Here is a 113,143-nt window from a genome sequence, read left to right as displayed (position 1 = left end):
AGAAGTGAAATAAATTGTATCAACACCGTCTTTTGTTGCTGGTAAAGTACAAATTAAGTTACCTGCACCATGACCAGTCACACCCATCGTGTCATCCTCAAATACTTCTACACCTAAAGCAGTAAATTTCTCTGTTAACACTTTGCAAATCTCTGCTTCAAATTTTGTTTCAGAATCTACTTGTACTAACTCCATAAATTCATTTACTAAACGTTCTTGATTAATCATAAGACTGCGCCTCCTGCACTACCATTATGTATGTAACAACATTAATTATAACAGAATTTCGCAAAAGTTTCGAAATACAAGACAAAAAACAGATGGTTAACACATCTAGATACCCATCTGCCTTCTATTACTCGTTTAACAATACCCACCGCATATGATCTTCCCAGATGCCATTTACCATTAGCATTTTTCGAGATACACCTTCATATTGAAATCCTATCTTCGTCACTACTTGTATAGATGCTAAATTTCGTGGCATAACTGGTGCTTCTATACGATGTAAATGAAATTCTTCAAAGGTAACTTGAATTGCTTTTCTAAGCGCTTCTGTTGTGTAACCTTTATTCAATTCTTCCTTATCTAATTTATAGCCAAGTACACAAGATTGATAAATTCCGCGAACAATTAGATTAAATGAAATACATCCAATAATTTTTGTATCATCACCCTTTTTAAAAATCCAAAGCCTGATGATCTTACCTTCCGCGAACTCTTTTCTATCCTTTTGTAACTTTTTCTTTTGATAATCTAACGTGAAAAAACCCTCCGGTCTATACTCTTCCCACGCTTTTAAAAATTCACGATTTTTGTCGTAATATTGAAGAACTTTTTCCGCATACGACTCATCAATTTCTCTTAAATGTAAACGATCTGTTTCGTATATTTTCATCATCGTATCTCCATTCTTCATGCTTGCATAACAAAAAACTAGTACTCTATCTTTTAATATATTCTCTACACACACACACATTTCCTGTTCTACTTTACACACACTTCTCGAAATTTGTCATTTCTCTCCCCTTGTCCACAATTTCATTTCTCGTTACAATGAAATTGTACTGATTTGCAAGGAGGTTTAACTATGCATAAAAAAGCTCAAAAAATTATGGTTTATATAATGCTAATTTCTATGCTTGTAACAACATTACTTACTGGCGCAAGTATGTTGTGGTAAAAAGGACGATTCACTCGTCCTTTTTTTACTGCTTACACATACAAAATAGACCATCTCGAAATCGAGATAGTCTATTTTGTATTGAACATTTTATTTTATATATATTACAATTGCTACAATGCTAAAGGAAAAGGCCATTACAAGTGCTATTACAAAACTTGTATATTGTTTCTGCTGAAATGCCCCGATAACAAAAGTAAGATTGAGTAATGCCATAAATACAATCGCTACAACGTAAGAGCATATATTAAAAGTTGCCAATATGAATGTAATAACAAATAGAAAACCAACACAAAACTGCATGTAAGAAATTTTTGGATTTAAATACATATGAGCAACCCCTTTACTCAATTATCTTTATATATTCTCATTAACGCATGGTTATGTACACATGTCAAGACAACTTATAGAAAAGAAAAAAGCCAACCGTTTCGTTGACTTTTCCAAATACTATGGCCCCTTTTTCCTTCGCCAATTGCTGAAATGTTTTTTTCGATTTCACAATCGATACTTTCGTTCCAAGTGGAATACGATCAAACAAATATTCCACATCATGTTTCTTCATTCTTATGCATCCTTGTGAAATATATTTTCCGATTGAACTAGGCTGGTTTGTCCCGTGTATCCCATACTTACTTCCATCGGTTCCTCTTGCATTAAATCCCATCCACCTCGATCCAAGTGGATTTTTTGGAGAGCCCCCAGGAATATCCTTCGCAATATAATATGGATCCTTCGCCTTCAATACAATGTCAAAGGTTCCTTCTGGGGTTAATTCATTTGTTTTCCCTGTCGCTACTGGAAAAACCTTTTGGATCTTTCCATCATCAATGTAAGCTAGTTTATTCGTTGCTTTATTTACAATTATAAAAGGATCTCCAGCACGTGGGTTATCACCAAGAGGCCAGATTGGTGATAGAGAAAGACATAATAATAAAGAAAGAAGATACGGCATATATAATTCCTACCTTCTAAATAAGTTCTTTTATATTATCCTTTCCCTTAAAACGACTTTTAATGAGTAAATATTGCTCCATTTCATACACAAGTTGAACAAGTTTCGCACGTATCTCAAATTCTTCTCGCGAGACTGGTAAAGGCATTTCTCTAAATACTTCTCGCATTTCTTGAAGTTGTCTTAACGAAATGACCCCTGTACTTTCAGGACGAATAGAATTACCTATATTTTCAATTACGTCTGCAATCATATCAGCTTGTTCATACGTCCAAGATAGTGATGCAGCTAATGGTATCATTCGCTCCAAAATTTCAAATTGTTGCATACGCATATTAAAATAACGATAGTAATAGTCATCTTCTCGCATAAATGCATTCTCAAGTTTTTTAAATGATAAATCTTTTGCTTCTTTCAGCATCATTTCTGTTTCAATTAATTCGGCCCCACTCCAATTACTATCTCGATTTCGTAAATAAACGACCATTTCAAACAAAATCGTTCTGAAATGGTCTTCTATTTTCCCTTGATACTCTTTCAGTTTATTCTCACTGCTTGGCATGTACATGTTTACTAATAAAGCGACACTAATTCCAATCGTTAATATAGCAATTTCATTACCAACTATAGACCATGTAATTTGCTTTAATGAATACAGATGCATAACGATAACCGAACTCGTGACAATGCCTTCTTGAATTTTGCACATAACTGCAGTCGGAATAAAGGTAAGCAGTAATATGCTAATCGCAAGTGGTGTATAACCAATCGTTTCAAAAATACAAAACGCAAATACCATCGATAATACACAAGCTAAAAAACGGTGCAACGATACTTGAACGGATTTTCGTTTCGTATTTTGCACGCATAAAATGACTAAAATACCAGCTGAACTATAAAATTCTAATCCTAATAACTGAGCAATAAAAACTGCAGCACCCGTTCCAAGCGCTGTTTTCACTGTTCTATATCCAATTTTAAACATATCATTACTCCTATATGTATAAACGTATTTAAAAATAGTATAAAAAAAGGATGACGCAATGTCATCCTTTTTTACCTATTATTCACGTACCCTTCACATATTACAATATCTTTTGCAAAAATTCTTTTGCACGGTCACTTTTTGGTGCTGTAAAAAACTCTTCCGGATTACTATCTTCTACGAGCTTTCCACCATCTAAAAAGAGAACACGGTCTGCTACTTCTTTTGCAAATCCCATTTCATGTGTAACGATTGCCATCGTCATTCCTGTCGTCACTAATGATTTCATAACTTCTAACACTTCTTTCACCATTTCTGGATCTAGCGCAGAGGTCGGTTCATCAAATAACATAACTTCCGGTTCCATCGCTAACGCTCTTGCAATTGCTACACGTTGCTTTTGTCCACCTGAAAGACGATTGGGATATGCATCTTTCTTATCTAATAACCCCACTTTTTCTAAAAGTTTCTCAGCTTTTTTTTCAGCCTCTTGCTTCGTTACTCCTTTTACATTGATAGGAGCATACGTAATATTTTCTAATACAGTCATATGAGGGAATAAGTGAAAATGTTGAAATACCATTCCGACATTTTCACGAACGTGCATAATATTTGTTTTCGGATTCGTTACTTCTTCCGTTCCAATCCAAATGTGACCAGCTGTCGCTGCTTCTAGTACATTCATACAGCGTAAAAATGTTGACTTTCCAGATCCAGACGGTCCGATAATTGCAACAACTTCTCCTTTTTCAATCGTTGTTGTAATTCCTTTTAATACTTCATTTTTTCCAAATGATTTATGAAGGTTGTCAATTTTAATCACTTTTCTTCATTCTCCCTTCAATTGCCTTCCCGATTAATGTAAGAATAATTACTAATATATAATAAATAAGTCCAACAAATAGTAATGGCTCAAGATATTTAAATGTTTCACCGCCTACAATATAAGCACGGCGCATTAAATCAGTCGCTCCTATTACAGTTACTACAGCCGACTCTTTCGTAAGTGTCGCAAACTCATTCACAAGCGCTGGTAATATATTTTTTAAAGCTTGAGGAAAAATAATATTTCTCATCATTTTACTGTACGGAATACCTAAAGCCATTGCTGCTTCTGTTTGTCCTTTATCGACCGCTTGAATGCCGGCACGAATCACTTCTGACATATATGCACCTGAGTTTAAGCTAAATGCAAGTACAGCTGCTAAAAAGGCTGGTATCTCATATCCAATCATTTGCGGAACACCGAAATAAATAATCATTAATTGCAATACTAGCGGTGTGCCACGAAATATTGACGTATAAATATCTGCTGCAATATTTAATACTCGTATTCTAGCAATTTTGCAAAGTGCTAATAACGTTCCTAAAATAAATCCTACCACAGCTGATGCAGCTACAATTTTCAATGTAACTTCTAATCCCTTTAATATATATGGTATTGAAGGCGTAATTGCCGAAAAATCTAGATTCATCCTTTTCATTCCCCTCACAGAAAAGTGAAAGGCAGCTTATTTTCCGCTGCCAAACCATTTCTTCACTAATTTATCCATTTCTCCATTTTCTTGCATTTTCTTAATTACTTTATTAAACTCTTCTGTTTTATCACTGTTTTTAGAAAGAGCAATTGCTGCACCTACTTCTTCTGGTGCTTCTTGAATTTCAATTCCTTGTAGTTCTTTCATTTTTTCTAAATAATTTTTTGCAACTGTGTCTTCTATAATTGCAGCGTCAAAACGACCAGCTTTAATTTCTTGTACGATTTCTGGTATACGGTCACGTCCCTCAGCTTTGAAATCGACTTGTTTTTTAAATTCTTCTGCTTTTTCTTCTTGGATTGATCCTGTTTGTACCCCTACTTTTTTACCTTTTAAATCTTCTAATGATTTAATATTAGAGCCTTTTTTTGAAACAATCATATTTTTAGCAACAAAATAAATATCTGTGAAATCAGCATTATTTTTACGCTCTGCAGTTGGCGTCATACCTGCCATAACGAAATCAACTTTTCCTGAGCTAAGAGATGCTAATAATCCTCCAAAATCCATATCTTTCACTTTTACTTCATACCCAAGTTCTTTTCCGATATATTTTGCAATATCAACATCAAAACCGATAATTTCATCACTTTTTGATGCTTCTACGTATTCATACGGTTTATAGTCTGCTGAAGTCCCCATAACGAGTACTTTTTTATTCTCACTCTTCGCCTTTTCTTCCCCATTACTACAAGCACTGAACATACTTACAATTAAAATAAGTGCAAATGATATTGATAATAACTTCTTCATCTTTCTTCCCCCTAATAATGTATATTTAAAAGTTAAATAGAATATTTATTTGATGTTTGTATTGTATCAACACTTTCATTTTTATGCAACATTTAAAATAAAAATAAATACAAAAACAATATTAAAGCCATTATGCATGCATAAAAACATGCATAAAACAATAAAATCATTTATGTTTAATTATTTTAAACACTAAATAAAAAAGGCGGTACACCCACTTGATCGTGGACGTACCGCCTTTTCTCTTCCTTATAGTTCTTCGCAATTATCTTCGAAATAAGATTGTAGTTTTGCAATTACTTGCATTGGTTCATGACCTTCAATTTCATGACGTTCTACCATCGTTACAATTTTTCCATCTTTCAATAAAGCAAATGATGGAGATGAAGGTGGATATCCTTCAAAATATTCACGAGCTCTTGCTGTTGCTTCTTTATCTTGACCCGCAAATACCGTTACAAGGTGGTTAGGGCGTTTATCATAATGTACGGAATGTGCAGCAGCAGGACGAGCAATGCCACCTGCACAACCACATACAGAGTTTACCATTACAAGTGTTGTACCATTTCTTTTAAATGCTTCTTCGACTGCTTCTGGTGTCGTCAATTCTGTATATCCCGCAGAGACAATCTCTTCACGCGCTTGACGGACAACATCATTCATAAAAAAGTTAAAGTTAATCAATCTTTTCCCTCCTCTAATTCTACCTATTTGTATCTTACCAGTTAATGTTTAGAGAATACAAGTAAGTTTACTTGTATTTGAGCATAGAAAAGGTGTTAGAGCTCTTGCTCTAACACCTTTTCTTAATGCCCTCGATGTTTTTGCTTTGCCTTTTGTACTTTTATTAAACGTCTTCTTTGCTTTTCAGCTTCTCGTTTCTCTTTAGATTGCACTCGCTTTTCTTGTTTATGCAACTCGTAAGATAAACTAATTGCCTCTTGCGCTTTTGTATAACGTTTTTCATTTACTTCTTTGGCCGCTTGCCGTATGATACGCTTAATATTTTTCGGACGCTGTTTTTCTTTAATCTCCACACCAAATCTTGCAAAGTGCTGGAAATACGCTAACATTGGACCATTTACAAATATAAATACTTCTTCATCTGATGGTTCCGTCCCAAAAATATACCTTGCCCCGTACAATTTCCCTTTTTCTTTGCGCGTAATAATTCCCACAAAAAATTGACCATCATGATATACTGTCAACTCCATTGACAGCCCCTCCTTAAAAAAATTAGAAATACTGGACATCCCGGAGGGGAAGGTTACTGACATAAAATCATGCGTCTGGACTACCAACCAGAGCTGTGTTTTTGTATTTCTTCCACTACTATTATATCTTTTTTTCCATAATTTTCATATATTCCACAATCATTTTTTTATGCGATCCTACAATATAATCAGGTAGCTCTGTTACCGGGAAGAATTTAAGCTGAACCGCTTCTTCTTTATTCATAACAAAACTCCCTTCGTATTCATCGGTATAATAGGCTGTCGTTACGGATTGAAACTCATCACCGTTTGTTAATTTTGTAAAATAGTTCGCTCCAGAAAATACATTGATTAATCGGAGGTTCTTTACTTCTATTCCTGTCTCTTCATATACTTCACGGTAAGCTGTTTCTTCTGGTGATTCACCAAGCTCCATTAGCCCGCCAGGCAACCCCCATTTTCCGTAAGGCTCTGTTCTTTGCTGTAATAATACATATCCACTTTCATTTATAACGAGTACAACAGCACCAACTAAAATTAAAGGGCGATGACCAACTACTTTTCGTAATTCCTCTACATATCCCATGGAAACACCTCCCATTTTTTCGTTGTCCACACTATTGTATCATATGTATGAAACGACAAAATGCGTCTATTTTTCATTTTTTTAACAAAACATTTATTTTATGCGCTTCATCTACTGTAGCTAACATAATGGATTCGATTTCTGCACTCTTCTCTAGAAATTCTCTCGCCCACTCTTCTGTTTTTCCTACTAAAGCTAGAACATCTTGCTGAATCCTCCCATCCTTTACTAATACAAAAGAAACTGGAGATCTTCTTCCCGCCACTTTCAGATCAAGCCGCGAAACTGCTTCATATTCTGGATACTGAAATATAGAAACAACACCATTCGCTTCCCACAATGCTAATTTAATCGTTTGAATATCGCTCACATTTCGCATACGAAGTTCCGAAAATAAATATTCCACCGTAATTCTCGCTTTTTTCAAATTGCTAAAATCAATGGAACCATTGTGTATAAGAATAATAGGTGCTGGCTCTAAAAAGCGTCTCCATCTATCCCATTTCAACATTAAGACTGAGCTTATAATGTGAAGTACAACGAGTATGAACGTTGTAATCATCGAGCCGAGTAACCCCACTTTTTCATCAGATAATGCGTTAGAAATATTCCCACCAAGCAATAATACTAATACGACATCTAAAAACCGAAGTTGTGCGATGGACCTTTGTCCCATCGCTTTCGCAACTAATATTAAAAATATGTATGCTATGATAGCTCGAATAACCCATTCACTATTAGATAGATGCCGTGCCCCTTCAAAAATATGCATATGCATCACTTTGCACTCCTTACCCGTCTCAAACTGCTATTCTGTTTTAGTTTGCAACGTTTAAGAGCATATATGTAAAAAAGCTAGTTCGTTTTTACACGAACTAGCTTTTTTACTTAACTGAAAACATATATTTTTTATACGTTTTCCGTACGGACAATATGAGCCCCATCATAATCATATTCGAGAATAAGGAACTTCCCCCATACGATAAGAAAGGTAATGCAATCCCTTTTACAGGCATTAATCCGACGATCATACCAATATTTTGGAATATTTGAACTGTTAATATACCAATAGACCCAGCACATAATAATGTACCGAATAAATTATCAGCAGAATAACCGATAATAATTGTTCGATATAGCAGTAATAGGAACAAGAACACAACTAACGCGGCTACTATAAATCCACCTTCTTCGGCAATTGTAGCGAAAATAAAGTCAGTGTGTTTCTCCGGGATATAGACGTTCCCTTCACCGAATCCTTTCCCTTCCATACCTCCACTACCTACAGCTAAAATCGATTGCTGTGTTTGATAGCCTTCATTTGCATTCTCAAATGGATTTAGCCAACCTATAATACGTGATTGTTGGTGAGGTTTTAACAAAGTAACTAATTTATTAAAGAAGAAATCTGGATATTTTACAAATATAAATATTAATGTAGACAATATGGTCACCGGAATGACTGTACATAACGCAATTAATTTCTTTTGAATTCCTGACATAAATAAAATACATGCGATAGCTGCTGCATATAAGAACACCATACCTGTATCCGGTTGGCTATATACAACGGCCATAGGTGGAAGAGATACTAATATTATCTTTCCGACTAATTTTAAATCAGTCTGGAATGTCCGGGCCATATATTGAGCATTATGTTTCACTGCTAAACTGGCTATTATGAGAAGCAATGAAATTTTGAAAAACTCAGATGGCTGAATTTGTCCAGCTACTGGAAAAACAAACCATCTTTTTGCACCTAATTTTTCAGGTGTGAAACTGGAAACCGGTAGTATTTTCAAAAGAATAAGTGAACCAAACCCAGCGATATAAAGTGGCCAAGACAATTTTTGCCATTGATCTAAGTCGATGCTTGCAACAAGAAGTAACAATACAACCCCAATTATGTAGTTAACACCTTGTTTCAAAGCAAAGTTTGCATCTCCATACTGTCCGGTTTGCTGACTGCTATATATTGCGGCTATACTCGTAACACATAATGCAAACAAAATTAAAATTAGTTTTACATCTAAACTTTTTAGAAAATCGGTACTTCTTTTCATGACATCCTCCTGAAACATTGTTACGGCAAAATAAAAAAACCAGGAGTCAATACTCTTTATGTTTTGACGACTGATTACACATTATCTATAAAACACTTATATAGAATAACTCTCTTTTTCATACAATACAATATATTATACTACAGTTTCGTCAGTAAGATTTGCCAAAAAAATTATTCTTTTCTTATTTTATATCTATATACCATATATCAGCAATGTATTTTCGCAAATTCCTAATACATGATCATTCATTGTAAGATTACTGGGAAAGGTTTGTACATATAGTAGGATACAAATGAAGAAATGAAATAATAAAAAGCTCGCAAATGCGAGCTTTTTATTAATATACAGATGTATTGTTCTCTGACGTGTTTTCTAAAATTTCTTTTACACGTCCTAAGAATTTACCACAAATTAGGCCATCCAGTACACGATGATCAAGTGATAAACATAAGTTAACCATGTCACGAGCACCGAACATACCATTATCCATAATTACTGGGCGTTTTACAATTGATTCAACTTGTAAAATAGCAGCTTGTGGGTAATTAATAATACCCATAGATTGAACAGAACCGAATGATCCTGTGTTATTAATTGTAAATGTTCCGCCTTGCATTTCATCAGCTTTTAATGATTTCGTGCGTACTTTTCCTGCAAGTTCTGTAATTTCACGAGCGATACCTTTAATTGTTTTCTCGTCCGCGTGCTTAATTACTGGTACAAATAGTTCTTCCTCTGTTGCAACAGCGATAGAAAGATTAATGTCTTTCTTCTGAACGATTTTATCGCCAGCCCACATTGAGTTAATTTGAGGATATTCTTTTAACGCTTGTGCTACTGCTTTTACGAAGAAAGCAAAGAACGTTAAGTTAAAGCCTTCACGCTTTTTGAAATCGCCTTTAATTGAGTTACGGTATGACACAAGGTTTGTCACATCTACTTCAATCATCATCCAAGCATGAGGTGCCTCGTGTTTACTGCGTAACATATTTGCTGCAATTGCTTTACGCACACCTGTTACCGGAATCTCGATATCTCCAGGCATTGTCGGCACAGAAACTGGTTTTGCAGCTTCTACTTTTTGCGCTACCGGTGCTACTGCCGCTGATTTTGGTGCTTCTGGACGCTCTGCTACTGCAACAACTTCCTCTTTCTTCGCGCCTACTTGCGGAATATTTCCAGATTCCACTAGCTTTAAAATATCTTTACGAGTAATACGGCCATTTGCCCCCGTACCTTCTACTAAATCTAAATCAACGTTATGCTCGCCCGCAAGTTTTAAAACTGCTGGTGAAAAACGTGGTTTTCCATCAGTTGGTTGTTTTACTTTCGGTGCTTGTTCAGGCGTAGTTACTTCTGCCTTTGGTTCTTCTTTCGTTTTTTCCTCTACAGTTGTTGCTGCTACTTCATCTGCGCCTTCTACTTGAATGACACAAACAACTTCACCTACGGCTAACGTTTCACCTTCGCCAGCTATTAACTCTTTCACAATACCAGTGAAAGAAGATGGTACTTCGGCATTTACTTTGTCCGTCATTACTTCTGCAAGCGGATCATACTTGTTTACGTGATCGCCAACATTAACGAGCCATTTACTAATTGTACCCTCTGTAACGCTCTCCCCGAGCTGAGGCATTGTGATATTTTCTACAGCCATGTATAGTCCCCCCGATTAAAATTCCGCAAGTTCACGCATTGCTTTTTCAACTTTATCTGGATTTACCATAAAGAATTTTTCCATTGTTGGTGCATATGGCATTGCCGGAACGTCTGGTCCTGCAAGACGTGCGATTGGCGCATCTAAATCAAACAGACAATTTTCAGCAATAATTGCTGCCACTTCACTCATAATACTTCCTTCTTTATTGTCTTCTGTTACAAGAAGAACTTTACCTGTTTTAGAAGCTGCTTCAATAATCGCTTCTTTATCTAACGGATATACTGTTCTTAAATCAAGAATGTGTGCAGAGATTCCATCTTGTGCTAACTTCTCAGCTGCTTGAAGAGCAAAGTGAACACATAATCCGTAAGTGATAACAGTAATATCATCACCTTCGCGTTTCACATCTGCTTTTCCGATTGGTAATACATAGTCATCTTCTGGCACTTCACCTTTAATTAAGCGATATGCACGCTTATGTTCAAAGAATAATACTGGATCTTCATCACGAATTGCAGCTTTTAATAAGCCTTTTGCATCATATGGTGTAGAAGGGATAACAATTTTTAAACCTGGTTGGTTTGCAAACATCGCTTCTACAGATTGTGAATGATACAATGCACCGTGAACACCGCCACCAAATGGCGCACGCACTGTAATTGGACAAGTCCAATCATTATTAGAACGATAACGAATTTTTGCTGCCTCAGAAACAATTTGGTTTACTGCTGGCATGATGAAATCAGCAAACTGCATTTCAGCGATTGGACGCATACCATACATTGCCGCACCAATTGCTACCCCAGCAATTGCAGATTCTGCAAGCGGTGCATCAAGCGCACGATCTTCACCAAATTGATCATACAAACCGTGTGTCGCTTTAAAAACGCCACCTTTTTTACCAACATCTTCTCCTAATACGAATACTTTCTCATCGCGTTCCATTTCTTCGCGCATTGCTAATGTAATAGCTTCAATATAAGACATTACAGCCATGAAACGTTCCCCCCTATTCTGCGTATACGTGCTTCAATGCATCTTCAGGTGCTGCATACGGAGCATTTTCTGCATATTCTGTTGCTTCGTTTACGATATGCATAATTTCATCTAACATTTGTTTTTCAAATTCCTCAGTTAACACGCCAACTTCTTTTAAATAAGCTGCAAATGTTATTATTGAATCTTTTTTCTTCGCTTCTTCTACTTCTTCTTTATCACGGTAAACACGATCATCGTCGTCACTAGAATGTGCTGTTAAACGATATGATACTGCTTCAATTAAAGTCGGGCCTTCACCACGACGGCCACGGTCTGCTGCTTCTTTTACAGCTTTATATACTGCAAGCGGATCGTTTCCGTCTACTGTATATCCTGGCATACCGTAACCAATTGCACGATCTGATACGTTTTTACATGCTAATTGTTTTTCAACCGGAATAGAGATTGCATATTTATTATTTTCACACATGAAAATAACAGGTAGTTTGTGTACACCAGCAAAGTTTGCACCTTCATGGAAATCACCTTGGTTGGAAGAACCTTCTCCGAATGTAACAAACGTTACTAAATCTTTCTTCTCCATTTTTCCAGCTAATGCAATACCAACCGCATGAGGTACTTGTGTTGTTACTGGAGATGAACCTGTAACAATACGATTTTTCTTTTGACCGAAGTGACCAGGCATTTGACGACCACCAGAGTTTGGATCTCCAGCTTTCGCGAAAGCAGATAACATAAGCTCTTTAGCTGTCATACCAAACGCTAATACAACACCCATATCACGGTAGTATGGTAATGCATAATCTTTTTCACGATCAAGAGCGAACGATGCGCCAACTTGTGCAGCCTCTTGTCCTTGACAAGAAATTACGAATGGAATTTTACCTGCACGATTTAGTAACCACATACGTTCGTCGATTTTTCGCGCAAGTAACATCGTACGGTACATTTCTAATACTTGCTCATCACTTAAGCCAAGCTCTTCATGGCGCTTTTCTTTTACTTCTGCCATTTTTCATAACCTCCTAAATCCACATTTTTATGCGTGTAACGCTCTTCCATCTACAGCTAATGCAGCTTCACCAATTGCCTCAGATAATGATGGATGCGGATGAATTGTATGTGCTACTTCCCAAGGTGTTGCATCAAGTACTCTTGCAAGACCAGCTTCAGAAATCATATCTGTTACATGTGGTCCGATCATATGAACACCAAGAATGTCATTTGTTTCTTCATCAACTACAAGTTTTACAAAACCGTCTGATTCTCCGTATACAAGTGCCTTTCCGATTGCACGGAATGAGAATTTACCTACTTTTAACTTATAGCCTTTTTCTTTTGCTTCTCGTTCTGTTAAACCGACAGAAGCAACTTCCGGACTGCTATATACGCATTTCGATACCATAGAATAATCAATTGGTGTAACTTCTTTACCAGCAATATGTTCTACAGCAACAATTCCTTCATGCGAAGCAACGTGAGCAAGTTGTAGGCCACCGATTACATCTCCAATTGCGTAAATATGAGATTCCTTCGTTTGATAAAACTCATTTGTTTGAATGTATCCTTTTTCCACAACAATATCTGTGTTCTCTAAGCCCATATTTTGCGTATTGGCTTGTCTTCCTACAGATACAAGCATTTTTTCTGCTTTAAATGCTTTATTCTCACCGTTATGTTCAGCTTGAATTGTTACTCCATTATCTTTTACCAATGTTTCTGGTAATACTTTTGCACCAGTTACCACTTTAATACCTTTTTTCTTGAATAGACGCTGCATTTCTTTTGAAACGTCATTATCCTCTAGTGGTAATATGTTTTTCGCATACTCTAATACTGTAACTTCTACACCGAAGTCAGCAAGCATAGATGCCCACTCAATACCGATTACACCGCCACCAACGATAATGATCGAACTAGGAAGCGTTTCCATTTTTAGGGCATGGTCCGAAGACATTACATACTCTCCGTCTAACTCTAATCCTGGTAATGAATTTGGACGAGAACCTGTTGCAACAAGTACATTTTTTGGAATTAACATTTCATTCTCTTCTCCACTTGCAAGTTCAACTGAAATTGTACCTGGCATTGGAGAGAAAATAGATGGACCAAGAATACGGCCAATACCTTCAAACACATCAATTTTACCTTGTTTCATTAAATGCTGAACGCCTTTATGAAGCTGCGTTACAATCTTCTCTTTACGCTCTTGTACTTTAGCAAAGTTTAGTTCTACATTACTTGCAATAACTCCGAACTCTTCTCCTTTTTTAGCAGTTGCGTATACTTCCGCACTACGTAAAAGAGCTTTACTAGGAATACATCCTTTGTGTAAACAAGTACCACCAAGATTTTCTTTTTCAACAAGTGCAGTTTTTAACCCTAGTTGTGATGCACGAATAGCAGCAACATATCCGCCAGTACCGCCGCCAACGATGACTAAATCATATTCTCTTGCCATTATCTCAACCCCTAGCTACTGTTTGTTTTTCTCGTACAACATACTCTTTCGGCGCTTCTTCTTCACGTAATACACGAAGTGCTCCTTCTGCTAACGCTTGTAATTCATCTTCTCCTGGATGTACGATAACATCTGCAATCCAGTGAACACGTTCTTTTATTTCATCGACAAGAATTTTACTGTACGCAAGTCCACCAGTTAATACGATTGCATCGATTTTCCCGTGAAGTACAGCACTAGCTCCGCCAATCTCTTTTGCAACTTGATATGCCATTGCTTTATAAATAAGAGTTGCTTCAGGATCACCTTTTTCAACCATTTGTTCTACTTTAATTGCATCGTTTGTACCGATAAGACTTACAAGTCCACCTTGTCCGACAAGTTTTTTAACCATTTCGTCTCGGTAATACTCACCAGAGAAACACATTTCAACTAATTGTCCTACTGGTACCGTACCAGCACGCTCTGGACTAAATGGTCCTTCTCCGTTTAAGCCATTATTAACATCGATAACTTTTCCTTTTTTATGAGCACCAACTGTAATACCGCCGCCCATATGTGTAACTAATAAATTTAAATCCTCATATTTGTGATTTAATTCATCTGCTACTTTACGAGCAACCGCTTTTTGGTTTAATGCATGGAAAATACTTTTACGTTCCATACCAGCAATACCGCTAATACGAGCAATTGGCTCCATTTCATCTACAACGACAGGATCCACAATGAATGCAGGAATATTTAATCCAGAAGCGATTTCATAAGCTAGAATGCCTCCGAGATTTGAAGCGTGATGACCGCTAAATCCGTTTTTTAAATCTTCTAACATTGAATCGTTTACTGTGTACGTGCCACCTTCGATTGGACGAAGTAATCCACCACGCCCACAAACAGCGTTCAATTTTGAAATGTTAATACCATGAGAATGTAGCACTTCTAAAATTGTTTCTTTTCGAAATTCATATTGATCGATAATTCGCTTATATTTTCCAATCTGTTCTTCATCATGACGAATTGTTTCTTCTAAAACGGGTCTTTCATTATCAAAAACACCAATTTTTGTGGATGTACTACCCGGATTAATAACAAGAATTCGATTTAAGGACAATGTTGCTACCTCCACTAATAAATTTAAAAGGAAGTGGAAACCTCATAAGAGGTAACCACACCTTTCGTAAAAGTTGTATATGAATGATTAGCGACGGCTAATAATGTCGTGACCGTTGCGTAAGTATGTGCTACGAGTGTTTTTCAAGCTTGCAATGCGCTCTTCAGCTAGACGATCTGCTGCTACATAAGTTGCTATGCCATCGCGTTTTGAAATTTCGATTACTTTTGCAATTGTGTCATAAATAGACTCAACACGTTTTAATGCACGTTCTCTATTGTATCCATATAATTCGTCTGCTACGTTAATTACGCCACCTGCATTAATAACATAGTCTGGTGCGTATACAATACCCATTTCATGAATGATGTCGCCGTGACGATCTTCTTTTAATTGGTTATTTGCAGAACCTGCGATTACTTTTGCTTTAAGTTGTGGAATAGTTTCATCATTAACTGTTGCGCCTAATGCACATGGTGCGTAAATATCACATTCAACACCGTAAATTTCATTTGGCTCAACTGCTGTTGCACCGAATTCTTCTACTGCACGTTGTACAGCTTCTTTATTAATATCTGTAACGATTAATTTTGCTCCTTCAGCGTGTAAATGTTTGCATAGGTGATATGCTACGTTACCAACACCTTGAATAGAAATTACTCTTCCTTCTAGGTTATCTGTACCGAACGCTTCTTTTGCAGCTGCTTTCATACCACGGTAAACACCGTATGCTGTTACTGGAGATGGGTTACCAGAAGAACCGAATGATGGTGAAATCCCTGTTACAAAATCAGTTTCTTCATGGATAATATCCATATCATCTACTGTTGTACCAACATCTTCAGCTGTAATGTAACGTCCGTTTAGTCCTTGAATGTAGCGTCCTAATGCACGGAACATCGCTTCGCTTTTATCTTTACGTGGATCACCGATAATTACTGTTTTTGCACCACCTAAGTTTAAACCAGCTGCTGCATTTTTGTATGTCATCCCTTTTGCAAGACGCAATGCATCTTCAATCGCCGCTTCTTCAGAATCATATGTCCACATTCTTGTTCCACCAAGAGCTGGTCCAAGTGTTGTATCATGGATTGCAATGATTGCTTTTAAACCAGATTCTTTATCTTGACAAAATACCACTTGCTCATAATCATATTTTTCTAAGTATTCGAAGATTTCTAATGTCATTGTCGTTTCCCCCTAATTGTTTTACCCTATTTGGTTTATTTTGAAGCAGTCGCAACTGCCAATGCTAATGAATATACTTTTGTTTCTGCTGAATCAGCACGTGATGTTAAAACAATCGGTGCTTTAGCGCCAGCAATCATCGCTCCTACCTTTGCATTTGCAAAATAGACGAGTGATTTATATAGCACATTTCCAGCTTCAATCGTTGGGACGAGTAAAATGTCTGCCTTACCTGCTACATCACTTACTATGCCTTTATGTTCTGCTGCAATTTGTGATACTGCATTATCTAAAGCAAGTGGTCCATCAACGACACAATTTTTAATTTGTCCGCGGCGATTCATTTGAGTTAACATCGCTGCATCAATTGTCGCTTGCATCGCAGGATTAACAACCTCTACCGCTGCAATTGGTGCTACCTTTGGCAAATCAATTCCTATTGCCTGGGCAACTTCTACAGTATTTTGTATAATAGCAGCTTTTTGTGTTACATCAGGTGCAATGTTCATCGCTGCGTCTGTAACAAAAATAAGACGATCGTAATTTGGAACTTCAAACGCTGCAACGTGTGAAAGCACGCTGCCCTTACGAAGTCCCCACTCTTTATTTAATACAGCTTTCAAAATATTTGCTGTTGGGATGTTCCCCTTCATTAGTACATCTGCTTCGCCATTGCTTACAGCTTTAACAGAAAGTTCTGCAGCCTCAGCACTTGACGCTGCTGCAATCACTTCAATATGTTCTGAAGTTTGTAACCCATGCTCTTGTAGCATCCCTATTATTTTCTCTTGATTTCCATATAGACGAAATTGAGCTAGCTGTAACTTGATTGCTTTCGCTACAGCTTCAATTACTTCATGATCTTCAGCTACTGCTACAGCCACAGTTTTTTTAGGCTGTCCTGCTGCTTGATCAATTAAGTGTTCTAACTTCATATTTTGTAATCAACCCTTTCCGTCGTCCCTCGTCTATTCATTAAGCAAATACCGTGCCAACTTTTAAAATTGGTCTTACCAATAATGAAAACGCATTCAAAATGCAGTAAAATCAATACTTTGGAAAACAACTAAATATTCTGTCTCGTTTTGTCGCTTTTTGTATACCATGCAATAAATTGCATGGTGCGCAATTTATTGCATGCTATTTTTTGCACAGTCGTGCTTTTCTAGCTTGTAATATAAGTTTCGAACTGAAATTCCTAACGCTTTTGCAGTCTTCGTTTTGTTCCCATCAAATTTCTCTAAATATTCACGGATAATATTCCCCTCAAATTCTGTCACTAGGTGTTCAAGGGCCTTCTCTTCTAATTCAGGTAATAAATTATTTTGTTTCGTCTCTACTTGTTCTTCTTTATGTAAAGGCGGTAAATGATGTACATCAATATATATCTCGTTATAATTCATAAAGATAATAGCTCGTCCTAAAATATTTTCAAGTTCCCTAACATTCCCTGGCCATTCATATGATTGTAAATACGAAATGGCTGAATCGGTGAGTCCTTCTACATTACGACCATAATCTTGATTAATTTTTTGAATTAACCTTTCTGCAATCGCTGGTATGTCTCCTTTACGCTGACGAAGGGAAGGGATTTGAATCGGGATTTTATTTAAACGATAATATAAGTCCTCTCTGAACTTCCCTTCTAAAATAGCTTTTTCTAAATTCACATGCGTCGCAGCAATCACTCGAACATTAATAGGTATCGCTTTCGTTCCCCCTACTTTCACAATTTCTTTTTCTTGTAGTACACGAAGGAGCTTCGCTTGCGTATTTGCAGATAACTCTCCGATTTCATCTAAAAAAACACTTCCATTATTCGCTTCTTCAAAGAATCCTCGTTTCCCGCCTCTTTTCGCTCCAGAAAACGCGCCTTCCTCATAACCGAATAATTCACTTTCTAATAAGGTCTCAGAAATAGCAGCACAGTTTACTCGTACAAACTTATTGTATTTTCGATTACTACCGTTATGAATAGCGTGTGCAAATAACTCTTTCCCCGTACCTGATTCCCCTCTAAGCAATACTGTTGCCGGTGTATTCGCTCCAAGTTTTGCTTGTTCAATAGCTGCCGTCGTTTCATCTGAATCACCAACAATATCATCAAATGAATATTTTGCTTCTAACGTTCGAATGATTTGTCTTGCCCTATTCAATTCATTTGTTAACTTTTGAATTTCTGATACATCGCGAATTACCCCGACGCTCCCTTTCAATATTCCATCAACAATAACCGGTGCTACATTTACAATTACATCTCGCTTTTTTTGCCCAATCTTCATATGTATTCCTCGTACCGCTCGGCGCGTCCGAAGTACTTTCATATGCATACTTTCACCTTCTACAATATCAGTTGTAGCTGGCTTCCCTATAATATCCTCTTCGGTTAAACCCGTTAACTTCGTATAAGCAGGGTTTATAACTAACCCTCTTCCTTTCTCATCAACAACCGAAATCGCTTCCTCAGATGAGTTAATAATCGCCTCAAGTAGCGTTTGAATTTCTTTTAAATCTGTAACTTCTTCCGCTAAATCTACAACTTCTGTAATATCTTTAAAAATCGCAAATGCGCCTTGAACTTCTCCATCTTCTTTTAATATCGGGATACGCGTTGTAATGATCTTATTTTCATTCTCTAACGTCAGTTCATGATTCACTTCTATTTTTTTCGTGCGTATAATACGAAGCAACTTACTCGTTGGAATAACTTCTAAAATATATTTTCCTATCGCCTCTTCTTTCTTATATCCGATAATACGCTCTGCACTTTTATTAAACAGACGAACTTGTCCCTCTTGATCTATAACAATCATACCGTCATGCGTTGAATTTAAAATTAAATTTCCTTGTTGCGTCTGTTCTTCTAGCTTCCCAATTAAGCTTTCCTTCTCATGCGCTAGTTTCGTAACAATTTTTGCAATATCCCCTGGTATAAGAAGGGTGTCTTTATGCTTGCTTCCCAATAAAACTTTATGTAAATCATAATCACCTGTCATATCAAACATTACATCAATATGCATAGAAAGAAACGGAGTTACACTATCACTAATCGGAATCCCATATTCCTTTGCAATTTGTAGTCCCTTCGCCATTGGATTACTATCAATAATCCCTATAATTTGAAATATATTCGAATTTTGTAACAGACCTAGCAGTGTACTTCCACCTTCACCCGCTCCAACAATTAACACCTTTTGTTTCATACATTACACTTCCTCTCGAAGTATCTCTGCAAAATTTTTCACATCCTTATCTTACTCGTTCAGCAATCTCTTGACAAACCCCCTTTTCATATAACATCATTAAAATAAACAAAATAATCTGAAAAGGGGCGTTATGTATGCAGCGTTACCTCGCTCTATCATTAGCACTCATCCCGATTTCATTAGCCGTGCTTGGTATTAAACTAATGAGAGATACTGTATTTGGGATTTTATTCTCCCCAATCCCTATATTATGGTTACAATTTTTAATCGGCGCTCTTTGCTTTGCACTCGGGTTTTATATTTTCGGCGGCTTCGTCTTACACAGAGATCGTAAGAGAAATAAAGTGCAAGCCCGCTTCAGAAGATAGAACAAAGTTTTCACATACCGATAAAAAAATGAGACCATTATATTAGGTCTCATTTTTTATCGGTAATAAAGTTCTTGCTGTTTCAGGATAATCAGTAATAATCGCCGATATGTTCATATCAAAATATTTACGCATAAGCGTTTCTTCATTTATCGTGTAAGGACGAACCTCTACACCACTTTCCATCGTTAATTCAGCGATGGCATCTTGAAGATAACGATAATTCGGATGCACTGCAGTAGCACCCATCTTTTTTGCATATGCCCACGGGCTATGCAAACCTTCACGATACAAAATAGCTGTTTGAATATCAGGAGCCATCATATGGCACCGTTTCATACTATAGTGGTTAAACGAAGAAAATATAACACGATCCTCCAGACTAAACTTACGCACAAGTGTTATAACCTCTTCTTCTAAACCTCTGTATGGAATTTTATCATTTTTAAGTTCAATATTAAGTAGCAATTGCGTTTTTTCAAGCCATTCCAGTACCTCTTCTAAAAGAGGAATTTTACAAAAGCCTACTTTTTCACTAAATTTATAACTTGCATCTAACTTACATAAATCTTCGTATAAATAATTCCGAACAGCACCTTTTCCATTCGTCGTTCGATTCACAGTTTCATCATGAATAACGACAACTTTTCCATCTTTCGTTAATTGAACATCAAGTTCAATTCCGTCTGCCCCGAAAGCCTCTGCTGCTTCAAATGAAATTATTGTATTTTCCGGATACGTTCCCGCCGCACCACGATGCGCAAATATAAGAGTCATCCTCACTCCCCCAATCTTATGCTATACTATACGAAAAAGGAGGTACTTCTATGAGACCATTACAAATTTCTCCAGACACTGCAGTCCGCCTATCAAAAGCGTTAGGTGTTCCACTTGAACAACTTATGCATATGCCTCAGCATATTTTAATACAAAAGTTAGTTGAATTAGAAAAACAAAATAAAGACGAAGAATAATATAGTCCTGTTTTGCAGGGCTTTTTATTATCACCTATTATATCACGGATAACTTACCCACTAAAATTATGAATGCACAGAACAACAAAATAAAAAACCCCTATATAACAAAATAAAAGATCAACGAGTGTTTTAAACTCATTGATCTTTTATAAAAAAATTTATTTTGAATATACTAATCTCAGCTAGCCTTATGTTCAAGTCTCAGCTTATCCGCAACCATTGCGATGAACTCGGAATTCGTAGGTTTTGCTTTTGACATCGATACAGTATAACCAAATAAGGACGAAATAGAATCAATATTCCCACGGCTCCAAGCTACTTCAATTGCGTGACGGATTGCGCGCTCGACACGACTTGCTGTTGTATTATATTTCTTTGCGATATCTGGATATAATACTTTCGTAATAGATCCTAGTAATTCGATATCATTGTACACCATAGAGATTGCTTCTCGTAAGTACATATATCCTTTAATATGAGCGGGTACACCAATTTCATGAATGATACTTGTAATACTCGCATCTAAGTTTTTCGGTTTGCCATCGATCGTTGTTGCTGATCGGAAAGATGGTAATGGACGTCTAATGGTAGCATTTTCCTTACCACTAACTTGACGAATATGACTTGTTAAATTCTCCATATCAAATGGTTTTAATATGAAATATGATGCCCCTAAATCAACCGCTTTTTTCGTCACATCTTCTTGTCCGAATGCTGTCAACATAATAACGTTAGGTTGTCTTAGCCTTTCAATATGTCGCATTTTCTCTAGCACAGCTAGACCATCTAAATGTGGCATAATAATGTCTAAAACGAGTATATCAGGCTGCTTTTCTTTCAATAAGTTTAAACATTCTTGACCATTGTAAGCAATTCCAATCACTTCCATATCATCCTGAGCAGCAACATAGCTCTCTAGCATCGATACCAATTCTTTATTATCATCCACAAGACATACTTTAATTTTCTCCACAGTTTTTCCTCCCTTACCGAATCGATTCTTCCGACATGTGTAAGCTTCTAGGCTACATGAATTGTTCGACAATTGTGTGAAAATTCCCTTTAAAGTTTCTTACTTTCCGATAAAATCACAAAAAAATATGTTTATCGTTCATTTTTTTCCTTTCGCAACACATTCCATCATAGAATTACAGCGAAACGTTCAACCCTTTGCTTATATCTTACAACAAAAAACAGCTCTTGCGGAGCTTTTACAAAATTTCAACGAATTTTTCAAAAGAAAAGCGAGCTAATATGTATTAGCTCGCTTTTTTCTCTTGATCATAAATATTAATTCCAGCCTCATGTAACATCCATTCAATATGAACACCGTATCCTGACGTTGGATCATTTACAAATACATGTGTAACCGCACCAATTACTTTCCCATTTTGTACAATCGGACTTCCACTCATTCCTTGTACAATACCACCCGTTTTTGCTAGTAAACGTTTATCTGTCACTTTTATAACCATACCTTTTGTAGCCGGGAACTTTTGTGGTACTGTACTAACAACTTCAATATCAAACGCTTCCACCTTATCTCGATCAATAACTGTTAATATTTTCGCTGGCCCTTCTTTTACTTGATTGGATAATGCGATAGGCATTGCTTTATCCATTATGCCGTTTGTCATATTTGTATTTAATTTCCCAAAAATACCATACGGGCTATTTATTGTAATATTACCAATCACTTCACGATCCGGTGAAAATCTTGCTAATTTTTCTCCCGGGTTCCCGTGACTTCCTCTTTCAATAGACGTTACTGTCGAACGCATAATTTGTCCATCTTCTACTTGAATTGGCTTTTTTGTATCATTATCGGAAATTACATGACCAAGCGCTCCGTATTTCATAGAATCTGGATGTACAAACGTCATCGTTCCGATACCAGCTGCTGAATCACGAATATACAATCCAATTCGGTAAGAAGATTCACCATTATCTTTTTGTGGTGTTAGCTTAGCACGAATATATTTTCCATCCCTTAATAAAACAAGATTAAGCGGTTCACCTGTTTCTCCACTATTATGAATAAATGGTGCTACATCACTCATTCTTTCAATTGTTTTACCATTGATTTCAGTAATCATATCTCCAATCTGTACACCAGCTGTTTCACCAGGAGATACTTTACCCTTTTCAGTTTGAATTAAATGATGGCCTACAACAAGTACACCTTTTGTGTTCAATTTTACACCAATCGATTGTCCACCTGGAATAACTTTAAAATCTTTTAATACTTTCACATTTACTTTTTTCACTGGAAAACCAGCAAGTTGAAACACCATATCAGCTTCACCATTTTGGTGAGAATTTACCATAAGTTCTTGTTCATTTGAACTTACAGTAAATACATTACGATTTGTAGATGAAGCCTTAAAAACTGGTAATGATGCTATTTCTGATTGTTGTCCTTCAAAAACAACAAGTTGCTTCGGCGATGAAATAAACGTTCGAAGCGGTTTAAAACATCCAATAAAAACTAGAGAAACAAGGAGACAAAGACCTATTATTTTTCGAAATCTTTCTAATTTCAATTTGTTCACTCTCCTCGCTCCTACCCACATTCAGCCTCTTGGCTTCACTTTTTAATCTCTCCTTGCAGTGCTTTATTTATAACCGGAAGAATTAAGAAATCGTCATTTGAGAAAAAAAAGCTATCCATTACTGGATAGCCTCTGCTGTCTGTTTGAAATGATGTGCTTGCGTAAGTAACTCTTTCGCATGCTCTGTCGTTAAATCTGTAATTTCAACACCAGAAATCATTCGAGCAATTTCTGTTACTTTTTCATCCGTACTTAACACAGTAACCGATGTAATCGTCCGATCATTCGCCACTTGTTTTCTAATAAATAAATGCGAGTCCGCCATTGAAGCTACTTGAGGTAAGTGCGTAATACAAAGTACTTGCGAGTTTACTGATACACGATAAATTTTTTCCGCAATAGCCTGCGCAACCCGACCACTCACACCCGTATCCACTTCATCAAAAATAACAGATGCAACACCTTGATGCTTAGAAAAAATGCTTTTTAAAGCTAAAATAATACGAGATAACTCTCCGCCAGAAGCAACCTTTGAAAGTGGCTTTAACGGTTCACCCGGATTCGTTGAAATATAAAATTCCACATGATCGTAGCCATCCGCCGTAAGTTTTACCGGTGTTCCTTCCACGAGAGGTTCTTCTACATTTCCTACCCTCTTCATAATTCTCACTTCAAATTTCGTTTTTTCCATATATAGTTCTTTTAATTCTTGATGAATAGCGCTTGTAAGATGATCCGCAAGCTCATGACGCATAGTACTTAACAACGTTGCTTCTTTTACAATAACACCTTCTAATTTCGTTAACTGCTTTCTCGTCGTTTCAATATGTACGTCTTTATTTTCAATCGTAAAAATTTCTTGTTCAATTTTATCAGCATACGCTAAAATCTCTTCTACAGTATTTCCATACTTTCTCTTTAACATACGGATTTCATTCAAACGTGTTTCAATTTCATCTAGACGTTTCGGATCATATTCCATCATATCTAACTTTTCTCTAAGCTGATATGCAACTTCTTCTAATAAGTAATAACTATTTGCAATGGAATCATGATTTTCTTGATACGCTTCATCTAAGTGCGTAATACTCTCCATTTGTCCCATTGCATTTCTTACGTGATCTAATCCCTGTCCGTCTCCACTTAACGAACGATACGCATCTCCTAATGCTTTATAAATCTTTTCAAAATTGGAGATTTTTAATCGTTCCTCAGTCAATTCATATTCTTCATCCATTTTTAAATCCGCCTTATGAATTTCTTCATGTTGGAATTGAATTAAATCTAGACGGTGGGCCATTTGTTGTTCATTTTCACTTAAAGATTTCAGCTGTTTTTTTAACTTCTCATAGTCTTTATATACATTTTGATATATGGCCAATTGTTTAACAATGCGATTTCCATCAAAATGATCAAGCATAAACATATGACGCTCTTCATTCATTAAATCTTGTGTTTCATGCTGTCCATGAATATCAACTAGCGTTTTTCCAATCTCTTTTAATACGCTGAGTGTAACAAGTTTCCCATTTACACGACAGACACTTTTTCCGTTCGCAGCGATGTCACGCTTCAAAATAATCATGCCATCTTCTATTTCTATATCTAACTCTTCTGCCTTTGCGATACATGGATGCTTGTCATCTTCTACATAGAATAATCCTTCTATCTCAGCCTTTTCTGTTCCATATCGAACAAATTCTGCTGAACCACGGCCACCAACAAGCAAACTAATTGCATCAATAATAATGGATTTTCCAGCTCCTGTTTCACCACTTAAAACGGTTAAACCTTTTTGAAAAGAAATATTTAATGCCTCAATAATAGCAAAGTTTCTGATCGATAATTCCGATAACAATGCCCCATTCACCTCGTTATAAACTAATCCCCTATTAAGGGCTTTTCTCAGTATTCTTCATTCAAATAGTTATACTATATGTTTGTATGTATAAATTACTCTTCTAACCCGCTCCATTGTACCAAACATTCGTTTTACGGGTCAATCCACCTATTTTCTAACTTCATTCAAAAAAAATAATGTATTGTATTTGAAAATCCATATTTTTCGCCAATAAAAATATCTTGTTTACTTTCCACTTTACAGAGGAAAGTAAACAAGATTTTTCTGTTACAGCATATTTAAGAAACGATCAGAGACAACACCTGTATCTTCAGGTGTACGGCAAATAATTAAGCAAGTATCATCACCACAAATGGTTCCGACGATCTCATCCCACTCTAAATGATCAATAAGTGCCCCAAGTGAATGAGCGTTACCAGGCAATGTTTTTAACACCAGCATATGTCCTGCCGTGTCTAATTTTACAAATGAATCCACTAGATTTCGTTTTAATTTTTGCAACGGATTAAATCGTTGATCTGCTGGCAAGCTATATTTATAGCGACCATCATGTAATGGCACCTTCACTAAGTGCAGTTCTTTAATATCGCGCGATACTGTTGCTTGCGTTACATTAAACCCCACATTACGTAAAATATCAACTAGTTCATCTTGTGTTTCAATTTCTTTGTTCGCAATAATTTCCCTGATTTTAATATGGCGCTGACCTTTATTCATACATTTGCACCTCACACTATCTCTTACCATAGTTTAAACATTGGTATACTTCATTTATTTATGTTAACGTATAATCCGTTACTTGTATACAATTGTTTTTACAATAATTATACGATTACAACAAAAAGAGGAACAACATATGTTATTCCCCTTTCCCTTTTTGTTTTAGAACATTATGCGCTTCTGTAACAACTTGTTCAATAGAAACCGGAGAATGATTTTCGCCATTCTCACGCTCACCGTGCCACTTTAGATGAATTAAAAATTCAATATTTCCATCCCCGCCTGTAATTGGTGAGAATGTTAAACCTTCGACATTATAGCCTTCCTTAAGAGCAAAATCGACAATCATTTCCACGACAGCTTCATGTACTTTTCTATCACGAACAATGCCTTTTTTCCCGACTTGTTCTCGTCCAGCTTCAAACTGAGGTTTAATCAATGCAGCTACATCACCATTTGGCGTAAGCATTGTTTTTAAAACCGGCAATATAAGCCTTAATGATATAAATGAAACATCAATACTTGCAAACTGCGGTAAACCACGCTCTAAATCTGCCGGTGTCACGTAACGGAAGTTCGTTCGTTCCATCACAACAACACGCTCATCTTGACGCAATTTCCACGCAAGTTGATTATATCCTACATCTAATGCGTAGGATAACTTCGCACCATTTTGAAGCGCACAGTCTGTAAAACCACCAGTTGATGAACCAATATCTATCATAACTTTATCTTGTAAATCAAGTTGAAATGTTTCTAATGCCTTTTCAAGCTTATAACCACCACGGCTTACATACGGCATAACTTGCCCTTTCACCGTAATCTCCGTATCTTGCGAGATTTTCTCCCCTGGCTTATCGAGTCTCATTTCATTCGCATATACAAGACCTGCCATAACAGCACGTTTAGCCTTCTCACGCGTTTCTATAAGCCCTCGCTCTACTAATAGTACATCTACTCTTTCTTTTTTTATGCTCATTTGTTACGCCCTTTTTTGTTTTGATGGAATCATTGTATGAATACGGTCTACAACAGCATCTGTCGTTAAACCAATTTCTTCTAACAGTTTTGTTACACTACCATGCTCTATGAAGCGATCAGGAATACCCATTCGTTCAATTAAAGCACTATGGTATCCGTTCTCAGAAGCAAATTCAACTACTCCCGTTCCAAAGCCACCGATTAAACAAGCCTCTTCAATCGTTAAAATCGGTATATTTTTCCCTAAAAGCTCATGTAAATATGCCTCATCCATCGGTTTAATAAAGCGAGCATTCACTACTTTCACTGATAATCCAGTTTGTTCAAGACGCTCAGCTGCTTCCATTGCCATCGGGATTGTCGTACCAAACGTTAAAATTGCTGCTTGTGTGCCTTCTTTTAACGTTTCCCATGTACCAATTGGAATCGCCTTTAATTCTTCATCCATTTGAACGCCAAGTCCATTGCCGCGTGCATAACGTAAAGCAATCGGTCCATCTTCGTATTGCATCGCTGTATATACTAAATGTTGTCCTTCATTTTCATCTTTCGGCATCATAAGTACCATATTCGGCAAATGACGTAAAAACGAGATGTCAAATACACCTTGATGCGTTTCACCGTCTGCTCCAACTAATCCAGAACGATCTATTCCAATGAAAACATTTAAATTTTGGCGACAAATATCATGAACAACTTGGTCATATGCCCTTTGTAAAAACGTTGAATAAATTGCTAAGAATGGCTTCATTCCTTGCGTTGCCATACCAGCCGCCATTGTTGTAGCATGCTGCTCTGCAATACCTACATCAATCATACGATTCGGAAATTCTTTTTGGAATTTCTCAAGTTTCGATCCAACAGGCATTGCAGGCGTAATTGCAACGATACGTTCATCCGTTCTCGCTAGCTTAAGCACTGTTTCACTAACAACAGCACTCCATGCTGGTGCAACTTCCTTCGGTTTAACGAAGTCACCTGACTCAATTTTATACGGTCCTGTTCCATGCCAAGTTCCAATAACGTCACTCTCAGCTGGTTTATAACCTTTTCCTTTTTTCGTAATAACATGAACAAGTACTGGGCCTTTTGTTTTCTTTGCATATTGCAACGTTTCGAATAACTTTTCATAATCATGCCCATCGACCGGACCTAAATATGTAAAGCCTAATTCTTCAAAAAAGACGCCTGATACTAGTAAATATTTTAGACTATCTTTTATTTTCTCTGCTGTCGCAGCAACTTTCCCGCCGACTGCTGGGATTTTCTTCAATATATACTCTAGTTCATCTTTTACCCAATGGTACTTCCCTGCGGTACGTAAACGACCAAGTACATTATGAAGTGCACCGACGTTTGGTGCAATTGACATTTCATTGTCATTCAAAATAACAATCATGTCCGTTTTTTCATGTCCAATATGGTTCAATGCCTCTAAAGCCATTCCGCCTGTTAATGCACCATCGCCAATGATTGGTATAACGTATTCTTTCGTTTTCTTTAAATCACGTGCTAGGGCCATTCCCATTGCAGCAGATAACGACGTCGAACTATGGCCAGTTTCCCAAACATCATGCTCACTCTCGCAGCGTTTTGGAAAACCACATAGACCTTGATATTGCCTTAATGTGCCGAATTCTTTCGCACGCCCTGTTAAAATTTTATGTACATAGGATTGATGTCCTACGTCCCATAAAAATTTATCTTTCGGACTATCAAATAATTTATGCAGAGCAATTGTGAGTTCTACTACACCTAAATTAGGTGCAATATGCCCACCTGTTTGAGAGAGCTCTTCAATTAAAAACTTACGAATATCCTCACTCAACCCCTCTAGTTCACTTATAGACATATCTTTCAAAAAACTAGGGTTTTGAATTTGCGTTAGATCCACATGGATCACTCACTTTCATTTCATAATCTGTCAACATGTCAAATATTATAAGAAACATTTACACAACACAAGAAATTCTCTTTTCTATTCTTTTTATCTTGTCCTGCTTTCAGAAAACACTTCCATTTTTTCACTTATCATATTATACATCATATTTCTTTACGTGATGAAAAAAATAGCCGCTAACACGAAGTGATAACGGCAATGTAATCTACATATATTTTTGCCAATAACAAGAAAAGAAAAACCTTTTCCTACATTTATATCATAAAATGATGAATGACTCAACAAATGAAAACGCTGTTATATTAGTTATTACGTTTTGCGATTAAATCACAAATAGATAGTAAATATTCATCTTGTAATTGTAAGGAGCTAATAGAATCTTTTGCTTTTGCAATTTTCTCCTCTAAAATAGATTTTGCTCTATCTACAGTAAATAACGTCGTATATGTGCTCTTTTCGTTGGAAGCATCACTACCAATCGGTTTTCCAATCTCTTCTTCTGTTCCTTCTACATCCAAAATATCATCTCTAATTTGGAAAGCTAGACCGATATATTTCGCAAATGCAAGTAACTTCTCTTCTTGCTCTTCTGTAGCATCAGAAAGTATCGCTCCTGCAAGTACAGCAAACTCAAGCAGTTTACCTGTCTTATGCTTATGGATGTACTCTAATTCATTAATTGTAAGTCGTTTTCCTTCAGCTTCCATATCTGCCACTTGTCCAGCAACCATTCCTTCAGGTCCTGCTGCTTTCGCAAGCTCAAGTACAAGTCTTACTTTTTTTTCAGCAGAGATTTCTTTTGGCCCATATGCCATAATAACTTGAAAAGCATATGTCAACAAACCATCTCCTGCTAAAACTGCCATTGCTTCACCAAATACTTTATGATTGGTAGGCTTTCCTCGTCTTAGATCATCATCATCCATACAAGGTAAATCATCATGAATTAACGAATATGTATGAATCATTTCAAGGGCACAAGCTGCACCCACTCCAAGATTTCTTTCTTTCCCAAACGCTTGTAACGTTGCAAATAAAAGTAACGGGCGGAGACGTTTCCCACCCGCTTCCAAAGAATATGCCATCGCTTCACGAAGCACATTTGGACATTGTAATTCATTTGCATAGCTTACAAGATTTTCTTCTACGAAAGTTTTACTCTCTTTCAAAAAAGCATCAAAAGCTATATGTGTCACTATGCTTCATCTCCTAAAGCAGTAAACGGTTTAAGCTCTCCATCTTCTCCAAGGATAACTGCCATTTGTTCTTGTACATCTTTCAATTTCTCATCACAAAGCTTAGATAATTCCATGCCTTCTTTAAAATAAGAAATTGCTTCCTCTAAAGGTACATCACCTTGTTCAAGCTTAGAAACGAGATGCTCAAGCTGCGAAATTGCTTCTTCAAAGCTTAACTTATTTTCCACTATTCAATTCACGCTCCTCTATGCTTGATACGCTACAATCTAGTATTCCATCTTGTAATTGAACCGAAACAGCATCTCCAAGGCTAACATCTTTCACGCTTTTTAATACTTGTTTCTCTTCATCGTATACAAGCCCGTACCCTCTCATCATTACTTTAAGCGGGCTTAATACTTCAAGCTTTTGAGCCGCTCTCACAAATACGAACTCCTTCGTTTGAAGTAACGTTTGCATTTCACGTTGCAACTGCTTTTGCAACGTTTCAATTGCCGTTTTCGTTTGTATAATTTTTTGAGATGGGTGGTGCTTTTCTAAATAAAATGAAAGTTGCTTTAATTGATTTACTTTTTTATCTATATAACGCTCTTTCGCTAAAACAAGTTGTTCAAGAGCTCTGTCTAACTGCTCTTCTTTTTGCTCGTACACTTGCCTTGGATAACGGAACGCATAAGATTTTTGTAACACTTGCAGTTTTTCTTCTTTTTTATGTACTCTCTCTCTCATTGCTCTTTGCAATCTCAGAGTTCTTTGTAATACCTTTTCTTGTAACTCTATAATGTTAGGTACCGCCAGCTCAGCTGCTGCAGTCGGTGTTGGTGCACGTAAATCCGCGACAAAATCTGCGATTGTAAAATCCGTTTCATGACCTACAGCTGAAATAATCGGAATCTCACTTGTGAAAATTTCTCTTGCAACTACTTCCTCATTAAAGGCCCATAATTCTTCAATAGAGCCTCCACCACGTCCAACAATTAAAACATCAATATCTCCCATTTCATTCGCTGTACGAATTGCTTGTACAATCGAGGGAGCCGCTGACTCCCCTTGTACAAGTACAGGAAACACAATAACATTTCCAATTGGATAACGACGTTTAATTGTTGTTATAATATCGCGAATTGCTGCTCCTGTTGGCGACGTTATAACACCGATTGTTTTTGCATACGCAGGGATTGGACGCTTATAAACTTGAGAAAACAGCCCTTCTTCTTCTAATCGGACTTTTAATTGTTCATAAGCTAAATGAAGATTTCCAACTCCATCAGGCTGCATGTCTTGAATATAAATTTGATAAGAACCACTCGCCTCGTAAACAGAAATCTTTCCTTTTACAAGTACTTTCATTCCATTTTCCGGTCTGAATTTAATATTACGATTATGACCCGCAAACATAACCGCTGCAATTCTTGCATTTTCATCTTTCAATGTAAAATACATATGACCACGACTATGATATTTAAAGTTGGAAATTTCTCCTTTTAACCAAACAGACTGTAAATGCGGATCATACTCTATTTTTGTTTTAATATAGCGTGTTAATGCTGTAACGGTTAAATATTGTTTCTCCATTGCTCTCTCCTCATAGCCGATTCAAATTATTGACAAACAACACCTGCACGCTTTGCAGACTCCACAGTGTTGTGAAGAAGCATTGTAATAGTCATTGGGCCGACTCCTTTTGGCACAGGCGTAATGTAACCTGCAACGTCTAATACATTGTCAAAATCAACATCACCACAAAGTTTGCCTGTTTCTAAACGGTTAACACCAACATCAATTACAACCGCACCTTCTTTAATATAGTCAGCTGTTACCATTTTCGGTCGTCCAACGGCTACGATTAAAATATCAGCTAACTTCGATAATTCTTCTATATTTCGCGTCTTAGAATGACAATATGTGACAGTTGCGTTTTCATTTAAAAACAGTTGCCCCACTGGTTTACCAACAATATTACTTCTTCCAATTACAACAACATGTTTTCCAGAAATATCAAGATTCGTTTCTTTTACTAATTCTAAAATGCCATGCGGTGTACATGGAAGGAATGTGTCTTGTCCCGTCATCATACGTCCTACGCTGATTGGGTGAAATCCATCTACATCCTTTTCCGGTGAAATTCTTTCAATGATAGCTTTTTCTTCAATATGTTTTGGTAAAGGCAATTGTACCAATATGCCATTAATGCGGTCGTTTCCATTTAAGCGATCGATTTCAGCAAGCAAACGCTCCTCAGTAATCGTTTCAGGAAATTCAATTAGCTCTGAATAGATTCCTACTTGCTCACAGCCTTTTTCTTTTCCTTTTACATAAGAACGAGATGCTGGATCTTCTCCAATTAAAATAACTGCTAATCCTGGTACAATCCCTTGCTCTTTTAACTTCACAACTTCTTCTTTTAATTGTGCTCGTTTTTTCTCCGCAACTTCATTTCCTTTGATGATTACTGCTACCATTTTAAGTTTCCCCCTTAAAGAAATTACAGTGTATCTTTTATATTAGATAAAACGCCGTTAATAAAACGACGAGATTCCTCATCCCCAAATGTTTTTGCGATTTCAATTGCTTCGTTAATTGTTACATTGTGCGGAATTTCTTCCATGTATTTCATCTCACACACAGCTACACGTAAAATACTGCGATCAACAATACTAATACGCTCAAGCTTCCACTTTTTTAAATTTTGACGAATTGCTGCGTCAATCTCTTCTTTGTTGTCTACAAATCCTACAACAAGTGATTCTAGAAACTCATTTGTTTCTTCGCCTTCATCTAGCGTATTTTCCACCGCTACTTTCGGTTCTAATTCACCTGTAATATCCATTTGGTATAATGCTTGCATTGCTCTTTCTCTAGCCGTCCTACGTTTCATTGTAACTCTCCTTTATACTTCAAGTCTTTCCTTATGTTTTGTTATATTATTATAATTTATAAGCCGTCAATTCACTTACTCTTGCAGTTTTCATTGATTTTCCAACCTTATAATACAATGATAATAACACAATTTATCGTTTCACACACGGGGTACAAGGCTGAAAAATAATAAAAAGATTAACTTCAAGTTCCATATCTTATCACAATGTACGTTTTTTGGAAAAATGAAACATCTCGTTTCATTTTTCTTATTTTTTAAAATAGTATAATAATTTGAGGGTTTTAATTTGTGAAGAAATGAAACGATAAAAAAGATGCCTATTTTACTAGGCACCTTTTTTCACTCTTACACTGGTTCGATTTCTGTTTTTTGTGTTTCGAATGTTACGCCAACGATGTGAACGTTCACTTCTTTTGGCTCAAGTCCTGTCATTGTAAAGAGTGCTTGGCGAATATTGTCTTGAATTTTTTGTGCAACAACCGGAATTGCTACACCAAAATACATCACAACATAAAGGTCAACAATAATATCTTCGTTTGCTAATTCCACCTTTACACCTTTACCATGATTTTTCTTACCTAACTTCTCAACAACATCTGTAGCAAAATTACCACGCATTGCCGCTACACCTTCTACTTCAGCAGCTGCAATACCTGCAATTACTTCGATTACTTCTGGTGCAATTTCTACTTTTCCAAGAGTTGTATCTTGACCCATATCTAACATATGTTCAGCCATGAAAAAAACCTCCTTTAATGTATCACTGCGTCACAAGTTCATGCTCTTCCAAAAATTTCGTGTTAAACTCACCTTTTACAAAATCAGGATGATCTAGCAATTGCAAATGGAACGGGATTGTTGTATGTACGCCTTCAATGACAAACTCACTGAGCGCTCGCTTCATTTTTGCAATTGCCTCTTCACGTGTTTTTCCGTGAACAATTAATTTAGCAACCATCGAATCATAGAAAGGTGGTATTGAATATCCCGGATATACAGCTGAATCGACGCGAATACCAAATCCGCCTGGTGGTAAGTACATTTCTACTTTACCTGGAGATGGCATAAATTTTTTGGCAGGGTTTTCCGCATTAATTCGACATTCCATTGCCCAACCATTAAATTGTACTTCTTCTTGCTGTAACGATAACTTTTCTCCAGAAGCAACAAGAATTTGTTCTTTAATTAAATCCATCCCTGTTACCATTTCAGTAACTGGATGTTCAACTTGGATTCTCGTATTCATTTCCATGAAATAAAAGCTTTTCGTTTTATATTCATAAATAAACTCAACCGTACCAGCACCTGTATAATCAACCGCTACCGCCGCTTTAACTGCTGCGTCACCCATTTGCTTGCGAATATTCTCATCAAGTGCAGGTGATGGACTTTCTTCTACTAGTTTTTGCAGACGGCGCTGAATTGTACAATCACGCTCTCCTAAATGAATGGCATTTCCATGTGTATCTGCCATTATTTGAATCTCAACATGGCGGAAATCTTCAACGTACTTCTCTAAGTATACACCAGGGTTCCCAAAAGCGGTACTGGCTTCTTGCTGTGTAATTTGAATTCCTTTTACAAGCTCTTCTTCATGGCGCGCAACACGAATACCTTTTCCGCCGCCACCCGCAGTCGCTTTAATAATAACTGGATATCCAATTTGTTTAGCAAGCACAATCGCTTCTTCGGTATTTTTAATAATCCCTTGTGAACCTGGTACAATCGGAACCCCTGCTTCTTTCATTGTATCACGTGCAACGTCTTTTGTGCCCATCTTTGAAATAGCTTCCGGGCTTGGACCGATAAAAATCAAGTTACACTCACGGCATAATTCTGCAAAATCTGCATTCTCTGCTAAAAATCCGTATCCAGGATGAATTGCATCACAACCTGTCAATTTTGCAACGCTAATAATGTTCGTCAAATTTAAATAGCTTTCTTTCGAAATCGTTGGTCCAACACAATACGCTTCATCTGCAATTTGCACATGAAGTGACTCTTTGTCTGCTTCAGAATAAATTGCAACTGTTTCAATATCCATTTCTTTACAAGCGCGAATAATTCGTACAGCAATTTCTCCACGATTGGCTATTAATACTTTTTTTATCATCACAAAGACTCCCTTATTACGCTTTTACAAGAAATAGCGGTTGTCCATACTCAACAAGCTGTCCGTTATTAACAAGAATTTCAACAATTTCGCCCTCTACATCTGCGTCAATTTCATTAAATAATTTCATAGCTTCAACAATACATACGATAGAATCTTTCGATACTCTGTCCCCAACACTTACATATTGAGGTGTATCAGGCGAAGAAGAGGAATAAAATGTCCCTACCATCGGTGATGTGATTTTATGTAGGTTTTCATTTTGAACAGCTTTCTCTTCTTCTTTTTGCACTTCTACTTGCGCTGCCGCTACTGTTGTTTCTACTTCAACAGATGCTGCTGGTTGTACTACCTGTTTCGTTACCGGTGCTTGCACAGCAACAACTTCATTACCACGTTTTTTCATTTTGATTGTTGTACCGTCTTTTTTGTATTCAAATTCATCAATATTAGAGCTATCAATTAATTTAATTAATTCACGAACTTCTTGAATTTTAAACATGTAAAATCCACTCCCATACTCTTGTTTGTCCCGTTTTTACAGATTGGCATCAAATTGATTTACTGTAAAAATACGATGTATTCTATTAGAAAATTTATTCCTATGACATTTACTAATAGAAATATTTACTATTCCCATCTTACGCTAAATTTTTTAAACATTCCAATTTATATTTCTTTATTATAAATCGGAATTCCTGTAAAAATATTATTCCACCAAAAAATTATTACCTAGTAATAATACCAAGTTTCACACAAAATTGGCAAGACCACTTCCTAAAAAACATTCTTTACTTTTTCAAAACTGTACAGTATAAAAACGTAATTCCCTCAGCGTTCTTCATTTTATCTACGGTAAAAAACATATTTTTACCAAATATTATTTTTTTGTTTACGCGCCGTTCATTCTTCCTTCATAAAAGAATAGTATGTTCAAAGTGTAGAAAATTTATTGTAGTGAGGTGTGGACGTATGATATGGCTCATCCTGTTCTTTCCTGCCGTAGTGATTTGGGCATTGGTCCTCTTCATCCACGTCAAATCTGGAGAAAGTAATCACCATCATCATGAACCATTAATCTTTTACTCACAGCGTATTTCCCCGTTTCCAATTGAAAATACTAAAAACAACTGCAAAAAAGATGAAATAGAAAAAGGCTATCGAAAACGATAGCTTTTTTCTATTATTCTTTTATCTAATTTGAAGCAAAAACACCTATTATAATGAATATGCCACTTTATTTTACTGATGGATCAAATTTCACACCTACATCTTTTGAACCACCTTCACTTCTTACGAGCTGAATAATTTTATTCGCTTCTTTTTGTGAATGCTTTGCCGACTTGACTGTTACTTTAATGTCCGTTCCATCAGCTCTTACAAGAGCATCCTTATATCCACCTTGAGATTTAATCACTGTCTCAAGTAATTCTTGCTTCGCTTCCATTGTAGTGATTGCATCAAAGTTATCTTTCGCTTTACTCTTTTCAGTTACTGAAGATTTTGTTGAATTTATTACTTCTTGTAATCTTACTTTCTCTGCACTACGCTGATCTTCCATTTGCATACGTAACGCTGTGAAATTCTCATCGCTTGATTGAACTGTTACGTTAGCATCTTTTTTACTTGTTTCTTTTTTGTCATTCTCTTTTTTGTCTGTTTCTTTATTTGTAGTTTCCTTGCTTGTATTTTCTTTTGTTGTCTCTTTATTTGTAGTTTCTTTCGTTGTTTCTTTTGTAACTGCTTTATCAGCACCTTGCTTTTCTTGTCCCATCTTTTCACTCGTTGCCGGTGTTGCTGTATTCATTTTATCAGGAGTTGTTACATAATAAACAGATAGCACAACCACTAAACTTAACATCGTTAATAACCAAACCGTTTGTTTTTTTAACACTTTATTTCCTCCCTATCAATTTTTCGGTGATACTGAAACGCGATGAGGTGGTACATCTAATAATCGCGTCACAGCTTCTTTTACCATCGCTTTTATTTGTATATTATCCACTCCCTTTGCTACGACAAGGACACCTCGTACTTTTGGTTTCTCTGTTCGCAAAACAATTGGAGTTTCTTTATCACCTTCACGTATAATGACTGTCTTTTCATCAAGAGACTCGTCTTCTACTTCCCTTTTCCCGCCTGTTTTATCAGTTTCACCTGTCGTTTGTGAACGTTTTACTGTATTTTTCTCGAGTATTTTTTCTTCAGATGAATCTAAATTCACTTTAATAGTTACATCTTTTACTCCGGCTATCTCTTCTAAAGCAGCTTTCAATTCTTGCTCATACGCTTTTTCGTATTTTTCTAAATTTGACATATTATCATTGTTTTTTTGTCCGAAAGTTGGTACATCTTTTTCTTGGCTTTGACTTGTCTTTTCTTTAAACACAGGCACTTCTTCTTTTTTAGGTGATAAGAATTTACTAGAAAACATAAGCGCAATCCCAAGTATGAGTAGGACAAGCAAAAACTTAGGTGTTACCTTTTTTCCCTTCTCATTACTTTCTTTTTCATCCCCATTCAATAGGTTTCGAAAAAATGAGAACCTCGAATTTTTATCTTTATTGTCCATTTACGCTACCTGTCCTCCCTTCCATCTGAACTTGGATTTGTTTATCCTCTAGTTGCCACCTGCTTGAAAAGAAATCTTTCATTTCTACATTCGTTTCTTCTATTTTTTTTGGAGGTTCTTTCATATTAATTTCAATTGGCTTTACTGTTTCAATTGCATCATTTTTACTACGTTCTTTTTCTGTCAACGTCACAACCACAGATTGAATATCTTTCGCTGACTTTACTTCTTCTGCATGTTCCACTGCGACTATTTGTATTTCAGAGACTGTCATACCATACTTTTTCTCAAACTCTTTTCCTACTTCTTTCGTCATTTTGGCAGCCATCTCTTCTAAACTATATGCACGTGTTAGAGCTTGTATTTCTTTTTTCTTCGAATCTATCGAATTTTTTACAGATCCTTCTGCTACGTACTTTTCTTCATTGAAATTTGCGATAACTTCATTTACATCTGTTTGTAACAACTTAAATAGAGGCGTTAAAATTAATACGACTAACAATAGACTTACAACGAATTTAACGTATTTTTGCAAATTTGAACTTGGAAGAATAAGATGAAGCATTGTCGCTAAGAGTAAAAAAACGATAATATTTCTAATCCACTCTGTAACAAATTGCACACTCTTCACCTCCTACCGCATCATGAGAGTAATGTTCCCGGCAGCAATAATAATTGTGATACTTAAAAAGAACATAAATGATACGATAGCTAAGCAAGCAAATACGTAAATGATACTTCGTCCAATGATATCTAAACATTGAATAATTGCTCCTCCGCCTACTGGTTGCAATACTGCTGCTGCGAATTTATAAATAAACGCGATACAAAAAATTTGAATCGCTGGGAAAGCGACAATTAAGCATAAAATAACGAGCCCGATAATTCCGACTGTGTTTTTTAATAATCCAGATGCACTAATAACAGTATCCGCCGCCTCAGTAAACATCCTTCCTACTACAGGAATGAAGTTTCCTGTTACAAATTTAGCCGTTTTTACAGCTATACCATCAGCAACGGCTGACGCTGTTCCCTGTACAGATAATACGCCTAAAAAAACCGTCAAAAAGATACCAATAATCCCAACACTAACGTTTTGCAAAAGCTTGGACAATTTCGTAACTTTATATTGATCACTCATCGTGCTTACAATACTTAATATAGTTGCAAGTAATAAAAGTGGTAGAACGATATAGTTCATAAGAAGCCCACTCGTATTCATTAAGAAAATGATGATTGGATGAAAAAATGCTACAGAAACAACACCGCCGCCTGTTGCTATGAGTGCAAGTAAAATTGGTAATAACGCTAGTATGAAATCTACCATTGTTTGTATCGTCTCTCTTGCATATGTCATGACGACATAAAAACTATTTAAAGCGAAAATAATAAGTACCATGTATACGACTGCATCAGCGATTTTACTCACGCTACTCTTTGAAAAAGCAGATTGCAACGATTGCAACAATGCACTGAAAATCGTTAGCATAATGAGCGTTCCAAGTAACTTTCCATTTGCAACAAGCTCGTGAAATAAATATTTTAGTAAACCTATCATCCACTCTTTTATGGAGAACTCTTTTTCTCCCTTTACAAACTCCATAAAGCTTCCTTTTTGACTCTCTGGTAAATAGCCTCCATACTTTGTAACAAGCCCGTCCCAAAATTGCTTCACATCTTCAATTCCGAGCTTATCCAATTGTTGATCAACGACGTTTGTTTCTATAGGAGAAGCTTGTACAACAATCGGTAAAGAAAAGAAAAGGAAGCAAGCAAATAATAGCTTAGCTCCAAACTTCCTCAACATTCACTCCCCCTTATCCCGTAGGTAAAAAACCAAGAATTGTTTCAATTACAACCGTCAAAATAGGAATTGCCATGACGAGAATTAAGATTTTTCCAGCTAATTCAATTTTCGAAGCGATTGCACCTTGACCAGCATCCTTTGTAATTTGTGCACCAAACTCAGCAATATAAGCAATCCCTATAATTTTCAATAACGTTTCTACATATACGTTGCTAACCTTCGCTTCACTCGCCACTCTCTCAATCATTTGTAAAATAGAATGAATTTGATCGATTAAGAGAAGAAACATCATGCTACCAATGAACACAATAAATAACGATGTAATACTAGATTTATGCTGATTTAAAACAGCTGCTAAAAATGTAGCAACGAGGCCTAATCCGACAATTTGTATAATTTCGATTCGAACCGCCTCCTTTACTGGAAGAGAAAGACACTTTTAATCTTGTCGAATAGAGTATTAATTAAAAATGCTACATGAAACAAAATAACGACAAAACCGACAAGGATAACCCAATTCGCAATATCCTCTCGCTTTAATTCTTTTAGTACAGTATGAATGAAAGCTAAAACAATGCCGATTCCGGCGATTTGAAATATTAATCCAACATCAATGGACATCGCCTTTCTCCCCCCTATAGCAGTAAAATTACGATAAGTAGCCCTGCTAGTACCCCTAAACTCTTTATCATTTTTTCATATTGTATTTGTAATGCTTTCGCTTCTCCTTCTTCTCTCTCCAAATGTGTAATACATAAGCGAATATGTTTTTGCTGTGATTCACGATCATGTTGTCCAAGTGTTTCACCAAATTGTTGCAGTATTTCATACTCGGTTTGTTTAAACGCCGTTAACGTCCAGTTCTCCTTCAAACTATCAATCCAAGCTTCTCTAACTGTTTGCTCCCCGCCCTCTAGCCGTTTCGAAAAGCTTTGAAATATCCAATTTAATGGCTTCGGCATTTGTTTGACTAAACGCTCTGCAGCCTCAGATAACGGCGTGTGTCCATACATAATTTCAGCTTCTAATGATTGCAATGCTGCCTTCAATAACCTAAGTTGCCGCGGTCTCTCACTGTACCTTTTAGCGTATGAAAATCCGAAAAAGGTGCTAACAGCAACTATTAATACCGCACCAAATATTTTCACCATACGCCTTGAGCCTTTCTATGAGGTAATACTGATTTTCCATATTTATCTTTCACTTGCATAACCGTTCCTGGCCCTCTCGCTTTTGACAATTCCACAAACCGATCAAATACACCAATTTCCAGCACCGCCTGTAACGATGGACGTTTCACAACATCATCATAAGAAAATCCGTGTGCACTTATAAAAAGCTGAACGCCGGCATGCACCGCCTCCATAATTGCTTCACTATCTTCTTTACGTCCAATTTCATCTACGATTAATATGTCTGGGCTCATAGAACGGATCATCATCATCATTCCTTCAGCTTTTGGACAAGCGTCTAATACATCTACTCGCGTGCCAAAGTCATATTGCGGGATTCCTTTCACACAGCCCGCAATTTCTGATCGTTCATCAACAATTCCCACTTTACATGAAGGGATTTTCGAAGCACTTACACCTTGACTCATACAGCGTGCTACATCTCTTAAAAGTGTTGTTTTCCCCGTTTGCGGTGGGCCTATTACCATCGTGTTTAACCATCGTGATTCATAAAGATATGGCAGAAGCGGCTCAGCAATCCCTATTTTTTGACGGGCAATCCGAATATTAAAAGAAGAGACATCCCGAATCATTTTCACTGCACTTTTTTCTGTAATGACTTTTCCAGCTATGCCAATTCTATGTCCTCCTCGTAGTGTCACATATCCACGTTTCAATTCCTCTTCCATCGTATAGATTGAGAATTGACTTAATTTATTCAATAAATGGATTGCATCTTCCGCTGTAGCGATATAGTCATAGAAAAACACTTCTCCATGTGCGATACACTCTAGTGGCCTTCCAATTCGAACACGAATTTCCTCTAGAACATCGTATTGTTTGCAGCCTTCAACTAACTGTCTCATCGTTTTCGGTAAAACTTCTAATACTTCTTTCATAAGCTTCTCCCCACTATAATCGACTTACTATTTCAACAACGCGATAAAAATGCAGCCAATTCCAAGCGCTAGAAAAAAGAGTTTCAAGAAAGAAATCTCACTTGCTACACTCGCTATGCCAATTGTCATTGTTAAAATTAATACGGTCGGTCCAACAAACGCCAACATACCATTTATAAACAATGCTTTCTTCGCATCATTCACGTAAAGCATAAGCAAAGCGGCGAATATTTCCGCGCTACCTGAAAACAACCGAAGTAACCCCATAACAAGCACGGATGTTTCCATTGCCGCTAGCCACTGTTTCATTCTCCCACCTTCTCCCATAACAGTTACTACTTCCTTATTCTGAAAAAGAATATATTTGTACAACCATATGCAGAGGTTGTCTATTTCAGAAGTAAAAACATAATTTTTCTCTATCGACTTTATTGAAATCTGAATATTCTCATTAATTTATGGTATATTTAATAGAAAAGGAGCATAGATGATGAAGGAAATTACTTTATTACCACTCGATTTACGATATGCAAATGTGATTTTTGAGCTATCAAGTAATCCACATGTAAAAAATGCATTAGGGATAAAAGTAGAATCAGTGGAAGATACAAAGGCATTCATTCTTTTTACAATTGGAGAGGAACGAAAAAAACACTCCTTATCAAGAGTGATTGTAAGTGAGGAAAATGAAATAATTGGCCTCACGACACTTAAACATATTAATTACGAACAAAAGCACTCACATATTGGAAGTTGGCTCGGCTATCAATATTGGGGAAGAGGATATAACGAAGCTGCTAAAAAAGAGATTTTAAAAATCTCTTTTTTAGACTTGCAACTTACATACGTATTTGCCGGTGCTAAAACGATTAACATTCGCTCTTTAAAAGCACAAGAGAAACTACCTTACATTTCATTACATGCGGAAAAACAATTTCCAGACGTACACGCTGCTTTGGAGAAAGAAGTAAAATCACCTTGCGTACTGCATGTTGTATCATACGAAAAATTTTCAAATTGGTTGGAAGTACGAAATGAGGGGGAAAAATATGAAGGGATTGAAAATTAGTTTAACAATTGTAGTAGAGTTAGCTATTATTTATCTTTTTTCCAAAATGGTCGGCTGGTCATTTATGGAGAGCTTTTTCCTTGGCAGTCTAGCAATATTTGCAATTACAGAATTTATGATGCGGGAAAGCCCACGCAGGACTTTAGTCCGTCTTTAGACGTGGGATGAAAGCATCGTTTTTGCATAGCAAAACATGGTATACTTTATTTATAGTCATGCAAAAGACTCTAAAACGACTGTTCTCTGAAAACAGAATACATATGAGGTTGGGGTAGCAAATTCTTCTACTCCGTAAAATGTATTAAGTCGTCATGCAAAAGACGTAAAAACATTTGAGAACCAACAATCTGTACGGTATGGTCACAGTACCGTAGCCCACGAACCTATATGGTCTGTTGTGGGAGTGGTGATGGCACACCGCAATCTTGCACGTCAGCGATACCAGAAATGGACTTCGCCTTTGGTAGCAAGAATCCCACTGACGTTAGTCAGCTTGCCCCTTTAGGGGTGGGAGTGTCAAGTGGTTAATTATTATGAGTAACTTTAAAAATAACAATATGGATCATGCAACGAATAAAACTTTTACCGGTGTTGAAACTGGTGAAATACGACCATTTCAAATTGTTTTGACTCCATATATTATGGGTACCCTTTCACTCGTCACAGTTAGTTTTGTTATAACCACAATTTATTATCTTCCCTATTTCCTATAAAGTGAAACTATAATCAGTGGGGGAGTTGTTCATCCCCCACTGATTATTAGCCCGCAAATAACGGGATAAAAAAAGCACTCGTGATAATCACGAGTGCTTTTCTACTATGCACGAGAAACGTATTTACCTTCACCAGTGTTGATGATAAGCATTTCGCCTTCGTTAATGAAGATTGGTACTTGTACAACAAGACCAGTTTCTAATTTAGCTGGTTTTGTTACGTTAGAAGCTGTGTCACCTTTAATACCAGGCTCTGTTTCTGCCACTGTTAATTCAACTGTGTTCGGAAGTTCAACACCAAGTACTTCATCTTGGTATGTCATAATAGATACTCCCATGTTTTCTTTTAAGAATTTTAATTCGCGCTCGATTTGGTTTTCGCCAAGTTCGATTTGCTCATAAGTTTCGTTATCCATAAATACGTGAGACTCACCGCTCGCGTATAAGTATTGCATACGACGGTTTTCGATGTGTGCTTTTTCTACTTTTTCACCTGCACGGAATGTTTTCTCTTGAACAGATCCTGTGCGAAGGTTACGTAGTTTAGAGCGAACGAATGCAGCACCTTTACCTGGCTTTACGTGTTGGAAATCCATTACTTGCCAAAGGGCATTGTCCACTGAAATTGTTAAACCTGTACGAAAATCGTTTACTGAAATCATGTAAAAAAATCCTCCTGTGTATTACAAAATAATAAGTTCTTTTGGTGATTTCGTTATTACTTCATTACCTTCACTTGTTACAATGATATCATCTTCGATACGTACCCCGCCAACACCTGGAATATAAATACCTGGTTCTACTGTTACAGCCATACCTGGTTCAAGTACTGTATCAGAACGGAACGCTAAACCTGGTGCTTCATGGATTTCAAGACCGATTCCATGACCAGTAGAGTGTCCGAAGTATTCACCATATCCTTTTTCCGTTATGTAATCACGCGTTAATGCATCAGCCTCACGACCCGTTAAACCAGCTTTAATACCGTTCACACCACGTAGTTGTGCTTCTAAAACGATATTATAAATTTCTTTTAATTTATCAGATGGTTCACCGACTGCAATCGTACGAGTAATATCAGAGCAATATCCTTTGTAATAAGCACCGAAGTCTAATGTGACGAAATCTCCTTTTTCTATCACTTTTTCAGATGCCACGCCGTGCGGTAATGCCGAACGAAGACCTGAAGCAACGATAATATCAAACGAAGAAGATGTTGCTCCTTGTTTTCTCATGAAAAATTCAAGTTCATTTGACACTTCAATTTCAGATACTCCCGGGCGAATGAATGATAGAATATGCTCAAAGGCAGCATCTGCAATCTGTGCAGCTTCCTTTAATATCTTAATCTCTGAATCAGTCTTTATCAAGCGTAACTTTTCTACAAGCCCAGAAGTTGGGATGAATTCAGCTTCGATCGCTTCATTATGCGTTACGTAAGAGCTATATGTAAGAGTATCTTGCTCAAATCCTAGCTTTTGAATTCCAAGTTCTTTAACTTGTTTCGCAACTTCATCAAGAATTAATCCTGCATGCTGCACTATTTCGTATCCAACCGCTTGCTTACTAGCTTGCTCTACATAACGGAAATCTGTAATAAATAGAGCACGCTCTTTTGAAATCAGTACAACACCAGCTGTTCCTGTGAAATTCGCCATATATCTACGGCTATGTTCATTCGTTAATACGATACCGTCAATACCAGCCTCATCAAACGCACTTCTTAATCTCTCGATCTTTTCCATTACTTTATGCCTCCCTCAATTTCTCCATTAATGCAAATAGCGCTAGCTTATAGCCATAAAAACCAAATCCAACAATTTGTCCCGCACAAACAGCCGCTGTCACAGATTCATGACGAAACGACTCACGCTGATGAATGTTAGAAATATGTACTTCAATAACTGGAATCGACACACTTGCGATAGCATCCCGAATCGCGTAGCTATAATGCGTAAATGCTCCAGGATTTAAAATGATCCCTTCATATATATCTTCAGCCTCATGAATAATGTCAATAAGAGCACCTTCATGATTCGATTGGAAACATTCTAATTCCACTCCCATTTTTTCTGCTTCTTGTTTCATATCTGCTTCAAGCGTCGCTAACGTTCCTTTTCCGTATACATTTACTTCCCTAACGCCAAGGCGATTTAGGTTCGGACCGTTTACGAGGAGTAACTTTTTCATTTTCTTAAAACTCCTTAATATTAAAGAATGTCTATACGACATTTTAACATAGGAATCACTTGTTTGAATAGTTTGTCTTCTCGAGCCCTTCTCCTCTATTCGTATTATTCGATTCGAATGCTACAGAATACGAAATAAAAACACCATATAATATAAAGATACATATTGTCGTTACAATTGTTTCTTTCGGTAAATGGAGTGCACTTTTAATAACAGGTGCCATTAGCCCCATCCCCAAAAATAATAATGCCCACCAAAACAAACCGTATAGTACGCCAGGTAATACTCCTTCAAACTTTTTAAAAAGAGCTTTATAAAGAAATGCCACTAAAATTGAAAGAAGTCCCATACAAACGATACCTAGTACATTTCCCCAAACCCCTTCTTTCCAATCTCCAAATGCAAACGGTAAAAGTAAATAGTTAGGGCCAGCTTCTGTAAATGAGAATATATGAAGGAAATACCATATACCTCCCCAAAATAAGCCACCAAATAAACCAATTTGTACAAAGTTTCTTATTGTTGATTGTTCTTGATTCACATTGACACCTCCGCTCAATAGTATGCCCGAAACTATTTTGAAGCATGTTTAAATCCTGCAAAATTTGTCTATAAAAAGAATAAGAAATGTCCGACTCTCGTAACATTTTCACTTGTCATCTGCCTGTATTTGCCGATAAAATAAAGGAAACTCGGTGATTGTCTTATTTCAAGATGACAGAACCAAGTATGACAATTGCCTCTTTTTCTACATAAGAGAGAAACAAATACAGGTTGGTGTTAACATGGCAGAAGAGTCAAAACAAATATATGGCGGGCAGGCAGTCATAGAAGGAGTTATGTTTGGCGGTAGAGAATATACTGTTACAGCGGTTCGTCGTAAAGATAAATCGATTGAATTTTATCGTTTACCACGCGTTCGTAATAAAGCATTGTCTCTACTAAAGAAGATTCCATTTTTACGAGGTATTGCCGCTATTGTGGATGCAAGTGCGAATGGAGCGAAACATTTAAACTTTGCTTCAGAACGATTTGATGTCCACCCAGAAGATGATGAACAATTTGCAAATAAAAAAGAAGAACAATCAAAATTAACGATGGTATTAGGAGTTGCAGCAGTTGGCGTTTTATCGTTCATATTCGGTAAAGTAATTTTCACAGCAGTTCCTGCACTTTTAGCTGAATTAACGAGACCGATTTTCCCATCTCATACAGGGCAAATCATTGTCGAAAGTGTCATTAAGCTCATGCTATTATTGAGCTATATATACTTCATTTCTTTAACCCCACTTATTAAGCGGGTATTTCAGTACCACGGTGCGGAACATAAAGTAATCAATGCTTATGAGAATAATCTTCCACTGACTGTAGAAAATGTTCAAAAGCAAACTCGCCTCCATTATCGCTGTGGCAGTAGCTTTATTATATTTACGGTCATTATTGGAATGTTTGTCTATTTCCTCGTCCCTACAGATCCGCTTTGGGCAAGGGTAGTAAACCGAATTTTATTAATTCCAGTTGTTCTCGGTATTTCTTTTGAAGTATTACAATTTACCAATCGATTACGAGATGTCCCTATTTTACGAGTACTTGGATATCCAGGATTATGGCTGCAACTATTAACAACAAAAGAACCAACAGATGATCAAGCGGAAGTTGCAATCGCATCGTTTGAAGAATTATTACGTTTAGAAAACAAACAATAATTATTTAAAAATGGTGTTCAACTCCTTTCCTCATCGTTAATATACTAATTTTAATATATGTTTTTAGGAGGTGTCCCTTATGAACGGTCGTTCGTTTACATTCGCTATATTTGTGCTTATTATCGGATTAGCAATATTCGGCCTTGTTTCATCTGTTATTACAAATCCAATGCTAGTATTGAAAAACATTGGTATCATGTTAGCTGTCGTCGGTATCTTTTACTTACTCTACAAAATGTTTACAAACTCTAGTGGTTCTGCAAATTCGCAAAGCTCATATAAGCGTGCAGCGAAACACTCGAACCGCAAACACGGGAAACAAAATGTAGCACCCCTAAGTAATTCTTTCTTGAAACGAAATGCTTCTGATGACAAGGGGAAAAAGGGTAATTCTCCATCGTTGAAAAGAAAAAGAAAACAATCTCATTTAACTGTCATTGAAGGTAAAAAAAACAAAAAGAAAGACCGTGCTTCCTTTTAGGAAATACGGTCTTTTTTTATCCCGGTTGGTACGGGGCTAATAATCAGTGGAAGATGAGCCTCCCTACTGATTAAAGTTTCACTTTATATGTTGAAGCACTTCTTTCAAACTTTTTTCTTTCATACTTTCGATACGAAGGTGATGGTTTTCAAATTGCAAATTTCTTGTCACATCATTAGGCACGACGATACATTTTAATCCTGCTGCAACCGCTGCTTTCAATCCATTTAATGAATCTTCAAATACAACAGCTTCTGACAGTTCAATTCCTAATTCTTCTATCGTAACTTTATAAAGAGCTGGATCTGGTTTTACCTTCTCTACATCTTCTCGCGTTTTAATCACTTCAAAATAATCTCTAATTTGTAGCTCTTCTAAAAAACGAACGACCCACTCCCTAGATGAACTAGAGGCTAATGCGATTTTCAATCCAAGTTCTTTCGCTTCTTCTAAATATTCTTTTACCCCGTCACGCGCTTTTGGTATTTTCATTTTCTCTTTATGTAAAGTTGTTACTTTTTCCTTTAATGCATGCTCGTTAAATTTTTCTTTTAATTGCTCTTTTAAATATGCATAAAGCACTTCATCTGTCGTTCCAATACATTTTGCAAATTCCTCTAAAGGTAACTCGCCGCCGTATTCACGAACAGCATCTCGGAAAGAGTAAAACCATATTGTTTCTGTGTCCACAATTAATCCATCAAAATCAAAAATAATGGCTTTCATTATTCTCCCGTCCTTTTCGATTGAAATAAAAAAGGAAACGCCACACGTTCCCCTTAATTACTTTTCTCTTCATTTGCTTTTTGAACACCACGAAGTGTTTCTACTCGAACTTCATCTTGTTCAAAGTATTTTACTAAATCACCGATACGGTCAATTGATTCCCAACTTAAATGATGTTCAATTCCTTCTACATCATTATAAATTTTGCTTTCATCCACACCGATAATGCGCATAAACTGTTCTAACAATTCATGACGATATACGAGACGTTCTCCGATTTTTTTACCTTTTGATGTTAATACAAGCCCTCTATATTTTTCATAAATTAGATATTCGTCTTTGTCTAATTTTTGTACCATTTTTGTTACAGAGGATGGATGTACACTAAGCGCTTCAGCAATATCAGATACACGGGCATAACCCTTTTCATCAATCAACAAATAAATTTGTTCAATATAATCTTCCATACTAGGGGTAGGCATCGGTTTCCTCCATCCAATTTCATTTTGCTTATTCCGTACGAAGCAATCAATAAAATGATACACCAGAAAGAATAACGTGACAAGGTGGAAACGAGCCTAAATATATAAAACAAAAAAAGAATACAGATTCCCCTTATGTAAAATATTGAATTTCTGCATCAGGAAAATACTCATATATATAACCTCTTATTGTTTCTTCCAATACTTCTGCATCATCCTTTTGATATACATATTTCCCAATCCCGTATCGTCCCCATTTATATTTACGCTTCTCTTCATCCATTTCAAGCTTTGTATTTGGATAACGCTCTTGAATGACCTTTTTTGCCGGTTTCGTAAAGCGATGCTGAATTAATTCGAACGTTAAATTTGGTATCACCATATCTTTCAACGCATTGTACAATCGCTCAAATAATTCTCGGTATCCTTCTTCCCACCCTTCATGCATATAAATTGGCGCAACTATAAAGCCAAGCGGATAATTAGCCCCCGCTACTTTACGAGCAGCCTCAATTCGCTCTTCAAATAGCGACGTCCCCGGTTCAAAATTTTTAATCACATAACGTGAATTAATGCTAAATCGAAAACGCGTTTTCCCATTATGCTTTGCGTCTAATAAATGATCAACATGCGAATATTTCGTAACGAAACGTAAACGTCCATGTTCACTTTCTCCGATAAACTCTATCGCCCGCTTTAATGCATGTGTTAAATGATCAATTCCAACGATGTCTGATGTACACGCCGCTTCAAATCTTGTTATTTCAGGGGCCCTTTCATCCATATATTGCTTTGCCTTCTCAAATATTTCATCTAGATTCACATACACGCGAACGTAAGGTTTATTCCCAAGCGTCGTTTGCAAATAACAATAATGACAATGTCCCATACACCCTGTTGCAAGCGGAATTGCATATTCAGCTGACGGTTTTGATGTATCAAACTTTAACGTCTTCCTCACCCCAACGACAAGTGTTGCTTTTGCATTACGATACTTTTGCAATTCATTTTCGCCTGGCAAATTTCTAATTTGATTGTGTGATGTCGTTTCACGAATTTCCAATCCCATCTTCGTAAACTTCTCATAAAGCTCTTTTCCAAGCGGATATTCGAGTGCCCTCGGTTCAAAGTAAACGAGTTTTGGCATAAATGGTTTCATGTGCTTCCCTCCTCTCGTTAGTATGGGAAGCACAGAAAAATTAACACAGATTAAAGTTTTCCACTTCAGTAACTTGTAAAGCAAGTTACTCGATGTTATAATTTGGATAACAGCTACCTTGCAAGGCAAGTTACCTGGATAAAAGGTGGTGAAATCATGCACAGCCAAATGTTAAAAGGTGTACTAGAAGGTTGCATTCTATATATCATTTCACAAGAAGAAGTGTACGGATATGAACTGAGTACAAAATTAAATAAACACGGCTTTACATTCGTAAGTGAAGGAAGCATCTATCCTTTATTATTACGCATGCAAAAAGAGAAACTTATTGAAGGTACATTAAAGGCTTCCTCTCTTGGACCGAAGCGAAAATATTATCACGTAACTGATAAGGGATTAGAACAGCTTGAAGAATTTAAAAAAAGTTGGGGAATGGTTTCAACGACGGTAAACAACTTATTACAAGGGGAGTGATAGGGATGAACGCGAAAGACATGATAGAACTAAACAACAGAAAACGCAAACTTCTAATACCTGAAAACGAAGCTGCTTATGGCGATATGCTAGTATATCTTCGATTATCTAACGTACCTGAACATCAAGTAGAGGAACTATTATTAGAAATATTAGATCATCTCATCGAAGCACAAGCAGAGAATAAAAATGCTTACGACATCTTTGGTGATGATTTACAATCTTATTGCGATGAACTTATATCGGCTTTACCAGCTCCAACTAAGTTAGAAAAAATTTCTTTGATCGGCTTTGTTATTAGCTTACTTCTCGCTATACAGTTTGGAATAGATACCGTTGCTTCTCTTTTCATTTTTCTTTTTGAAAAGAATACAGAAAGATTAAGTCCACCTTTAAGTATTCCTGGGACTACTTTGTCTATTTCACTTATCGTACTAGGTATACTTTTCATTTTATATTTATTAAAACGCTATTCTTTTGATCAAACGATGAATTGGAAAAAAAAGATTCTATTTGGATTCGCATTTGCTACTCCATTTTGTTCAGCCATCTTTATAAATATTTATTTTAAAAAACTACCTTATCTCATTTATCATCTTACCTTTTGGCAAAACGCTTTAATCGCTATTCTATTTTATATTTTATATAAACTACTATACAAAAAAACAAATTTTTAACAGCCTTTCAAACGGCTGTTTTTCTTCTGTATAATTTTACAAATTGAAAAATTTCATAAAGAAAATAAGAAAAATGCAAAATAATTAAAGTTAATTGTTGACGTGATGCTTTTATTATCGGTATCATAAATCTTCGTGAGCAATTATTTTTCGTTATACGATTTTTTTATTATTACTGAGTTTTTGAGAGGAGAAATTTGATGTCAGTTAAGAAGAAAACGCAAGTACGCACCGGCAAAATGGTACGTGAACTAATGTTAGCAGACGAAGATGTAAATGCTTCGCTAATTATGGTATATAGTGAAAACGGTGTAAACGTAGAAATTAAAATCGAGGGCTTAACGCCAAAATGTAACGAAGAATTATTTTTGAGCGGAAACGTGGATTGGAACAAGAGTGTTATTTATAAAATTGTTGATTTCACTGGGAACGCGGAAGTTGGTAAAGTTACATTAACAGCGATGAATAAGAACAATGTTTCTCTAGAAATTGAACGCGTTATGTGGAGCAAAGAAAATAAAGAAGCTGCTGAGCAAGAAGAAACAGTTGTAGAAGCTACTCCGAACAAAGAAGTAGTTGTAGAGGCTCCTAAAGCAGTTACACCCGCTCCTAAACCTGTTATGCGTGAAACACCTGTTGTAGCACCTAAGCCTACACCGGTACCAACGCCGAAGTCAGTAAGTGTTGAAGCAGCTGTAGAACTATCTACTCCAGCACCTGTGAAAAAAGCAGTACCTACTCCAGTTACAAAGCAAGAGACAGCACCGGTTACTCCTGTAAAACCGAAGCAACCTGCTTTGACTGAAACAAATACAAAACTACAAGAAAATTATGTTAAACTTGTGAAAAAGACAATTGAAGTTTGTCAAGATTACGAGCTTGGCATCGACATAGATGATTCTATTGAAGGATTAAAAACAGAGCTACAAAGCCAAGGTATTAGCGTTACATTCGACAAAGAAATTATGGACGTTGTAAATCGCCTTCGTTCTTTACAAGATAAAGGAATCAAAGTAGAAAAAGTACTTAATTTACTATAAAAACAAGGAGATGGCGGTCGCCATCTCCTTATTTTTTATAATTCCATTCATTACTTTCATACTTCTCTTTTGCTAAAGTTTGAACTTCATGAAGCTGTTCTTCTGTTAGTTCATACGGCACAAGCTCTATATCTAAACCTTTTTCAAATCCAGTTTCAAACGCTTGAATTAACTGTTCAATCGTAAATGTACGATCTGTTAATTCATTAATCGCTACCGCTTTAGAAGAAAACATGTTTTTCATACGCTCTTTTACACGTTCATTCGGGAATAAAAATAGATCGTATAACTCATCTAAATCTATTTCTAACGGAATAGAACCGTGCTGTAAGATAACACCTTTTTGACGTGTTTGAGCACTACCTGCAATTTTTCTTCCTTCAACTACAATTTCATACCAAGATGGTGCATCAAAACATACTCCTGAACGCGGATTTTTTAAATTCTCACGATCCGCTTCTGTTTTCGGAACCGCATAATACGCTTCTAATCCTAATGCCTTAAAACCGTCTAATAAGCCTTGCGAAATAACGCGGTATGCTTCTGTAACTGTTTTTGGCATATCCGGATGATCTTCAGACACAATAACACTGTACGTTAATTCTTTGTCATGCAGTACACCCCTGCCGCCTGTTTGACGACGAACGAATCCATATTTTTTTTCGTTAACTACATCCATATTTATATCTTTTTCAACACGCTGGAAATACCCGACTGTTAATGTTGGTACTTCCCATTCGTAAAAACGAATTGTTGGTGGCATTTTCTTTTCACTTTGCCAATTTAATAAACATTCATCTAACGCCATATTAAATGCTGGTGAACATTGACCAGAGTTAATATAACACCATTTTTCTTTTCCCATCCTGCACCTCATATAACCAATTATTTTTCACATTCTCTAGTCTACCAAATTCGACAAAATTTGTGAAAGAATACGAAATTTCTTCTTATATACAAATGAATCTGTTGCATAAATACATATGGGCATTATAATATTGAAAGTAGGATAAGAAAAAAGGGAGCGATAGAATCGTGTCAACAAACTTGATTATTATACTAGCCGCAATTGCAGCATTCATCGGCTACACTGTATGGATGTATTTCTATCAGAAAAAATTAATTAAAACACTTTCAGAAGAAGAATTTCGCGCTGGCTACCGTAAAGCACAGCTTATCGATATTCGCGAAGCAGATGAATTTAACGCGGGACATATTTTAGGTGCGCGTAACATTCCATTATCACAAATTCGCCTTCGCCACAAAGAACTTCGCCAAGATCAACCGGTTTATTTATATTGCCAAAGCGGATTCCGTACAGGTCGTGCAGCTCAATACTTAAAAAAACAAGGCTACACAGATTTCTACCAATTAAAAGGTGGATTTAAATCTTGGTCAGGCAAAATTAAAAAGAAATAACATACAAAAACTAGCTGCACGATACAGCTAGTTTTTTATTCCATATTGTTCGCAATGTACAGTAGATTTTGTTTAATCACATCTTCATCTTTCTCATCTACATTACGATATAATAGCTGATATTCAATCCCCTTCTCTTTCCATATAAGCGTAGCAAATTCGTCCCCTCGCTCGTAATCATCCTTATTTTTAAAATAAGCAGGTGCTCCATTATTCAATTTCATTTGTTCTTGAAATCGATTTTCTTCTACGAGGTATGGAAAACTGTAAGAAAAGTTGGCCACTGTTAATTCTATATAATCGTGCCTTCCTTTCTCTTGTTGCTTATATTTAATCGTTAAGACAGCATTCTTCTTTCCCATCGTTCTTACCTCTCCCTGCACATCACTCGTAATGTCATAAGGTAAAAACGTTGGAACTTTAAACTTCGCCGGAAAATATTTTGGAAGTTCCTTTAGCGGAATCGGATCAGTAACACGGTCCTTAGCCCCTCCTGTTGTTCCTACAAATGTTTTTTCTTCTTGCATCGTTTGCTGAAATGAACATGAGCTAAGTATTACACTAGAAAACACGAAACAAATGATTCCTTTTTTCAATTTGTTTCCGCCCTTTCATACCGCTCTCTTAACGAGTGAAGCGTTTATACTCTCTACTATTCGCTTCGTTATCAAACGCCTCCTCCGAAAACTTTCCACGTTATTCTCACACATTCTGACAAAAATTCTTTGCAGACATACAAAAAAGACCCCACTATTCTTACGCCCAAATAAAAAGGTTACGCGAACAACAGAAGTCATGCTTATAACATAGATTGTGAAAAGCTTTTCAGGTCAAGATTTTTTTCATTCTTATTATTTTCCCCTTATAATTAAGGAAAGAGGTGATACATATGGCCAATATAAAACAAATTGCAAAAACTGCTGGTGTATCTATATCAACTGTTTCTCGTGTCCTTAATAATCATCCTTACGTAAAAGAGGAAAAACGTAAGCGTGTTTTAGATGCAGTTGAAGAATTGAACTATGCAAAAAATATTAATGCTATCCATTTAATAAAGGGTAAAACATATACAATTGGCGTTATGCTACCTTTTATTAATCTTCCGTACTTTAGCACGATCATTGAAGGAATCGGAAACGAAGCGTTAGCAGCTGGATATCATATTAATTTATGCCAAACGAATTACGATAGTATTGAAGAAATTCGCGTTCTTGAAATGATGAAAATGAAGCAATTTGACGGGATGATTATTTGCTCTCGCACGAGTTCATGGGAACAAATTGAACCGTTCGCAAAATTTGCCCCTATTATTTCATGTGAAAAAATGAAACATCCCCTCATTTCATCTGTCTATGTAGATCATTACGAAGGATTCCGCCTTGGTACTTCCTATTTACTCAGTAAAGGTCATGAAAAAATCGGCATTTGTTTAGCAAGAAAAATAAGTGCTAATTCAATCGAGCGTGAAAAAGCTTTCGCCGATACTCTTCGTCAAGAAGGAAAAACAGTGCACCCTGATTGGGTTTTTCATCAATGTTATACGATGCAGGACGGGGCACAAGTACTCCATCGCATTTTAAATATGAAAAATCGCCCAACCGCTATTGTTACAGCGAACGATCAAGTTGCTGCTGGTTTATTAACAGAGGCAAAAAAACATGGCATTCGCATACCTGAAGACCTCGCTATCCTGGGATTTGATAACCATGAAATTTCAAAAGCATTAGAAATTACAACTATTGAACATCCCGGTCTCACAATGGGCTCACATGCTTTTTCTTTATTCTATAAACAAATTCAAAGCGAGCAAATTATCGGCAGTGCAGAAGAACTTTCATTCCATTTAATTGAGCGAGAAACAGTCTAAAAAAGAGCGTTAACTATAGCGCTCTTTTTTATCCCTTCACCTATTGACTTTATATTTTTCATCTCATATAATTAACCTAACGAACGGTAGGTAGGGGATGAAAATGACAGCAAACCGCATTAAAGCTGTAGCACTTTCTCATTTCGCACGCTACGGCTATGAAGGAACTTCATTAGCAAATATTGCTCAAGAAGTTGGGATTAAAAAACCATCTATTTACGCACACTTTAAAGGAAAAGAAGAGCTATATTTTACATGCTTGGAATCCGCTCTTCAAAAAGATTTGCAAAGCTTCACAGAAGATATCGAAAATTTTTCAAAATCGTCTACTGAAGAATTGCTCTTAAATTTGTTAAAAGGCTATGCAAAACGATTTGGTGAAAGTGAAGAATCAATGTTTTGGTTACGAACTTCTTATTTTCCGCCGGATGCATTTCGCGAACAAATTATTGATAAAGCGAATGTACACATTGAAAATGTCGGAAAACTTTTATTCCCTGTGTTTAAAAGAGCAAGCGAACAAGATGAACTGCATAACATTGAAGTAAAAGACGCTTTGGAGGCTTTTTTATGCTTACTTGACGGCCTTATGGTTGAACTACTATACGCAGGTTTAAATCGTTTTGAGACACGTTTAGAAGCTTCTTGGAAAGTATTTTGGCGCGGACTTTCAAACTGACGGATTGCTCCTTTGCAATGCGTCGTTTTTAAGCCCTTTACCTAACGACTGGTAGGAAGGAGAAATGACATATGGCATGGATTTATGTAATCATAGCTGGTATTATTGAAATCTTTTGGGTGATTGGACTAAAAAAAGCGGAGGCACCACTTGAGTGGGCTGGTGTTGCTCTATTAATTACAATTAGTTTCGTCTTATTATTTAGAGCTTATAAAGATTTACCTGTTGGTACTGTTTACGCAGTCTTCACTGGAATTGGAGCAGGTGGAATCGTTCTTACCGAGATTTTCATTTTCGGAGAACCATTCTCTATTGTAAAAGTATTATTAATTGGTTTAATCTTCTTCGGAGTAATCGGCTTAAAACGAGTAACAGAAGAAAAAGAATCGAAGGAGGCTGCATAAAATGGCTTGGGTATTTTTAATTCTAGCTGGTATTTGTGAAATTGTTGGTGTACTCTTTATGAAAGTAGCCACTGAAAAGAAAGGCTGGGCACCAAAAGTTATTTTAATCGCTAACTTCGGCGTAAGTTTCTTCTTCTTATCACTTGCGATGAACACATTACCGATGGGAACTGCTTACGCAATTTGGACTGGAATCGGAACTGCTGGAAGTGCACTTCTCGGTATTCTTATTTTCCGCGAGTCAGCGGATTGGCGCCGCCTTGCCTTCTTAAGCTGCATTCTATGCGGTGCTGTTGGCTTAAAACTATTAGGCTAACGTGAGGTGAATGTCATGTGGAAAGAAAAAGGAAAACAAATCTTAACATGGATCACACTTGGGATTATCATTCTATTGCAAATAAGTTTTCATATAATAGAATGGTTGTTTCATAAAGTAATATCCATTCTTACATTCCTTCCTAACATGGCACTTGAAATTGCATCTATCGTTTGGTCAATTACTGCCTCCATTACTATCGTAATTATATGGAGCATCGCCAAGCTTTGGAACAAGTTATTTAAAAAGGACAGTTCTTCTGAAAAGAAGTAACTGTCCTTTTTTATGTCTATTTAGATTTTCTATAGAAATTTGATGCGATAAGACAAAGCAGACCAACTATGACAACACTCATACCAATCCCTTTATGCAAACTAGGAAGTAGCGGTGGTATATCTGAGTAAAAATTTGCTAATATGAGACCGATTGAAACGAAAAGTACCCCTATTCTATATAACCATTTTCTTTTGTTCATCCTTCTCCCTCCTAAATTTTTTCATACACTCTTTCCTGTTGGACATACTACCTAAAAAAGGAGTGAATGATATGCAAAATTCTATACATAAGCAAATCCTATTTTTATTTTTCCTCTTTCTCATTTTCATCATCGTTTTCAGCTTTATATTACATACGCCGAAAGATGTGCCAAGTAGCGTTTCTATTTATAAACTATTGCTCTCGTATTGCCGTTATTGAAGAAGGTGCCTTTTATGAGGCACCTTTTAAAATTCTCTTTTTTCATATACCCTTATTGAAACTAAGGCAGATACTATGAACATGCATATTGAACCCCCGAATAAATACAGTTGTATTTTCGTTTTGCAACTGGATTAAACTAACAGAAAATAGGAAAATCCCACCTAAAGCAACTAAAATACTTACAAATATGTATTTTGCTATGACAATTTCTTTACGCTGCAACGGTAAACTATTTATTATCATTTCACTTTTATTTTTATCCTCATAGCTCATTGACAGCATCATACCAAGAACGGGTATAAACATGCTAAATGTCATTAGAAAACTATCACTACGAAAATCAACAATGACAAGGAAAAACAAACATATAAGATATACAAACCCTAATTTTCTTTGCAACATCATATCTTTTAAGACTAGTTGCTTGATCATGTATTACACCTCCTAGTATGAAAAGAGCCTCTTCTATAACTCTGCCTCCTGAAACATTTTCATTGAGAGAAACATTGATATGACTATACTTACTAACACTCCGATACCAAGAACACTCATTGATAATGTAGCATCTTCAGAGTGAAGTACTTTTAGCATGATTATTTCATCACCAAAAATATTGCACATAAGGCCAATCATACCCATTAAAGGAAAAATCATAATCACATTCAAGACAGTAATAGCTTTATATCCTCCAATGTAATTAGTAGGTATCGTTACTACACAATAAATCAAAGTTGCTACTATTGCTGAAAATATTGCATATCTAGGAATAGCTATGTCTCTGTTCAATAAAATATTTCCTAATATTACGACTATAAAAGTTGTACTCAAACCAGCCATAATAAATAATGAGCTTGAAATATATTTAGCTATAACTATCTCTTTTCTCGTTATAGGCAAACTCACTAATACTTTTTCTGCTTTACTTTTCTCTTCATGATAAAAAGAAATATATATAATCGTACTACATGTTATAAATAATCCTATTGCAATCCCCATTGGTTGGACGGGATTCCTAAAAACAGAGAAAATAGGTATTAAAAAATATAAAGGAAACATCTTCTTATGTAAGAAAAACTCCTTTAAAATCAACTGTTGCATATGAATTCTCCTCTCTACAAATCACGTGCTCCATAAATTTTAATTGTAAGAAACATAGAAGCGATATACATACTAACTAATGTAATGAATCCAATTATAAATACACCAATATGCAGAGGATTCATAATCCACTCAATGAATGAAGGTGCTGTTTCATTCAGCCCATCACTAATAAATATCCAAAGGATTCCCCCCACTCCTATTGATGCTGCTGATACTATACTTCTTACTACCTTCGATTTTGTACCATAATAACTAGGGAAAAACGTGACAACCAAAAATACAGCATAAACAACTCCATTTATTACTTCGTACCATGGAATTTCAATGTATAGATTAGGATGATATGCACCGAGATTACCAATGACCACAATGCCTCTTATAAGAAAAACAACTACCATCGTAGAGATCATGCCACCTACAATGAATATTGCACAGGAAATATATCTAGCAATAATGATATCCTTTCTGCTTAACGGTAAACTATTTATAACAATGTCACTTTTATTCCTTTCATCCATATAGATTAGCGTCATAACGGAAGAAAGGGTTATAAATAGACAACTCATCGAAAATAACAATTCACCCCCGGGCTCAAGTAAAAAGAACATAAGGGGCATAATAAGATTCACTAACCAAGTTACCCGAAAAAAGAACAAATCTTTATATATGAGCTGACGCATAGGCACCTCTCCCCTTCGCAGTGTAAACGATGATATCATCTAAATTAGGCTTTTCTAATACAACCTCATTTCCAAACCAATCGATAATTGCTTGTTTATCCTCTGCTAAACCTTCAAAGCCAAATTGATTTTTTCGTAATCCAACAAATAGTTCTTTTCCTTCTCGATCTAATAAATCATTGTTTCCCTTTACCATTACGTAGTTCTCCATTAAGTCGTCTTTCTCACCAGTAAATATAATTTCTCCATCGTTGATGAACGTAATATAATCTGCGATGCGTTCTAAGTCTGTTGTAATGTGCGTTGAAAATAAGACAGATACTTCATCTTCCATTACAATTTCTTGCAGCATATCAAGTAACTCACTTCGAACAACTGGATCTAATCCTGCTGTTGGTTCATCCATAATAATGAATTCCGCATGGTGTGAAAGTGCGATTGCAATCGCAAATTTCATTTTCATCCCTTTGGATAACTCTTTAATCTTTTTATACGTTGGAACTTGTAATCTCTGCATATACGATTGATACTGCTTTTCGTCCCACTTTTTATATAACGGTGCAATAATCCGTTTCATTTGCTCACACGTTAAATCTTCGTAATAATGATTTTCATCATATACAAAACCAATATTTTGTTTTATTTCCTTTTCAGCTTTCTTATTGTCCTTACCAAAAATTTTTATATCACCACTCTCTTTTCTGATTAAATTCATAATCATTTTGATCGTCGTACTTTTTCCAGCTCCATTCGGTCCGATAAATCCCATAATATATCCACGTGGCAATGTAAAACTTACATTTTTCACTGAGAAATCTTGATAAGTTTTACAAACGTTTTTTAGCTCTAACATCTCTTATTCCCCCTCGTATAAACACGCAATCATCTGTTGCAACTCTTCCAGTGAAAGCTGTAACACTTTACTTTCATTCACAATCTCTTCCACTTTACTTTCCAATAGACGTAGCCGCTGTTCTTTTAATAGTTCATTATTTTTACGTGAAACATAAGTCCCCTTCCCAGCAACAGTTTCTATATATCCTTCTTTTTCAAGCTCCTCGTACGCGCGCTTCGTTGTAATTACACTAATTTGTAATTCCTTCGCTAAGCTACGAATAGACGGTAATTGGTCTCCACCCTTTAAACCACCATTTAAAATAAGCTGGCTCAATTGTTTCCTTATTTGCACATAAATAGGGTCTTGGGAAGAATTCGAAATAATAATATTCATGTTTTCCTCCAGTGTGTATATACTGTATATACCTTATATACACAGTATATACAAAACATCCTATTTTTGGCAAGAAAAAAAGACCAACATTTTCCTGTTGGTCTTTCGTATATGTATCACTTTTCAAAGCGATCTAACATTTCGTCTCTCATTCCGAAACTAACAACCGCAATTCCTACATACATAAAAAGAAGGAATGCTGGATGAACTGTATTGTACCAGCTGCTATCAACAATTAAATAAATCGTTAACGCCACAACAAGAACAAACGCTAAAATAAACATATAAAAGTGTCTTGTATTACCCATGATAAACTCCTCTCTTCTCTCTTCACCATTCAACAGTATATTGTATCTAATAATTCGATATGACTCAAGGTTAACTTTCTGTTATGTAATCAAGTTCTACCTTTACAATGTCCTCACACGCTATTGAAATGATTGTTCCTTGTTTATCAATCGCTGTCACTTCTCTATTATCCATTACACGGTGCGCTACTCTTTCTAACACTTTCCCTTGGTCTCTGTAACAAAATTCTTTTACATCTTTAATTGTTTCTCCATTTTCTAGATGGTATACCATTCTATAACATCGATATCCCACGCTTCCACCCCCGCCTTGCTCGTTTTTTCACATATACATAAAAATGAGTAATTTCTACCTCATCACATCTTCTTAATTTCAATAAAATTCTAACAAAAATAAATACTTTTATCAAACTGACTTTTTCAACAAAATCACCTATAAAACCGCATCTTTACAGCAATATGAAACAAAAAATATAAATTTTCAACATTTTTTCATTCTAGCCGCATCAATGTTGCAAAAAAAAAAGAACCCGCATGTAGCGAGTTCTTTTATTCCAATCACACTTGTACAGGTGCTAGCTTTTCATAACGTAAAACTGGTTTACGAGCAGCTAATGTTTCATCTAAACGCTTTATTACTGTTGTATGTGGTGCTTCTTGTACAACTTCTGGATTTTCTTCTACCTCTTTAGCAATTTGAATCATCTTATCAATGAAACCATCTAATGTTTCTTTTGATTCTGTTTCTGTTGGCTCAATCATAATACATTCTTCCACATTTAATGGGAAGTAAATTGTTGGTGGATGGTAACCGAAATCAAGCAGACGTTTTGCAATATCTAATGTACGTACACCAAGTTTCTTTTGACGACGACCTGACAATACAAATTCATGCTTGCAATGTCTGTCGAATGGAAGATCATAGAATGGTGCTAATCTTCTCATCATATAGTTCGCATTTAATACAGCATACTCAGTTACTGCACGTAGTCCATCTGGACCCATAGAACGAATATACGTGTATGCACGAACGTTAATTCCGAAGTTACCATAGAATGGTTTCACACGCCCAATTGCTTCTGGACGATCATAGTTGAAGTGATAGCCATTTTCCGTTTTCTCTAAAATCGGTTTTGGTAAGTACGGAATTAAATCAGCTTTTACACCTACTGGACCAGAACCTGGGCCACCGCCGCCATGCGGACCTGTAAATGTTTTATGAAGGTTTAAATGCACAACGTCAAATCCCATATCTCCTGGGCGTGCTTGGCTTAATACAGCATTTAAGTTTGCACCATCATAGTATAATTTACCGCCTGCGTTATGGACGATTTCTGCCATTTCTAAAATATTTTCTTCGAATAGGCCTAATGTATTTGGATTTGTTAACATAAGTGCTGCTGTTTCTTCGTTTACAACACGTTTTAAATCATCTAAGTCAACAAGACCATGTTCATTTGATTTCACCGTAATTGTTTCAAAACCAGCTACTGTTGCAGACGCCGGGTTTGTTCCATGAGCAGAGTCAGGAACAATTACTTTCGTACGGTTAAAGTCACCATTTGCTTCATGGTATGCACGAATTAACATTAAACCTGTCCATTCTCCGTGTGCACCAGCTGCTGGTTGTAACGTAACAGTATCCATACCTGTAATTTCAATTAAATGTTCTTGTAAGTCGTACATTAATTCCATTGCACCTTGCACTGTTTTTTCATCTTGAAGTGGATGAATATTTGCAAAGCCTGCGAAACGAGCTACGTTTTCATTAATTTTCGGATTATATTTCATCGTACAAGATCCAAGTGGATAGAATCCAGAATCAACGCCGTGGTTACGGTTTGAAAGCGCTGTGTAATGGCGCATAATATCAAGTTCAGATACTTCTGGAAGCTCTGCATCTTCAACGCGAATATAATCGCTCTCAAATACATCTTCTAATTTCACTTCTTCTACATCTAATTTGGGTAAGCTATATCCTACGCGTCCTTCTTTAGTCACTTCAAAAATAAGTGCTTGGTCTTGGTTCTTCATTGGATAGCCCCCATTTCGTTTACAAGTGTGTCAATTTCCTCTTTTGTACGAAGCTCTGTTACTGCTACAAGCATATGGTTTTCATGCTCTTTATAATCACGGCCTAGGTCGTAACCACCGATAATATTCTTTTGTATTAATACATCATTTATTTCTTTAACTGGACGTTTGCAATCTACAACAAATTCATTAAAGAATGGTCCAGCGAACGTTACAGTGAAGCCTTTCGCTTCGAATTGACGTTTTGCATATTGTGCTTTAGAAATATTTTGACGTGCCATATCTTTCACACCTTGTTTTCCAAGTGCCGTCATTGCAACTGATGCTGCTAATGCATTTAACGCTTGGTTTGAACAAATGTTAGACGTCGCTTTATCACGGCGAATATGCTGTTCACGTGCTTGTAACGTTAATACAAATCCACGTTTACCATCTGAATCCACAGTTTGTCCGACAAGACGTCCTGGAATTTTACGCATAAATGCTTTCGTTGTTGCAAAGTAACCACAATGAGGTCCACCAAACTGCGTTGGGATACCAAATGGCTGTGCATCACCGATTACAATATCAGCACCAAATTTTCCTGGCGGTGTTAATGCGCCTAATGATAATGGATTTGAAGAAACGATAAATAATGATTTTTGTTGATGAACGATTTTTTCGATATCAGCTAACTTTTCAACTTGTCCGAAGAAGTTTGGATATTGAACGATTACACAAGCAACTGTATCATCTACTTCACTTTGTAATGCGTCTAAATCTGTTACACCGTCTTTATGATCAATTTCAACAACTTCAAGATTTTGACCTTTTGCATATGTTTCAAGTACCGCTCTTGATTCTGGATGAACTGCATTAGACACAAGAATTTTCTTTTTGCGAGTATGACCAGCTGCTAACATTGCCGCTTCAGCTAATGCTGTACCTCCGTCATACATAGAAGAGTTCGCTACATCCATTCCTGTTAATTCACAAATCATTGTTTGGAACTCAAAAATTGCTTGTAATTCCCCTTGTGAAATTTCTGGTTGGTATGGTGTGTAAGCTGTATAAAATTCTGAACGAGAAATAACATGATCCACAATTACTGGAGCGTAATGATCGTATACACCTGCTCCTAAGAAAGAAGCGTATTCTTTTAAGTTCGCATTTTTGCTAGCCATTTGAGATAGCTCTTTTAAAAGCTCTGGCTCTGATTTTGCTTCTTTAATTTTTAAATCCCCTTTAAAACGAACACTCTCTGGAATATCAGAGAATAACTCATCAATCGTTTGAACGCCGATTGTTTGTAACATTTCTCTTTTGTCTTCTTCTGTCATTGGAAGATAACGATGCAACATGAAATCTACCCCTCTCCCCGTTACTTTGAACGTTTATAAAATGGTGTTGGAACAACTACTGCTTTGACGCGTTTATTACGAATTTCAATTTCTACTTCTGTATCAACTGTTGCGTATTTCACATCAATTAGTGCTAAACCAATGCTTTTCTTTAACGTTGGAGATTGTGTACCACTCGTTACTTCCCCGATTTTTTCTTCTCCTATAAATACAGGGTAATGCGTACGAGGAATACCGCGTTCGATTACTTCGATGCCGACTAATTTACGAGATGCACCGTTTTCTTTTTGCTCTTTTAACGTTTCTTTTCCAAAGAAATCTGCTTCTTTATTTGGTTTTACCGCAAAGCCAATTCCCGCTTCAATCGGTGTAATATCTTTTGATAACTCTTGTCCGTATAACGGAAGTGTTGCTTCGAAGCGAAGTGTATCACGAGCACCTAAGCCACATGGCTTTAACCCATCTTCTTCTCCAACTTCAAGAAGTTTCACCCAAAGTTTTGCAGCATCTTCACTCTTACAGTAAATTTCGAATCCATCTTCACCTGTATAACCTGTACGAGATACAAGTGCAGGAATTCCATCTACAAGAATATCGTTTTTAAATTTAAAGAACTTAATTTCTTTCAAATCTTCTGACACAACTTTTTGTAAAATGTCTTGTGCTTTTGGTCCTTGAATTGCAAGTTGCGCAACTTCACTAGAAACATTGACTACCTTCGCATCGCCAATTACATGACTTGCTAACCATTCGTAATCTTTCTCGATATTTGATGCATTGATTACTAATAAATAGTCTTCTTCACCACGTTTGTAGATTAATAAATCATCTACTGTGCCGCCATTTTCATAGCACATAGCTGTATATTGTGCGCCTCCTACCTTTAAGGTAGATACGTCATTTGTAACAACACGTTGTAAAAATGCTAAACTATCTACACCCTTTACCTCTACTTCTCCCATATGAGATACATCGAACAAACCTGCTTCTGTACGTACAGCTTCATGCTCTTCTTTAATGCTTGAAAATTGAACTGGTAATTCCCAACCACCGAAGTCGATTGTTTTCCCACCATACTTCGCGTATACATCAAATAACGGTGTACGTTGTAATGTAATCATGCTCTTTCCCCCTTATGCTCTGACAAATCAATAAAAGTTGCTTCCCATATCTAAACATTTTCATTCTGAAAAGATAAGGTTATACGGAATCTCAGTATATTTTTTTATGAAAGCGTAAATAAAAAGTTACTTTCTTGGATAAAATACGAAAGATTCCACACATTTCACACCATTATCCTAACATCATTCGCTATATTTCATCAATATTCTAGCATAAAAAAAAATTTAGAATTTTTTATTCTTAATCATATTAAATACAACTTTCAAGATTTAGTCCTAAATCATTGCCTATTCTTTAACTTTTAGTAATTGTGATAGTGCCTTATTACGAGGCTTATAATAAAGATTTTTAAAATAATCACTTTAGTTTATAAAAGGTGGGAGAGTCTTAATGAATGTCGATATTTCCGTAGATCGAACGTGGCAAAACAATTTTTTAAAAAGAATTGATGAAGATGGTCCTTGGACAAATTGGGATTTATATCATTTAGCTTATAAAACAGAGAAATCATTACTCGTTCCTACTTTTGATGGATTGCAAGCACCGAAACATTTATCACATTTCACGCCGCTTCCGCATCAATTGGAGGTCGCTCAAAATGTCATTGAACAAATGAATGGTAAAGCGATTCTAGCAGATGAAGTTGGACTTGGAAAAACGATTGAAGCTGGACTTATTTTAAAAGAATACATGGTTCGAGGACTTGTAAAAAAGGTACTCATTCTCGTTCCAGCTTCTCTCGTATCTCAGTGGGCATATGAACTTAACACAAAATTTTTTATTCCTGCGGTCGCTCAAAAGAAAAGTTATTCTTGGGAACAAGCTGATGTCATCGTTTCATCAATCGATACTGCGAAACGTTCACCGCATCGCGATATCGTTTTAAACCTAGAGTATGACCTTATTATTATCGATGAAGCACATAAACTAAAAAACAATAAAACAAAAAACTATGCATTTGCACAGCGATTAAAAAAGAAGTTTTGTTTATTACTAACCGCAACTCCTGTTCAAAATAAAATTGATGAAATCTTCAACCTCGTTTCTTTATTAAAACCAGGTCATTTAGGCAATCAATCTAATTTTGAAGAATATTATGCTTCCAAAAATCGTTCCACTGAATCCGATGAAGATTTAAAAGCTCTTATCAATAAAGTAATGGTTCGAAATAGACGCCATAACACTGGCATTGATTGGCCGAAGAGGCATGTACGAACAATCTTCGTTGAATTTAATGAAGAAGAACAAGCTTTGTATAATGAAATTGAAAATTGGCGTGAACAAAATGCCTTTACATCTGCTTTCTCATCCTTAACTTTAAAACGGGAAGCATGTAGTAGTCGTGAAGCTGTTTACTATTCATTAAAAAAACATGTAGAAAAACGGCAGAAAGAAAATGAGCATTACATAAAGGACCCACATATTGATGTGCTGATGGATAAAATTAATCATATTCCGTTCAACTCCAAAGCAAATAAAGCACTAGAGCTCATAAAAGAAGTTAACGATAAAGTCATTATCTTCACTGAATATAGAGCTTCACAAATGTATTTACAATGGTTCTTACAACAACATGGCATTTCCTCTGTCCCATTTCGCGGTGGATTTAAGCGCGGGAAAAAAGATTGGATGAAGGAGCTGTTCCAAACTCATGCCCAAGTATTAATTGCGACCGAAGCTGGTGGTGAAGGAATTAACTTACAATTTTGTAGCCATATGATTAATTACGACTTACCGTGGAATCCAATGCGACTTGAGCAAAGGATTGGACGTATTCACCGCCTTGGACAAAAAAATGATGTTCATATTTATAACTTAGCAACAAAGCATACTGTTGAAGAGCACATTTTAAAACTACTATATGAAAAAATTAATTTATTTGAACGTGTAATCGGTGAACTCGATGAAATTTTAACAAGAATCAACATGAAAAATATTGATGCACATATTCAAGAAATTTTCGCGCAGTCAAAAAGCGAAGGTGAAATTCGAATCAAAATGGAAAATTTAACATCTATTATCGATTTTGCGAAGCGCAATGAAGCAGAGGTGCAGGACTATGCAGCAAAATGAAATTCATAATTACTTATACAACTTTTTTGAGGCGAATAACTGCGAAATTTTAGAACGTTCCCCTCACCTATTAGACGTACAGTTAACAATTGAAATGGATAAATTATTAATGAACCGCCCTTTCTATTGGCACTATCTTGAAAAAACAGGAGGCGTTCCGAACCCGATGCGCCTTACTCTTATTACAAATCCGGAAAACGAAGAAAACGACGGTGAACTTATTCATTACGGTTCACCCCGTTTGCATCAAATATTTGAAACGACAAAAGAACTAGGCTCATACATACGTTTATATGAGGATGTGAAGCATAGCGGGGCAACTCATACCCCCCTTCATCCTTGGCTTGGTGTAAATATAAAAGTATCTTATCAATGTGACCGAAAAAAAGACATACTTCATTCCATCGGTATTCATCTTATTTCTGGGACAATGATTGCAAACTTTCATGACACTTTAGCAGAGATCAAACTCACACCAAAGATACCTGACTTTTGTTTTACCCTCTCACCTATCATTAAGCCACAAAGTGGCTTACAACGCATAGAGGATGCTTTAAAAAGTATAATTGCTGAAGATGACCACACGTGGGCAAAAGAAGCGAGAGTGCGTTGGAATCACGATTTAGACCTTTTAAATCGATTTTACGAAGATAGCGATGAACTTCCAGAAAGCTATGAAATTGAAAAGCAAGCATTACAAGAACAATACGAACCACGTATTACAATACAAATTATAAACGGCGGCCTCTTTTATGTTACCGCAAATCATTTTCTATCTTAAAGAAAGCTCCTTCAACTGTTGAAGGAGCTTTCTTTAAGATGTTTTTTCATCCTATTCTCTATCGTCATTACGCTCTTGTTGTTTTTTCTCTGTCATACGTTTTTGATATGCACGATCCTTCGCGCTTACATGATTTGCATCAGTTGGAAGATTTTCTTTTGAACGACCAATTCCATTGCTCATCTGTTCCCCTCCTTTTTACAAACTTCAAAATGCACCTTTATTTTCAGCTAAAAGCACAATCCTTATACAAAAAAATAAGAGCAGCCAGTAGCTGCTCTTACTCATTCACGTATTTTTGAAACATATCATGGATGCCTTGATTTACGAGGTTCGAGATCTGTTCGTCAGATTTATTCGGATAACGATCACGCAATCTGATAGATGCCTTCACCATTAAATTTTCTAATACAGAACGGCCACCTTCTCCATAAATAATTTCAGCATACTTAACAAGTCTTCCATCCTCTAATGTTGCTGGATTATGATTGAAGAAAAATTTACTCATTGTCTCCACCTCTCCCTTTGATAACGTTTACATTTATATAGATTATTTATGTTATTTATTTCACAATATTGTATGCATGTATATTTAATTAGTTTCATTATAAAGCAACATATCAATAGTAAATATGTGATTTTCCGTCCATTTTGTGAACAAAACAAAAAAAATGAAAGCGTTTCCTTTATTATATACTAAAAAAACTTACCACGCTAGGGACAATTTTTTTAATCTACTAATCATCTACTTTTCTTTTTTTTATTAAACCTTATACAATTTTCAGAAATTATATTATAAAATATATGTATGACTTAAGGAGGATTTGTATGAATCAAAATAAAAAAGCTATATTAGATCTTGTCTTTTATCTCGTATTCCCATTCCTCATTTGGAAATTTGCAAAACCTTATATCGATCCTTATTACGCAATGTTAATTTCCTCTGTTCCGGGAATTATTTATACACTGTATACCTTTAAAAAAGAAAAACAGTTTAACGTTACAGGGTTCTTTATTTTAATTACACTCATTTCTAATACAACGGTAGACTTAATATCTGGATCAGCGGAACGAATGCTATGGAATGATGCATATTATCATATCGTACTTGGCTGCATCGTTATATGTACAATCTTTATAAAAAAACCAATTATGTTATATTTCGCTGCGGACATCGCAGCGCTGCAAGGTCATGACCGCGATAAAAGTCGTGAGCTTTACCGGGATAGTCGCATATATCCAGCACTGCAATATTTAACACTATTTTTCGGTCTTCAATTTATATTAAAAAGTTTCTTGAAAATCTATTTCATCTCTGTTTTCGGTGTAGATGGATATGGTGAAATGAGAGCTATTATGACCGCTGTTGGGTGGGGCATTTCTATTTGTATCGGAATTGGATTTGTATGGGTAAACAATAAAATACATGCGGTTACTGAAGAAAAAGAATCTGTGCAATAAACAAAAATCCCCTAGCATCTTGTTATACTAGGGGATTTTTGTTTTGCTAAACATATTACGAAAAAGTTAGCTTGATTTTTTTCTTTTATTTTTTACATTTCGATAAAACAAAGCAGCGCTCAGTGGCATAACACCAAACCATTTATTTAAGAATGGCTCTTTCTCCGCACGACGTTGTTGTTTCTGTTGTTTTCGATCCTCTTTTGGAGCATCCATATATGACACAAATTGCTGTGTCACAAAGCGTACATAATCATTAGTAGACATATTATCATCACCTCTACTTGATTAGTATGTCCACTTTTTTATTCATTAATCTTTTGCTTTAATTCATTCATAATTTGCTTTACCGACTTATTTGTCGTATCAATATGAATATAAGCCTCTTCATAATAAGCTCGGCGCGATTCAAATTTCGTTACAAATGCATCTATATCTTTCTTCTGAAATAGTGGACGTGTCGTATCTTCACGAAGCCTTTCTGCAATTACATGTGGATCGCAATATAAATACACAACAGTTCCATTTTCCTTCATCCACTTTCGATTTTCCTCTCGTTCAATAATTCCTCCACCAGTTGTAATAATTACATTCTGAACCGGTAGTGAACGTAACATTTCACTTTCATATTCCCGAAAAGCCATTTCGCCTTCTTCTGCAAAAATATGCCGAATCGCTTTCTCTTTCTGCTCTTCGATTTTTTGATCTGTATCTACAACTTCCATATGGAGTTCTTTACTTAACGCTTTTCCAATTGTTGTTTTCCCAGCTCCCATATAGCCGGTTATGTATATAGATTTCATTTTCGTTCCTCTCAATCATCCGTTATTATTTGTTATTATAACGAAAGATACTACTTTATTTAATAAAAAAACGTTTTGTTCTTCTTATGAAGAACAAAACGTAACATACTCGCTATTTTCTCGCAATCAAACAAGCTGGCTCACTTTTACTTATAAGTACCTCTTCTCACCCACTGCGTTGCAACCCATTTCTCGCCTTTCGTTACAGGTGCTCCTCCATGTAACGTAAGCTCATTTAGTGATTGATCTTGATAAAAATACTCAAAGTACACTGCCATTCCCTTTCTAGGGTGTACAGAAAGATTTAATTTCGGAAAGAATGTCTCCCCGCCTTCCTCTACATCATTTAAGTACATCACAAGAGTACTTATACGATTATTAGCAGCTGATCTACTATGTTCCGCAAAATAATCATAGTGCGCTTTATATTCTTGATCCACTTCATAATTTAAAATGTGCAATCCTTCTCCATGTGCTACAGGAACATTCATGATAGATGAAATTCGTTTTTCAATCTTGGAAGTTAGTTCATTCTCTTCCAAAAATGCACCACTACTCGTTCGAATATCATTTACATTACGTGACGAACCAATTTTAGACCGCTCTATTTTATTTTTAGACAATTCGATTAATCCGTCACATTCTTCATCACTTAATACATTTGCTAATACGACAATAAGGGGTTCTTCGAATTTTGAAATAATTTGTATTTCCCTATCTTCTGTCATAATCGTATTTCCTCTATGATCAAAAATAGTTTGTTCCTTATTTTCACCTATTTGATTGTTAGTTGTCATTTCCTTATCTCCCTAGAAAAAATGATTGGATAGCATGAATATATCATATTCTTTCTACCTTTCTCTTTTTTGAGAAAATTTAAACTTTTAACTATCCTTTTTATCCCTTTCCACAAAAAAATTGACTCTCAACACAATGGAAATTAATGCTTCTCCCCCGCGTATTTTACACATTATCCTTCTACCCAATCCAATATTTTATTATCCCTTTTCCTATAGCGAAAGCTCACTTTGTAGAAAACTCTCTTTTTTGTAACACATTGCAATGAAATGTTAATAACATCATTTTCAAAGATGTACTTTCCACTCACTTCTCCTCTTTCATACTGAAATAAAAAAACATCCTCTTTTTCTTTTTGCTGTAAGTCTCTTTTTATATCTGAAATAGCTCGATCAACAAGTTCCTCCATGAAAAAACTTTGTTCTATTTCAGAATAGAATTTTTTATCCGAAAGTAACATATTCGTTTCGTACATCAAAAAAGAAATGAATAAAACAAGAAAAATAATTGTTCCTGGCATTGCAAATCCATCTTGTTTTCTCATGTTTCTATCTCAATTTCACTATAGCGTACAGCCACGCCTTCATATATTTCACCACTTGTATCTTTCACATATATATATAGCAAATGAGGTGTTAATTTGTACGAAATCGCTTCAATCCTTTGCAATATAGATTCCCTTCCGCGCATATTTACTTTTCTTATTAAATTACTATTCACTTTTTCATACGTCACCTCATCACCATTACGAAGTTGGAAACGCAAAATATGTTCATCATTTTCTAGTGCTATCTTCCTCCCACTTAATACTTCACGAAACTCTAATTGCATTTGTCCTAAAAACACATCCCACTCCCAATCGTTTAATCCTTTTGAATGTGTATTTTCTATCCCCATAATCTGAAGACGTGGTAAAAGTAAAAAGAACATTGATAAAAGCAACAAACATGCAATCATTTCTATTAACGTAAATCCCGCTTCCTTTTTACCTTTTCTCTGCATAAAGGCATTGCTCCATCGCTTTTCCTCTCATATCTTTCCACATCGTACAAACTTCATCTCCTCTCCAATATGTGTAATATACAATTCCTTTTATGACTTGCTCTTTTTCTCGCTTTTCCTCATTCTCATACATAAATAAGGCCGCTTCTTTTTTTAATAGTATTAATGCTTTATAGCTCATTTTTATATTTTTTCTTTCTTGCATAATTAATAATGTTTGCGGGAGCAATAACGATACCGCCATCATTATTAAACTTAACGCTACAACCATTTCAACCATTATTGATCCTTTTTGACACTTCACGATACGTAAATCTCCCTCTTCCAAGCTGAAATACAATCTCATATTTATACCCTCGATAGGAAAGTAAAATCGTACCACCTCTATTAATATTCCCGCTTGGATTATATGTCATCGGATTCGGAAAGGTATGCAAATCAATTTGGACATCTTTATCATATTCTCTCTTAACAATTAAAAAGCCCGTCTCCGATTCCGAAATATAATACATATGTTTCCCTTTAAACCAGCGTAACGTATAATGTTTTTGGCGCTTAATCGCCAACTGCTGCATATACAAAATATCATTTGAAAACTGTTTCAAAAATTGCTCGGCTCTTTGTTTTTCATATAATGAAGTAACATTAAAATGCGTAACAACACTCAGTACAGAAATAGCAAATAAGACAAGTAGCATTTCTAAAAGCGTAAAACCTTTTTGTTTCACGATTTCCCGGCTGTTACTTTGCCATCATCAGAAATATGGATTGGTTCACCTTTCGGGCAAGTTTTAGAAGTAATATACTTTTCTGTTTCAAGTTCCTCTATTGATGGAATCTTATTATGTTGCAATTGATATGCTTGTATTTGTGCTTCTATAGATTTCACATAGGCTGTACATCCTTTTCCTTGAACGGATGAGCGCTGTGTAACTACATTTGGAATAATTAATAGTAATAATACAGTTATGACAACCATAACTAATAACATTTCTAAAAGAGTAAAACCTTCCTCATTCTGCATGTAAATCCCCCCTAAATTGAATCCATCATTTGAAACATTGGCATAATCATCGCTAAGTACATCAGAATGACTATAACCCCAAGACATGTAAATAAAATGGGTTGAATCACAAATAACATACGTTTAATTTTTTGTTCTACCTTTTCAATAATGAGCTCACTGTAATCACCAAGCTCATTTGCTAAATTACCGTTTGCTTGTCCATGCGTAATGATATAAGAAAGTTCTTTCTCGTAATAACCGCTTTTATCAATAATAGATTGTAACGGTTCTCCTGCAATTAATTGTCGCTCAATTCGGGCTGCTTCATACTGAAAGAATGGATGATACTTTTGCTTCATCATTATTGTTAATGCTTCGTGCACTGACAATCCACCGTGTAATAAACCACTTAATTGAGCGGAAAAATAATGTGAATGATTTAAAATAGAAAATGTTTTCATAAGGGGAATACGGATCATAATCTTTACCTGTTGAGTAGGCGGAAGTTTTCGGAAATAAAATATATATAAACTAAATCCCGTTATAACGATAAGAAAAATGATATAAATGAAGTAGGGTAATAATTTAATTGCAACTAAAATTTGCTCCGTAAGTGGTGGTGCTGTAGAACGTAAAGAACTATACATCATTTCAAACTGAGGCAATAAAATGAGGTTAAAAACAGAAAGCATAATCATTAAAAAAAATGATAAAAACATAGGATATTGCATTACTTTCATCATATCTTTCCTATATTTATCCTTCTTGTAAAGAAGTACACTCCCTTGTTGCAAAGCAAAAGAAATATCACCGTGTCGCTCTGCATAAAACAAATAACTTAACACCTCCGGATGAAACATTAATTGATGAAAAGAAGCGTGCAAACTTTGTCCATTTTTCAATCCCTCAATCATATGCTGTAACTGTAATTTCTTCCCTAACGGTAGTTGAAACTGCAAAAATTCTAACGCCTGTAAAAGTGAGTAACCTTTCTCTAATAAATCACTTAATCTTTTCCATAATAATACTTGATCACTTAAACTCCATTTTCTCTTAAACATATACATCTTCTTCTAAAAAGCCCAAAGCATACCCTTTTCGCACCGACGATTCCAACGTTTCATAGTGATACGTAACATGTTCTCCACTTGCTTCTTTAATCGCTTGTTTTAATTCATATCCATATAACAGTTCATAAATGCTTGCCTGCCTCACTTGCCTCATTGATTTACATAAAGTTGAACACTTCCCTCTGCAAAACGGACATTTTAATTCAACGAGTCGCTGAGCAGCTACAGCCAATAATGATTGTTCAATTTCTTGCCTTGTAATACCATAATCCATAAATCGTAGTATCGCTCCTTTCGCATCATTTGTATGCAAGGTTGTCATCACTAAATGTCCCGTCAAACTGGCCCTTACAGCTACTTTCGCTGTTTCTTCATCACGAATTTCGCCAACTAAAATAATATCTGGATCGTGACGCAAAATAGCCTTTAATCCCGTTTCATATGTGATACCAGCTTTTTCATTTATTTGAATTTGTAATAAACCGTCTTTTCTTCTCTCAACTGGATCTTCCAGAGTAACAATACGACGTGTTTCTCCTTTTCTAGCTACTTCTAATAACGCGTACATTGTCGTCGTTTTCCCAGAACCAGTCGGCCCAGTAAATACGAGTAACCCATGCGAATGCTTTAAAAAAGAGAGTAATTTTTCCGCTGTACTTGGAAATAATGAAAGATGAGACAATGGCTGAACAGATGCTTGTAAATGGAGACGAATAACTAGACTTTCTTGATATACTGTTGGAAGTGTTGAAAGGCGTAAATACACTTCTGATCCATCAATTTGCAAATATAATGAACCATTTTGAGGCTTTCTCCTCTCTCCTATATCCATTGATGCTAAAAACTTAAAGTGCGAAACAAGCTTTTCTCCAAATTCCTTTTCAATACACCGTTTCGTAATTAAATCTTTCCCTATACGTAATTGAATCGCCACATCCTTCTGCCTGGGCACAATATGTAAGTCTGATGCTTGCACCCTACAAGCTTCTTTCATAATCATATTTGCAAAAAGCTCGACACTATTCATCAAGTTTCCCTCCTCACTATGTATATATCATAAAAAAATGCTCAAGAAAAATTAGAGATTTTGTATTTTCACTAAGAGAAAAAGGAAAAATATGTTTGTGAAATTATGAACAATTTCCGAATTATTGTCTGAAATTACCTATATAGCAGTTTATCTGTATTATAATGTTAATATCTTGGATAAAGTGATAAAGGTGGAGATCCTCATGGAACAAGCTTTAAAAATTACAGGTGTATTATCTGACCCTACTCGTTATTACATTTATAAATATATTTCGCAAAAACATAATTACGTAACTGTACAAGAAATTGCAGATGAGTTTGACATTCATCCAAACGTAGCGCGTTTACATTTATCTAAATTAGAAGATGTTAATATGCTCAAATCAGAAACAAAAAAAACTGGGAAAGGCGGCAGACCAAGCAGACTATACGTCTTGTCTCAAGATGTCATCCAATTACAATTCCCATTTCGTGATTATCAATTATTAGCGCAGATAGCATTTAATTCACTGCTAAGCTTAGGTAGCGCTGGTGAAAAAGCGCTATATGAAACAGGGAAACAATTCGGCAAAGAATTAATGCAACAACATATGCATCGCTTAAATGTAAGTGCAGAAGCATTGACGATAGAACAAAAAATGCTAATCGCAAAAGAAGCATTCTCAACAGCTGGTTTATCTCCTGCTTTTGAATTAAGTACAGATGGCACAAAAATTTTCTATGATGTACACAATTGCCCATTTAAAGAAGTTGCTGCGCATCATCCGACTGAAATTTGTAATATGCACGGAGATATGATGAAGGGGATTTTTGAAATCCTATTCCCGAACGTGGAATTAACACGAAACGATAGTCTACTAGATGGATGCAAATCTTGTAACTATAAAGTTCAAATTTAGTTTTTCAATTAAGAAGAAGTCAATATTATAATTGGCTTCTTTCTTTTATATGAATGAATATTTACAATAGTTAGAAAAATAAACTATAATGAAGAGAGGTTTTACTTTTTTTTAGAAAAGGAGGGAGATGGCATGGAGCGCATGTTTCGCGTTCTCGGCTTTTGGACTGGAATTTTCTCGGTTATGTTTTACGTAGGGGATATGCATTCGACCGCACTACTATTTTTAGGACAAACAGGATTCTTCGTACTTTTAAGTTATTTAAAATTAACAGAGCGTATGTATATATACGTATTCGGGGCATATTTAACCGTTTTCTTCATCGGATTTACATGGTACACAACATTTTTACTTGTCCCTGGAGCTGGTCATTAAGAGATGGCAAATTGCCATCTTTTTTTTAATTCCGCAATTCCCTAGTTGACTTATAGGTTTTATTACCTTATATTCTATATAACACATTGGAATTAGGGGGAATTAACATGAATACACTGCTTGTCGGAATTAACATCACAGTCATGCTCATTTTAGTTGGCGTATTGTATTATATGCAACGTAAGCATGTATCTTTTAATAAACGTGTATTTACTGCTTTAGGAGTCGGAATTATCTTCGGTCTTATATTACAATTTATTTATGAGCCTACTTCTAAAGTAATTATCGAATCAAATACCTGGTTTAGTTTAATTGGTAACGGTTATGTGAAATTACTTCAAATGATCGTTATGCCACTTATTTTAGTATCTATTATTTCAGCATTTACAAAATTACAATTAACGAAAAACCTTGGTAAAATCAGTGGTCTTATTATCGGAATTTTAATTCTTACTACAGGAATTGCCGCAGCTGTCGGTATAGCTGCAAGCGCAGGATTTGATGTATCAGCAACAGGATTACAACAAGGTGATGCAGAATCTGCTCGTCTGAAATTAGTAGAAGAAAGATTTACTTCTATTGAAAAGACAACAATTCCAGATAAATTATTAGAATTGTTGCCTACAAATCCGTTTCTTGATTTAACAGGTGCTCGTCCAACATCAACAATTTCTGTTGTAATATTTGCAGCCTTTATCGGGATTGCCTTTATAGGTGTAAAACGAAAATATCCCGAACAAGCAGAGCTATTTAAGAAGATGCTTGATGCTGTGTATGCAATCGTAATGCGTATGGTAACATTAATTTTACGTCTTACTCCATACGGCGTATTAGCTCTTATGGCAAAGACAGTTGCTGGTAGTGATGTGAATGCCATTTTAAAACTTGGTAATTTCGTTTTAGCATCTTACGTAGCACTTATCGTAATGTTTATCATTCACTTATTATTAATCGCGCTATCTGGTTTAAATCCGATTCAATATTTGAAAAAAGTTTTCCCTGTATTAACATTTGCATTCACTTCTCGCTCTAGTGCTGGTGCAATGCCATTAAATATTGAAGCCCAAAAAGAAAAGCTTGGTATTTCTGAAGGAATCGCTAACTTCGCTGCATCCTTTGGGGTATCTATCGGTCAAAACGGTTGCGCAGGTATTTATCCAGCAATGCTTGCTATGATGGTCGCTCCAACTGTAGGAATTGATCCATTACAACCACAATTTATTTTAACTTTAATCGCTGTCGTTGCTATTAGCTCATTCGGTGTTGCCGGCGTTGGTGGCGGTGCAACATTCGCAGCGTTAATCGTACTATCTACAATGAACTTACCAATCGGCATTGTCGCTCTAGTTATCTCAGTTGAACCATTAATCGATATGGGGCGTACAGCTCTTAACGTAAGTGGTTCTATGACAGCAGGTCTTATTTCTAGTAAATGGCTTGGTGAATTAGATCAAGATACGTACAATCAAGACGATGTAAAAACTGGTGAAATTGCTTCATAATAAAAAAGGACGCTAACAGTTGATTATGTTAGCGTCTTTTTTATTATGTTCCATCTCTATACATCTTATCTTGAAAGTTATCACTCCAAGTATTCTTCTAGTTGCTCTTTTAACTCCTCTTCAATCTCATAGTAAGATTCATCAACAAGTTCCCCTATTTTCTTACTCCCCAAAATCCTCGATTGAATTGGCATTCCTAAAAAAATATTTTCGCATTTCCAAATTGGAATATTATAAAATCCAATCATCTCTTTTTCTTCATCTAATATAGCTATGGCAACTGATGAATAATAACCCACCTCAAAAGGATGCTCTTTATCTTTAACAAGTTCCATAGATAGTTCCATGTTTTTCTCTATGTATAAATATGAATACTCTTTAAAAAGTTCCAGTGATATTCGCTCTATTTCATTCTCCATACATTGAATCTTCTCTTTCAACTCCAATGTAAGCTCCTGTGCTTTATATTTCATTTCCGCCTCCTGAAACATAGAAAAAGAGAATACAATAACATATTCTCTTTTCTCAAATATATTTCATTATCTCACAGCCCGTCCTTTTACAAATAACCATTTTGCTCGCACCATGTATGAAATTGTCCTACATCTACTCCAACTAACACGATATCCTTTAGCTCTACAGCAATACTTTGTTCCCCAATTACAATAGCAAAGTGGGTTTCTAATTGTTTTTCATTTTTCTTTACAGTTCCAATTCGGTTCCGATGCGGCCCATCTTTTATATATGCTTTTTGTCCTACAATATCAAAGTTCAAGATTCTCACCTCTTTTACTGCGCTCAAATTGGAAATACAATCTCCACCTCGGAAAATTTCCTTTCATTGCACTATTTCTCTATATATATGACGAAACAATAAAAGAGTCCTTCCTTCTTTACAATTATTTTTTCTTTGTTTCATTTTTATGATTAAAACGTAAAGTTTATAATAAAATACACTTGGAAGCGCTTTCTAAGTAATTTTTTATGTTATAATATAAAAGTAGAACTTCGCAAAGAGGGTTAAAAAATGAATACAAACATGATTAAAAAAGTAATTGAAGCATTAAAAGTATATGGCTTTCAGGATGTATCATTCTGTGAAGAAACGAAGCAATTTTTATTTCATAACGAAACCGATATTATGAGCGGTTATGCAGAAATAACATATAGTAGTCAATTCGAAAAATTTAACGTACAAATTCATCCAATTGAAACGCATCACCAAGCAGAGTTACAAGAGGTTGAAAGACATATACAAGCTTGCATACGAAAAGTAGAGTATTTAAACGCACTTCTTACTGGACAAACAAAGCTAGATGATAAAATTATTATTATGTAAAAAAAAGAACGTGAAGCTATCACGTTCTTTTTTTAAACACCCATCTTTTCTTTTAAATGCAAACCTGTTACAGACTCTAATACATCCATTGTTTCTTCAAGCTTCATATCAAAAATTGTCTTCTCTTCTATATACGGAAACTGTCTAAAACGCTTTTCTAACATTTTCACCGCATCCGATGTGAAATTTGCGCTATCAATGCCAAATTCTGTTTCAAGAAGCACGATCCAATCTAACACATGAAAACCTAATCCATTTACGAATGAAATCAGTTTTTCTTCTGGCTGTGAAGCTAAGAATACGTTGCGCTCCATCTCACTAAAAAGTTCTTCTCCTAAAATTCCTGCTAACTCATCATCATGTTCGCGTTCAATAATCTCTTCATAACCGTAATCATCAACAAGCTCTTCTACTTCTTCACTATCTGCAAAAAGTAATTGACTAAGAATTGCATCTTTCTTAAATTCACTGTTTTGTACAACCTCTAAAAAACTTGTTTCCCATCCATTTTCTAATTTCATATTTATAACTCCTTTATATGCTTTACTTATAATAACTGTGCCCAAAATAGCCTAATGGTAACCTTCACTCTTTTTTTGCAAGAAATATTTCTCGCTACATTCCCACGTCTAACATTCCACTTTATTCAATATATATGAGACAAGCCCCTCAATTTCTCCTTCGAAAATATCAACTTCTCGTAAATGGTAGAATGTAGTTTGCAGCTCATTGCCCTTGTGATATATATAAATTTTCTTTTCTAAAGCAATTGCCATCCCTAATTCTGTATGACTTCCATTCCCACCCTCTAGTATGAGTAAGAAAACATCAGCTTCTCGGATCGCTTTTTGTTCTTCTTCACCAATTTTTTGCAATTGTTCTCTATTGGTTGCTCTTTCATTTTTCGTCCAATCATATGTATGCTGCCATCCCACTTCTTTCAACTGGCTTGATACGAAACGTACAAGATGTTTATTTTGAAATCCTGAAGCAATATAAAATTTCATTTATATCCACTCCTTAAATATGTATGGGAAAACTCCTTTTTAGCGTTAATGGGATTTCCAAAAAAAAATCCCCATCTTTAGAACTTATTTTCGTTTCAATGATGGGGTGCTTCATGGTCTTCTTTTATTTTTTTCTTTTTATAACTTTCATCAGCTAACATTTCTAGTTCAGCTGTTATTTCTGATTTTTCAAGCTCTCGTTCTTGTGAAAATTTCCGTGAAATATAAACAATAACACTACCAACGTACAACACAAAGCATATAATAAGTGCAGTATTTTCATAGAGACTTAGCTCCAACACAGTCACTCCTAATCCATTCGTATTTTCACGCTTAATCAATTGGAATTTCCCTATTAACCATTTGTTACCCCGCATTAACGGGCAGTAAGACCCCCACCTCAAAATTCAGCGAAAACAAAGAAGTTAGGTGTGGGATTAACTGCCCGTAAAAGCCCGATTGGTGAGGGCTAATAATCAGTGGGGATGAACCCCCCACTGATTAAAGTTTCACTTTATTGTAACATAAAAATATCAATTCTTGGAATCTTTCATCCTACTAAAAAAGACATGATTGTTTAATCATGCCTCTGAAATATGTTGAATGATAGTTTTAATCGCTTCTTTTCCATTATATTTTTTTAATGCTGTTTTATACATCTCATTATTATGAGATAGCTCTTCTATATGCTTTATAAGCGAGTTCACCGTTACATCCTCTTCGTATAATACCGATGCATACCCTTGTCTTTCAAAGGATTCAGCATTTAAAATTTGATCTCCACGGCTTGCAAATTTCGATAACGGAATTAAAACCATTGGCTTTTGCATTGTTAAAAATTCAAAAATCGCATTGGATCCCGCACGTGAAATAACAAAATCTGTTGCTGCTAATATATCCGGCAACTCTCCATGTATATATTCAAATTGTCTATATCCTTCTTTATTTTGTAAGGATTCATCAAGATTTCCTTTTCCGCAAAGATGCACAATTTGATAATTTTTCAGAAGATCTGGAAGTGCCGATCGAACCGTTTCATTAATTTTCTTTGCTCCTAAACTTCCTCCCATAACAGTAATAACTGATTTCTTCCGGGAAAACCCTAGAAACTTTAAACCTTTTTCAAGATTTCCTCTTAGTACGTCTTCACGTACAGGTGATCCTGTATATATTACTTTTTCTTTCGGTAAGTGCTTCGCAGCTTCTTCAAATGTAACAAATATTTTCGAGGCAAAACGGAGCGCAATTTTATTTGCTAGTCCAGGTGTCATATCAGATTCATGTAATAAAACTGGCACCCTATTTAGCCATCCTCCAATTACGACTGGTACGGATACGAAACCACCTTTTGAAAAAATAACATCCGGTTTTAGTTTACGAATTGTTACGTACGCATCCATAACACCCTTCATCACGAGAAAAGGATCTTTTATATTTTTTAAATCAAAATAACGACGTAGCTTCCCGCTTGCAATACTATGATACGGAATTCCTTCTTTTTCTATAATCGTTTTCTCAATCCCTTGATGAGAACCAATATAAGAGATATCCCATTTCTGCTTTTGTAAATGTGGAATAATTGCTAAATTAGGCGTTACATGCCCTGCCGAACCGCCACCTGTAAAGACTATTTTTTTCATACGTCTCCCCCTTCTACACTATAGTACACTAAAATACCTTGCCTCAGGGTGAGAAAATACCATAGCCGTTACAGACGCTTCTGGCTCCATCATAAATCCTTCTGTTAATGAAATACCAATTTCTTCTGGATGAATTAAGCGAAATAATTTTTCTTGATCAGCAAGTTCTGGGCATGCTGGATAACCAAATGACACGCGTATTCCTCTATATTTTGTGCGGAATCTCTCTTCCATCGTCAGTTCAGGTGAATCTGGAATTCCCCAACGATCACGAATGAGCATATGTGTTTTTTCAGCAAGTCCTTCTGCTAATTCAAGCGCTAACGACTGAATCGCATGACTGCGTAAATAATCTCCCTTCGCCTTCCATTCCTCTGCAATATCTCGAACCCCTTCTCCAACGGTAACAGATAAGAAAGCGACATAATCCATCTCATCTCCAATCGGTCGTATATAATCTCCTAAAGTACGGTATGGTGCTTTCCCTTGTCTCGGAAATTCAAATCGCTCTATGATACGTGTGTGATCTTCCGGATCGTATATAATTATATTTTGTCCATCACTTTGCGCCGGGAAAAATTGATACACCGCTTTTGGGCGTAACCAAGATTGTCCTTCTTGTAATAATTCATCAATTAAATCATTTAGCTCATGTGCTCTTTTATCCCCTTCTTGCAAGAGTTTTTTTACGTTTCCTTTTAACCCAAGATGGTGTCCAATTAACATTTGTCTATTTAAAAACGGTGCAAGATGAAGGGTAGGAATATCCCGTAATACAACTCGTTTCGTCGAATCTGGTATCATAACAGTTGCTTTTGGCAACGGCTCAATAACTGCGGGAATTTCTATTTTTTTCTCCTCTTGTTTCACAATATGAAGATGGCGTTCCTTTTTATCTTGCTTCATCTTTTCACGTTCTTCTTCTTTTTGTAATTTGTTAATAATATCAAGACCTGTCATCGCATCACTTGCATAACAGACGAGCCCTTTATATGATGGCGAAATACGATTATCTGTAAACTTTCTCGTTAACGCTGCACCACCTACAACAATTGGAATATCAATATTCGCTGCTTTTAAATCTTCGGCAGTCGTTACCATTTGTTGTGCGGATTTTACTAACAAACCAGAAAGACCAATAATATCTGGTTTCTTTTCTTGTACTTCTTGAACAATTCGATCCGAACGAACATTAATTCCTAAATTAATAATTTCATATCCGTTATTTGATAAAATAATTTCAACGAGATTTTTCCCAATATCATGTACGTCACCTTTTACAGTCGCTAATAATACTCTCCCTTTTTTGGCACTATCACTAGATTCCATATGTGGCTCTAAATAACTTACGGCAGCTTTCATACTTTCAGCACTTTGTAATACTTCAGCAACGATAAGCTCATTACCATTAAATAATCGCCCCACCTCATCCATTCCTGTCATAAGCGGCCCGTTAATAATATCCAGAGGTTTTCGTCCTTCTGTAAGCGCGAGACTTAGATCTTCTTGTAGTCCTTGCTTCGTACCTTCTACAATATAGTTTGCCAGTCGTTCATCAAGTGTTAGCGTTTCTTGTATAACGACATCTTTCTTTTTGGCAACACGATAAAAGTTTGTGAATTTTTCTAACGTCTCTTTCGTCGTTTCAAATAATAATGCATCTGCCATACGTTTTTCTTCCTCTGGAATTGACGCATAGCGCTCTAATTTTTCCGTGTTAACAATCGCATAATCTAATCCTGCTTTCGTTGCATGGTATAGAAAGACAGAGTTTAATACTTCACGTCCAGCTGGTGGTAAACCAAAAGATATGTTACTCACACCTAGAATCGTTAAACATTCTGGTAACGCTTCTTTAATAAGACGAATTCCTTCTATAGTCGCTGCCGCTGAACCTATATATTCTTCATCACCTGTTCCTACAGGAAACACCAGCGCATCAAAAATAATATCAGATGGGCGTATACCATACTTCTTCGTTAGTAATTCATAGCTTCTTTTAGCAATCTCTATCTTTCTTTCTGCACTAACTGCCATACCATCTTCATCAATTGTCCCTACAACTATCGCAGCACCGTATTTCCGAAGAAGGGGTGTCACTTTTTCAAAACGTTCTTCTCCATCCTCTAAATTAATAGAATTGATAACACCTTTTCCTTGAATATAAGTAAGAGCTTTCGCCATAACATTTTCATCTGTTGAATCAATCATAATTGGTACTTTTAACACTTTCGTAACTTCTGCCAAGAATCTTTCCATATCTTCTATTTCATCACGGTCAGGGTCTGCCATACAAATATCAATAATATGAGCATTTTTCTTCACTTGCGCTCTTGCCACTTCAGCAGCCTCTTCAAATTTCCCTTCTGCTACTAATCTTTTAAACTTACGCGATCCAATTACGTTCGTCCTTTCTCCAACAAATAGGGGCCTCATAGAATCATCATATTGCAACGCTTCTAGTCCACTAATTCCATGTCCAACCCTTTCATGATGCTCACGAGGATTAATCGAGGCAAGCGCCAATTTCATTGCACTTATATGTTCTGGTGTTGTGCCACAACAACCACCAATAATATTAATCCATCCTTCTTCAGCAAAACGTTTTACTTTTTCAGCAAGTGACGCCGGAGATTCGTGATAATGTCCATCTTCATCAGGAAGACCAGCGTTTGGATAACAAGAAATATAACACTCCGATAAATCAGATAGAGAACGCATATGTTCCCTCATAAATTCTGGACCAGTAGCACAGTTTAACCCAACCGATAATGGCTTCATATGCTCTACCGATAAATAAAAGGCTTCGATCGTTTGACCCGCTAAAGTCGTTCCCATCGGTTCAATTGTTCCAGAAATCATAATAGGTACTATTTTGTTTAGTTCTTCAAACGCCGCTTGAATTCCAAGGTACGCAGCTTTCACATTACGCATATCTTGACTCGTCTCAACGAGCAATACATCAACTTCTCCTCTTAATAGTCCTCTCGCTTGCCTTGTATAGGCTTCGATTAACTCTTCAAAAGTTACACCACCTGTAACACTAATCGCTTTCGTCGTTGGTCCCATCGCTCCCGCAACATATACTTCTTTCCCACTTTCTTTGACTGCTCGCTTCGCCAAAAGCGCTGCCCTTTCGTTTAACTCTTCATCTAAATGAGACAATGCATAATCACTTAATACAATATTTGTTGCACCAAACGTATTCGTTTCAATAATATCTGCACCAGCTTCAATGTAGACTTTATGAATATTTAAAATCACATCCGGTCTTGTTTTTACTAAATATTCATTACAACCTTCGTATTCTTCTCCTCCAAAATCTTCCGCTGTTAAGTCTTCTTGCTGGATCATCGTTCCCATTGCACCATCTAATATTAAAATTTCATGTTGTAATCTCTCTTCTATTCGTTTCATCAATTAATACCCTCTTTCACTTCTTGCTTTTCTCTCACATATTTCACGAGATGTTCTGTAATTTCATATTTTAAAAACGGCGTAATAAGATAAATACCGTTAAAATATTTCATTGCCGCATCAATCAACTCTTGTGAAATACGAATTCCTTCCTCGATAGCAGCCTCTTTCGTTTCATGTCCATCCATTCTTTGTCTTATCTCTTCAGGGAGCGTAATACCCGGTACTTCAAAATGAAGAAAATCTGCATTCCGCTTACTTACTAACGGCATAATTCCAATAAAGATGGGTTGTTCCAAATGCTTTGTCGCTTCATATACTTCTTTAATTAAAGCTACATCATAAATTGGCTGAGTTAAGAAATATTCTGCTCCAGCATCAATTTTTCGTTCCATTCGCTTTACCGCTGCTTTTAAATGCCTTACATGAGGATTGAATGCCCCTCCGACAGAAAATCTTGTTGCCGGACCAATTGATTTCCCTAAAATAGAGCGACCGTCGTTCATCTCTTTAATCATTTTAATTAGCTCTATAGATGACAAATCATATACAGAAGTTGCACCTGGAAAATCACCAACGCGCGCTGGATCACCAGTTAAAGCTAGCACTTCCTCCATACCTAATGCTGATAATCCAAGCAAGTGAGACTGTAGTCCAATGACGTTATGGTCTCTACACGTTAAGTGCGTCAATACTGGAATATCATGCTTCGTTAATAATGCACCCATAGCCATATTCGAAACGCGAGGAGATGCTAATGAATTATCTGCTAGGGTAATAGCATCCGCTCCAGCCCTTTTCAGTGCTCTTGCCCCTTCAAAAAATCGCTGCGTGTCTAACGTTTTCGGTGGATCTAATTCCACTACAACTGTCGTTTGTTTCTTTGCCTTTTCTGCGAGAGTGACATGAGCTCTCGAACGCTTCTCCTGTGTATGGACCACTTTAGGCCTTTGAATCGTCTCCTTTGCTATTACAGGTGCAACATTTGCGATAGCACGTTTCATTCCTTCAATATGTTCCGGGGTAGTACCACAACAACCACCTAATAAACGAATACCTTGTTCAATAAAGTTTGGTGTCATCTCTTCAAAATACGCTGGACTTCCCTCATATACGTAACGCCCTTCCACATAATTCGGGAGACCTGCATTCGGATATGCTGATAAATAGCCATTTTGAGGAATCGATATCATCTTGAAAGCTTCCGTCATATGAAGTGGCCCTAGTTGACAGTTCAATCCAACAACATTGGCACCGTAATCCAAAAGCTGTTTTAATACTTCATTGACATCATTCCCATTTTGAGTCGTACCTGCCTCATGTAACGCTAACTGAGCAACAATCGGAATATTCGTTTGTTTACGCAATACTTTAACGGCATGCAATAATTCAAATTCATCATAAAAAGTTTCTAATAGTAATCCATCAACCTGTTCTTCTAGTAAAGCACCTGCCTGCTCAAGTAACATAAATTCTCGCTCTATATCAGTCGTTGTAACAGCACCAATATGTTTCATACCTCCAATTGTCCCTAAAATTGCATTCCGCTCTGTTACTGATGCTTTCGCAATATTCACTGCCGCTTTATTAATTTGGACAACTTGATTTTCTAGACCATACATGCGGAGTTTCGCTTCATTCGCACCATACGTATTCGTTTGAATAACATCCGCTCCAGCAGCTACATATTGTTTATGGATCGATATAATTAAGTCCGGATCAGACAAATTCAATTCTTCAAAACTACTTTGTAAACCATGTGAATGTAATAACGTTCCAACCGCACCATCACCTATTACAATTCCTTTTGATAATAAATCTAGTAATTTCACGAATCTCCCTCATTTCTATCAATATAAAAACCCCCTCTTCACTTTGAAGAGGGGGACATAATTGTTCCTCCTCTTATTATGCAAAACACACGTTTTGCAGGTTTTAGCACCGTTTCAAACATTTAGTTTGAAGGTTGCTGGGTTTCACAGGGCCTTTCCCTCCACCGCTCTCAATAAGAGTTTGTCTTTATTATTTTATTTATGTAGCTAAAAGGAAATACGTTCCCCTTTTAACAATGTTTGTTAATTTTTTATAAATTTAGCATGCACTAAAATAAAAGTCAATGACACTTGCGGAAAAATAAAAATTATTTAAAATAAAGTTGCAATTCAATTATCTTTTGTTGTAAAGTTAAAAACATAATAAAAATTTCATACGCACATTCTTATCTAGAGAGGTAGAGGGACTGGCCCTATGACGCCTCAGCAACCATTAACATTCATTCGTTAATAAGGTGCTAATTCCAGCAAATTGTTAAAGATTTGACAGATGAGAAGAAGACTCTATTCAATCCGAAAGCCTTCTTCTTAGAAGGCTTTTTTTATTTTCACTTAGTCGTTCACTTTAAAAAGGGGGAATTTTCACATGTCAACAATCGAAACAAAACTAGCACAAATCGGGAACCGTAGCGAAGCTACAACAGGAACTGTTAATCCACCTGTTTATTTCTCAACTGCTTATCGTCACGAAGGAATTGGTAAATCTACTGGCTTTGACTATTCAAGAACTGGAAATCCGACTCGCGGTCTTTTAGAACAGGCAATTGCAGACTTAGAAAGCGGTGAACAAGGGTATGCCTGTAGTTCAGGAATGGCGGCTGTTCTCCTTGTCCTTTCACTATTCCGTTCCGGAGATGAGCTTATCGTATCCGAAGACTTATACGGAGGAACATATCGTCTATTTTCCGAACATGAAGACAAGTGGAATATTCGATGTAGATACGTAGATACACAATCTATTAAACAAATTGAGCAAGCAATCACATCTCAAACGAAGGCTATTTTCATAGAAACACCGACTAATCCATTAATGCAAGTAACTGATATCGTAAGTGTAGCAAGTGTAGCGAAAAGGCACGGACTACTTCTTATTGTAGATAACACGTTCTATACACCTTATATACAGCAACCATTAACAGAAGGTGCAAACATCGTCCTTCATAGCGCAACTAAATATTTAGGCGGACATAACGATGTACTAAGCGGACTTGTCGTTGCGAAAGGGAAATCTCTTTGCGAGGAGCTTGCTCATTATCATAATGCCTCTGGTGCTGTCTTAAGCCCGTTTGATTCATGGCTATTAATTCGAGGGATGAAAACTTTAGCACTCCGCATGAAACAGCATGAAGAAAATGCTCATGCAATTGTTGCTTATTTAAATGATGAAGATGGTGTGACAGATGTATTTTATCCAGGAAGAGGTGGTATGATTTCATTTCGCCTTCAAGATGAAACTTGGATTAATCCTTTCTTACAATCTTTATCCTTAATTACATTTGCTGAAAGTCTTGGCGGCGTCGAAAGTTTAATGACTTATCCAGCAACGCAAACTCATGCCGATATTCCAGAAGATATTCGAACAGCACGCGGTGTGTGTAATCGTCTTCTCCGTTTTTCAGTCGGCATCGAAAATAGCAATGATTTAATTCAAGACTTAAAGCAAGCAATTAAACTTGTAAAAGAAGGTGTAAAAATATGAGCTATTCCATAGATACGCTTTTACTGCATAATCAATACAAGCATGACTCACACACAGGAGCTGTTAACGTTCCCATCTATAACACATCAACATTTCATCAGTTCGATGTAGATGCTTTCGGAAAGTATGACTATAGTAGATCTGGAAATCCAACACGTGAAGCTCTTGAAGATATCATTGCTTTATTAGAAGGCGGGACAAAAGGATTTGCCTTTGCATCAGGCATTGCAGCCATTTCTACTGCATTTCTCCTTCTTTCACAAGGTGACCATGTTCTTATTTCAGAAGATGTATATGGAGGCACTTATCGAATTGTTACTGAAGTTCTCTCCCGTTATGGTGTTTCACATACATTTGTTGATATGACCAATGTGGAAGAAGTAAAAGAAAACATTAAACCAAATACGAAGCTCTTTTATGTAGAAACACCTTCTAACCCACTTTTAAAAGTGACAGATATTCGTGCTGTTTCTAATCTTGCAAAATCTATTGATGCTCTTACTTTTGTTGATAATACATTTTTGACACCACTATTTCAAAAGCCACTTGACCTTGGCGCCGATGTTGTTCTTCATAGTGCAACAAAATTTATTGCTGGTCATAGTGATGTCACCGCCGGATTAGCTGTCGTAAAAGATGAAGAGCTTGCTCAAAAGCTCGGCTTTCTACAAAACGCTTTTGGTGCTATTTTAGGACCGCAAGATTGTTCTCTCGTGCTTCGCGGCATTAAAACACTGCATGTACGTCTCGAACATTCAGCTGCAGGTGCCAACAAAATCGCACATTTTTTACAAGAGCACTCTAAAGTTCAAAATGTCTATTACCCTGGATTACAATCACATCTTGGTTATAGTATTCAACAAAATCAAGCAACATCGGCTGGGGCTGTTTTATCTTTCACCTTACAATCCGAAGATGCACTGCGCCAATTCTTATCAAAAGTTAAACTGCCCGTTTTTGCGGTTAGTCTAGGAGCTGTTGAATCTATTCTTTCATATCCAGCAAAAATGTCACATGCAGCCTTATCACAGGAAGCACGTGATGAAAGAGGTATTTCCAATTCATTACTCCGTTTATCGGTTGGTCTTGAAAATGTTAACGATTTAATATCCGATTTCGAAAATGCTCTTTCTTATGTAGAAGAACCTGTAAATGCATAGAGAGAAAAGAAGATATGAAATTAAGTTTTCATATCTTCTTTTTATGCTGTCTAGCATATTCATTTTAATGTTTTTTCTTTTTGTATCCTTCATTAAAAAATAAAAATATATCATCTATTTCCAAGTAATGGATTAATTGATATATTAAGAAATAAAAAAGGGGTAAAAATAATGGATACTTGTGCAGATATTTTAATCGTTATCGATTTACAAAATGGGGTATGTTATAGCGGAGAGCATTTATTTGATTTACAAAACTTGCTTACAAAAGTAAATAAAAGAATTTCTTCATACAGAAAATCAAATAAACCAATCATTTTTGTTCAACATTGTGATGATGATTTAGTACCCGAAAAAGAACTTTGGGCTATTCATACCGATCTAGATGTTCAAGAACAAGATTTTTTTGTAAGAAAAACACATGCAAATTCATTTTATAAAACAAACTTAAAAGAAATTTTAGATCAATTATCTGTACATCGTATTGAATTTTGCGGTGCCCAAACAGAGTACTGCATGGATACTACGATTAAATTTGCTCATGGATTGGGATACGAAAACTTCATGGTACAAAAAGCAACCTCTACTTTGAATAATTCATTTATGTCTGCACAAGAGACGATTGATTTTTATGAAAATATATGGAACCACAGATTCTTAAAGTTGATAAAAAATGAACTCTAGAATAAATGACTAATGACTTGCTCATTCGAAGATTTATCAGTTACATCCAAACATTTCATTATCATCATAAAGAAGCTGATCATAATCAGCTTCTTTTCTTTTAACCTGTTATATATTCTATATATAACATTATGATTCCTTTGTCATATTATTTTAAAAATTTCGTATATTCATTTGAAAGAATAAGAAAATCATGATAAAATTGTGTTACGAATATATCTATATCTTCCAATTTTTAAAACGCATCAAAATTTTCACCTAAAAATGTCATTTTACAAAACTGTGCTAATTTATCTATTTTATTTACATCAGGGTCTCTTTTCTTACAATTTCTTTACTTTAGGACTTTTTTTCTGCAACAACTGTTTTCTTTTCTTTAATTTTTTGGTATGTATAGTATGGTATAACAGCTCACACGGAGGTGGAAAAGAACATGTTAGAAACCTTTCAAAAAGAAATAGAACTATATGAAAGCAATGCAGAATTATTGAAAGTGCTTGCTCATCCTGTTCGCTTATGTATTGTAAAGGGATTAATTGAACGTGGCCCAAGCAACGTTTCTACAATGTACACAGGCTTAAACATGCCACAATCTACAATTTCACAGCATTTAGCAAAGTTAAAAAGTGCTAAAATCGTTTCTAGTGAAAGAAAAGGATTGGAAATTTACTACAAAGTAGAAAACGAAACAATTATTCAACTCGTTCGCGTATTATTAGGTTAGGGACCTATAGGCAGAGAAAAAGAACGTATTCTATATTTTTCATCTCATATCTTTAATATAAATATATATCATGAGAGGAAATATATAATACTACATAAGTCGTATTAAAAAACAAGACACAGAAAATACTGTGTCTTGTTTTTTTCATATTGTTAAATATTGATTCAAAAGTAAATTCTTCATATCTTTCGTGTGTATAACAACATCAAAGGCACTTCCTAAGCTTCCGTTCAAAATCATAGAACGAACTGCTCGATTTCGTTTTTGAGTTTCAGAAAAAGGGTTGGTATCTTGATGGCTAGCAAGCTGATCTAATATTCCTGCTGCTAACAAAAACTCTGATTGCTTCCTATGCCATATCGTATTCATTCCTTGTAGCTCAAAATTCATCTTCAACTCATCCCAATGAACATGCGTAGTTAGGTCCATTTCTCCTGGATATGCAAGAGGATTACGAATTAACTTGTGCTTATAATATCCTCTTAAACTTCCTTCACGATGTGCAGGATGCATCCATTCTTCTTTTGTATATCCATAATCAACTGTAATACATATACCTTTCTGAAACCATTTCGCAATCTCTTCTATATACTCTTCCATTGCAATAGGCACTTCAAAGCGCTGTCCCTCAGCAATATGAATGTTATATTTCAATAAGTAACGACCGACTCTTTTCTCTATCGGTCTAAATACTTCTGTAAGGTTTCCCTCATCTGTATACGTGATACGTACTTCATACAAAATTCCATTTCTTTTCTCAACTATCTCAACAGGAAACGCATCAAATAATTCATTCGAAAAAATAATTCCTTCGAAAGACTCTCCCATTTCAATATAAGATGTATAATACGACACATTATCAAATAAGCAAAGCCTCTCCTGTTGTAGCCTTCTATGAAAAGGGCTCACTTCAATAATTGAATAGTTTAAATTGATAAAGGTTTCCGGAGATAATTGTTTCCATTCTTGTAAAACATCATAGGCAAACTTTCCTGTTCCCCCACCAATCTCACAAATATTTGGAGAAACTTCTCCCTTTTCAACAAGCCGAATAAAAAACTTAGCAAAAGTCTTCGCAAATACAGAGGATACATTGCTACTCGTAAAAAAATCTCCCTGTCTGCCAATTTTTTCACGTTCTCTCATATAATACCCATGTCCCTCTGCATATAATGCGAGGTTCATATACGTACTATATGAAATCGAATGATCCTTTTCTTTTCCCATCCATTCTCTTAAATTGAGCTCCATCCCCATAATGACCCCTTATTGTAAAAATGGATTATTTTCTTTTTCAAAACCAATGCTTGTTTCTGGACCGTGTCCACATAGCACCGCTGTTTCATCTGGTAATACAAATAATTTCTCTTCAATACTTCCAATTAATTCAGCAAAACTTCCACCAGGTAAATCCGTTCTTCCAATACTCATTTGGAACAATACATCTCCAGAAAATACAGCATTCGCTTCTTTACTGTAATAAGAAATACTTCCTGGAGAATGTCCTGGTGTCTCAAAAATTTCAAAACTAAAAGAACCGATCGTTAATGTACCCTCTTCGTCAATAATATGATCTGCTGGTTTTGCTGTAATACTGCGGTTCATCATAAAAATTTGCGAGCCATTCACAGTTGCATCGCCTAACCAATCCGCTTCTTCTTTATGTACGTATACAGGAATATGAAAAGCGTCTCTCACCGCATCAACAGCACCGATATGATCGAAATGAGCATGTGTTAATAAAACCGCAAGTGGTTTTAACTGTGCTTCTTGTAAATATGTAACAAGTTTCTCTCCTTCATGGCCAGGATCAAAGATAATACACTCATTTTGATCATTCGTTAAAATATAAGCATTTGTTTGTAATGGGCCTAACGGCATTTGTATCCATTTCATATGAAAATCTCCTCCAGTTATTTAATTTACTTTTAATGATACAACATTTCTTTCTCTTAGGAAAAGAAGGGGTGTTATCTCGACAATCATTTTTAAAACATGTACAATATAAAAGAGTAAATATTCTAAAAACTCATCCTAAGGAATGAGGAGACAGAGGAGGATATTGTATGGGCCTTGTTATTATTTTTACGCTAGTCACTCTGTTAGCTGTATTTGCTACGCTTAGAACACTTCGCGAAAAAAACTTATTCGCGGGCGGCTTCGCTATTGCAACTGTACTTGTTTTCGGATGGTTTACAATCATGACTGTTCTATATAATGGGTACCCACCAACAGCTTAATCCATTTACATTTTTATTCTCCAACAAGATCTTGCATAAAAAGAGGAAGGGGGCCCCTTCCTCTTTTCATTATTCACAACTTATATCATCTTCGCCTCGTATTTGTGCTTTTTTACAAGCCACGCTCCTCCAATTACACCTGCATCATTACCAAGTATTGCAATTGCTAACTTTGTGCTCTTTACAGCACGAGAGAAAGCATATTGCTCGAAATAACGTTGAATTGGCTCTAATAGTGCGTCTCCAGCTTTAGATACGCCACCACCAATTACGATTTTCTCTGGGTTCAACGTACTAGCAAGGTTCGCTACAGCTAATCCTAAATAAGAAGCTACTTTTTCCACTACTTCACCTGCTAGTTCGTCACCTTGTCCAAGCGCTTCAAACACATCTTTTGATGTAATAAGCCCTTCTTCTGCTAACATAGAACGTAAAACACTTTCTTTATCTGTCTCTTGTATTTGTTGCATAGCAACACGCACAATACCTGTTGCAGAGGCTACCGTTTCTAAACAACCCGACTTCCCGCAATTACATGGAAAAGCGTTCTCTGTAACAACTGTAATATGTCCAATCTCACCAGCAGCACCGCTTATACCATGTACAATCTCACCATTGGCGATAACACCACCACCAACACCAGTGCCAAGTGTCATACAAATTAAATCTTTTGCTCCTTCACCAGCACCTTTCCACATTTCACCAAGCGCCGCTAAGTTTGCATCATTATCAATAACAACAGGTAATCCCGTTTCTACTTCTAGTAAATCTTTTAACGGATAGTTTTTCCATCCTAAATTAACCGCTTCATAAATCATTCCAGATGCCACATGTACAGGACCAGGAGCTCCCATACCAATACCAATTAGCTTGCTTTTTAATTCACCTAATTCTTCTAACTTTTTATCAATAGCTTTCGCTACATCAAGTGTAATATGTTTTCCTTGTTCATTTGTATTCGTAGGGATTTCCCACTTATGTAAAATTTCACCGTACACATTAATAAATGCTAATTTAATCGTTGTACCACCAAGGTCAACACCAACTAACCATTTCTCTTCCATGTTACGTACCTACCTTTATCTATTTCTTATTTATCTCTTTTTGAATTTCTTGCTTCAATAAAAATAAAGCGGTTTGATAGTCTTGTGGATCGATTAGCTGTGATTGATTTAATTCACGCAATTCATCTTGCATTAATTGTAAATCAGCGATTCGATCACCCGTATAAATAATCGTGCCAAATTTCTTTAGCAATTGCTGAATATCATAAATGGATATCATTTCATCACCCTTTATGCTCACTTACTATAAAAAAATTATAATAAGAAAACGTTCACATATTTTATTATAATCAAGAAGAAAAAGTCTCGTCAATTTTTATTTGTCTATACAAGCCCATTTATAACCATTGTTCCTTTTTCTGTAATAATTTTTTCTACATTTTTATCAAATGGCTCTACCGGAATATGTTTTACAATTTGAAAATCATAAGCTAATGATAGCGTTTTCCCTTTATAGTGCACGAGATAACGATCATAGTAGCCACCGCCATATCCAATCCGTTCTCCTCGCTGTGTATAAGCTACTCCTGGCACGATAAGAAGATCAATTTCACACGCATTCACTTCTTCCGTAAGTGCTGGAATCGGTTCACGTAAATTCATATATACTGTTTCTAATTGATTTAAATTACTAATTTGTCGAAAAGACATCGTTCTTGTCCCTTTATTACACTTCGGAACAACAATTTTCTTTCCTTCTTCCCAAGCTTTTTCGATAATAGGATATGTATTGACTTCTTGCTCCATCGAGAGAGTGATTCCAATTGTTTTAGCTTCAACCCACTCTTTTTGTCCATACACCGAAACTGCAATTTGTTCCGATAAAGTTGTATACTGTTCTTCAGATAAAGAATTCATGTGTTCTATTATTTGTTTGCGTAAACGTATTTTCTCTTCTTTCACACACTTTTCCCCCTTGCAGTGACACTTTACTCTACGAAGATAGTGTATCACTTTTACGTAGGAATCGCATAAAAAAAAGAAACAGTAGGAAAATATTCCTACTGCTTACTTTGTTTCACGGTGTAACGTAGACTTCTTGTCACGCTTGCAATACTTTTTAAGCTCGATACGCTCAGCGTTGTTACGTTTATTTTTCTTTGAGATATAGTTACGATCTCCGCATTCTGTACATGCTAGAGTAATATTCACACGCATTCTTATTTCCCTCCAGTCACTAATAACTTAAATCAGACTATACTATAATACCACTTTTAAAATAAAAATTCTACACCTTTTGATATTGTCTAATTTTTTCTATAAGATTTTTCATGTTTTCCCTTGCTATCACTGGGTTTCTAGCATGTGAATACACCAAAAATTTTGGTTGTTTTGTATCAGAAACGATATAAGACCACTCTTTTTCTGCATATTTGAACTGTATCCCTTCAAATATACCTTCTTCTTTTATTTCCATATCGGCCAATAATTTCCTCATTACTTTCCCTTTTTCCTTCCATGAACATACAACTTCATCATAAAGTAGATACAGTGGAGGTGATTGCTCTGCTATGCTAAGTAATGTTTTTCCTTGCAACGCTATTAATTCAAATAATTTTCCAATTCGATATAAAATATCTCGCTTCCATCTTATTTGAAAAGAGTTTTTTTCATTACGCATATAAAAGAGGAGATAACATCCCCCTAATTTCAAAGACATCGGGTAAACATTATCTGCTGATTCGAGTAATAAATCCGGAATATCTACTTCTTCAAAATCAGTTCCTTGGTAAATATTGCTGTGAGTGTCATATAATTCGAAGCGATTTCCATGTTCAGAAAACATAAGCGCCATATTTGCTTTACTCGATTTCATCAGAGCTTTCACATGATCTTTTTGTTCACTCGCATAAATCCATGTAACTGTGCATCCAAGCCTTTGTAGAAAGAGCATAAGTAAATGTTGTAACATATCATTTCTCTTATTAATAAGGAGATGAAACTTCTGTTTTTGTATCGTTTCAATATCAATACGCTCCAACACAGCTTCTACATAATTATTTACAGAAACGTGAACTAGCTTATTTCGCCCCATTTCTTTCTCACAAGCGTAATAAAACGACTCAGACATATATACTTGTTCTATCGCTTTTTGCTGCTTATACGTTAAAAATGAGCCCTCCTTACCATACAATTGTATAACAATCCCTCTTTCGCTTTCCACTTGAACGAAAACTCCACCTGCACATTGCAGATTGTGAATGGCATACTGAAAAAGCGACTCATTCATTTCTTTACACTCCATCGTATGAATCCCGCTGCCATGAATGGCATGGAGGAATAAATTTTTAAAGGAAGTTGTTTCTATATTTTCCTGACTTCCAATCAATATACTCTCTCCTTTGGCAAAAAGAGATCCATAAGCCATTGCAACTTTCACAATAAATTGAGGAGTAATTTCAACATTACCCCTTCCTACAATCCGGCTTTTTTGTAACCACCCTGCACTCTTTTCACTCTCTTTAACACCGGCAGAACCTACTATCGAATGACTATCTATCTCCTTATATGGCCATATTTTTCCTTTTTGCTTAATTACTGTACTTTTCCCTATATGACAATGGTCCGCTACAATACTTTTTTGAAAAAGTGTAACATCATCTTCGACCATTGTATGATCTCCTATTGTTGTTTCTAGCAACTCACAATTTTTTCCTATATGAGCGTTTGCAAAAATGATGCTTTTTTGCAGATGAGAATAACTTGAAACGATACTATTTTTCCCGATAATAGAGTACGGTTCAATTACAGCCCCCGCACCAATTATTACTCCTTCTCCAATAAAAGAAGGACCATGAATTTTCGTTCCTTTTCCTATCGTTACACCTTCTCCCATCCACACCATTGGTAATACTTCTGTATATGGAATAGGCACCTTCAATTTTTTCGTCAACAAATCGAATTGAGCTTGCCGATATTGATCAAATGTACCAATATCTAGCCAATAGTCTTCTGATAAATATGCAAATAAAGCATTTTTATTAGCCAATAACGGAAACACATCATGACTGAAATCCGAAAATTCCATGGATGGTATGTAAGAAAAGATTTCTGGCTCCATTATATAAATACCTGTATTTACAATATTAGAAACTACCTCATTCCAGCTCGGTTTTTCTATATATCGTATAATTTCTTGTTCTTTATTCATTACAACTAACCCAAATGAGAGTGGGTTTTCTACTTCTTTCGCAAACATCGTTACCATTCTCTTCTTCTGTTCATGAAATGCAATTCCTTCTGATAATTGAAAGTCAGTTAATGCATCCCCACTAATAACAACAAATGTTTCATCTAAAAAACTTTCCGCTTGCTTAATGCTCCCTGCTGTTCCAAGCGGGGGAGAATCTTCAAAATAATACAAGTTAACTCCCCACTTACTACCATCACCAAAGTATTGCTTAATGGCAGTACTCATATATTGAACTGTAATTGCAATTTCACGAATACCATGCTGACGTAATAATTCAATATTATATTCAAGAACTGGTTTTTCTAACAATGGTAACATCGGTTTTGGAGTATTACATGTTAATGGTCTAAGACGTCTCCCTTTTCCTCCAGCTAAAATAACCCCCTTCATATACTTCAGCCTCCACTTATATAATGTTCAAGAACTCCGTATATCATTTATCCCACATTAACTGCAGGAAAAGTCCATTTTGGTATGATCTAACAATCAGTGAGAGACAGCCCCACTAATTAAAGCCTCACTTCATGAATACATGTATCTTTTAACTCCCGATAAAAAAGAAAGCGCTTACCATTAACTTGGTAAAATAATTAATAAAACGTAACTAACACATATGTACTTATTTTTCCATTAATTATGATACATCTTATCATCATAGACTAAAGGAAACAACGAGCTTTTTTTGTCATGTTTTGACTAAAAAAAGCAGGTGATTTCTCATCACCTACTTTTTCCCCTACTCATTCAATAAATAATGCTTTCCTTTTACTAAATAAAATACATTCTCAGCAATATTTGTAACATGGTCTGCTACACGCTCAATATATCTTGCAACAAAGGATAGTTGTGTAATTTGTGTAATCGCTTCTGGTTGTCCAGGGACAGAGGAAATAAATTCACGAATCGCTTTCCCATAAATTTCATCAACTGAATCATCCATTTCAGCAATTTGTTTAGCAAAAGTTAAATTTTCTTGCTCATATGCTTCTAATGCTAAATTTAACATCTTATGAGCAATCTCAAACATTTCCTCAAGATTACGCAAGCTAACGACCACTTCTTTTTCACCAAGACGAATTGTTGATTTCGCAATATTAACAGCATGGTCTGCAATACGTTCTAAATCTGTCGCTGTTTTAATTGCAATGAAAATCCTTCTTAAATCACTTGCTACAGGCTGCTGCTTTGTAATAAGCATAAGCGCAAGGTCATTTATTTCCTCTTCTAAATTATCCATGCGATAATCCCCATCAATGACTTCTAACGCTTTCTCTACATCCCTGTTGTGAAGACCTTCCATAGCAATCAATAAAGCTTCCCTTGCTAACTCACCAAGCTCGATCACCTTTTGCTGTAACGTTTTTAAATCACATTGAAACTGTTCTCTTACCATCGTTTCTTCCCCCTCAATATTATGTGCCATTTTATATAAATCCCCTACCCAGCCTCTTGTATGGTTATTAAGCCTTGAGAAAAGAGAAATATTACTCCCCTATTAGAATGAGGTGAAAGTGAGAAATGCTCTCTGTTAAGAGGGCATTTACTCTTAGCCTTACAACAACATCAACCAAATCGTCCTGTAATGTAGTCTTCTGTACGCTTATCTGTAGGTGTTGTAAATAATTTGTTCGTATCTGTATATTCCACAACTTCTCCACTTAAGAAGAAAGCGGTTTTATCTGAAATACGTGCTGCTTGTTGCATGTTGTGCGTCACGATAACAATACTAAAATCTTTCTTTAACTCCTGAATTAGCTCTTCTACTTTTGATGTTGAAATTGGATCTAGCGCCGATGTTGGTTCATCCATTAAAATTACGTCTGGCTCAATCGCTAAGCAGCGTGCAATACATAGGCGCTGTTGCTGTCCACCTGATAAACCATATGCATTATCATGCAAACGATCTTTTAACTCATCCCAAATCGCTGCTCCGCGCAAGCTCTTTTCAACGATTTCATCAAGTGTTTTTTTGTCACGAACACCATGGATTTTCGGGCCATATGCTACATTTTCATAAATAGATTTTGGGAATGGATTTGGCTTTTGGAACACCATTCCCACATGCGTACGCAATTCTTCAACCGGATATGACTTTTCGAATATGTTTCGTTCTCTATATTCGATAACGCCCGTAGTTCGAACGATAGGCACTAACTCTACCATACGATTTAGTGTTTTTAAGTACGTTGATTTACCACAACCACTTGGACCGATAATCGCTGTTACTTCATTCTCATGAATACTTAAGTTGATATCTTTTAAAGCGTGGTCTTCTCCGTACCATAAATTTAAATTTTTCGTATCAAATACTACTTTTTTTGGTGCTGTCTCAATCTTTTTCTCATTTTTCACCTGTACATTTACTACTGTTGCTACCATTTGAATTCCCCTTTCATCCACTTCCAACTTATTTTCGATTTCGTAACCATAAGACAAATATATTTATAAAGAGCAGCAATCCTAGCAAAACAATCATCCCTGCTGCTGCTACATACTGAAATTCTTCTTGCGGTCTACTCATCCAATTAAAAATTTGAATTGGTAAAACCGTAAATCTATCAAACATACTGAACGGAACATAATTTGCAAAGGCAAGGGCTCCAATGACTAATAATGGTGCTGCCTCACCAATTGCTCTCGATACCGCTAACGTACATCCCGTTACAATCCCTGGTAAAGCTACTGGCAATACAATTTGATACATCGTTTGCCACTTCGTAGCACCTAATCCATAAGAAGCCTCTAGTAATAAGCTCGGTACAGTTCGAATCGCTTCTTGACTAGCTACCACAACAGTTGGTAAGACGAGTAAACTCATCGTCAGTGCCGCTGCAATTATGCTCTCTCCTAAATGGAGAGCGTATACGAAAATAGTTAACCCGAGTAAACCAAACACAACGGAAGGTACCCCTGCTAATGTTTGATTATTTAATTCTATTAACTTTTTAAAAACGGACTCCTTCGCATAATGCTCTAAATAAAGAGCTGTTCCGACTCCAAATATAAAAGAGACCGGTATAACAATGCTCATAAATAGTATTGTTCCTGACAAAGCAGCTACAATCCCAGCTTCTCTCGGATTACGTGAGGCGAAGTTTGTAAAGAAATCTATTGAAAGATAACTTATACCTTTTTCAAAAATTTGAAAAAGCAATATAAAAAGTATTACTACTGAAAACAAAATTGCTATATAAAACAAACACTTGTAAATCCGATCCTTTAAAAAACGCGATGCCATATTTTCTTGTATTTTTTTATGGTTTAACATTCGCATATTATGTCACCCTCCTAAAACGGCGCATAATATATTGCGAAATGATATTCATAATAAAAGTAAACATAAATAACGTTGCACCTACAGCATACATGCTGTAATAAGTAATCGTTCCGTGCGGAGCATCACCTAAACTCACTTGTACAATATAGGCTGTTAATGTTTGAATAGAATGAGTCGGATCTATCGATACATTAGGTGTTGATCCAGCTGCAATAACAACAATCATCGTTTCACCAATTGCCCTGGAAGCTGCTAATATAATCGCTGCCATTATGCCCGTAAAAGCCGATGGAAACACCACTTGTTTTACCATCTCAAAACGAGTCGCTCCTAGCGCTAATGAGGCTTCTTTAATTCCTTTTTCTACAGCCCTCATCGCATCTTCAGAGAGAGACGCAATCGTCGGGATCATCATGAACCCTATAACAATACCCGGACTAATAGCATTAAAAAACTGCAAATCTGGTATAACGCGTTGTAAAAGTGGTGTGACAACTGTTAACGCGAAAAAACCATATACAATTGTCGGGATGCCTGCTAGTAGCTCTAACAACGGTTTTAATATTTTCCGAGCGCCATTCGAAGCGTATTCGCTTAAAAACACGGCACAACCTAAACCAATAGGAATTGCTACGAACATGGCAATTGCTGTTACAAGGATTGTTCCACATATAAGTGGTAATATACCGAATTTCGGATCTTCAAAAAAAGGTAACCATTCTTTCTCTGTCAAAAAAGAATACAAGGATATCTTTTGAAAAAACATGATTGTTTCATTTGCCAACGTAATAATAATTCCAAGTGTCGTTACAATGGACACGCTAGCAATGACTTTTAGTATTAACGGAACAATTCGATTGATTCGCTGCGTTTTTTTTCTTCTATTTGTATTTCTCTCAATCAAATGTTGTACAGAAAGTGTAATTTGACTTTTGTCATTATGAGCCAAAGATGAAAACCCCTTTCCACCCTGACATTACCTTTTTATTTCTGTTAACATTCGCAGCTGTTCATTATATTTTTCTTTTGGTAATTTTACATATCCGACCTCTTCAGCAAGGCTTCCAACATGCTTAATCATAAACTCAACATAATTTGCTACATTAATTTTATTTCTGATAGATGCATGATTCACATACGTAAATAGCGGCCTAGATAATGGCTTATACGTACCCGATTGAATGGTCTCTTTCGTTGGAAATACACCATCCACCTGTATTGCTTTTACCTTATCTCGATTGGCCATATAATAAGCATATCCTACAAAAGCAATGGCATTTTTATCATTCATTACCCCTTGCATAATAACTTGATCGTCTTCAGACAAAGAAATCGTTTTTACAAGGCGATTATTTTGTAAGACAACATTTTGGAAATAATCATAAGTACCAGAGTCTACGCCTGGCGCATAAAATTTAACTTGTTCACGTGGCCATGATGAATGAATTTGTGACCATCGTTTCAATCTTCCATTTTCACTCCATAATAGACATAACTCGTCTATCGTCATATTGTTTACCCACGTATTTTGACGATTCACAACAATCGTTAGACCATCATAAGCAACCTCAAATGGTGTAAATTGAATGGAGTTTTTCTGCATTGCATTTTCTTCTACCGGTTTCATCAATCTCGAAGCATTATTTATATCTACTTCTCCTTTACTGAAACGATTAAATCCTCCTCCTGTCCCAGAAATACTAATAGAAATTTTCACGTTTGGATGGGCCTTTGTATATTCCTCTGCTACTGCCTCTATAATAGGAAAAACCGTTGAGGATCCATCAACTCTCACTTCTCCCATTTCATTTGTAGCGAATGCAGTAGACATATTAAAACAAAGGAAACATGTCGATAATGTCAAAACTTTAATCGATGCGCTCATCCATTTCACGTGTTCTTCCTCCTAGAAGTAACCGGAAATAACAGGATTACAGATATAAGAATACTGCTAAACTATTAATTCGGTTTTAATTGTTTGTAAAAGTTTTGTAAAGTTCCACAAAAACAACTGTATACACAAACTTTATTTTCACTTTTTTACTTTAGATGCAGGGAATTTTCTAATCATCCATAAAACTGCTATCTCCTACCACACAAGACAAACTTAGAGCGTATGCACTCATCTCGTTATGTTCATCGTTTTTGAAACTATATGTTTTTTTCAACATTTTACGCTTGTCCACATTTACTAAACCATATGCATAAAGCATAAAAAAAAGCACACTATCTTTTCAGATAGTGTGCTTTTTTTACAACTTTTTTATTCATCATCTTGTGCATTACTTTTTTTCTCTTTTTCATCTTTTGGAGCTTCACCAGTTAATGCTTGTTTTTTCAAATCAAAGTAAGCGTCCATTATTTCACGACCAATATATCCATTAATCCCTGTTTTGTCATCATGTACCCATGGCACAACAACAGAAAATGCTACTTCTGGGTCTTCAAGTGGCGCATAACCTACTAATGTTAAGTTATATGTTTCAACACGCTCACCTTTTGCATTTCTACCAATCTCTTTATCTCCGCCATATACAGTTTGAGCTGTACCTGTTTTCCCAGCTGCTTTATATGGTGCACCTGCAAAGTACTTTGTAGCTGTACCACCTGAATCGTTAAACACTTGTCTAAATCCTTCTTGAACACGTTTAATTTGTGATTCAGGCATATCAACACGATTTAACACTTTCGGTTCCATGGATTGAACAACTTTTCCAACTTCCTCTGGTTTCGCCGATGGCTGACGGATTTCCTTTACAACTTGGGGTTGCATACGATATCCACCATTTGCAATCGTCGAAATATATTGCGCTAATTGAAGCGGTGTATACGTATCATACTGTCCGATTGATAAATCTAATAAGAAACCTGGTTGATTCCCTTTACCTATTTGACCAGCAGTTTCATTTGGCAAATCAATTCCTGTTTTTACACCAAGCCCAAACTGCCCAAAATAATAACGCATAGTATCAAATGCTTTTTGCGGGATATCTAACGTACCGCCTCGTATGTACGGAACCCCTGCAATATTCATCGCTGTTTTAAACATATAAACGTTAGAAGACATTTTTAACGCTGTAAGGTCATTAATATACCCCATCGTTTTCCAAGATGACTTCGTAGGTGTCCCTTTTAATTTAATTGGTTCATCTAACTGTACAGATCCAGGTTGAATTGCACCAGTTTGATATCCCGTAAGTACTGTCGCACCTTTTACAGTTGAACCCATCGGATAAGAACTCGTCATCGTTCCTAATGCAAAATCTTCTACTTTCGTTTCACCGTCTTTATTCACTAATTGTTTCCCCGCCATAGATAAAACTTCACCATTTTTCGGGTTCATCATTACAACGAATGCACGGTCTAAAAGAGGTTCGCTCCCTTTAAATCTCATTAAGTTTTTCGTAAGAATTTCTTCTACGCGCTTTTGTAATGCCATATCAATTGTTAAATTCAGATCGTTACCTCGTTGTCCTTGTGACACATTAATAGTTTCTAAAATATTACCCTCTTTATCTGTAACATTTCTAACTTCAGCTTTTGTGCCGTGTAAACTATCTTCGTACTGTTGCTCAAGGTAACTTTTTCCTACGCGATCATTACGATTATAATCACGAACAAGATAGTAATCTAACCTTTCTCTCGGTAACCCTTCATCAGAAGAAGTTACACCACCAAGTACACTTCGGAACATATCGTCATACTTATATTTTCGCTCCCAGTCAACATTTGTATCTACACCTGGTAATTTCGCTAAATTTTCACTAATAATCGCGTATTCTTCCGGTGTTGCATTTTTTTTAACGATTTGCGGCGTCATTGCATATCCGCTTTCCATCTTACTTTTGATCGCCAATATTTCTAAATCTTTTGCTGACAGTTGATTAATTTCTTCTTCTGTCACACGATTTCGTTGACGTTCATCCAGTTCTTTATCGTCAATTTTATTTATTTTAAGCTCTTCACGATCTTTTTTTGTGATTTTTGTTTCTGCTTCTTCTTTATGTAAAGCAAGCCAATAATCTTTTTTATCGCGATCTGTTAACTTATCTGTTGGGACTTCAATTAAATCTGCTAACTTTTTCGCCGTTTCTAAGCGATCTGCTGCAGTTGATCCCTTCATTTTTGTAAATGTAATTGTACGAATAGGCTCATTATCTACGACCGCTTCTCCATTACGATCAAATATTTTCCCGCGTGGTACAGGATTACTTATCGTTGAATTTTCTTTTTTCTCAACTTCATTTTTATATTCCTCGCCACGAACAATTTGTACGTATCCAAGCCTTACAATAACTGCGGAGAACATTAAAAACACGCAAAAAAACAACACGTTTAACCGAAAGGGAACGTGGGTTTTTGTCTTTGTCTGGTTCTTTTTCTGCTTCTTACTCATACAAACCCCCTCTACCAACAGCTATGTAATGTGAAAGGGACACCTTCATACAGGTGCCCTCACTGCTGTCTTACATCTTTTTCTATTCTAGCATAAAACAAACGATAAGTTAACCTTCTGGTTCAGTTTGATTCTGCGTGCTTCCTTGCGCTACAACGCTGGTTTTGTTCACATTTCCCTCTTCATATTTGACATTTTTAACTGCAAAATAAATAAGAAAATGTCCAGCTCCTAAAATACATAGTAAGAAAGGTAAACTTTTTTCAGGAGGAAAGAATATGACAGCACATAAAAAACTTAAAATGGAACAAATCCTTCCGGCATTTAACCATAATTCCCTGACAACTACATATTCTACACGCCATTCTCTCGCCTGTTTTGCTCTACCAATTACATCGTATGTCATGGATCCGTACGGAACGAGTAAAATGGGATATGCAACCGCGATACATGCTGCATAAATAAGTAATTTCGTATATGTAACATTGAAAATAACTAAAAATACGACCGCATATAAAATAATGCCACCAATTAAAATTGCTTTTTTTCGCCATTCTTTCTTTAACAGACGAGTAACTAAATAATAGCATACAAATGATACTGCAGAATTCACTAAACTATACTTCCCTAATGCTAACTCGCTACCAGATGCTAAATAGACGTATACCGAAATAACGAAAATAAACGTTCCCTCTCTCAAACCTTGGAAGAAATGAGCACGCGTAATTCTTCCCCAGTTTTCATCAACTTGCCGCTCTTTCAATACTTGCACAATTTCATAGCGTCCTTCACATTCCCTCTTTGATAAAAAAAAGCTTAGAACGACTGCAACCGCAAATAGCAGTAACGAGAGGAAGAAAACGACAGTATAACCACTCCATTTTTCCATACGTGAAATTGTATATCCTGCTGCTATCGGCCCAATCATTCCAGAGAACGATGTAAGAAGTCCTAGAAAACCGTTAAAAAAATCTCTTGTTTCTGGTTCTGTAATCTCAAATGTCAACAAGTTAAAAGCGAGCCAATAAAAACCATAACCAACTCCTAAAAGGGCTCCCATTAGTAAAATATAGTGAGATGCACTTTTTCCCGCTACTAAAACGACGATAAAAAAAACAGCTAACGTGCCTACACCAATTCTCAATAAAATCGAGCGATCAATACGTTTCGCTAATTTCCCGCCCACAAGAAATGTTAGAGGCTGCAATACAACGCTGGCCAAATTATACAAGCCCAGATTTACATAATTTTGTGTTTGCTTCCATAAATAAATGTTTACAAACGTATTCGATAAAGAAATTGCGAGCGTGTATAAACCTCCTATAACGAGCAATAATACTAAATCCCGATTCACTTCAACATCACCAATTACATGTTTCCACTTCATACACAACTCTCCTTTACTTCATGTTCTAGTCTTCCAAAGACAAGCTCAATTATGTAAAAGGAGAGCATAGAAAAAAGCTAGGAGAAAACTCCTAGCTTTTTTCTAGCTTTATTAACTTCAATTATTTTGCTTCTTGGTAAAGTTTTTCAGCAACGTTCCAATCTACAACGTTCCAGAATGCACCGATGTAGTCAGGACGACGGTTTTGGTAATTTAAGTAGTAAGCATGCTCCCAAACATCTAAACCGATAACTGGAGTTTTACCTTCAGTTAGAGGAGAATCTTGGTTTGGAGTGCTTGTTACTTCTAACTCACCATTGTTTACTACTAACCAAGCCCAACCAGAACCGAAGCGAGTTGCGCCAGCTTTTGCGAATTCTGCTTTGAATGCATCGAAGCTACCGAATTTCGCTTCAATCGCAGTTGCAAGTTCGCCTACTGGTTGTCCCCCGCCGTTTGGAGATAGGATTGTCCAGAAGAATGTATGGTTAGCATGTCCGCCACCATTGTTACGTACTGCTGTACGGATTGCTTCAGGTACTTCGTTTAAGTTTGCAACTAATTCTTCAACGCTTTTGTCTGCTAATTCTGCATGACCTTCTAAAGCAGCGTTTAAGTTTGTAATATACGTGTTGTGATGTTTTGTATGATGGATGTTCATTGTTTCTTTATCAAAGTGAGGTTCTAAAGCATCATACGCATAAGGTAAATTTGGTAATTCGTGTTTTGCCATTGTTATATTCCTCCCGGTTTATGTATTGTCACTACATATGTGACCTACAACTTCATTCTACCCTAATTGCCATAGGGTGCAAACAAATAAATCGCTTTGTCTTGCTATCATTAAAGTAGCAAAATTCCCACTTCTTTTCAATTAAAATGCTCATATATTCCGAAAAAAAGCTTCCTTCTACAAGGAAGCTTCCTGCTGACATAATAAACATATGAAATGGATATGGACCCTGTAGGACTCGAACCTACGACCGGACGGTTATGAGCCGTCTGCTCTAACCAACTGAGCTAAGGGTCCACGATTACGTATGTACCATTAAAAACAACTAAATTCCCATCGGATATATCGTTTGAAAAATGTAAGATAAATTTACCATATACAAAAGAAAAGTGTCAATTGTATTTTTCTCTACTAAAAGAAGTAAATTAATAAGAAGGAATTTAGTCCTCTCTACTATATGTAAATATAATATATCTTGAGCTTCTCTAGATTCGTACGTTACAATGATTTTATACATACATAAAGGAAGTGAATCTATGTCCATTTTTACACAGCTAGCAAAAAGCGTATATTCGCCTAAAGATATGGCGCTTTTCCGTTTTCAAAAAATCGGTAAAACCATTTTGTATATTATGCTTCTTTGCCTAATCACTACTATTCCAAGAACTTTCTTGTACGGTAGCGTCATCCAAGATGGTGTTAACATGGTAAATAAAGTAATCGAAAAAGATTTACCTGATTTTAAAATTGAAAATGGCGAGCTAACAGCTGATATTGATCAACCTATCGAAAAAGAAGATGGAAATGCCCTTTTCGTATTTGATCCCAATTCAACAGACTTAGAAAAATATCAAAATAAAACAGGTTTATTTGTTTTAAAAGATAAAGTAGTCTCCATGGGGAATGGTCAAACACAAACATACTCCTATAATGACTTATTAGGCGCATCTCTTGAGAAAAAGGATTTACAAGATTTCATTTCGTTATTTGACAGTATCTATCCAATCTTATTATTCGTTATTGGGTTCTTACTGTACTTGTTCCAATTATTTATTACCTTTGTAGGAGTTACATTGCTTGCCTTCATCGGTTCTGCGATGAGCGGTCAACGCAAATTATCTTATAAACAAGTTTGGACATTAACTGCTTACAGCTACACAATTCCAACAATCTTCTTTATGATTATGGATTTATTCAAAATAAACGTACCTGGTGCAACATTCATTTACATTGCAGTTGTTTTAATCGTTCTATACTTAACAATTAAAGAAGTTCCAAAACCGAAAGAAAAACAAGAACTATAAAAAAATGCCTAAATAGGCATTTTTTTTTTGGACAAGCATATATTCCTAGCAAAGGAGTGAAGGATATGAAGAGATTAGGTGTACTCTTATTCGTGCTTGTCCTCGGTTATATATTTTATTACGACATAAAAATCGGTACTTTACCGATGTTAAGTTCATACAAAAAAACCTCTGCTGCCCAAACGATAAAACAAGAAAATACAGATACAAAACAAAATAAAGAGAAAGAAACAGAAAAAGAAACGGATACAGCTTATAAAGCAATCGAAGTAAAAACTGGCGATACAGTTCTTTCTATTACAGAAGCGATTAATAAGAAAAAAATCCCTTCTATTGAAAAAGTAATTGATGATTTTAAGCAATTAAATAAAAATACATCTGCTACAAAAATCCAAGTTGGAAAGTCTTATAAATTCCCGTTATATCAATAAGCAATCACTTAATCCTTGTCAATTACATAAAGGCGCTGATACAATAGTAAAAGTGAAACCGAGTACTTTGGTTTCTATAGCCCTTTCTCACACATACTATCATTGATGTAAGGGACTAAAATAAGAAACTTCTTTTATAAGGAGAGCGATCAATTCGTGAATGAAATGACTCAACGCACAAAAACACGTCCAGTTAAAGTCGGTAATTTAACAATTGGCGGTAACAATGAATTAATTATACAAAGTATGACGACAACAAAAACACATGATGTTGAGGCTACAGTTGCTGAAATTAAACGTTTAGAAGAAGCTGGCTGTCAAGTTGTTCGTGTTGCTGTTCCAGACGAACGCGCAGCAAATGCTATTGCTGATATTAAAAAACAAATCAACATTCCACTTGTTGCTGATATTCATTTTGATTATCGCCTTGCTTTAAAAGCAATCGAAGGCGGCATTGATAAAGTACGTATCAATCCAGGTAACATTGGACGTCGCCATAAAGTAGAAGCTGTTGTAAATGCAGCGAAAGAGCGTGGCATTCCAATCCGTATCGGTGTAAATGCCGGCTCATTAGAACGTCATATTTTAGAAAAGTATGGATATCCAACTGCTGATGGTATGGTCGAGAGCGCACTGCACCATATTAAAATTTTAGAGGACTTAGATTTCCACGATATTATCGTATCCATGAAAGCCTCTGATGTTAACTTAGCAATTGAAGCGTACGAAAAAGCTGCTCGCGCTTTTGATTATCCATTACATTTAGGTATTACAGAATCAGGAACATTGTTTGCTGGGACTGTAAAAAGCGCCGCCGGTCTTGGAGCAATTTTAAGTAAAGGCATCGGAAATACACTTCGTATTTCTTTAAGTGCTGATCCAGTTGAAGAAGTAAAAGTTGCACGTGAACTATTAAAGTCATTCGGTCTTGCATCTAATGCCGCAACACTTATTTCTTGTCCAACTTGTGGTCGTATTGAAATCGACCTCATTAGCATTGCTAATGAAGTCGAAGAATACATCTCTACACTTAAAGTTCCAATTAAGGTTGCAGTACTCGGTTGCGCCGTAAACGGTCCTGGTGAAGCTCGTGAAGCTGACATCGGTATTGCCGGTGCACGCGGAGAAGGTTTATTATTCCGTAAAGGGCAAGTCGTTCGTAAAGTACCCGAAGAAACAATGGTAGAAGAACTGAAAAAAGAAATTGATGTAATCGCTGCTGAAATGGCTGCCGAACGAGAAAAAGAAAAAGAAAAACAGGAACAAGAACAATAAAAAAAGGTTGCCCACAATTTTTGTGAGCAACCTTTTTTCACATTTAAATTAAAAACTCGTCAGTTATATAACCGACGAGTTCTCTTATTTTGCACATTTTGGACAACGACCATATATTTCGAACTTATGTCCCGTTACCTCATAACCTTTAAAATCTTTATTCATAAAATCCATTGGGCAAGAAGTGATTTCTTTCGTACCACCACAATCTAAACAAATGAAATGATGATGATGTTCCATAATAGAGCACATAAAACGAAAATGTTTTTCACCATTTAATTCCGTTTGCTCTAAAACACCAATTTCAGCAAAAACCGTTAAGTTACGATAAATCGTATCGAAACTAAGTCCTGGATAATCATCCTTCATATGTTCTAAAACATCTTTTGCGGTTAAATAACGATTATGCGCCGCAAATAATCTTAGCATCTCTTCCCTTTTCCCCGTATGTTTATATCCTTTTTCCTTCATTAGGCGTAAAGCTTCTGTTAGATTCATACCTATCCCTACTTTATGCAGTTTTTTTCTTCTTCCATAAAATCGCACCGATTAAAATAAGAACCGCTATCATAACAATTGTACCACCTGGTGCTAGATCAAGTTGATACGAAGCAAACATTCCACCAATTACTGCAATTTCACCAAATAAAATGGAAAAGAAAATTGTTTGTTTAAACCCTTTTGCAATACGAATACTTGCTGCAACTGGTAACGTCATTAAAGATGATACGAGAAGAACACCTACAACACGCATTGATACCGCAATTACAAGAGCAACTAATATAATGAAAATAAAGTGAATCCACTTTGCACTCAAACCGGTTGATACAGCGTATTCCTCATCAAATGATAGTAAAAACAACTCTTTGTATAATAAAACAATCGTTATAATAACTACAATTGCCACTATACCAATAATAATTAAATCTGCACTTGTCACAGCACTTACACTACCAAATAAATAACTAAATAAATCCGTATTGAATCCATTAGCAAGTGAAATGAAGATAACTCCAATCCCCATCCCTGCTGAAAGTATAATCGGAATTGCTAACTCTTGATAATGTTTATATACAGTACGTAATTTTTCAATTAGCAATGCTCCACCGATTGAAAAAAACATTCCCATATATAAAGGGTTTAAAAACCCACCAGTAAAGATTGTCTTTTCAAGTAATAAACTGGCTGCAATTCCTGATAACGTCACATGACTTAATGCATCCGCAATAAGCGACATGCGGCGAATTACAACAAACACGCCGATAAGTGGTCCGACAAGCCCTATTAAAACACCAGCGTATAAAGAATTACGTAAAAAATCATATTGTAAAAAATCCTGTATCATTATATCCTCCCGTGATGCCCATGTTCATGTTCTAAGCGATGAACATGATGTCCATATAAAATCGACATTTCTGCATCTTCTAACTCTCGGAATTTCTCTACATTCCCATGGAAATGTAGATGCTGATTTAAACATGCAACATGCGTCACCTTCTCTGTTACAGCACCCATATCGTGCGTAACAAGAATTAACGTGATTCCTAGCCTTTTGTTTAAATCCTCTAGTATCTCATAGAAGCTTTCCACATTTTTCACATCGATTCCAACAGTAGGTTCGTCCAAAATAAGCAATTCCGGATTACTCACAAGTGCACGAGCAATAAATACACGCTGTTGTTGTCCACCAGAAAGTTCTCCAATGTTGCGACCTTGAAACT

General features: G+C 36.0%; 135 protein-coding genes, 1 tRNA gene, 2 pseudogenes and 2 riboswitches (2 of these 140 only partly in view). Of the genes and pseudogenes, 34 read left to right on the top strand and 104 right to left on the bottom strand.

Annotation, left to right across the window (positions count from 1 at the left end; translation table 11 throughout):
• Positions 1 to 228: the beginning of a tripeptidase T gene (locus tag ACE38F_RS08220; RefSeq protein ID WP_002111705.1), read on the bottom strand. Its footprint begins 891 nt before the window's first position; 228 of the gene's 1,119 nt are visible here — the first part of the coding sequence; it begins with the start codon at positions 226 to 228; its stop codon lies off the left edge, out of view.
• Positions 229 to 355: 127 nt separating this feature from the next.
• Positions 356 to 901: a GNAT family N-acetyltransferase gene (locus ACE38F_RS08215; protein WP_033711020.1), complete on the bottom strand. Its 546-nt coding sequence runs from the start codon at positions 899 to 901 to the stop codon at positions 356 to 358.
• A 189-nt stretch (positions 902 to 1,090) separates the two neighbouring features.
• Here ACE38F_RS08215 and prli42 point away from each other — a divergent pair, with 189 nt between their 5' ends.
• Positions 1,091 to 1,183: a stressosome-associated protein Prli42 gene (gene prli42 / locus ACE38F_RS08210; protein WP_215554128.1), complete on the top strand. Its 93-nt coding sequence runs from the start codon at positions 1,091 to 1,093 to the stop codon at positions 1,181 to 1,183.
• A gap of 90 nt (positions 1,184 to 1,273) precedes the next feature.
• On the opposite strand, the gene ACE38F_RS08205 is transcribed toward prli42, so the two are convergent.
• The 19 genes from ACE38F_RS08205 to ACE38F_RS08115 all read right to left on the bottom strand — a co-directional run bounded on the left by ACE38F_RS08205 (position 1,274) and on the right by ACE38F_RS08115 (position 19,899).
• Positions 1,274 to 1,513, bottom strand: coding sequence for a DUF3894 domain-containing protein (locus ACE38F_RS08205; RefSeq protein ID WP_002088543.1), 240 nt, complete (start codon positions 1,511 to 1,513; stop codon positions 1,274 to 1,276).
• A 64-nt stretch (positions 1,514 to 1,577) separates the two neighbouring features.
• Entirely contained in the window at positions 1,578 to 2,138 is a 561-nt protein-coding gene (locus tag ACE38F_RS08200; RefSeq protein WP_002160563.1) for a L,D-transpeptidase, read from the bottom strand.
• A 16-nt stretch (positions 2,139 to 2,154) separates the two neighbouring features.
• A complete protein-coding gene (locus ACE38F_RS08195; protein WP_078172846.1) occupies positions 2,155 to 3,123 on the bottom strand; it encodes an aromatic acid exporter family protein in 969 nt (322 codons plus the stop codon).
• 100 nt (positions 3,124 to 3,223) lie between these two features.
• On the bottom strand, positions 3,224 to 3,946 hold the full coding sequence (locus ACE38F_RS08190) for an amino acid ABC transporter ATP-binding protein (RefSeq protein WP_002111715.1): 723 nt from the start codon (positions 3,944 to 3,946) through the stop codon (positions 3,224 to 3,226).
• Complete coding sequence (locus tag ACE38F_RS08185; RefSeq protein ID WP_002111716.1) at positions 3,939 to 4,598, bottom strand: amino acid ABC transporter permease; 660 nt, start codon at positions 4,596 to 4,598, stop codon at positions 3,939 to 3,941. The genes ACE38F_RS08190 and ACE38F_RS08185 overlap by 8 nt, the downstream gene beginning before the upstream one ends.
• 36 nt (positions 4,599 to 4,634) lie before the next feature.
• Complete coding sequence (locus tag ACE38F_RS08180) at positions 4,635 to 5,414, bottom strand: transporter substrate-binding domain-containing protein (protein WP_215554129.1); 780 nt, start codon at positions 5,412 to 5,414, stop codon at positions 4,635 to 4,637.
• 249 nt (positions 5,415 to 5,663) lie between these two features.
• On the bottom strand, positions 5,664 to 6,077 hold the full coding sequence (locus ACE38F_RS08175; RefSeq protein ID WP_002015097.1) for a BrxA/BrxB family bacilliredoxin: 414 nt from the start codon (positions 6,075 to 6,077) through the stop codon (positions 5,664 to 5,666).
• Between the two features lie 143 nt (positions 6,078 to 6,220).
• On the bottom strand, positions 6,221 to 6,628 hold the full coding sequence (locus tag ACE38F_RS08170) for a YjdF family protein (protein ID WP_215554130.1): 408 nt from the start codon (positions 6,626 to 6,628) through the stop codon (positions 6,221 to 6,223).
• A 121-nt stretch (positions 6,629 to 6,749) separates the two neighbouring features.
• The gene (locus tag ACE38F_RS08165; protein WP_375369501.1) at positions 6,750 to 7,214 is read right to left on the bottom strand and encodes an NUDIX hydrolase; all 465 of its coding nucleotides are present in this window, start codon (positions 7,212 to 7,214) and stop codon (positions 6,750 to 6,752) included.
• A gap of 73 nt (positions 7,215 to 7,287) precedes the next feature.
• Entirely contained in the window at positions 7,288 to 7,992 is a 705-nt protein-coding gene (locus ACE38F_RS08160; protein WP_002165088.1) for a DUF421 domain-containing protein, read from the bottom strand.
• 106 nt (positions 7,993 to 8,098) lie between these two features.
• A complete protein-coding gene (locus tag ACE38F_RS08155; protein ID WP_341305888.1) occupies positions 8,099 to 9,277 on the bottom strand; it encodes an FtsW/RodA/SpoVE family cell cycle protein in 1,179 nt (392 codons plus the stop codon).
• A gap of 340 nt (positions 9,278 to 9,617) precedes the next feature.
• Positions 9,618 to 10,937 carry a dihydrolipoamide acetyltransferase family protein gene (locus ACE38F_RS08150; protein ID WP_375369503.1) on the bottom strand — a complete coding sequence of 440 codons (1,320 nt, stop codon included), beginning with the start codon at positions 10,935 to 10,937 and terminating at the stop codon, positions 9,618 to 9,620.
• A 15-nt stretch (positions 10,938 to 10,952) separates the two neighbouring features.
• Positions 10,953 to 11,936 carry a 3-methyl-2-oxobutanoate dehydrogenase subunit beta gene (bfmBAB, locus tag ACE38F_RS08145; RefSeq protein WP_215554133.1) on the bottom strand — a complete coding sequence of 328 codons (984 nt, stop codon included), beginning with the start codon at positions 11,934 to 11,936 and terminating at the stop codon, positions 10,953 to 10,955.
• A gap of 13 nt (positions 11,937 to 11,949) precedes the next feature.
• A complete protein-coding gene (gene bfmBAA, locus ACE38F_RS08140; protein WP_215554134.1) occupies positions 11,950 to 12,951 on the bottom strand; it encodes a 3-methyl-2-oxobutanoate dehydrogenase subunit alpha in 1,002 nt (333 codons plus the stop codon).
• A 27-nt stretch (positions 12,952 to 12,978) separates the two neighbouring features.
• Complete coding sequence (gene lpdA, locus ACE38F_RS08135; RefSeq protein WP_002111728.1) at positions 12,979 to 14,400, bottom strand: dihydrolipoyl dehydrogenase; 1,422 nt, start codon at positions 14,398 to 14,400, stop codon at positions 12,979 to 12,981.
• Positions 14,401 to 14,404: 4 nt separating this feature from the next.
• Positions 14,405 to 15,508 carry a butyrate kinase gene (buk, locus tag ACE38F_RS08130; RefSeq protein WP_088079347.1) on the bottom strand — a complete coding sequence of 368 codons (1,104 nt, stop codon included), beginning with the start codon at positions 15,506 to 15,508 and terminating at the stop codon, positions 14,405 to 14,407.
• Positions 15,509 to 15,595: 87 nt separating this feature from the next.
• A complete protein-coding gene (locus ACE38F_RS08125; protein ID WP_002145827.1) occupies positions 15,596 to 16,696 on the bottom strand; it encodes a leucine dehydrogenase in 1,101 nt (366 codons plus the stop codon).
• A 35-nt stretch (positions 16,697 to 16,731) separates the two neighbouring features.
• On the bottom strand, positions 16,732 to 17,631 hold the full coding sequence (yqiS, locus tag ACE38F_RS08120; protein ID WP_215554135.1) for a phosphate butyryltransferase: 900 nt from the start codon (positions 17,629 to 17,631) through the stop codon (positions 16,732 to 16,734).
• A gap of 195 nt (positions 17,632 to 17,826) precedes the next feature.
• Positions 17,827 to 19,899: a sigma 54-interacting transcriptional regulator gene (locus ACE38F_RS08115; RefSeq protein WP_375369505.1), complete on the bottom strand. Its 2,073-nt coding sequence runs from the start codon at positions 19,897 to 19,899 to the stop codon at positions 17,827 to 17,829.
• Between the two features lie 137 nt (positions 19,900 to 20,036).
• Between ACE38F_RS08115 and ACE38F_RS08110 the strand changes: the two genes are divergently transcribed.
• A complete protein-coding gene (locus tag ACE38F_RS08110; protein WP_002111735.1) occupies positions 20,037 to 20,270 on the top strand; it encodes a DUF2627 domain-containing protein in 234 nt (77 codons plus the stop codon).
• 42 nt (positions 20,271 to 20,312) lie between these two features.
• On the opposite strand, the gene ACE38F_RS08105 is transcribed toward ACE38F_RS08110, so the two are convergent.
• A complete protein-coding gene (locus ACE38F_RS08105; RefSeq protein ID WP_215554137.1) occupies positions 20,313 to 21,047 on the bottom strand; it encodes a glycerophosphodiester phosphodiesterase in 735 nt (244 codons plus the stop codon).
• 50 nt (positions 21,048 to 21,097) lie between these two features.
• Here ACE38F_RS08105 and ACE38F_RS08100 point away from each other — a divergent pair, with 50 nt between their 5' ends.
• On the top strand, positions 21,098 to 21,244 hold the full coding sequence (locus tag ACE38F_RS08100) for a YycC family protein (protein WP_001247671.1): 147 nt from the start codon (positions 21,098 to 21,100) through the stop codon (positions 21,242 to 21,244).
• A gap of 181 nt (positions 21,245 to 21,425) precedes the next feature.
• Here the strand turns inward: ACE38F_RS08100 and spo0A are convergent, their stop codons facing one another.
• The 14 genes from spo0A to accB form a co-directional block, all read right to left on the bottom strand.
• Positions 21,426 to 22,220: a sporulation transcription factor Spo0A gene (spo0A, locus tag ACE38F_RS08095; RefSeq protein ID WP_215554156.1), complete on the bottom strand. Its 795-nt coding sequence runs from the start codon at positions 22,218 to 22,220 to the stop codon at positions 21,426 to 21,428.
• 286 nt (positions 22,221 to 22,506) lie between these two features.
• Positions 22,507 to 23,799 carry a SpoIVB peptidase gene (gene spoIVB / locus ACE38F_RS08090; RefSeq protein WP_375369506.1) on the bottom strand — a complete coding sequence of 431 codons (1,293 nt, stop codon included), beginning with the start codon at positions 23,797 to 23,799 and terminating at the stop codon, positions 22,507 to 22,509.
• 118 nt (positions 23,800 to 23,917) lie between these two features.
• Positions 23,918 to 25,657 carry a DNA repair protein RecN gene (gene recN, locus ACE38F_RS08085; protein ID WP_215554157.1) on the bottom strand — a complete coding sequence of 580 codons (1,740 nt, stop codon included), beginning with the start codon at positions 25,655 to 25,657 and terminating at the stop codon, positions 23,918 to 23,920.
• A 270-nt stretch (positions 25,658 to 25,927) separates the two neighbouring features.
• Positions 25,928 to 26,377 (bottom strand): arginine repressor ArgR, encoded by a 450-nt coding sequence (gene argR, locus ACE38F_RS08080; protein ID WP_002015076.1) that lies wholly within the window; start codon positions 26,375 to 26,377, stop codon positions 25,928 to 25,930.
• A 142-nt stretch (positions 26,378 to 26,519) separates the two neighbouring features.
• Positions 26,520 to 27,359, bottom strand: a complete 840-nt coding sequence (locus tag ACE38F_RS08075; protein ID WP_002160533.1) for a TlyA family RNA methyltransferase — start codon at positions 27,357 to 27,359, stop codon at positions 26,520 to 26,522.
• Positions 27,360 to 27,362: 3 nt separating this feature from the next.
• Positions 27,363 to 29,255, bottom strand: coding sequence for a 1-deoxy-D-xylulose-5-phosphate synthase (gene dxs, locus ACE38F_RS08070; RefSeq protein ID WP_215554158.1), 1,893 nt, complete (start codon positions 29,253 to 29,255; stop codon positions 27,363 to 27,365).
• A gap of 308 nt (positions 29,256 to 29,563) precedes the next feature.
• Positions 29,564 to 30,457: a (2E,6E)-farnesyl diphosphate synthase gene (ispA, locus tag ACE38F_RS08065; RefSeq protein WP_215554159.1), complete on the bottom strand. Its 894-nt coding sequence runs from the start codon at positions 30,455 to 30,457 to the stop codon at positions 29,564 to 29,566.
• Complete coding sequence (gene xseB / locus ACE38F_RS08060; protein ID WP_000428422.1) at positions 30,457 to 30,687, bottom strand: exodeoxyribonuclease VII small subunit; 231 nt, start codon at positions 30,685 to 30,687, stop codon at positions 30,457 to 30,459. The genes ispA and xseB overlap by 1 nt, the downstream gene beginning before the upstream one ends.
• Positions 30,677 to 32,035 (bottom strand): exodeoxyribonuclease VII large subunit, encoded by a 1,359-nt coding sequence (gene xseA, locus ACE38F_RS08055; RefSeq protein WP_215554160.1) that lies wholly within the window; start codon positions 32,033 to 32,035, stop codon positions 30,677 to 30,679. The genes xseB and xseA overlap by 11 nt, the downstream gene beginning before the upstream one ends.
• 26 nt (positions 32,036 to 32,061) lie before the next feature.
• Entirely contained in the window at positions 32,062 to 32,922 is an 861-nt protein-coding gene (folD, locus tag ACE38F_RS08050; protein ID WP_375369508.1) for a bifunctional methylenetetrahydrofolate dehydrogenase/methenyltetrahydrofolate cyclohydrolase FolD, read from the bottom strand.
• 23 nt (positions 32,923 to 32,945) lie between these two features.
• Positions 32,946 to 33,338, bottom strand: coding sequence for a N utilization substance protein NusB (gene nusB, locus ACE38F_RS08045; RefSeq protein ID WP_002067080.1), 393 nt, complete (start codon positions 33,336 to 33,338; stop codon positions 32,946 to 32,948).
• Positions 33,339 to 33,686: 348 nt separating this feature from the next.
• Positions 33,687 to 34,079, bottom strand: a complete 393-nt coding sequence (locus ACE38F_RS08040) for an Asp23/Gls24 family envelope stress response protein (protein ID WP_000807630.1) — start codon at positions 34,077 to 34,079, stop codon at positions 33,687 to 33,689.
• A gap of 22 nt (positions 34,080 to 34,101) precedes the next feature.
• On the bottom strand, positions 34,102 to 35,454 hold the full coding sequence (accC, locus tag ACE38F_RS08035; protein ID WP_215554162.1) for an acetyl-CoA carboxylase biotin carboxylase subunit: 1,353 nt from the start codon (positions 35,452 to 35,454) through the stop codon (positions 34,102 to 34,104).
• Between the two features lie 16 nt (positions 35,455 to 35,470).
• The gene (gene accB, locus ACE38F_RS08030) at positions 35,471 to 35,956 is read right to left on the bottom strand and encodes an acetyl-CoA carboxylase biotin carboxyl carrier protein (RefSeq protein WP_375369511.1); all 486 of its coding nucleotides are present in this window, start codon (positions 35,954 to 35,956) and stop codon (positions 35,471 to 35,473) included.
• 470 nt (positions 35,957 to 36,426) lie between these two features.
• On the opposite strand from accB, the gene ACE38F_RS08025 reads away from it, so the two are divergent.
• On the top strand, positions 36,427 to 36,627 hold the full coding sequence (locus ACE38F_RS08025) for a DNA recombination protein RecO (protein WP_375369513.1): 201 nt from the start codon (positions 36,427 to 36,429) through the stop codon (positions 36,625 to 36,627).
• Between the two features lie 64 nt (positions 36,628 to 36,691).
• Here ACE38F_RS08025 and ACE38F_RS08020 read toward each other — a convergent pair whose 3' ends face one another.
• Genes ACE38F_RS08020 through ACE38F_RS07980 form a run of 9 tightly spaced genes read right to left on the bottom strand, consistent with a single transcriptional unit; the run spans position 36,692 to position 42,213 of the window.
• Entirely contained in the window at positions 36,692 to 37,348 is a 657-nt protein-coding gene (locus ACE38F_RS08020) for a SpoIIIAH-like family protein (RefSeq protein ID WP_375369514.1), read from the bottom strand.
• Positions 37,349 to 37,363: 15 nt separating this feature from the next.
• Positions 37,364 to 38,026 (bottom strand): stage III sporulation protein AG, encoded by a 663-nt coding sequence (gene spoIIIAG / locus ACE38F_RS08015; RefSeq protein ID WP_215554165.1) that lies wholly within the window; start codon positions 38,024 to 38,026, stop codon positions 37,364 to 37,366.
• A complete protein-coding gene (spoIIIAF, locus tag ACE38F_RS08010; RefSeq protein ID WP_215554166.1) occupies positions 38,016 to 38,648 on the bottom strand; it encodes a stage III sporulation protein AF in 633 nt (210 codons plus the stop codon). The genes spoIIIAG and spoIIIAF overlap by 11 nt, the downstream gene beginning before the upstream one ends.
• A 12-nt stretch (positions 38,649 to 38,660) precedes the next feature.
• Entirely contained in the window at positions 38,661 to 39,833 is a 1,173-nt protein-coding gene (gene spoIIIAE / locus ACE38F_RS08005; RefSeq protein ID WP_002111760.1) for a stage III sporulation protein AE, read from the bottom strand.
• Positions 39,834 to 39,843: 10 nt separating this feature from the next.
• Entirely contained in the window at positions 39,844 to 40,227 is a 384-nt protein-coding gene (spoIIIAD, locus tag ACE38F_RS08000; protein WP_078172833.1) for a stage III sporulation protein AD, read from the bottom strand.
• A gap of 23 nt (positions 40,228 to 40,250) precedes the next feature.
• Positions 40,251 to 40,454, bottom strand: coding sequence for a stage III sporulation protein AC (gene spoIIIAC, locus ACE38F_RS07995; protein WP_000020914.1), 204 nt, complete (start codon positions 40,452 to 40,454; stop codon positions 40,251 to 40,253).
• Between the two features lie 14 nt (positions 40,455 to 40,468).
• Positions 40,469 to 40,984, bottom strand: a complete 516-nt coding sequence (gene spoIIIAB, locus ACE38F_RS07990) for a stage III sporulation protein SpoIIIAB (RefSeq protein WP_215554167.1) — start codon at positions 40,982 to 40,984, stop codon at positions 40,469 to 40,471.
• Complete coding sequence (gene spoIIIAA / locus ACE38F_RS07985) at positions 40,978 to 41,904, bottom strand: stage III sporulation protein AA (RefSeq protein WP_375369515.1); 927 nt, start codon at positions 41,902 to 41,904, stop codon at positions 40,978 to 40,980. Before spoIIIAA ends, spoIIIAB begins: the two co-directional genes overlap by 7 nt.
• A gap of 27 nt (positions 41,905 to 41,931) precedes the next feature.
• The gene (locus tag ACE38F_RS07980; protein WP_000816054.1) at positions 41,932 to 42,213 is read right to left on the bottom strand and encodes a YqhV family protein; all 282 of its coding nucleotides are present in this window, start codon (positions 42,211 to 42,213) and stop codon (positions 41,932 to 41,934) included.
• Positions 42,214 to 42,391: 178 nt separating this feature from the next.
• On the opposite strand from ACE38F_RS07980, the gene ACE38F_RS07975 reads away from it, so the two are divergent.
• The 3 genes and pseudogenes from ACE38F_RS07975 to ACE38F_RS07965 all read left to right on the top strand — a co-directional run.
• Complete coding sequence (locus tag ACE38F_RS07975) at positions 42,392 to 42,973, top strand: GNAT family N-acetyltransferase (RefSeq protein ID WP_375369517.1); 582 nt, start codon at positions 42,392 to 42,394, stop codon at positions 42,971 to 42,973.
• Complete coding sequence (locus ACE38F_RS07970; RefSeq protein ID WP_375369635.1) at positions 42,954 to 43,130, top strand: hypothetical protein; 177 nt, start codon at positions 42,954 to 42,956, stop codon at positions 43,128 to 43,130. The genes ACE38F_RS07975 and ACE38F_RS07970 overlap by 20 nt, the downstream gene beginning before the upstream one ends.
• Positions 43,131 to 43,485: 355 nt before the next feature.
• A pseudogene (locus ACE38F_RS07965) lies at positions 43,486 to 43,686 on the top strand (hypothetical protein); the annotation flags it as partial.
• Positions 43,687 to 43,790: 104 nt separating this feature from the next.
• Here the strand turns inward: ACE38F_RS07965 and efp are convergent.
• From efp to ACE38F_RS07945, 4 genes are read right to left on the bottom strand one after another with little or no spacing between them, the layout of a single operon-like run.
• Positions 43,791 to 44,348, bottom strand: coding sequence for an elongation factor P (gene efp, locus ACE38F_RS07960; RefSeq protein ID WP_201031770.1), 558 nt, complete (start codon positions 44,346 to 44,348; stop codon positions 43,791 to 43,793).
• 21 nt (positions 44,349 to 44,369) lie between these two features.
• On the bottom strand, positions 44,370 to 45,431 hold the full coding sequence (pepQ, locus tag ACE38F_RS07955; protein ID WP_002015050.1) for a Xaa-Pro dipeptidase: 1,062 nt from the start codon (positions 45,429 to 45,431) through the stop codon (positions 44,370 to 44,372).
• A gap of 4 nt (positions 45,432 to 45,435) precedes the next feature.
• Positions 45,436 to 45,876: a type II 3-dehydroquinate dehydratase gene (aroQ, locus tag ACE38F_RS07950; protein ID WP_215554171.1), complete on the bottom strand. Its 441-nt coding sequence runs from the start codon at positions 45,874 to 45,876 to the stop codon at positions 45,436 to 45,438.
• Between the two features lie 55 nt (positions 45,877 to 45,931).
• Positions 45,932 to 46,417 (bottom strand): YqhR family membrane protein, encoded by a 486-nt coding sequence (locus ACE38F_RS07945; RefSeq protein WP_002160520.1) that lies wholly within the window; start codon positions 46,415 to 46,417, stop codon positions 45,932 to 45,934.
• 244 nt (positions 46,418 to 46,661) lie between these two features.
• On the opposite strand from ACE38F_RS07945, the gene ACE38F_RS07940 reads away from it, so the two are divergent.
• A complete protein-coding gene (locus ACE38F_RS07940) occupies positions 46,662 to 47,582 on the top strand; it encodes a DUF1385 domain-containing protein (RefSeq protein ID WP_215554172.1) in 921 nt (306 codons plus the stop codon).
• Between the two features lie 79 nt (positions 47,583 to 47,661).
• On the top strand, positions 47,662 to 48,063 hold the full coding sequence (locus tag ACE38F_RS07935; protein WP_215554173.1) for an SA1362 family protein: 402 nt from the start codon (positions 47,662 to 47,664) through the stop codon (positions 48,061 to 48,063).
• Positions 48,064 to 48,141: 78 nt separating this feature from the next.
• Here ACE38F_RS07935 and ACE38F_RS07930 read toward each other — a convergent pair whose 3' ends face one another.
• The 3 genes from ACE38F_RS07930 to splB form a co-directional block, all read right to left on the bottom strand.
• Positions 48,142 to 48,789, bottom strand: coding sequence for an HAD family hydrolase (locus ACE38F_RS07930; RefSeq protein WP_215554174.1), 648 nt, complete (start codon positions 48,787 to 48,789; stop codon positions 48,142 to 48,144).
• A 53-nt stretch (positions 48,790 to 48,842) separates the two neighbouring features.
• A complete protein-coding gene (gene mntR, locus ACE38F_RS07925) occupies positions 48,843 to 49,271 on the bottom strand; it encodes a transcriptional regulator MntR (protein ID WP_375369518.1) in 429 nt (142 codons plus the stop codon).
• A 133-nt stretch (positions 49,272 to 49,404) separates the two neighbouring features.
• Positions 49,405 to 50,430: a spore photoproduct lyase gene (gene splB, locus ACE38F_RS07920; protein ID WP_016106133.1), complete on the bottom strand. Its 1,026-nt coding sequence runs from the start codon at positions 50,428 to 50,430 to the stop codon at positions 49,405 to 49,407.
• A gap of 156 nt (positions 50,431 to 50,586) precedes the next feature.
• Between splB and ACE38F_RS07915 the strand changes: the two genes are divergently transcribed.
• The 3 genes from ACE38F_RS07915 to ACE38F_RS07905 all read left to right on the top strand — a co-directional run bounded on the left by ACE38F_RS07915 (position 50,587) and on the right by ACE38F_RS07905 (position 52,621).
• On the top strand, positions 50,587 to 50,904 hold the full coding sequence (locus ACE38F_RS07915) for a PadR family transcriptional regulator (RefSeq protein ID WP_000556081.1): 318 nt from the start codon (positions 50,587 to 50,589) through the stop codon (positions 50,902 to 50,904).
• A gap of 5 nt (positions 50,905 to 50,909) precedes the next feature.
• Positions 50,910 to 51,581: a DUF1048 domain-containing protein gene (locus ACE38F_RS07910; protein WP_375369520.1), complete on the top strand. Its 672-nt coding sequence runs from the start codon at positions 50,910 to 50,912 to the stop codon at positions 51,579 to 51,581.
• A gap of 200 nt (positions 51,582 to 51,781) precedes the next feature.
• Entirely contained in the window at positions 51,782 to 52,621 is an 840-nt protein-coding gene (locus ACE38F_RS07905) for a hypothetical protein (RefSeq protein ID WP_375369521.1), read from the top strand.
• Between the two features lie 28 nt (positions 52,622 to 52,649).
• Here ACE38F_RS07905 and ACE38F_RS07900 read toward each other — a convergent pair whose 3' ends face one another.
• Complete coding sequence (locus ACE38F_RS07900) at positions 52,650 to 53,486, bottom strand: lipoate--protein ligase family protein (protein ID WP_002145776.1); 837 nt, start codon at positions 53,484 to 53,486, stop codon at positions 52,650 to 52,652.
• A 170-nt stretch (positions 53,487 to 53,656) separates the two neighbouring features.
• Between ACE38F_RS07900 and ACE38F_RS07895 the strand changes: the two genes are divergently transcribed.
• Positions 53,657 to 54,040: a rhodanese-like domain-containing protein gene (locus ACE38F_RS07895; RefSeq protein WP_002034000.1), complete on the top strand. Its 384-nt coding sequence runs from the start codon at positions 53,657 to 53,659 to the stop codon at positions 54,038 to 54,040.
• Between the two features lie 35 nt (positions 54,041 to 54,075).
• Here the strand turns inward: ACE38F_RS07895 and ACE38F_RS07890 are convergent, their stop codons facing one another.
• Positions 54,076 to 54,612 (bottom strand): hypothetical protein, encoded by a 537-nt coding sequence (locus tag ACE38F_RS07890; protein ID WP_016100627.1) that lies wholly within the window; start codon positions 54,610 to 54,612, stop codon positions 54,076 to 54,078.
• Between the two features lie 317 nt (positions 54,613 to 54,929).
• Here ACE38F_RS07890 and ACE38F_RS07885 point away from each other — a divergent pair, with 317 nt between their 5' ends.
• From ACE38F_RS07885 to ACE38F_RS07865, 5 genes are all read left to right on the top strand, one after another.
• Positions 54,930 to 55,907: a LacI family DNA-binding transcriptional regulator gene (locus ACE38F_RS07885; RefSeq protein WP_375369522.1), complete on the top strand. Its 978-nt coding sequence runs from the start codon at positions 54,930 to 54,932 to the stop codon at positions 55,905 to 55,907.
• A gap of 97 nt (positions 55,908 to 56,004) precedes the next feature.
• The gene (locus ACE38F_RS07880) at positions 56,005 to 56,586 is read left to right on the top strand and encodes a TetR/AcrR family transcriptional regulator (protein WP_375369524.1); all 582 of its coding nucleotides are present in this window, start codon (positions 56,005 to 56,007) and stop codon (positions 56,584 to 56,586) included.
• Between the two features lie 71 nt (positions 56,587 to 56,657).
• Positions 56,658 to 56,990 carry a DMT family transporter gene (locus ACE38F_RS07875; protein WP_002111782.1) on the top strand — a complete coding sequence of 111 codons (333 nt, stop codon included), beginning with the start codon at positions 56,658 to 56,660 and terminating at the stop codon, positions 56,988 to 56,990.
• A gap of 1 nt (position 56,991) precedes the next feature.
• Positions 56,992 to 57,306, top strand: a complete 315-nt coding sequence (locus ACE38F_RS07870; protein ID WP_002015033.1) for a DMT family transporter — start codon at positions 56,992 to 56,994, stop codon at positions 57,304 to 57,306.
• A gap of 15 nt (positions 57,307 to 57,321) precedes the next feature.
• Positions 57,322 to 57,579, top strand: a complete 258-nt coding sequence (locus ACE38F_RS07865; RefSeq protein ID WP_375369525.1) for a DUF3975 family protein — start codon at positions 57,322 to 57,324, stop codon at positions 57,577 to 57,579.
• Positions 57,580 to 57,595: 16 nt separating this feature from the next.
• On the opposite strand, the gene ACE38F_RS07860 is transcribed toward ACE38F_RS07865, so the two are convergent.
• The 11 genes and pseudogenes from ACE38F_RS07860 to gcvT form a co-directional block, all read right to left on the bottom strand.
• Positions 57,596 to 57,781, bottom strand: a complete 186-nt coding sequence (locus ACE38F_RS07860; RefSeq protein WP_098632766.1) for a hypothetical protein — start codon at positions 57,779 to 57,781, stop codon at positions 57,596 to 57,598.
• Positions 57,782 to 58,101: 320 nt separating this feature from the next.
• Positions 58,102 to 58,437: pseudogene (locus tag ACE38F_RS07855) on the bottom strand (ABC-2 transporter permease); the annotation flags it as partial.
• 33 nt (positions 58,438 to 58,470) lie between these two features.
• Positions 58,471 to 59,103, bottom strand: a complete 633-nt coding sequence (locus ACE38F_RS07850; RefSeq protein ID WP_375369526.1) for an ABC-2 transporter permease — start codon at positions 59,101 to 59,103, stop codon at positions 58,471 to 58,473.
• 14 nt (positions 59,104 to 59,117) lie between these two features.
• Complete coding sequence (locus tag ACE38F_RS07845) at positions 59,118 to 59,786, bottom strand: ABC-2 transporter permease (protein WP_375369527.1); 669 nt, start codon at positions 59,784 to 59,786, stop codon at positions 59,118 to 59,120.
• Positions 59,767 to 60,639 (bottom strand): ABC transporter ATP-binding protein, encoded by an 873-nt coding sequence (locus ACE38F_RS07840; protein WP_375369529.1) that lies wholly within the window; start codon positions 60,637 to 60,639, stop codon positions 59,767 to 59,769. Before ACE38F_RS07840 ends, ACE38F_RS07845 begins: the two co-directional genes overlap by 20 nt.
• Before the next feature lie 3 nt (positions 60,640 to 60,642).
• Positions 60,643 to 61,017 carry a GntR family transcriptional regulator gene (locus ACE38F_RS07835; protein ID WP_002160500.1) on the bottom strand — a complete coding sequence of 125 codons (375 nt, stop codon included), beginning with the start codon at positions 61,015 to 61,017 and terminating at the stop codon, positions 60,643 to 60,645.
• A 116-nt stretch (positions 61,018 to 61,133) separates the two neighbouring features.
• The gene (locus tag ACE38F_RS07830; protein ID WP_002088608.1) at positions 61,134 to 61,325 is read right to left on the bottom strand and encodes a hypothetical protein; all 192 of its coding nucleotides are present in this window, start codon (positions 61,323 to 61,325) and stop codon (positions 61,134 to 61,136) included.
• Between the two features lie 70 nt (positions 61,326 to 61,395).
• Entirely contained in the window at positions 61,396 to 61,599 is a 204-nt protein-coding gene (locus tag ACE38F_RS07825; RefSeq protein WP_000262495.1) for a DUF3929 family protein, read from the bottom strand.
• A gap of 284 nt (positions 61,600 to 61,883) precedes the next feature.
• On the bottom strand, positions 61,884 to 63,359 hold the full coding sequence (gene gcvPB, locus ACE38F_RS07820) for an aminomethyl-transferring glycine dehydrogenase subunit 2 (protein WP_002122485.1): 1,476 nt from the start codon (positions 63,357 to 63,359) through the stop codon (positions 61,884 to 61,886).
• Positions 63,356 to 64,699 carry an aminomethyl-transferring glycine dehydrogenase subunit 1 gene (gene gcvPA, locus ACE38F_RS07815; protein WP_375369531.1) on the bottom strand — a complete coding sequence of 448 codons (1,344 nt, stop codon included), beginning with the start codon at positions 64,697 to 64,699 and terminating at the stop codon, positions 63,356 to 63,358. Before gcvPA ends, gcvPB begins: the two co-directional genes overlap by 4 nt.
• 20 nt (positions 64,700 to 64,719) lie before the next feature.
• Positions 64,720 to 65,820 carry a glycine cleavage system aminomethyltransferase GcvT gene (gene gcvT / locus ACE38F_RS07810; protein ID WP_002111803.1) on the bottom strand — a complete coding sequence of 367 codons (1,101 nt, stop codon included), beginning with the start codon at positions 65,818 to 65,820 and terminating at the stop codon, positions 64,720 to 64,722.
• 391 nt (positions 65,821 to 66,211) lie between these two features.
• On the opposite strand from gcvT, the gene ACE38F_RS07805 reads away from it, so the two are divergent.
• Both ACE38F_RS07805 and ACE38F_RS07800 read left to right on the top strand, forming a co-directional pair.
• Positions 66,212 to 67,894 carry a DEAD/DEAH box helicase gene (locus ACE38F_RS07805; RefSeq protein WP_375369532.1) on the top strand — a complete coding sequence of 561 codons (1,683 nt, stop codon included), beginning with the start codon at positions 66,212 to 66,214 and terminating at the stop codon, positions 67,892 to 67,894.
• The gene (locus tag ACE38F_RS07800) at positions 67,881 to 68,675 is read left to right on the top strand and encodes a YqhG family protein (RefSeq protein WP_215554184.1); all 795 of its coding nucleotides are present in this window, start codon (positions 67,881 to 67,883) and stop codon (positions 68,673 to 68,675) included. The genes ACE38F_RS07805 and ACE38F_RS07800 overlap by 14 nt, the downstream gene beginning before the upstream one ends.
• Before the next feature lie 51 nt (positions 68,676 to 68,726).
• On the opposite strand, the gene ACE38F_RS07795 is transcribed toward ACE38F_RS07800, so the two are convergent.
• Positions 68,727 to 68,858, bottom strand: coding sequence for a hypothetical protein (locus tag ACE38F_RS07795; RefSeq protein ID WP_000064671.1), 132 nt, complete (start codon positions 68,856 to 68,858; stop codon positions 68,727 to 68,729).
• Between the two features lie 97 nt (positions 68,859 to 68,955).
• Positions 68,956 to 69,183, bottom strand: a complete 228-nt coding sequence (locus ACE38F_RS07790) for a hypothetical protein (RefSeq protein WP_000032698.1) — start codon at positions 69,181 to 69,183, stop codon at positions 68,956 to 68,958.
• Between the two features lie 72 nt (positions 69,184 to 69,255).
• On the opposite strand from ACE38F_RS07790, the gene ACE38F_RS07785 reads away from it, so the two are divergent.
• Together ACE38F_RS07785 and ACE38F_RS07780 are read left to right on the top strand one after the other, a co-directional pair.
• A complete protein-coding gene (locus ACE38F_RS07785; protein ID WP_375369632.1) occupies positions 69,256 to 69,375 on the top strand; it encodes a GTP pyrophosphokinase in 120 nt (39 codons plus the stop codon).
• A gap of 128 nt (positions 69,376 to 69,503) precedes the next feature.
• Complete coding sequence (locus ACE38F_RS07780) at positions 69,504 to 70,136, top strand: VC0807 family protein (RefSeq protein WP_215554185.1); 633 nt, start codon at positions 69,504 to 69,506, stop codon at positions 70,134 to 70,136.
• 66 nt (positions 70,137 to 70,202) lie between these two features.
• On the opposite strand, the gene ACE38F_RS07775 is transcribed toward ACE38F_RS07780, so the two are convergent.
• From ACE38F_RS07775 to comGA, 10 genes are all read right to left on the bottom strand, one after another.
• Complete coding sequence (locus ACE38F_RS07775) at positions 70,203 to 70,403, bottom strand: YqzE family protein (protein ID WP_002015009.1); 201 nt, start codon at positions 70,401 to 70,403, stop codon at positions 70,203 to 70,205.
• 38 nt (positions 70,404 to 70,441) lie between these two features.
• Positions 70,442 to 70,939: a shikimate kinase gene (locus ACE38F_RS07770; RefSeq protein ID WP_375369533.1), complete on the bottom strand. Its 498-nt coding sequence runs from the start codon at positions 70,937 to 70,939 to the stop codon at positions 70,442 to 70,444.
• Between the two features lie 146 nt (positions 70,940 to 71,085).
• On the bottom strand, positions 71,086 to 71,736 hold the full coding sequence (locus tag ACE38F_RS07765) for a 2OG-Fe(II) oxygenase (protein ID WP_375369535.1): 651 nt from the start codon (positions 71,734 to 71,736) through the stop codon (positions 71,086 to 71,088).
• Positions 71,737 to 71,909: 173 nt separating this feature from the next.
• Positions 71,910 to 72,281: a competence type IV pilus minor pilin ComGG gene (comGG, locus tag ACE38F_RS07760; RefSeq protein WP_375369536.1), complete on the bottom strand. Its 372-nt coding sequence runs from the start codon at positions 72,279 to 72,281 to the stop codon at positions 71,910 to 71,912.
• Positions 72,278 to 72,739 (bottom strand): competence type IV pilus minor pilin ComGF, encoded by a 462-nt coding sequence (gene comGF / locus ACE38F_RS07755; RefSeq protein ID WP_375369537.1) that lies wholly within the window; start codon positions 72,737 to 72,739, stop codon positions 72,278 to 72,280. The genes comGG and comGF overlap by 4 nt, the downstream gene beginning before the upstream one ends.
• The gene (locus ACE38F_RS07750; RefSeq protein WP_002160491.1) at positions 72,723 to 73,019 is read right to left on the bottom strand and encodes a hypothetical protein; all 297 of its coding nucleotides are present in this window, start codon (positions 73,017 to 73,019) and stop codon (positions 72,723 to 72,725) included. Before ACE38F_RS07750 ends, comGF begins: the two co-directional genes overlap by 17 nt.
• A complete protein-coding gene (gene comGD / locus ACE38F_RS07745; protein WP_215554189.1) occupies positions 73,012 to 73,467 on the bottom strand; it encodes a competence type IV pilus minor pilin ComGD in 456 nt (151 codons plus the stop codon). Before comGD ends, ACE38F_RS07750 begins: the two co-directional genes overlap by 8 nt.
• Positions 73,464 to 73,763: a competence type IV pilus major pilin ComGC gene (gene comGC, locus ACE38F_RS07740; RefSeq protein WP_215554190.1), complete on the bottom strand. Its 300-nt coding sequence runs from the start codon at positions 73,761 to 73,763 to the stop codon at positions 73,464 to 73,466. The genes comGD and comGC overlap by 4 nt, the downstream gene beginning before the upstream one ends.
• 11 nt (positions 73,764 to 73,774) lie before the next feature.
• A complete protein-coding gene (comGB, locus tag ACE38F_RS07735; RefSeq protein ID WP_286675778.1) occupies positions 73,775 to 74,812 on the bottom strand; it encodes a competence type IV pilus assembly protein ComGB in 1,038 nt (345 codons plus the stop codon).
• The gene (gene comGA / locus ACE38F_RS07730) at positions 74,799 to 75,842 is read right to left on the bottom strand and encodes a competence type IV pilus ATPase ComGA (protein ID WP_016106153.1); all 1,044 of its coding nucleotides are present in this window, start codon (positions 75,840 to 75,842) and stop codon (positions 74,799 to 74,801) included. Before comGA ends, comGB begins: the two co-directional genes overlap by 14 nt.
• A 205-nt stretch (positions 75,843 to 76,047) precedes the next feature.
• On the opposite strand from comGA, the gene ACE38F_RS07725 reads away from it, so the two are divergent.
• The 3 genes from ACE38F_RS07725 (at position 76,048) to ACE38F_RS07715 (ending at position 78,620) form a co-directional block, all read left to right on the top strand.
• Positions 76,048 to 76,743, top strand: a complete 696-nt coding sequence (locus ACE38F_RS07725) for a helix-turn-helix transcriptional regulator (RefSeq protein ID WP_215554192.1) — start codon at positions 76,048 to 76,050, stop codon at positions 76,741 to 76,743.
• A gap of 132 nt (positions 76,744 to 76,875) precedes the next feature.
• Positions 76,876 to 77,118 carry a DUF2626 domain-containing protein gene (locus ACE38F_RS07720; RefSeq protein WP_002015110.1) on the top strand — a complete coding sequence of 81 codons (243 nt, stop codon included), beginning with the start codon at positions 76,876 to 76,878 and terminating at the stop codon, positions 77,116 to 77,118.
• Between the two features lie 107 nt (positions 77,119 to 77,225).
• A complete protein-coding gene (locus tag ACE38F_RS07715; protein WP_215554193.1) occupies positions 77,226 to 78,620 on the top strand; it encodes an L-cystine transporter in 1,395 nt (464 codons plus the stop codon).
• A gap of 80 nt (positions 78,621 to 78,700) precedes the next feature.
• On the opposite strand, the gene ACE38F_RS07710 is transcribed toward ACE38F_RS07715, so the two are convergent.
• Positions 78,701 to 79,093, bottom strand: a complete 393-nt coding sequence (locus ACE38F_RS07710) for a hypothetical protein (RefSeq protein ID WP_071747138.1) — start codon at positions 79,091 to 79,093, stop codon at positions 78,701 to 78,703.
• Between the two features lie 86 nt (positions 79,094 to 79,179).
• Entirely contained in the window at positions 79,180 to 79,395 is a 216-nt protein-coding gene (locus ACE38F_RS07705; protein ID WP_002160480.1) for a DUF3912 family protein, read from the bottom strand.
• A gap of 252 nt (positions 79,396 to 79,647) precedes the next feature.
• Here ACE38F_RS07705 and ACE38F_RS07700 point away from each other — a divergent pair, with 252 nt between their 5' ends.
• Entirely contained in the window at positions 79,648 to 79,959 is a 312-nt protein-coding gene (locus ACE38F_RS07700) for a hypothetical protein (RefSeq protein ID WP_002111840.1), read from the top strand.
• 32 nt (positions 79,960 to 79,991) lie between these two features.
• On the opposite strand, the gene ACE38F_RS07695 is transcribed toward ACE38F_RS07700, so the two are convergent.
• From ACE38F_RS07695 to ACE38F_RS07670, 6 genes are all read right to left on the bottom strand, one after another.
• Positions 79,992 to 80,480, bottom strand: a complete 489-nt coding sequence (locus tag ACE38F_RS07695) for a hypothetical protein (RefSeq protein WP_215554194.1) — start codon at positions 80,478 to 80,480, stop codon at positions 79,992 to 79,994.
• A 108-nt stretch (positions 80,481 to 80,588) separates the two neighbouring features.
• Entirely contained in the window at positions 80,589 to 80,966 is a 378-nt protein-coding gene (locus ACE38F_RS07690; RefSeq protein WP_341305853.1) for a nucleoside 2-deoxyribosyltransferase, read from the bottom strand.
• Between the two features lie 95 nt (positions 80,967 to 81,061).
• Positions 81,062 to 81,304, bottom strand: a complete 243-nt coding sequence (locus ACE38F_RS07685; RefSeq protein ID WP_088099555.1) for a DUF3966 domain-containing protein — start codon at positions 81,302 to 81,304, stop codon at positions 81,062 to 81,064.
• 243 nt (positions 81,305 to 81,547) lie between these two features.
• On the bottom strand, positions 81,548 to 82,606 hold the full coding sequence (locus ACE38F_RS07680) for an undecaprenyldiphospho-muramoylpentapeptide beta-N-acetylglucosaminyltransferase (RefSeq protein ID WP_215554196.1): 1,059 nt from the start codon (positions 82,604 to 82,606) through the stop codon (positions 81,548 to 81,550).
• An 18-nt stretch (positions 82,607 to 82,624) separates the two neighbouring features.
• Entirely contained in the window at positions 82,625 to 86,023 is a 3,399-nt protein-coding gene (metH, locus tag ACE38F_RS07675; protein ID WP_215556634.1) for a methionine synthase, read from the bottom strand.
• The gene (locus tag ACE38F_RS07670; protein WP_341305852.1) at positions 86,023 to 87,855 is read right to left on the bottom strand and encodes a bifunctional homocysteine S-methyltransferase/methylenetetrahydrofolate reductase; all 1,833 of its coding nucleotides are present in this window, start codon (positions 87,853 to 87,855) and stop codon (positions 86,023 to 86,025) included. The genes metH and ACE38F_RS07670 overlap by 1 nt, the downstream gene beginning before the upstream one ends.
• Positions 87,856 to 87,925: 70 nt before the next feature.
• Positions 87,926 to 88,035, bottom strand: a riboswitch (SAM riboswitch).
• 203 nt (positions 88,036 to 88,238) lie between these two features.
• Positions 88,239 to 88,352: riboswitch (SAM riboswitch) on the top strand.
• A gap of 89 nt (positions 88,353 to 88,441) precedes the next feature.
• On the opposite strand from ACE38F_RS07670, the gene metI reads away from it, so the two are divergent.
• From metI to ACE38F_RS07650, 4 genes are all read left to right on the top strand, one after another.
• Positions 88,442 to 89,554 carry a cystathionine gamma-synthase/O-acetylhomoserine thiolyase gene (metI, locus tag ACE38F_RS07665; RefSeq protein WP_002160474.1) on the top strand — a complete coding sequence of 371 codons (1,113 nt, stop codon included), beginning with the start codon at positions 88,442 to 88,444 and terminating at the stop codon, positions 89,552 to 89,554.
• The gene (gene metC, locus ACE38F_RS07660) at positions 89,551 to 90,714 is read left to right on the top strand and encodes a cystathionine beta-lyase (protein ID WP_002160473.1); all 1,164 of its coding nucleotides are present in this window, start codon (positions 89,551 to 89,553) and stop codon (positions 90,712 to 90,714) included. The genes metI and metC overlap by 4 nt, the downstream gene beginning before the upstream one ends.
• Positions 90,715 to 90,885: 171 nt before the next feature.
• Positions 90,886 to 91,398: a cysteine hydrolase family protein gene (locus tag ACE38F_RS07655; RefSeq protein ID WP_375369539.1), complete on the top strand. Its 513-nt coding sequence runs from the start codon at positions 90,886 to 90,888 to the stop codon at positions 91,396 to 91,398.
• A gap of 433 nt (positions 91,399 to 91,831) precedes the next feature.
• Positions 91,832 to 92,122, top strand: coding sequence for an ArsR/SmtB family transcription factor (locus ACE38F_RS07650; protein ID WP_000894375.1), 291 nt, complete (start codon positions 91,832 to 91,834; stop codon positions 92,120 to 92,122).
• Positions 92,123 to 92,266: 144 nt separating this feature from the next.
• Here the strand turns inward: ACE38F_RS07650 and ACE38F_RS07645 are convergent, their stop codons facing one another.
• Positions 92,267 to 93,379, bottom strand: coding sequence for a class I SAM-dependent methyltransferase (locus tag ACE38F_RS07645; RefSeq protein WP_375369540.1), 1,113 nt, complete (start codon positions 93,377 to 93,379; stop codon positions 92,267 to 92,269).
• A gap of 9 nt (positions 93,380 to 93,388) precedes the next feature.
• Complete coding sequence (locus ACE38F_RS07640; protein ID WP_002015137.1) at positions 93,389 to 94,018, bottom strand: MBL fold metallo-hydrolase; 630 nt, start codon at positions 94,016 to 94,018, stop codon at positions 93,389 to 93,391.
• Positions 94,019 to 94,188: 170 nt separating this feature from the next.
• On the opposite strand from ACE38F_RS07640, the gene ACE38F_RS07635 reads away from it, so the two are divergent.
• Positions 94,189 to 94,362 (top strand): DUF2759 domain-containing protein, encoded by a 174-nt coding sequence (locus ACE38F_RS07635; RefSeq protein WP_002015138.1) that lies wholly within the window; start codon positions 94,189 to 94,191, stop codon positions 94,360 to 94,362.
• Positions 94,363 to 94,442: 80 nt separating this feature from the next.
• Here the strand turns inward: ACE38F_RS07635 and glcK are convergent, their stop codons facing one another.
• From glcK to ACE38F_RS07565, 14 genes are all read right to left on the bottom strand, one after another.
• Positions 94,443 to 95,426, bottom strand: a complete 984-nt coding sequence (gene glcK, locus ACE38F_RS07630; protein WP_002034037.1) for a glucokinase — start codon at positions 95,424 to 95,426, stop codon at positions 94,443 to 94,445.
• Positions 95,427 to 95,445: 19 nt separating this feature from the next.
• Positions 95,446 to 95,646 carry a YqgQ family protein gene (locus ACE38F_RS07625; protein WP_002015140.1) on the bottom strand — a complete coding sequence of 67 codons (201 nt, stop codon included), beginning with the start codon at positions 95,644 to 95,646 and terminating at the stop codon, positions 95,446 to 95,448.
• A gap of 104 nt (positions 95,647 to 95,750) precedes the next feature.
• Positions 95,751 to 96,329 (bottom strand): 5-formyltetrahydrofolate cyclo-ligase, encoded by a 579-nt coding sequence (locus ACE38F_RS07620; RefSeq protein ID WP_215554200.1) that lies wholly within the window; start codon positions 96,327 to 96,329, stop codon positions 95,751 to 95,753.
• Positions 96,330 to 96,434: 105 nt separating this feature from the next.
• The gene (rpmG, locus tag ACE38F_RS07615; protein ID WP_001265616.1) at positions 96,435 to 96,584 is read right to left on the bottom strand and encodes a 50S ribosomal protein L33; all 150 of its coding nucleotides are present in this window, start codon (positions 96,582 to 96,584) and stop codon (positions 96,435 to 96,437) included.
• Positions 96,585 to 96,654: 70 nt separating this feature from the next.
• Positions 96,655 to 99,009: a sugar phosphate nucleotidyltransferase gene (locus tag ACE38F_RS07610; protein WP_375369543.1), complete on the bottom strand. Its 2,355-nt coding sequence runs from the start codon at positions 99,007 to 99,009 to the stop codon at positions 96,655 to 96,657.
• 346 nt (positions 99,010 to 99,355) lie between these two features.
• Positions 99,356 to 100,012, bottom strand: a complete 657-nt coding sequence (gene phoU / locus ACE38F_RS07605) for a phosphate signaling complex protein PhoU (protein ID WP_375369633.1) — start codon at positions 100,010 to 100,012, stop codon at positions 99,356 to 99,358.
• 170 nt (positions 100,013 to 100,182) lie between these two features.
• Entirely contained in the window at positions 100,183 to 100,998 is an 816-nt protein-coding gene (gene pstB, locus ACE38F_RS07600) for a phosphate ABC transporter ATP-binding protein (protein ID WP_002111857.1), read from the bottom strand.
• A 28-nt stretch (positions 100,999 to 101,026) separates the two neighbouring features.
• Positions 101,027 to 101,893: a phosphate ABC transporter permease PstA gene (gene pstA / locus ACE38F_RS07595; protein ID WP_002143148.1), complete on the bottom strand. Its 867-nt coding sequence runs from the start codon at positions 101,891 to 101,893 to the stop codon at positions 101,027 to 101,029.
• Between the two features lies 1 nt (position 101,894).
• Positions 101,895 to 102,845, bottom strand: coding sequence for a phosphate ABC transporter permease subunit PstC (pstC, locus tag ACE38F_RS07590; protein ID WP_341305847.1), 951 nt, complete (start codon positions 102,843 to 102,845; stop codon positions 101,895 to 101,897).
• A gap of 27 nt (positions 102,846 to 102,872) precedes the next feature.
• Positions 102,873 to 103,790: a PstS family phosphate ABC transporter substrate-binding protein gene (locus tag ACE38F_RS07585; RefSeq protein WP_375369545.1), complete on the bottom strand. Its 918-nt coding sequence runs from the start codon at positions 103,788 to 103,790 to the stop codon at positions 102,873 to 102,875.
• Positions 103,791 to 104,159: 369 nt separating this feature from the next.
• Positions 104,160 to 106,292, bottom strand: a complete 2,133-nt coding sequence (locus tag ACE38F_RS07580; RefSeq protein WP_341305845.1) for a peptidoglycan D,D-transpeptidase FtsI family protein — start codon at positions 106,290 to 106,292, stop codon at positions 104,160 to 104,162.
• Positions 106,293 to 106,401: 109 nt separating this feature from the next.
• Positions 106,402 to 107,679, bottom strand: a complete 1,278-nt coding sequence (locus ACE38F_RS07575) for an MFS transporter (protein WP_215554205.1) — start codon at positions 107,677 to 107,679, stop codon at positions 106,402 to 106,404.
• A 121-nt stretch (positions 107,680 to 107,800) separates the two neighbouring features.
• On the bottom strand, positions 107,801 to 108,412 hold the full coding sequence (sodA, locus tag ACE38F_RS07570) for a superoxide dismutase [Mn] (RefSeq protein WP_001052029.1): 612 nt from the start codon (positions 108,410 to 108,412) through the stop codon (positions 107,801 to 107,803).
• 223 nt (positions 108,413 to 108,635) lie between these two features.
• Positions 108,636 to 108,709, bottom strand: a tRNA-Ile gene (locus tag ACE38F_RS07565).
• Positions 108,710 to 108,948: 239 nt separating this feature from the next.
• On the opposite strand from ACE38F_RS07565, the gene yqgB reads away from it, so the two are divergent.
• The 3 genes from yqgB to ispG all read left to right on the top strand — a co-directional run bounded on the left by yqgB (position 108,949) and on the right by ispG (position 111,422).
• A complete protein-coding gene (gene yqgB, locus ACE38F_RS07560) occupies positions 108,949 to 109,716 on the top strand; it encodes a protein YqgB (protein WP_002034056.1) in 768 nt (255 codons plus the stop codon).
• A 65-nt stretch (positions 109,717 to 109,781) separates the two neighbouring features.
• On the top strand, positions 109,782 to 110,147 hold the full coding sequence (locus ACE38F_RS07555) for a hypothetical protein (protein ID WP_340778319.1): 366 nt from the start codon (positions 109,782 to 109,784) through the stop codon (positions 110,145 to 110,147).
• Positions 110,148 to 110,312: 165 nt separating this feature from the next.
• Entirely contained in the window at positions 110,313 to 111,422 is a 1,110-nt protein-coding gene (gene ispG, locus ACE38F_RS07550) for a flavodoxin-dependent (E)-4-hydroxy-3-methylbut-2-enyl-diphosphate synthase (RefSeq protein ID WP_198285196.1), read from the top strand.
• Between the two features lie 84 nt (positions 111,423 to 111,506).
• Here the strand turns inward: ispG and ACE38F_RS07545 are convergent, their stop codons facing one another.
• The 3 genes in view from ACE38F_RS07545 to ACE38F_RS07535 are tightly spaced (at most 13 nt apart) and all read right to left on the bottom strand, a layout consistent with a single transcriptional unit that may run on beyond the window.
• Entirely contained in the window at positions 111,507 to 111,920 is a 414-nt protein-coding gene (locus tag ACE38F_RS07545) for a Fur family transcriptional regulator (protein ID WP_002067192.1), read from the bottom strand.
• Positions 111,921 to 111,933: 13 nt separating this feature from the next.
• Positions 111,934 to 112,767 (bottom strand): metal ABC transporter permease, encoded by an 834-nt coding sequence (locus ACE38F_RS07540; protein ID WP_002160460.1) that lies wholly within the window; start codon positions 112,765 to 112,767, stop codon positions 111,934 to 111,936.
• Positions 112,767 to 113,143, bottom strand: partial view of a metal ABC transporter ATP-binding protein gene (locus ACE38F_RS07535; RefSeq protein ID WP_002111871.1) — the 3' end only. The gene runs 394 nt beyond the window's last position; only the last 377 of its 771 coding nucleotides appear in the window; its start codon lies beyond the right edge, outside the window — the gene reads right to left on this strand; the stop codon is at positions 112,767 to 112,769. Before ACE38F_RS07535 ends, ACE38F_RS07540 begins: the two co-directional genes overlap by 1 nt.

Source organism: Bacillus altaicus, assembly GCF_042136375.2.
Lineage (GTDB): Bacteria > Bacillota > Bacilli > Bacillales > Bacillaceae_G > Bacillus_A > Bacillus_A cereus_U.
Note: the sequence above shows the minus strand (reverse complement) of the source record. Positions and strands in the feature narration are given on the sequence as shown.

Bases quoted from the DNA above. Each gene is read 5' to 3' on its own strand.
- ACE38F_RS07875 (WP_002111782.1), top strand. From the start codon at position 56,658: ATGGCATGGATTTATGTAATCATAGCTGGTATTATTGAAATCTTTTGG.
- xseA (WP_215554160.1), bottom strand. From the start codon at position 32,035: ATGGAGAAACAATATTTAACCGTTACAGCATTAACACGCTATATTAAA.
- ACE38F_RS07795 (WP_000064671.1), bottom strand. From the start codon at position 68,858: ATGAGCAATGGAATTGGTCGTTCAAAAGAAAATCTTCCAACTGATGCA.
- ACE38F_RS07940 (WP_215554172.1), top strand. From the start codon at position 46,662: ATGGCAGAAGAGTCAAAACAAATATATGGCGGGCAGGCAGTCATAGAA.
- metI (WP_002160474.1), top strand. From the start codon at position 88,442: ATGTCAACAATCGAAACAAAACTAGCACAAATCGGGAACCGTAGCGAA.
- comGB (WP_286675778.1), bottom strand. From the start codon at position 74,812: ATGTATATGTTTAAGAGAAAATGGAGTTTAAGTGATCAAGTATTATTA.
- ACE38F_RS08025 (WP_375369513.1), top strand. From the start codon at position 36,427: ATGATATGGCTCATCCTGTTCTTTCCTGCCGTAGTGATTTGGGCATTG.
- ACE38F_RS07775 (WP_002015009.1), bottom strand. From the start codon at position 70,403: ATGTCTACTAATGATTATGTACGCTTTGTGACACAGCAATTTGTGTCA.
- ACE38F_RS07850 (WP_375369526.1), bottom strand. From the start codon at position 59,103: ATGCAACAGTTGATTTTAAAGGAGTTTTTCTTACATAAGAAGATGTTT.
- ACE38F_RS08125 (WP_002145827.1), bottom strand. From the start codon at position 16,696: ATGACATTAGAAATCTTCGAATACTTAGAAAAATATGATTATGAGCAA.
- ACE38F_RS07970 (WP_375369635.1), top strand. From the start codon at position 42,954: ATGAAGGGATTGAAAATTAGTTTAACAATTGTAGTAGAGTTAGCTATT.
- ACE38F_RS07885 (WP_375369522.1), top strand. From the start codon at position 54,930: ATGGCCAATATAAAACAAATTGCAAAAACTGCTGGTGTATCTATATCA.
- ACE38F_RS07845 (WP_375369527.1), bottom strand. From the start codon at position 59,786: ATGCGTCAGCTCATATATAAAGATTTGTTCTTTTTTCGGGTAACTTGG.
- ACE38F_RS07830 (WP_002088608.1), bottom strand. From the start codon at position 61,325: ATGGGTAATACAAGACACTTTTATATGTTTATTTTAGCGTTTGTTCTT.
- ACE38F_RS08110 (WP_002111735.1), top strand. From the start codon at position 20,037: ATGCAGCGTTACCTCGCTCTATCATTAGCACTCATCCCGATTTCATTA.
- ACE38F_RS07865 (WP_375369525.1), top strand. From the start codon at position 57,322: ATGTGGAAAGAAAAAGGAAAACAAATCTTAACATGGATCACACTTGGG.
- ACE38F_RS07935 (WP_215554173.1), top strand. From the start codon at position 47,662: ATGAACGGTCGTTCGTTTACATTCGCTATATTTGTGCTTATTATCGGA.
- argR (WP_002015076.1), bottom strand. From the start codon at position 26,377: ATGAATAAAGGTCAGCGCCATATTAAAATCAGGGAAATTATTGCGAAC.
- ACE38F_RS08175 (WP_002015097.1), bottom strand. From the start codon at position 6,077: ATGAATGATGTTGTCCGTCAAGCGCGTGAAGAGATTGTCTCTGCGGGA.
- glcK (WP_002034037.1), bottom strand. From the start codon at position 95,426: ATGGAAGAGAAATGGTTAGTTGGTGTTGACCTTGGTGGTACAACGATT.
- spoIIIAC (WP_000020914.1), bottom strand. From the start codon at position 40,454: ATGTCCATTGATGTTGGATTAATATTTCAAATCGCCGGAATCGGCATT.
- ACE38F_RS07905 (WP_375369521.1), top strand. From the start codon at position 51,782: ATGTCAGTTAAGAAGAAAACGCAAGTACGCACCGGCAAAATGGTACGT.
- ACE38F_RS07840 (WP_375369529.1), bottom strand. From the start codon at position 60,639: ATGTTAGAGCTAAAAAACGTTTGTAAAACTTATCAAGATTTCTCAGTG.
- ACE38F_RS07770 (WP_375369533.1), bottom strand. From the start codon at position 70,939: ATGAAATCTATATACATAACCGGCTATATGGGAGCTGGGAAAACAACA.
- ACE38F_RS07715 (WP_215554193.1), top strand. From the start codon at position 77,226: ATGAATACACTGCTTGTCGGAATTAACATCACAGTCATGCTCATTTTA.
- aroQ (WP_215554171.1), bottom strand. From the start codon at position 45,876: ATGAAAAAGTTACTCCTCGTAAACGGTCCGAACCTAAATCGCCTTGGC.
- ACE38F_RS08160 (WP_002165088.1), bottom strand. From the start codon at position 7,992: ATGCATATGCATATTTTTGAAGGGGCACGGCATCTATCTAATAGTGAA.
- ACE38F_RS07720 (WP_002015110.1), top strand. From the start codon at position 76,876: ATGGAGCGCATGTTTCGCGTTCTCGGCTTTTGGACTGGAATTTTCTCG.
- ACE38F_RS07575 (WP_215554205.1), bottom strand. From the start codon at position 107,679: ATGAAGTGGAAACATGTAATTGGTGATGTTGAAGTGAATCGGGATTTA.
- ACE38F_RS07695 (WP_215554194.1), bottom strand. From the start codon at position 80,480: ATGAAATTAGAAAATGGATGGGAAACAAGTTTTTTAGAGGTTGTACAA.
- yqiS (WP_215554135.1), bottom strand. From the start codon at position 17,631: ATGAAGTTAGAACACTTAATTGATCAAGCAGCAGGACAGCCTAAAAAA.
- spoIIIAG (WP_215554165.1), bottom strand. From the start codon at position 38,026: ATGGACAATAAAGATAAAAATTCGAGGTTCTCATTTTTTCGAAACCTA.
- pepQ (WP_002015050.1), bottom strand. From the start codon at position 45,431: ATGGAAAAGATCGAGAGATTAAGAAGTGCGTTTGATGAGGCTGGTATT.
- ACE38F_RS07710 (WP_071747138.1), bottom strand. From the start codon at position 79,093: ATGAAATATAAAGCACAGGAGCTTACATTGGAGTTGAAAGAGAAGATT.
- ACE38F_RS07790 (WP_000032698.1), bottom strand. From the start codon at position 69,183: ATGAGTAAATTTTTCTTCAATCATAATCCAGCAACATTAGAGGATGGA.
- ACE38F_RS07640 (WP_002015137.1), bottom strand. From the start codon at position 94,018: ATGAAATGGATACAAATGCCGTTAGGCCCATTACAAACAAATGCTTAT.
- metH (WP_215556634.1), bottom strand. From the start codon at position 86,023: ATGAAACGAATAGAAGAGAGATTACAACATGAAATTTTAATATTAGAT.
- ACE38F_RS07635 (WP_002015138.1), top strand. From the start codon at position 94,189: ATGGGCCTTGTTATTATTTTTACGCTAGTCACTCTGTTAGCTGTATTT.
- ACE38F_RS08150 (WP_375369503.1), bottom strand. From the start codon at position 10,937: ATGGCTGTAGAAAATATCACAATGCCTCAGCTCGGGGAGAGCGTTACA.
- gcvPA (WP_375369531.1), bottom strand. From the start codon at position 64,699: ATGTTGCATCGTTATCTTCCAATGACAGAAGAAGACAAAAGAGAAATG.
- spoIIIAA (WP_375369515.1), bottom strand. From the start codon at position 41,904: ATGAAAGAAGTATTAGAAGTTTTACCGAAAACGATGAGACAGTTAGTT.
- ACE38F_RS08180 (WP_215554129.1), bottom strand. From the start codon at position 5,414: ATGAAGAAGTTATTATCAATATCATTTGCACTTATTTTAATTGTAAGT.
- folD (WP_375369508.1), bottom strand. From the start codon at position 32,922: ATGGTAGCAGTAATCATCAAAGGAAATGAAGTTGCGGAGAAAAAACGA.
- splB (WP_016106133.1), bottom strand. From the start codon at position 50,430: ATGAAACCATTTATGCCAAAACTCGTTTACTTTGAACCGAGGGCACTC.
- ACE38F_RS07835 (WP_002160500.1), bottom strand. From the start codon at position 61,017: ATGAATATTATTATTTCGAATTCTTCCCAAGACCCTATTTATGTGCAA.
- ACE38F_RS08185 (WP_002111716.1), bottom strand. From the start codon at position 4,598: ATGAATCTAGATTTTTCGGCAATTACGCCTTCAATACCATATATATTA.
- ACE38F_RS07725 (WP_215554192.1), top strand. From the start codon at position 76,048: ATGGAACAAGCTTTAAAAATTACAGGTGTATTATCTGACCCTACTCGT.
- ACE38F_RS07650 (WP_000894375.1), top strand. From the start codon at position 91,832: ATGTTAGAAACCTTTCAAAAAGAAATAGAACTATATGAAAGCAATGCA.
- accC (WP_215554162.1), bottom strand. From the start codon at position 35,454: ATGATAAAAAAAGTATTAATAGCCAATCGTGGAGAAATTGCTGTACGA.
- ACE38F_RS07900 (WP_002145776.1), bottom strand. From the start codon at position 53,486: ATGGGAAAAGAAAAATGGTGTTATATTAACTCTGGTCAATGTTCACCA.
- ACE38F_RS08105 (WP_215554137.1), bottom strand. From the start codon at position 21,047: ATGACTCTTATATTTGCGCATCGTGGTGCGGCGGGAACGTATCCGGAA.
- nusB (WP_002067080.1), bottom strand. From the start codon at position 33,338: ATGAAACGTAGGACGGCTAGAGAAAGAGCAATGCAAGCATTATACCAA.
- ACE38F_RS07785 (WP_375369632.1), top strand. From the start codon at position 69,256: ATGCATGTATATTTAATTAGTTTCATTATAAAGCAACATATCAATAGT.
- comGF (WP_375369537.1), bottom strand. From the start codon at position 72,739: ATGCAGAGAAAAGGTAAAAAGGAAGCGGGATTTACGTTAATAGAAATG.
- ACE38F_RS08215 (WP_033711020.1), bottom strand. From the start codon at position 901: ATGATGAAAATATACGAAACAGATCGTTTACATTTAAGAGAAATTGAT.
- ACE38F_RS07800 (WP_215554184.1), top strand. From the start codon at position 67,881: ATGCAGCAAAATGAAATTCATAATTACTTATACAACTTTTTTGAGGCG.
- mntR (WP_375369518.1), bottom strand. From the start codon at position 49,271: ATGCCTACCCCTAGTATGGAAGATTATATTGAACAAATTTATTTGTTG.
- ACE38F_RS08200 (WP_002160563.1), bottom strand. From the start codon at position 2,138: ATGCCGTATCTTCTTTCTTTATTATTATGTCTTTCTCTATCACCAATC.
- ACE38F_RS08075 (WP_002160533.1), bottom strand. From the start codon at position 27,359: ATGAGCATAAAAAAAGAAAGAGTAGATGTACTATTAGTAGAGCGAGGG.
- ACE38F_RS07690 (WP_341305853.1), bottom strand. From the start codon at position 80,966: ATGAAATTTTATATTGCTTCAGGATTTCAAAATAAACATCTTGTACGT.
- sodA (WP_001052029.1), bottom strand. From the start codon at position 108,412: ATGGCAAAACACGAATTACCAAATTTACCTTATGCGTATGATGCTTTA.
- efp (WP_201031770.1), bottom strand. From the start codon at position 44,348: ATGATTTCAGTAAACGATTTTCGTACAGGTTTAACAATTTCAGTGGAC.
- spoIIIAE (WP_002111760.1), bottom strand. From the start codon at position 39,833: ATGTTGAGGAAGTTTGGAGCTAAGCTATTATTTGCTTGCTTCCTTTTC.
- ACE38F_RS07870 (WP_002015033.1), top strand. From the start codon at position 56,992: ATGGCTTGGGTATTTTTAATTCTAGCTGGTATTTGTGAAATTGTTGGT.
- ACE38F_RS08195 (WP_078172846.1), bottom strand. From the start codon at position 3,123: ATGTTTAAAATTGGATATAGAACAGTGAAAACAGCGCTTGGAACGGGT.
- ACE38F_RS08155 (WP_341305888.1), bottom strand. From the start codon at position 9,277: ATGAAAAGAAGTACCGATTTTCTAAAAAGTTTAGATGTAAAACTAATT.
- prli42 (WP_215554128.1), top strand. From the start codon at position 1,091: ATGCATAAAAAAGCTCAAAAAATTATGGTTTATATAATGCTAATTTCT.
- ACE38F_RS07645 (WP_375369540.1), bottom strand. From the start codon at position 93,379: ATGGGGATGGAGCTCAATTTAAGAGAATGGATGGGAAAAGAAAAGGAT.
- ACE38F_RS07860 (WP_098632766.1), bottom strand. From the start codon at position 57,781: ATGAACAAAAGAAAATGGTTATATAGAATAGGGGTACTTTTCGTTTCA.
- ACE38F_RS07880 (WP_375369524.1), top strand. From the start codon at position 56,005: ATGAAAATGACAGCAAACCGCATTAAAGCTGTAGCACTTTCTCATTTC.
- ACE38F_RS07625 (WP_002015140.1), bottom strand. From the start codon at position 95,646: ATGATATCCATTTATGATATTCAGCAATTGCTAAAGAAATTTGGCACG.
- ACE38F_RS08115 (WP_375369505.1), bottom strand. From the start codon at position 19,899: ATGAAACAAAAGGTGTTAATTGTTGGAGCGGGTGAAGGTGGAAGTACA.
- rpmG (WP_001265616.1), bottom strand. From the start codon at position 96,584: ATGCGTGTGAATATTACTCTAGCATGTACAGAATGCGGAGATCGTAAC.
- ACE38F_RS07555 (WP_340778319.1), top strand. From the start codon at position 109,782: ATGAAGAGATTAGGTGTACTCTTATTCGTGCTTGTCCTCGGTTATATA.
- ACE38F_RS07680 (WP_215554196.1), bottom strand. From the start codon at position 82,606: ATGAAAAAAATAGTCTTTACAGGTGGCGGTTCGGCAGGGCATGTAACG.
- comGC (WP_215554190.1), bottom strand. From the start codon at position 73,763: ATGCAGAATGAGGAAGGTTTTACTCTTTTAGAAATGTTATTAGTTATG.
- ACE38F_RS08100 (WP_001247671.1), top strand. From the start codon at position 21,098: ATGAGACCATTACAAATTTCTCCAGACACTGCAGTCCGCCTATCAAAA.
- ACE38F_RS07825 (WP_000262495.1), bottom strand. From the start codon at position 61,599: ATGGTATACCATCTAGAAAATGGAGAAACAATTAAAGATGTAAAAGAA.
- yqgB (WP_002034056.1), top strand. From the start codon at position 108,949: ATGTCCATTTTTACACAGCTAGCAAAAAGCGTATATTCGCCTAAAGAT.
- ACE38F_RS07910 (WP_375369520.1), top strand. From the start codon at position 50,910: ATGAACGCGAAAGACATGATAGAACTAAACAACAGAAAACGCAAACTT.
- ACE38F_RS07765 (WP_375369535.1), bottom strand. From the start codon at position 71,736: ATGACAACTAACAATCAAATAGGTGAAAATAAGGAACAAACTATTTTT.
- ACE38F_RS07780 (WP_215554185.1), top strand. From the start codon at position 69,504: ATGAATCAAAATAAAAAAGCTATATTAGATCTTGTCTTTTATCTCGTA.
- ACE38F_RS07975 (WP_375369517.1), top strand. From the start codon at position 42,392: ATGATGAAGGAAATTACTTTATTACCACTCGATTTACGATATGCAAAT.
- comGA (WP_016106153.1), bottom strand. From the start codon at position 75,842: ATGAATAGTGTCGAGCTTTTTGCAAATATGATTATGAAAGAAGCTTGT.
- ACE38F_RS07580 (WP_341305845.1), bottom strand. From the start codon at position 106,292: ATGAGTAAGAAGCAGAAAAAGAACCAGACAAAGACAAAAACCCACGTT.
- pstA (WP_002143148.1), bottom strand. From the start codon at position 101,893: ATGCGAATGTTAAACCATAAAAAAATACAAGAAAATATGGCATCGCGT.
- ACE38F_RS07545 (WP_002067192.1), bottom strand. From the start codon at position 111,920: ATGAATCTAACAGAAGCTTTACGCCTAATGAAGGAAAAAGGATATAAA.
- pstB (WP_002111857.1), bottom strand. From the start codon at position 100,998: ATGGTAGCAACAGTAGTAAATGTACAGGTGAAAAATGAGAAAAAGATT.
- ACE38F_RS08040 (WP_000807630.1), bottom strand. From the start codon at position 34,079: ATGGCTGAACATATGTTAGATATGGGTCAAGATACAACTCTTGGAAAA.
- accB (WP_375369511.1), bottom strand. From the start codon at position 35,956: ATGTTTAAAATTCAAGAAGTTCGTGAATTAATTAAATTAATTGATAGC.
- metC (WP_002160473.1), top strand. From the start codon at position 89,551: ATGAGCTATTCCATAGATACGCTTTTACTGCATAATCAATACAAGCAT.
- ACE38F_RS07655 (WP_375369539.1), top strand. From the start codon at position 90,886: ATGGATACTTGTGCAGATATTTTAATCGTTATCGATTTACAAAATGGG.
- phoU (WP_375369633.1), bottom strand. From the start codon at position 100,012: ATGGTAAGAGAACAGTTTCAATGTGATTTAAAAACGTTACAGCAAAAG.
- ACE38F_RS07805 (WP_375369532.1), top strand. From the start codon at position 66,212: ATGAATGTCGATATTTCCGTAGATCGAACGTGGCAAAACAATTTTTTA.
- gcvT (WP_002111803.1), bottom strand. From the start codon at position 65,820: ATGATTACATTACAACGTACACCGTTATTTGATGTATACGCGAAGTAT.
- lpdA (WP_002111728.1), bottom strand. From the start codon at position 14,400: ATGGCAAGAGAATATGATTTAGTCATCGTTGGCGGCGGTACTGGCGGA.
- ACE38F_RS07750 (WP_002160491.1), bottom strand. From the start codon at position 73,019: ATGGTTGAAATGGTTGTAGCGTTAAGTTTAATAATGATGGCGGTATCG.
- ispG (WP_198285196.1), top strand. From the start codon at position 110,313: ATGACTCAACGCACAAAAACACGTCCAGTTAAAGTCGGTAATTTAACA.
- ACE38F_RS07610 (WP_375369543.1), bottom strand. From the start codon at position 99,009: ATGAAGGGGGTTATTTTAGCTGGAGGAAAAGGGAGACGTCTTAGACCA.
- ACE38F_RS08165 (WP_375369501.1), bottom strand. From the start codon at position 7,214: ATGGGATATGTAGAGGAATTACGAAAAGTAGTTGGTCATCGCCCTTTA.
- bfmBAB (WP_215554133.1), bottom strand. From the start codon at position 11,936: ATGGCTGTAATGTCTTATATTGAAGCTATTACATTAGCAATGCGCGAA.
- ACE38F_RS08170 (WP_215554130.1), bottom strand. From the start codon at position 6,628: ATGGAGTTGACAGTATATCATGATGGTCAATTTTTTGTGGGAATTATT.
- ACE38F_RS07915 (WP_000556081.1), top strand. From the start codon at position 50,587: ATGCACAGCCAAATGTTAAAAGGTGTACTAGAAGGTTGCATTCTATAT.
- gcvPB (WP_002122485.1), bottom strand. From the start codon at position 63,359: ATGAAGAACCAAGACCAAGCACTTATTTTTGAAGTGACTAAAGAAGGA.
- spoIIIAB (WP_215554167.1), bottom strand. From the start codon at position 40,984: ATGGTGAAAATATTTGGTGCGGTATTAATAGTTGCTGTTAGCACCTTT.
- ACE38F_RS07540 (WP_002160460.1), bottom strand. From the start codon at position 112,767: ATGATACAGGATTTTTTACAATATGATTTTTTACGTAATTCTTTATAC.
- comGG (WP_375369536.1), bottom strand. From the start codon at position 72,281: ATGAGAAAACAAGATGGATTTGCAATGCCAGGAACAATTATTTTTCTT.
- ACE38F_RS07980 (WP_000816054.1), bottom strand. From the start codon at position 42,213: ATGAAACAGTGGCTAGCGGCAATGGAAACATCCGTGCTTGTTATGGGG.
- ACE38F_RS08205 (WP_002088543.1), bottom strand. From the start codon at position 1,513: ATGTATTTAAATCCAAAAATTTCTTACATGCAGTTTTGTGTTGGTTTT.
- ACE38F_RS07930 (WP_215554174.1), bottom strand. From the start codon at position 48,789: ATGAAAGCCATTATTTTTGATTTTGATGGATTAATTGTGGACACAGAA.
- bfmBAA (WP_215554134.1), bottom strand. From the start codon at position 12,951: ATGGCAGAAGTAAAAGAAAAGCGCCATGAAGAGCTTGGCTTAAGTGAT.
- ACE38F_RS07700 (WP_002111840.1), top strand. From the start codon at position 79,648: ATGAATACAAACATGATTAAAAAAGTAATTGAAGCATTAAAAGTATAT.